The organism is Thermostichus sp. MS-CIW-38 (assembly GCF_054058415.1).
In genome coordinates this window covers 1-114431 of sequence record NZ_JBSSAH010000006.1, presented here as the reverse complement: position 1 = coordinate 114431, position 114431 = coordinate 1, and the positions used below count along the sequence as shown (strand labels likewise).

Sequence of the window (114431 nt, the reverse complement as noted above, 5' to 3'; positions counted from 1 at the left end):
GATTTGCATCGAGACTGTCAGTAGAAAGAATCTTTACAGACAAAATATTGTTTATCCTGAGAAGAGGGGTTTGTGTTTTTGAGGATTGGGCCTATGTATGCGGAGCAACCCAAGGGGGGATCCTCCAGCAGCTGGAAGCGCCGTCAGTTGAAGCTGGCCAACGTCGCTGCTGGGTTTGCCTCGGCAGTACAGCCGATCTTTGCCCAAACCATCATCACCGATAGCGAAGGATTGGAAGCCGGCCCCGTCACCATTCCCACCCCAGATGGCGAGATCCCTGGCTATCGTGCCAAGCCGACCGGCTCTGGCCCTTTTCCACTGGTTTTGGTGGTGCAAGAGATCTTTGGTGTACACGAGCACATTCAAGACATTTGTCGCCGCTTGGGGAAGTTGGGCTATGTGGCAGTGGCTCCCGAGCTGTTTTTCCGGCAGGGGGATGTTTCTCAGCTGCAGAGCCTTGAGGAGATTCGCGCCATCGTCTCCCAGGTGCCCGATGCTCAGGTGATGTCGGATTTGGATGCGGCGGTGGATTGGGCAATTGGCAACTCAGGTGCGGATCCAGAGCGGGTGGGCATTACTGGCTTTTGCTGGGGTGGTCGAATCACTTGGTTGTACGCGGCTCACCGACCCGGCTTGAAGGCGGGTGTTGCCTGGTACGGTCGTTTGGTGGGAGAGTCCACACCCTTAACCCCAAGGCATCCGCTGGATGTGGCAGCCAGCCTGAAGGCACCTGTGTTGGGTTTGTATGGTGGTGCAGATACCAGCATTCCCTTGGAAACGGTGGAGCAAATGAAGTCAGCTCTGGAAGCTTGCGGAGATCCATCGCAGTTGATCATCTACCCGGATGCTCCCCACGCCTTTTTTGCCGATTATCGCCCCACCTATCGCCCAGAAGCGGCTGGTGACGCTTGGGAACGGTTGCAGGCTTGGTTTCGAGAACACGGCTTGGCCCAGGGATCCCGGTCTCAATGATGGGATCTCATCTGTTCCCGTCGGCAGGACGGAGTCTTTTTTTGACTGCGCCGAAGGCAGAGCTTGGGGCAAGCTGGTATATTCCTAGCCATCTCAGGGAAACAGCTCAGGGAAACAGCATGGAAGCACATGAGTTCTGGGCCCGTACCGACAGCCAAGGTCAACTGATCTTGCCCATGAAGGCGCAGGAACAATTGCCCAAAAATCGAGTTGTGCGGGTGCTGGTGTTGGTGGATGAGCGGGAGCTGGCTCCGGCGGATCCTTCACAGGAGCAGTTGCCCACTGCCTCGCCAGATGAAGAGCATCTTTGGTATGGAGCTCCCACCGTTCCCTACGATGGCATTTAGCGCATGGGATCTTGGCCGGACAGCCGCCAGCGGTTTAGGCGTGAGAGGGTTTCTGCATCCAAGTAGGCATCAATGCCCCGCTTGCTCGATAGCCGTTTTGGCTGGAGGTGCCGGATCTGCTGCTGGGCCTGCTGCACTTCATCCCACAGTTGTTCTGCCGAGACCCATTCGGCGTTGTAGCCACCGATCACCAATTGCTGGACACGATCGGAGGTAGCCACCCGTACCCGACACCCATCCTTCTGCAGCTGAGCACACAGCCGTTCAATACAACTGTCGGCGGTCTCGCCATAGGAGGTATACAGGATCTCGATACCCGCAGGGGAGCGCTCTTGCCGGGCTGGCGTGGGTTGGGCGTAGGCATCGTACACCACGGTCGCCTGGTAGCCCCGGAAGGCCACATAGTTGGCCAAAGATTCCACCAAGCGCAGACGGGCCAATTCCATCAGGGAGCGACGCGCTAACTGGCTCAGGGTGGGCCAAGCTCCGATGATGTTGTAGCCATCAACCAAGAGGAAGGTGGGAGAGGAGGCTTGCATGGATGGCGGTGGATCCTTTGTCCGGGATCACACTTCTTAATCTTAATCTTTATCTTAATTTTATTTTTAATCTTAGTACCCAGCCTTAAAGGTTACCCCACTACTCCGAATGCTCCGATACTTTCCCGGTTGTGAGCAGATCACGGTCTGCGCTGAATCCAATAGGTGGTGAACAGTTCGCCACTGGCCTGTTTCTGAATTTTGCCCCCCAAGGCTGCGATGCGCCGCTCCCACTCCGTTAGGGGGGTGAAAATCGGTTCGGTGCCTTTGAATAGCTCGATGAGGCCCCATTGTTCCGCCCACACCGAGTCGGGATTGACCACTTCAATAATCACAGGTGCAGCCGGTCGCAACACTCGCATCAACTCTGCCCAAACCGCGTCGAAGTACTCAATCGGGTAGTAGTACAAAAATCCGGTGGCAATGGCCAGATCAAATTGCTCCGACTCGTAGTTTTCCAAATGGTGGGCGGATCCCTGTTGCATTGACTTGAACAGCTTGGAGTTAAGCTGGGGTGCCCGCGAGCGAATAAAGCGCACAATCTCACCGCTCAGCTCATGGCCGTAAAAGTAGGCTTGCCAATCGTTCCAGGGATAGGTCAGGAAGCTTACCCCACAGCCCAAATCCAAACAGGCTTCCCGTTTTTTGGGGGCACGCAGTTGCCAAAAGGGGATCCCGAGGCGTTCTTGCAGGTGATCCCGCTGCTGGGCTTGCCAAAAAGGCAGTTGCTCCAGGTCTGGGGGAAGTTGCCAACCTGGCCGACCCAGTTGAATTTCCAGCTCCCGATTGAAGCGAGCAGCTACGGCAGCAAGGTAGGGATCCCAGCGTTCCCCGGTTTGTGGTAGCTCCATTTGCTGATGGCTTTGTCCTGGATGGTTGTGGACTTAACTTGCACTTAACCTACACTACCAGGACTCTCGGCCCGTAGGCTCCCGGCTGCAGGGATCCATTTACCCAGCTGTGGCTGCCGAGGATGGTGCCTGCCGGAATCTGAGCTTGGGATCCCAAACGGGTGTGGGCGCCAATGTAGCAGGGGGCGTGCAGTTGAGCGCTGGGATGGATCTCAGCCGTTTTGTGCACCCATATCCCCGGCGCCTGTTGCTGCACATTTTCTAAGGGAAAATCCGTCATTCGGCCCAGAAGAATGTCCAGTTGGCCGTGGTAGTAGCTGGCCGGCGTGCCCAGATCCCGCCAGTAGCCTGTGTGGAGATAAGCTTGCACCCGTTGCCCTTGCCTGAGCAAATCGGGGAAGATACGCCGCTCGAAGCTGAGGGGATCCCCACTGGGGTAGTCTTTAAAAATGGCCGGATCCAAGACATAGGTGCCGGCGTTGATCGTGTCGGTGGTGAGGGTGAGGGCTTCTGCAGGGGTGGGTTTTTCCCGAAAAGATTGGATCTGGCCCCCTTCCCCAACTTCCACCAGGCCATAGGCGGTGATATCTTCCACGCGGGCGAGGGTGAGGGTGGCAATGGCCTTGCTCTGCACATGACATTGCATCAACGCCTGCAAATCCAGATCCGTGAGGATGTCGGCATTGAAAACCACCAAGGGATCCCCGGTGAAATAGGGCTGAGCCAGCACCAAAGCTCCTGCCGTATCCAAAGGCGTCTCTTCAGGAATGTAGCGGAGCTTCACCCCCAAAGCAGCGCCATCTCCCAGAGCAGCCTCAATTTGTTGGCCCAGATAACCCACGCTGAGCAAAATATCTGTCAGGCCGGCTCGGCGGCAGCGCCCGATCAGCCACTCCAAAAAGGGCACATCCAAAAGGGGCAACAAAGGCTTAGGCTGCAAAAAGGTAAAAGGCCGTAAGCGAGTTCCTTTCCCACCCGCCAAGATCACCGCTTGCATAACCACCCTCAACCCCGTTCTCTTCCAAAGATATTGACATCCTCTCCGCCCAATTGCTAAGGGGGATATTGGGTCGAGCCAAATGTTTTCTGCTACCCAGAACGTCGATTCTCCGTTGCCCACAGAGGGATACGGATTGCCCCCCGGGCAACACAGCACGAGTCTTGATCGCAAGTCTCAGGGGATGCCTTTCTGGAGGAGATATTTCAATCTCAATTGGGATTCATAAGCTCAATCCTGAGACAGTTGATTTGCCTTTTTTAGAGCATGTTTGGAGAATTGCGACCCGCTCGCCCCAGTCGGGAATAGCCACCCAAAGCGGCAGTGTCAGGTGATACTACCTTGCAACGGGAATTGTGACAGCCTTGGATAGCTTGGATGGATTCCAATGGGTTTGCCCTTCACCTTCATCTGAGGTTTTGCCGATGTCTGTTTCTCGACGCCGATCCCTACAAGCCCTTTGCTTGACCCTGGCCGGATGCTGGGCTCTAGGCACACACCAGGGATCCCTGCTGGCCCAAGGTAGCGATTTGTTGGCTCAAGTTCAAGAGCGGGGGGTGCTCCGGATTTCCACCGACTCCAATTACCGGCCTCAGAGCTACCTCAATCCCGACGGCAGTTGGGAAGGATTTGACGTGGATGTGGGGCGCGAGATCGCCAAGCGCTTGGGGGTAAAGGCTGAGTTTTTGGATATCAACTTTGATGTCATCACCGCCGGATCTTGGAATGGCCGCTGGGATGTCAATGTCGGCTCCATGACCGTAACTGCCGAACGCCAGAAAGCTCTGCTGTTTACCATTCCCTACTACTACACCCCCGCCAGCTTCGTGGTCCACCAAGCCTCGACCCTGACCGATATCGCCGCTTTGGAAGGAAAGCGAGTTGGGGTGGGCACCGCCACCACCTACCAAGCTTACCTGGAGGGCAACCTCACTCTGGAAGGAGAGACCATCCAAGTTCCGGCCCCGCGGGTGGACATTCGCATCTACGACACCGATAGCCTGGCTCTGCAGGATTTGGCACTGGGGGATGGCACCCGCCTGGATGCAGTCTTGACAGCTTTGCCGACGGCTGAAAACGCCATTCGGGAAGGACTGCCCCTGAAAACTCTGGGGGATCCGGTCTACTATGAAGCCTTGGCTGTGGCCTTGGATCGCTCCAGCCCTGCCCCTTCCGAGAGCTTGCAAGCCAAAATTAACGAAATCTTAGAATCCATGCATGCGGACGGCACGCTAACAGCCCTCTCGAAGCGGTATTACGGCATTGATCTGACGAAAAAAGCTAAGTGAGCAAAGACTCTATCCCACTGGAGCAGCCCATTTACCCACCGCCCCGGATTCGAAAAGGGATCCCGTTCCCGGTGGCCCAGGGGTTGTGGTTGGTTTTGTGGCTGCTGTTGTTGGTGTTCACCTTCAGCGGGGTACAGTTGGAGTTGGCCGGGATCCCCATCCGTACCTTGCGTCTCAACGGCAACTTTGTGCGCGAGTGGTGGTGGTTCATCTCGCAAGGGGTGGGCACTACTTTTCAACTGTCCTTGGTCTCCATCCTCTGTGCCACCACCTTGGCCTTTTTGTCGGCACTGGCGGGCCTCTCCCAGATTGCCCCTCTGAGCAGCCTCTCCGCTCTGTATGTCTCGTTGATGCGAGGCACACCTCTATTTCTGCAGTTTTTGTTCATCTACCAGGCTTTGCCGCAACTGGGCCTGGTGTTCGGCTCGTTTACTTCGGCGGTGCTGGCCTTGAGCCTGAACTATGGCGCCTACATGAGCGAGATCTTCCGGGCCGGGATCCAAGCCATTCCCATTGGGCAGCGGGAAGCTGCCTATGCCCTGGGGCTTAAGCCCTGGCAAACCCTGTGGTGCATCATTTTGCCGCAAGCTTTCCGAATTGTCCTACCCGACATTGGAAATCAATTCATCGCCATGCAGAAGGACACTGCCCTGGCCAGTGCCATTGCTTTGCAGGAGTTGATGGGCCGGGCTCGACAGGCAGGTTTGCCGCGCCAGCACTTCTTCGAGGCTTTGGTGGTGGCAGCGCTGTGGTACTGGCTGCTGACGTTGATCTTGTCATTTTTCCAGGGACGCTTGGAACGGTACCTGGCCCGCTAGAGGAGCCTGACTCTAATCCGGCCATTACTTTGGTGTCTGCTTGCATACGTTTGTGGTTGCCCACAAAGACCGGCTGTGCCGTTCGCGATAGCAGGGGGCTCCAAAAACAGCCAGAAAGCTGGGGGACATCATCCTGCACTGACCTGCCGCAGTGGGTGAAAGAGGATCCCTGCCACCTCAAGCGGAACGCCATTCAAGAGGCAGGGCTGGCCTTTCGAGAGAGCAAAGACCCGAAGTTTCGCAGCGTCAGCTAGAAATCGCAGGAGCCCCGCACTGTACCCGTAGGGTCAGTGTCGGGAGGAATGCGGAAGTTATGATAGAACCATGACCCAAGTCCTGACCGTCTCCTGCAAGCTCAAGGTGTCCCAGTCGCAAGCCGCCAAATTGGACGCGACAATGGATGCCTTTGTGCAGGCGTTGAACTGGGTCAACCAAAACACACCAGAAAAAGTAGTCAACGCAGTCAAACTCCAATCCCTTTGCTATTACCAGATTCGCGCTCGGTTTGGCTTGTCCAGTAATCTGGCCCAGCAGGTCTGCAGACGGGTGGCAGGCGCTCGCAAAGTGGCGAGACAGCGCAACCGTCCAGTTAAAGAGTTCAAGCGTAGGTTCGTTACCTACGATGCACGTATCTTCTCGTTTCGCGAGAAAGACTGGACAGTGTCGCTTGCCACGGTTGATGGAAGAGAACGCTTTGAGCTAGCCATTGGCAACTACCAGAGGGGAATGCTGGCAGGCTCTAACCCCAAATCGGCCACCCTAGTCCAGCGGAAGGACGGCTCCTACTCCATCCAGATTTGTGTCGAGGCAGAGCCCCCCAAGCAACAGAACACCGACAAGGTGATTGGTGTTGACCTGGGACGGCGAGACATTGCCCATACCTCCGAAGGAGACAACTGGAATGGACAGCAGCTGAACAAAGTCCGAGATCACTACTGTCGGTTAAGAGCGTCTCTTCAGCGCAAGGCCAGTAAGGGCACCCGCAGTTGCAGGCGGCGATGCCGTCAACTGCTGCAACGGCTGTCTGGCAAAGAGAGACGCTTTCAAGCTTGGGTGAACCACAGTATCGCTAAGCGCATCGTTAAAGCAGCTCAATCTCTTTCTGCCTGCATTGCAATTGAGGACTTGAGCGGCATTCGAGAACGCACCAATCAACACCCCCGCAGTCGTGAGGAGCGGCGGCGTAGCAATAGCTGGGCGTTCTACCAGCTGCGGCGGTTTATCGAATACAAGGCTGTGAGGGCGGGTGTCAAAGTGGTAGCTGTCCCTGCGGCCTATACCTCGCAGATCTGCCACAAGTGCCTGCATATTCATCCCGACTCCGCTCAATCCTATCGCAAGGGTAAGCAGTTCAAATGCGGGCACTGCGGTTGGGAAGGGGATGCGGATTTTAACGGTGCGAAGGTGATTGCGCTTTTGGGGGCTGCCGTAAACCAGCCTAGAGGTTCGGGCCTGTTTTGTTCTCTGGTAGAGCAGAGCAGGCTCAGGGCTACTGAAAGCCTGCTCCGTACCGCTTAGCGGTCGGAGCCGGGTAGTTTACAGATCAGAGCTTTGCGGGATACTGCCATTCTGTTTGGCAACGAGCAGGATGCAATCGCTGCAGCCCTGGGCAACAGTGTATGGCTTCGCCATGCAAGCCATAGCCATTCCAAACTGGATTGGGACACTCCCCAAGCGTTCCGCGCTGCTTCCGCGACCACTCCCAGGGGAAGAGGGAAGTTAGGAAGCGATGCAACTTAAAGCTGTTCGTCAGCTGCTGCTGGAGAGGCTGCTGGGGCCGGCCATAATGGGAAAACGCCATCCTGGCTGTGGCGGAATCCTTTGCGAGAGCTTGCCTGCATCCATGCTGGAACACGACATTGTCATCATTGGGGGAGGGCTGGCCGGTTGCCGAGCGGCTTTGGAGGTTATGCGACGGGATCCCAGCCTCGACCTGGCCTTGGTGTCCAAAACCCATCCCATTCGCAGCCACTCGGTAGCAGCCCAAGGGGGCATTGCCGCCGCCTTACAAAATGTTGATCCGCAAGATTCCTGGGAGGCTCATGCCTTCGATACCGTCAAGGGATCCGACTACCTAGCGGATCAAGATGCGGTGGAGATTCTAGCCCGGGAAGCCCCTGAGGTGATCATCGACCTGGAACACCTGGGGGTCTTGTTCTCCCGCCTGCCGGATGGCCGCATTGCCCAGCGGGCCTTTGGGGGACACAGCCACCCGCGCACCTGTTATGCCGCCGACAAAACCGGGCAAGCCATTTTGCACGAGTTGGTGAGCAACCTCAAGCGTTTTGGGGTCAAGCTCTACAGCGAATGGTATGTGCTGGATCTGATCCTGGCAGAAAACCAAGTCCAGGGCGTGGTGATGTTGGAGCAGGCCAGCGGGCGGCTGGAAGTGCTGCGGGCCAAGGCGGTTATGTTGGCTACAGGCGGCTATGGGCGCATCTACAACTCCACTTCCAACGACTTTGCTTCCACCGGCGATGGCATGGCGATGGTGGCGCGGGCCGGCCTGCCTCTGCAGGATATGGAGTTTGTGCAGTTTCATCCCACGGGCCTGTATCCGGTGGGGGTGTTGATCTCAGAGGCAGTGCGTGGAGAGGGGGCCTATCTGATCAATGGGAAGGGGGAGCGCTTCATGGCCGCCTATGCCCCCAGCCAGATGGAATTGGCCCCACGGGATATCACGTCGCGGGCAATTGTCACGGAGGTGCGGGCCGGGCGCGGTATTGACGGCAAAGATTTTGTCTACTTGGATCTGCGGCATCTGGGGGCAGAAAAGATCCACACTCGGCTGCCCTTCTGTTGGGAGGAGGCCCATCGCCACTTGGGCATCGATGCGGTTGTCGATCCCATTCCGGTGCGACCGACGGTGCACTACTGCATGGGTGGGATCCCGGTGACGGTGGATGGGCAGGTGTTGCGGGATGTCCAAACCCGTGTGGAAGGGCTGTTCGCTGCCGGTGAAACGGCCTGTGTTTCGGTGCATGGGGCCAACCGGCTGGGCAGCAACTCTCTCCTGGAGTGCATTGTTTTCGGGCGGCGCACAGGGGCAGCCCTGGTAGAGGCCGTCAGAGGTCGAGCCTTGCCGAAAGTGGACGAGGGATCCCTACTCAAACAGGCCGCCAGCCGGATTGCCGGGCTCCTGGAACGATCAGGGAAGAGCCGCATTGATCAGGTGCGGCGGCAATTTCAAGATTGCATGACCGAGCATTGCGGCGTCTACCGCACCGAATCGGTTCTCCAAGAAGGGATCCAAACATGGCAACAGATCCGCCAGCGTTACGAGCGGGATTTGCATTTGGACGATCGGGGCAAGGTGTGGAACACCGAGCTGATCGAAGCGCTGGAGCTGGACAACCTCATGACGGTGGGGGCTTTGATCCTCGCCAGCGCCCTGGAACGGCGGGAAAGCCGTGGCTCCCACGCGCGGGAAGATTACCCCCAACGGGATGATCAACGGTTTTTACAACACACCTTGGCTGCCTTTCGCGAGGGATCCCCTCAGATCAGCTATCGCCCCGTGGTGATCACCCGGTTTCCCCCTCAGGAGCGAAAATACTAACTTTCCAGAGGCCTCCCAGGCCGATTAGGATTGCTCTATCGTTCCCGTTAGCAGGATGGAGCCCCTTTCAAAATTATCCAATATCTAGGGATTCTATCTTCGCCAGCTTGAAATCTCGTCTACTGCCGGAGGGCCAGCCATGCAAGAAACCCTGGAGAAAGCAGCCGTCGCCCTGCAAGCGGAGCTGAATCTGGAGCCTTTTTGGATGCCCTTTACGGCCAATCGGCAATTTAAAGCCAACCCGCGCCTGTTGGTTGCCGCCCGAGACATGTACTACACCAGCCACGATGGCCGCCAAATCCTAGATGGGACTGCCGGGCTGTGGTGTGTGAATGCTGGCCACTGTCGTCCCCCGATTGTGGAAGCAATCCAACAGCAGGTGGCCCAACTGGACTACGCCCCAGCTTTTCAAATGGGCCATCCCAAAGCCTTTCAACTGGCAGAGCAGCTCATCCAGCTCACTCCTGCCGGACTGGATCACGTTTTTTTCACCAACTCTGGCTCTGAGGCGGTGGATACGGCCCTGAAAATGGCCATCGCCTACCATCGCTTACGCGGACAGGGATCCCGGCAGCGGCTGATTGGCCGGGAACGGGGCTACCACGGCGTTGGCTTTGGGGGCATCTCGGTCGGGGGCATCTCCAACAACCGCAAGTTTTTCGGCAGCCTCATTCCCGGCGTAGACCACCTACCCCACACCCACAACCTGGAGCAAAACGCCTTTAGCCGCGGCCTGCCTCGCTGGGGATCCCACTTGGCAGAAGACTTGGAGCGGATCGTCGCTCTCCACGATGCCAGCACGATTGCAGCGGTGATCGTAGAGCCGGTTGCCGGTTCAACGGGGGTGTTGCTGCCGCCGGTGGGCTATTTGGAAAAGCTGCGGGCCATTTGCGACAAATACGGCATTCTCCTCATCTTCGACGAGGTGATCACCGGCTTTGGGCGTCTGGGATCCCCTTTTGCGGCCAATTACTTTGGGGTGGTGCCGGATCTGATTTGCTGTGCCAAGGGCCTCACCAATGGCACCATCCCGATGGGCGCAGTGATCGTCAAGCAAGAGATCTACAGCGCCTTCATGGAGGCTGCTGGTTCCGCTGATGACCTGCACCGTCCAGGGGACAACAGCAGGACGCTGTCCTGGAGCCCCATCGAGTTTTTCCACGGCTACACCTACTCCGGCCACCCAGTTGCCAGTGCCGCCGGCTTGGCTACCCTGAACCTGTATCGAGAAGAAGGCTTGTTCGAGCGGGCTGCCAACCTCGCTCCCCTCTGGGAGGAGGCTCTCCATTCCCTACGGGGCTTGCCTCATGTCATCGATGTGCGCAACCTCGGCTTGGTGGGGGCAATTGAATTGGAAGGGATCCCTGGCCGACCGACAGCGCGGGCTTTTGAAGCGTTTTTGCGCTGCTACGAGCGGGGGGTATTGATTCGCACCACAGGCGATATCATCGCTCTCTCCCCACCTTTGATTATCCAGGAAACCCACATTGAACGCTTAGTCACCACTTTGAAGCAAGTTCTTCAAGAGCTACCTTAGCCCTGAGCATCGACAGGAGAAACGGATCGAGGGAGTTAGGAGCTTCTCGGGCTGGGCGTCGGCGAAGGACTGGGACGGGGAGAGGGACTGGGGCTAGGCGAAGGCGACACCGAAGGAAAAGGATTAGGGGTGCCGGTCGGCGTTGGCGAGGGGGAGGGACTGGGCGCGGGCAACACCCGCAAGGGAGCTTTGGCCGAAGCGATTCGGCCCTGGGTATCCGCCACCATTGCCGTCACCTCATAATCCCCGGTGGGAGCAGAAGTGGGAATGGTGATGGGGATGGTGCCAATGCAGGCTCTGCTGTTGGGCTGACAGCCGACGGCAGCGGCAGTGAAATCAAAGGTGAGGGTGAGGGGGCTTTGCCGGATTTCCACCCGGAAACTGATGCCGGCCCCCAAACCCGCAGGAGTCGTAACGGCCACCAGCACGTTGAAGGGTACTGTCTGTCGCGCGTCCGTCAGCGACACCACGGCAATCGAAGGCGGCTCTGCCGCAAAGGAAGCGGTGGGAGAGGGGCTGGGAGTGGGGAAAGGATTAAAGAGGGGAGTGGAAGTGGGGGTTGGGGTGAGCAGCGGCGTAGGGACAGGACTGGGGATGACGAAAGGAGTGGGCGTTGGGGCCACCACCGAGATCGGCGTGATGGTAACCGCAGGCTGTTCGCGGGCATCTTCCTGGCAGGCCACCAGTGACAACGACAGAAGAGCGGCCACACTGGTTTTGATCACAGGGGCTGCTAACGTCCAGCTCTGACGGAACCTATGGGGCTGCTGTCTCATGGGCTTTGACTCCTCACAACGCAAAGCTATGGGATCTTGCCGGTTCTAGGAGAGCCGAGCTTCGGTGGCATTCAACTCAAAAACCCGGCCAACCTGCTTCCTCAGCCGCAAAAGCAGGAGCGTCTCACACGCTGCTAACACTATAGATAGAGCATTAGTTTTTTGCAAACCCCATCTGTGGAATCTCCTTCGGGGGTGAAGCTAGACAGAGGGGAACGACCTGGGCCGAGTTAGACTGGTAGGCGTGACAGCAAGAGGGGATCCATGGCAGCAAGGGCGGGAGCAGAACCATCTTCTGGCTGTGGAGAAGCAGAGGGGCAGACTGCCGTTGGCGTTGAGGCTCCGCACCGTTCAAAGGACGTCCGCGGGACAGAGTGTGCCCAGGAAGGGCCGCAGGAAGCTTGCGGAGTGTTTGGCATTCTGGCCCCAGGAGAGGAGGTGGCCAAGCTGGCCTACTTTGGCCTATTTGCCTTGCAGCATCGTGGTCAAGAATCGGCAGGGATCGCCACTTTTGAGGGATCCTTTTGCCGGGTTCACAAGGCGATGGGCTTGGTCTCCCAGGTCTTCGATGAAGTGAACTTGGCCCAACTGACCGGGGATCTGGCGGTTGGTCACACCCGCTACTCCACCACTGGATCCAGCCGCGTGGCCAATGCTCAGCCGGTGATCGTGGAGACTCGCCTGGGGCCGCTGGCTCTGGCCCACAACGGCAATTTGGTCAATGCGGAAGAGCTGCGGAAGGAACTGGAGGCCGCCGACCGGCACCTAACCAGCAGCACCGACTCCGAGTGTATTGCCCACGCCATTGCCCAGGCGGTGAACCAAGGTCAAGATTGGATCGCGGCCACTTGCCAAGCTTTGCGCCGCTGTCAGGGGGCTTTTAGTCTGGTGATCGGCACGCCAGAGGGCCTGATCGGGGCACGGGATCCCTATGGGGTGCGTCCGCTGGTGTTGGGGCTTTTGAGCAGCAACCCCGCTCTGGATGAGCTGCTGCAGTCAGAGATGCTGGAGATCATCTGCAGCGACGGCACCCTCAGCCACCCCGAGGCCGAGCCGCTGCATTACGTGTTGGCTTCAGAAACCTGTGCTTTGGATATCATCGGGGCCGATCCTCTGCGGCAGGTGGAGCCGGGAGAGTTGGTATGGATCAGCCGTCAGGGGCTGCAATCGGTGCGTTGGGCGGAGGCCACCCCCAAGTTGTGCATCTTCGAGATGATCTACTTCGCCCGCCCAGACAGTTGGATGCACGGGGAAAGCCTCTACTCCTACCGGGTGCGGCTGGGAGAACAACTGGCCAAGGAGGCTCCGGCAGAGGCCGACTGGGTGATCTCCGTTCCCGATTCCGGCACGCCGGCGGCCATTGGCTATGCTCGCCAGTCGGGGATCCCTTACACCGAAGGGCTGATCAAAAATCGCTACGTGGGCCGCACCTTTATTCAGCCCACCCAATCCATGCGGGAGCGGGGCATTCGCATGAAGCTGAACCCCCTGGAGGATGTGCTGGGGGGGAAGCGGATTGTTATTGTGGACGACTCAATTGTGCGGGGCACCACCAGCCAGAAAATCGTCAAGGCCCTGCGCCAGGCGGGGGCTACCCAGGTCCACATGCGCATTTCCAGCCCCCCGGTCACCCATCCCTGCTTCTACGGCATCGATACCGATAGCCAGGATCAATTGATTGCCGCCAAGCATTCCGTAGAGGAAATCGCCGAGAAGATTGGAGTGGATTCTTTGGCCTACCTGAGCTGGGAAGGCATGCTGGCTGCCACGGGCCGGGATCCCAACTCGTTCTGCTCCGCTTGCTTTACCGGCCACTACCCCATCCCCATCCCGGAAGGGCTGAAGCGCTCCAAGCTGGCCCTGGAACTGGTGGCTACTGGCAAGAGCCGCTAGGCTGCTCAGGGATCCCCGCTAGACTGAGAAGAAGAATTGCTTGGGGCAAGCCATGACTTTTCGCCTACGCCAATTGGGGGATCCCATCCTGACGCAAGTGGCCGAGCCGGTGACGGAGTTCAAAACGCCGGCCTTGCAAGATCTCATAGAAGGCATGCTGGCTACCCTGAAAGAGGCGCAGGGGGTGGGCTTGGCTGCTCCTCAGGTGGGATCCCTGCTCCAAGTGCTGATCGTGGCCTCTCGTCCCAATCCCCGCTACCCGGAAGCGCCGCAAATGCAGCCTCTGGTGATGGTTAACCCCCGTCTGCTGGCTTGCAGTTCTGACCAGGTGCTGGGTTGGGAAGGCTGCTTGAGTGTGCCCAATTGCCGTGGTCTGGTGGCCCGCGCCCGCGAAGTGGAGGTGGAGTATTACACTCCAGAAGGCGTTCAGCAAAGGGTGGTCTGGCAGGATTTTCCGGCGCGGATCTTTCAGCACGAATACGATCACCTGATGGGTCGGGTGTTCCTGCAGCGGCAGCCTCGGCAACTGCTTACCGAAGCCCAGTACCAAGCACAGATTTTGGGTCAGCCCGCTTGAGGGATCCCACCATGCCCTACATGGTTATCTACGACGGCCTCTGCAACCTCTGTGCCACCGGCGTTCAGCTCTTGGAGCAACTGGATCGCGGACGGCAGTTTTGCTATGCCCCCATGCAAGATGCTTCTACCCTGGCCCAATGGGGGATCCCACCGGAGCAGGTGGAGCTGGGGATGATTCTCATCGATCTGGAGCACCCAGAGCGCCGCTGGCAGGGATCCGCCGCCATTGAACAAATTGCCGCCCTCTTGCCCAGCGGATCCCTGTGGCTGGCCCTCTACCACAACCTTCCCGGCCTCAAGCTTTTGGGAGACTGGAGCTATGCCCAGATCCGGGATCACCGCTACGAGTGGTTTGGCCGCCGTGACACCCTTTATCTACCGGCTGTCTGTGAGCGCTGCCGGGATCCCTTGGCAGAAAAGGACTGAAGCTCTTTTTCTGTAAACTGCAATACTTATCTGCCTGGCCCAAGGGATCCCTTTGCCAAGTTTGAATTCCTATCCTCAAAGCTGGCACGTTTGAAAGGTTGAAGTTGAACATATTAGCATATCGAAATATTAGTATATCGAAGAATACCTTCCCGGTGAGAACTCCCCAAGTCTGACCTTGTCTTTATCCAGGGCCAAAGTAAAAATAGAAACGAAGTTAGCCGACAGGGAGTGGGCTGTGGCTACAACTGGATATGGAAAGACTAAAGCTGAAGGAGTTGCCGGCAGTTCAGGAGCCGTTCAGCTAGTCCTTAGGAGTGGCCATCCTTATGGGGGAAACGGGACTGTTGGAAGCTTTGGTGAAAAAAGCAGAAAGATTCTTCTACAGACAACGCAGCAGCATCTGGATTGGCAGGTGCAGTTTGCAGTTTGGAAGACCTTACTAAGCTCTGGCATACCTCAACTGGTGCAAGTAGCAAAAACCTATCAAGTTCCCCTGCGTCCGGTTGGAGACATCCGAGAACGATATAGAGCCGGCGAGCGGGACTTTCGCTGGGCAGATCTGAGGAGGGCCAACCTCAGCGGGCTAAACCTAAGGGGGGTGGACTTAAGCGGGGCCAGCTTGAGTCGAGCGAGACTGGGCCAGGTCAATCTAAGCCACGCCAGCCTGGTTGGAGCCAACCTCAGTCAGGCAGACCTCAGTGGTGCAGACTTGAGGGGAGCCGACTTAAGCGGAGCCAACTTGATGGGGGCCAATCTCATTGGGGCCAACCTGCGGGGAGCCAATCTAGCAGACGCCAACTTGAAGTGGGTCGTCATTTCCCGCGAAACGCAAATTGACCGCAAGTGGCAACTGATCTGGGAAATTGTCAACGGCCACGCCCAGGGGAAAAATCTAGCTCAGGCAGACTTGAGCGGGGCGAACTTGAGCTGGGCAAATCTGAGCGGGCTCAACCTCACCGGCGTGAACTTGGTGGGAGCCGACCTGAGAGGGGCTAACCTCTGCGGCGCAGACTTAAAGTGGGCAGAGTTGAGCAAAGCCAATCTGAGCCAGGCGGATCTGAGGGGGGCCAATCTAAACCAAGCAGATCTCAGCGGCGCAGACCTAAGCGCTGCCAACCTCAGTGGCGCCAGCTTGATCAAGACCGAACTAGCCAAGGCTAAACTCGTGGGGGCCAAGTTGACACAGGCCAAGCTCATCGGAGCCAGGCTGAGGCGGGCTAAACTGAACGGCGCAGATCTAAGGGGGGCTAGCCTCATCGGGGCCGACCTCGGCGAAGCCAAACTGGGCAAGACAAGCCTAAACTTGCCTATCTTGAGAGGGGCGGTGATTTCTGCAGAGGACAGCCCGGAGAGTCGCTGGTGGTTAATTATTCTCCATGCTTGCGCCCATTCGCAGGAGCTGAGCCGGACGGACTTGAGAGAGGCGGACTTGAGAAAGGCCAACCTTAGCCAGGCAGACCTCAGGGGGGTAAGGCTCAGCGGAGCCAACCTAAGCCGGGCTTACTTGATTGGGGCAGATCTGAGCGAGGCCAACCTAGGTGGAGCCAATCTGAAGAGGGCCAAGCTGGGTGGGGCCAACCTAACCCAAGCCGATCTCAGTGGAACCCAGCTCAGTAGGGCTTATCTGGGCAGAGCCAACCTAAGCGGCGCCGACCTGAGAGGGGCAAATCTGGAGCTGGCCAATCTGCAACGAGTGATCCTTTCTCCTGAAACCCAGATCGAGGCCAAGTGGCGGCTGGTGTGGGAGATCGTCAACGGTCACGCCTCCAAGAGAAACTTGAGTGGAGCTGACCTGAGCGGCGCCAACCTGAACTGGACTAACCTGAGCGGGGCGAAACTGGTCGGTGCAAACTTGAGGGGAGCCAGCCTAGTTGGAACCGGACTGAGGGGGGCTGACCTCAGCCGGGCCAACCTCAGCGGATCCAATCTCAGTTGGGCCGACCTAAGCTACACCAGCCTGGAAGGATCCAACCTAGACCATGCCAAGGTAGGAGGCGCAAATCTCCAGGGCGCAAGACTTGATTTTCAGTGGAAGTTGACCTGGCTCTCCCTTTGGTTCAAAAGTTTGGCGAGCGTCTGGTTTGGTTACCGCGATGTCCCTCGCCTGCTTCCTCCTGCTACCTCGGATCCCCACCGGCATCCTCTAGCCAAGGGAAACTAATGGTTGGCTCCCTCAATTTCTTTGGTTAGGGCCACGCGGCTTTGTGCCCTAGCAAAACTTTTCAAGCCAAGAGGACTGCTCTAGGATAAAGCATGTTCTTCTGAGGAGAATCCCCACAGTGTCGCACTTCACCAGCATCAAGGTTCAGTTCAAAAATAAAGAGATCCTGAAAGGCGCTTTGGTTGCCCAAGGTCACGAGGTCTTGGAAAACACTTATGTCCGGGGGTATGGAGGGAACCGTGTCCAGGCAGATCTGGTGGTTAGGCGCAGCAACGGCTACGACATTGGCTTTCGCCAACGGGGGGACAGCCTGGAGATGATTGCCGACTTTTGGGGAACGGGAGTCAGCGCTGAGGCTTTCTTAGCGCCAATCCGCCAAGCCTATACCCGCGAGCAGCTTCTTGCGACGGCCGCGGAGAAGGGATTTACGGTAGAGTCGGAATCTGTGGATGAAAAAGGGCAGATCAGGATTGTGTTGGGGCGCTGGGCTTGAGGAGGCATTATGGCGGAATATCAACAGGTTGAATACATCATCGACAAAGATGGCAACGTGATTGAGCGCGTGCTCAATGTCAAAGGCAAGGGCTGCCTTGAACTAACTGAGGAAATAGAAAGGGCATTGGGCACAGTTCAAAAAAGGGAACTGTTGCCTGAATATGACCAGGTACCAGTCATAGAAGAAGATGTCCAGCGTCAGGTGGAGCGTCTATGAATGCCCCAAACCCCTTTCTTGATCCCCTGTCTGGTTTAACCAAAGGGATCCAAAAGACTCTGGCTAGGATTCCATTTTGGAGTCGTAACTCTGAAATGAAAAGTCATGATGCCCTGCTGCGCAATCTCATGCAGGCTGCCGGTATCTCAACCTGGCGAGAGCTTCGACAAAAGGCCAAACTGAGTCGAGGAGCCCTAAATGCCCTGAGAACTGGACAGGCCGAAAAGCTGAAGTTAGCCGATCTCAATCGAGCGGCCAGCATTTTGCAAGTACCCTTGCCGAACCTTATTCAGGATTTTAGCGGAATTGAGCTAGCATCGGAGTCTGTAGAAACGGCTCAGGAATTGCAGCGGCTGCACAAACAGCTAGAACAGCAGGAAGGGCAATTGCGCCATCAAATCCGCGCCGAACTGGTGGAAAAGCTCAAGCCTCTTTTGGTGCAATATCCTACCCTGCAGCAGGTTGTGCAGAGGCGACCGGATTACCCCGCGCAGCAAGTCTTGGCTTTGCTGACCTGTCTGGGCAACTTGTTGGAAGACTGGCAGTTGGAAACCATTGGCCAGGTGTGGCAACAGGTGGCCTATGACCCAGAAAGCCACCAGCCCGATGAAGAGGATATCCAGGCGGGAGAGCCGGTCTACGTTCGCTTTGTGGGCTATCGACTTAGGGATCAAGTTTTAGTTCGAGCCAAAGTCAGTCGCACTCTACCTTCCTTGGCAGCATGACAACGTTGGCTATTGATTTTGGCACTTCCAATACGGTGGTCTGTGCCTACCAAAACCAAAAACCCCTTGCAATCGATATACCAGGGATCACCCACCGCTACGACGGCAGCCCCCCTCTAATTCCCTCGGTTCTCTTTGTCGGCCAAAATCAGCAATTTTTGATTGGGGCACCTGCCCAGGCCAAACGGGATCCCAAGCGCCTATTCAAAGGCTTTAAGCGGGATCTCTCTCAACAATTCCAGCCGGCTCCAACCTATGTGGATGGACAGGCCTACACAGCCCAAGAGGCCACGCGGATCTTTCTGCAGCAGCTTCTTGCCAAACTCCAGGCAGAGGGCTGGCAGCCCGATAAGGTGATCTTGACCGTGCCGGTGGGAGCCTACGAGGGCTATTTGCACAACCTGCAAGAGGTGTTTGGCTCCCTAGGGATCCAACAGGTCGTGTTCCTCGACGAGTCCACCGCGGCTGCTTTGGGCTACGGGATCCAGGAGCCGGGATCCCTGATTTTGGTGATCGATTTGGGGGGCGGAACTCTCGACCTCTCTTTGGTCAAAATCTTGAAGCCAGAGCAGGGCACTGCTTACCGAGCTGAGGTCATTGCCAAAACTGACCGGGCCTATGGCTGTGGCGGCGTCGATATCGATATCTGGATTGCCGAATGGGTGCTGGAGCAGTTGGGCCGCAAGCGACAGCAGGTCCCGGCCAGCAGCTTCCAGGTTCTGTGCGAGGTTGCCGAGCGGCTCAAGATCCGCCTCTCCAGCCATTCTCAGGCCAGCGAGGCCTGGCTGGATGAAGACTCCTTTGAGACCCACACTTTAACGCTTCAGCGCGAGCAACTCCAGGAGCTGTTGGAAGAGCGCGGCCTGCTGACGCGGCTGAGAGAAGCCATCGATGAGGTCATCGAGAAAGCCCACAATAAAGGGATCTCTAAACGAGATATCCACCAGGTGGTGTTGGTGGGTGGCACCAGCCTCATCCCAGGAGTGCAGCATCAGGTCATTAGCCTCTTTGGCCGCGACAAGGTCAAGTACCACAAGCCGTTTGAGGCAGTGGCCCACGGCGCTCTGGCCTTCACCCAGTTTGCCCGCCTTCAAGATCATCTCCGCCATACCTATGCCCTGCGGCTCTGGAATCCCTATTTGCAGGCGCCCGACTTTTTCCCTCTCTTTAAGAGCGGCACGGCTTATCCTGCCACGGTGGAACTGCCTCCCTTGCAGGCCAACGCCAATGGGCAAAGCCACATCAACCTGGTGGTTGGTGAGATGGCCGAGGAAGGGGCAACTGAGGTTGTTTACGATCCCGACGGTCGGATGCAGATCCGCAACAGCACCGCAGCTTCTAGCTTTCGTCCCCTTGGGATCCACAACCAGCTTTCCATTCCCCTCAAGCCGCTAGGGCGGGTGGGAGTGGATCGTTTGCAGGTCACCTTTGCCGTCGATGCCGGGCGAACTTTGCGGGTAACGGTAGTAGATTTGCAAACTCAAAAGACCCTTATGCAGCAGCAGGTGGTTGGAAGGTTAACTTGAGGTTAGGGATGGCGGAAAACTTTGATCCTGTTCTGGGTGGACAGCAACCAGCCGGATCCGATCCGGTCATGGGAGGCTTGGTGGGCATTGAGCAAGCCCTGGGCAGTCCGAATCCCAAGGTGAGAATCCAAGCAATCAAGGGTGCTCTGAGGTACGGATCCAGAGGGGCCGAGCTTGTTATCCAAGCCCTGCGAAATGATCCCAACTGGGAAGTGCAGTTTGCGGCTTGGGAGACGCTGCTGGAATCGAAGGATCCGCAGCAGGTGCAGGTGGCAAAGTCCCATCGACTTCCCCTCCGACAGGTTGGAGATGTCCGAGCAAGGTATGAAGCGGGAGAGCGGGATTTCCGCTGGGCCGACCTGAGCTGGGCCGACCTGATTGAGGCCAACCTGAGCTGGGCCAACCTGAGCCAGGCCAACCTGAGCGAGGCCGACCTGATTGAGGCCAACCTGAGCCAGGCCAACCTGATCTGGGCCAACCTGATTGGGGCCAACCTGAGCCAGGCCAACCTGAGCGGGGCCAACCTGATTGGGGCCGACCTGAGCGGGGCCAACCTGAGCCAGGCCAACCTGAGCGGGGCCAACCTGAGCCAGGCCAACCTGATCTGGGCCAACCTGATTGGGGCCGACCTGAGCAGGGCCGACCTGAGCGGGGCCAACCTGAGCAGGGCCAACCTGAACTGGGCCGACCTGAGCGGGGCCAACCTGAGCGGGGCCAACCTGAGCTGGGCCGACCTGAGCGAGGCCGACCTGAGCCAGGCCAACCTGAGCGAGGCTGACCTGAGCGGGGCCAACCTGAGCCAGGCCAACCTGAGCCAGGCCAACCTGAGCGGGGCCAACCTGAGCGGGGCCAACCTGAGCGGGGCCGACCTGAGCAGGGCCGACCTGAGCTGGGCCGACCTGGGCGGGGCCAACCTGAGCGAGGCCGACCTGAGCGGGGCCAACCTGAGCGGGGCCAACCTGAGCGGGGCCAACCTGAGCGGGGCCAACCTGAGCGGGGCCAACCTGAGCGAGGCTGACCTGAGCGGGGCCAACCTGAGCGGGGCCAACCTGAGCGGGGCCAACCTGAGCGGGGCCGACCTGAGGGGAGCAAAGCTGGGTGGCACGAACCTAAAGGGGGCAAACCTATGGGGCGCAAAACTAAGTCCCGGCTGGGATCAATTCGCCGACTTGAAAGGGGCCATCCTCCCCGACGGAGCCATCCATCCCTAGCCTGATCCCTTGGCTACACTACCTACAGCCGCTCTCAGTGGATCCATGAGTCCCTCAGATCTCGCCTTTGCCAGCAATCACCAAGACATCCTCACACTGCTGGACTTAGTGGTTCGCGCCCGCTACCCTTTGATCTACCTGGTTACTCCCGAAGAAGCCCCGGCAGAGGAGCTCCTGCAAGTTCTAGCCGATTCCCTCAAGCCCAAGCGCAAACTCCTAATCTGGGATATCGTCTCCGGCTGGTCAGATAACGGCCAAAACAAAGGCCAATTGATGCCTGCTCTGGGCCGCATCGGCGCCATCAAAGAGGACGAGGCGGTTATTTGTGTTCTCAAAGACCTAAACCCCACCCTGAGAAATCCGGAACGCTCGGACAATTACCCCGTCATCCGCTACCTGAAAACCCTGGCCAGAGAGAGCCGCCACAGCCGCAAGTCCATCATCCTCTTGGGCCAAGAAGCCGTTGTCCCTGCCGAGCTGCGCGAGGAAATTGTGGTCTATGATTTTCCCCTGCCCAGCATCGCCGAAATTGAGCGGATCATTACCCGCGCGATCCCTGCCCGTCAACTGGAGCTAAGCGGCCCGGCGCGGGAACAACTGGTTCGAGCCTGCCAAGGACTGACCCGGCAGCGCATTGAGCGGATCCTGGCCCGCGCCCTAGCCGCCAAGGGCAAGGTCAGCGAGGGCGATATTGACCTTGTTCTGGAAGAGAAAAAACAATACATCCGCCAGACGGAAATCCTGGAGTTTTACAACCCCTCCGAGACCTTGCAAAATGTCGGCGGCCTGGAAAACCTCAAAGCCTGGATTCGGCAGCGCCGCAACAGTTTTAGTGCCCAGGCCCGTGCCTATGGCTTGCCTAGTCCTAAGGGCATTTTGCTGGCCGGGATCCAGGGCACCGGCAAGTCTCTATGTGCCAAAACCATAGCCCGCGAGTGGCGCATGCCCTTGCTCAGGCTGGATGTGGGGCGACTCTTCGGCGGGATCGTCGGCGAAAGCGAAAGCCGCGTGCGCCAGATGATCCAAATTGCCGAAGCCATGGCCCCTTGTGTGTTGTGGATTGATGAGTTGGATAAAGCCTTTGGCGGCGTCAACAGCGAGTTTTCAGGGGATTCGGGCACCAGCAAGCGGGTCTTCGGCAACCTGATCACCTGGATGCAGGAAAAAACCAAACCCGTTTTTATTGTTGCCACCGCCAACAATGTCCGCATCTTGCCGGCCGAGCTGCTGCGCAAAGGCCGGTTTGACGAAATTTTCTTCGTCAATTTGCCCAACCAACGGGAGCGGGAAGAGATTTTTCGAGTCCATGTCCAACGGCTACGGTCCAACCGAGTACGAGACTTCTCCTATACTGAGCTGGCCATGGCTGCAGAAGATTTCAGCGGGGCGGAAATTGAACAGACCATTTACGATGCCATGCACATGGCCTTTAATCAGGATCCACCCCGCGAGTTCACCCAAGAAGATATCCTGACCGCCATTCGCCAAACGGTTCCTCTAGCTGCCATCGCTCGTGACCAAATTCAAAGCTTGAAAGAATGGGCTGCCGAGTCAGGAGCACGTACCGCTTCCCAAGATCAAAAGTTGATTCAGGAGCTACGGACCATCGTCCAGAAGAGAGGGTTAGGCTACATTGAAGTTGATAGTCCCCCATCCTTTTCCTCTCCACCTCCTGCCTAAGCTGTTTTGGTCGGCTCGTTCCGAGTTGTGGCAGCTCCGTGGAAGTAGGCTTGCAAGCATTTTTTCCTGCAAGACGCAGAAAAACTCCGGTTGCCGCTCCGCTTGAATTTGCTGCCTGTGGATTAGCCCCCGTTAAATCCGTCCGGGGAAGCCGCCGATTGATCTGAGCTGCTCAGGTGGCCCCTTGTTGGATTAACTTCCGGCAGCTCCCAGGCAGGGCACTGGGATCGGATCCCGCACGTTAGCGTGCAGGACCGATGGTTTTGCACTTTTCGTATCCTTGACTACAGATTTTTTGGTAGGATTGATCGTGTAGAGGTACTGGTATGTAGAGCAGCCTTATGAGTGCAATCGCTGAAATGAGGGGGACAAGTCTCCTGGCCCGCCATCGCCAAAACATAGCAGCCTCCCTGGCCCGTCGTTTGGAAGCAGCTAGGGCGGCCAACAACACCCGCTTGATGGAGCTGCTGAAACAAGAAGAGCGGCAGCTGGCAGCCGAGTACGGCGGCAGGGATCCCTTCTCTTCAGCGCTCTTCAGAGGACTGCGCCACCTTTGGCAGAGCCTGAAGGCAGTCTTGGCGGCCTGCGATGAACTGCGGGTGCGGCAGTGGGTAGATGGCAGCGGCATGGTCTGGTGGTCTGTCCAAGACCCAATCACGGGAGAGCGCCTGTGTACCCATTCCGAGGGGGAGCTCATGGAGTGGATCGAGAAGCACCAGCGAGAGGATTAGTCTTCGCGGCTAGGACTTGCCTGAGCACCAATAGCCAGTGTTTCCCCTGGCGCTTCGTGCGTGTCCCAGTCTTTCCAGCTTGGGGAGGAAGGGAACAAAAAGTTTCACGGCTAGGCCGGGGCAATGGCCACCTGAGAATCCAAATTGATAGGATTACGAAGACTCATCATCTGCTTTAGGGGCCCTGGGATGGTTTGGCAATTGTTGACTTGGCCGGCCCAAAGTTTGCTTTGGCTAGCAGAGCAGATCCAAGAACGCGCCGAAGCACAGCTGGATAGCAAAGAAAACCTGCAAAAAGAACTTACGGCCCTGCAAATTCAGCTAGATTTGGGAGAAATTGACGAAGAAACCTACGCCCGCCGAGAAGAGGAGATTTTATTGGCTCTGGAAGCCTTAACCCAAGCAGAAGGAGAAGCCGAAGCATAGAGTTCTGCCGGTGGGCCTGGAAGGGATCCCTCAGCATTGCAGGGGGGCAGAACATGGGAGAATGAGCTTCTGTACACCCCCGTCTTTCCTACCCTGGGCTGTTTTCAATGACTGAATCCCATGAAACCTTGGTGCTCCGCGACGAGCAAAACCAGCCTCTCAAGTGCGAGATCCTGCGTCAGGTGGTCATCGACGAGCAGACCTATGCTCTGGTGACTCCCGTTGATGCTGTGATCAAAGTGCTGGTTTGGGAAGGGGAAGAAGAACCCAGCCAAGCGGTGAACGGCGATGCCAACATGGAAGGGATCCTGGACGAGCCGGATCCCGAAGAGCTACAGGCTACCCTGCCCACCATCCAGGCTGTCTTGGGGGAGTTGAACCTCACCTTGCAGCAAAATGGCTTCGACATCCTCACGGTTCAGGGGGAATTGCCCCCAGTCGAAGAGGAAGATGTGTTCGAGCTGGGCGAGAGCGAGGAAGATGCCCAGGAGTTTCAACTGCTAGCTACCTTTTTCTACCAAGAGAAGAAATACGGCATCTTTACCCCCCTCGATCCCGTTTTGCTCTACGCCGCTCTGCCTGACGAAGGGGATCCCTACCTGCTCACCCCCGATGAGCCGCCAGAGCTTTTTGATCAGCTCTATGCCCTGCTGCTGGATCTCGATGAGGAATGGGAAGACGGAGATGACGAAGAAGATGAAGACGAAGATTAGGCGGTCAACCCCTTCTGTTCTGCCGAGTTGGATACTCCTGCCCAGCCAGTCGCCTCGGCGGTGCGGAGCACCATAGGGATAGAGGTGGTGAAACTACCCGGTAAAACTTGCCCAGAGTTTTTCACCAGCCACTCCAGACCCGTCTCAACATCTGTCGGGGGCGTCGGATCTGCGGGCCAAGGGTCAGAATAAGCCAGCCTCAGACCAGCCGCCTGAGCATTGCGTAGCGAAGGAGCATGACTCTAGTCAATAATAAGCTCAACTATACTGAAAATAATGTATAATATGTTCAGTACGGATTACTACCAGTTGACCTTTCTGTTTACTTTCGAGTCTGCCAACATGGTAGCCAAAGCAAAGCAGAAAATTGGTAGTAAGACGACACGGAAACTGCGCTTTGGGTATTCTACTCAAAGCTTTGCGGGATACCGCCATTCTGTTTGGAAACAAACAGAATGCTATCGCTGCATAGTTGAACAGTGATGTTCAGCAGTGTTCAGCGTAAATGTATCAGCAACAGGGATGCAGCCGGTTGATTTAACCACCCTGCGCGCTGTGCTCGCCGATCTAACCCAGGCTAAGACAGGTCGGGATCCATTGTTGCCTGCCCGCGTGGAATGGATCCAACAGACCGATCTGTGGACGGTGGTCATTGGCTTGCGCACCCTCACTGCCCGCCCCTGCTTGCTGTTGTGCTGGCATCCTCAGGCGGCCCGTCTCCACCTCTGTCAGCCTCCTCCCAAAGAGCCGGATGGCTTTCAATTTAGCCAGTTCCTCCAACGGCACCTGAAGGGTTTGGCTCTGACGGAGCTGGCTCTGCTGGAGGATTGGGAACGGGTGATTGACTTGCGCTTTGCCCCTCGGCCCGGGGATCCCCCTCATCGCCATCTCTACCTAGAGGTGATGGGCAAGTACAGCAACGCCATTTTGGTGGACGAGGCGGGCATGATCTTGGCCAGTGGTCATGGGGTGAGCGAGCGCCAATCGCGGATCCGTCCGGTACAACCGGGCCTGCCCTATGAAGCCCCCCCGGCCCTAACCGACCCGATCCCGCAGCGATCCGAGCCCTTTTCCTGGTGGCAAGAGCGCGTCGCCCTGATCCCTGGCCCCATCGGCCAACGGCTGTTGCGCTGTTATCGCGGCCTCAGTCGGCATTTGGTGGAAGCGATGTGCCATCAGGCTGGGATCCCGCCGCAAACCTCCACCGATCACCTCTCTGCCCGCGATTGGCAGGCACTGTTTGCCAGGTGGCAAGACTGGTTAACCCGTCTGGAAACAGGCCAGTTTGACCCAGCTCCCACTCCCCAGGGATACACCGTTCTCGGCTGGGCAAGCGGTGCCGTTCCCGTTAGCGGGACGGAGTCCCTGCAACAACCTTCTCGACTCAATCTGCACCAACTTCTGGAAGGCTACTACCAGGCTCAGCTTAACCGCGAACAGTTTGAGCGAGAGCGCCACCGTCTGCTGCAAAGGGTATCCACCCTGCTGAAAAAGCTCTATCAGCGGCGAGAGCAATTTGAGGCAATGCTGGCCGACTCCACCCAAGCGGAAGCCTCCAAGCAGGCTGCCGACTTGTTGATGGCGCACCTCCACCTTTGGCGGCCAGGGCTGCACCACATCGAGCTGCCGGATTTTGCCAGCGGCCAGACGGTCAAGATCCCTCTCGACCCCGAAAAAAATGCCATTCTCAATGCCCAAGCCTACTACCGCAAGCACCGCAAACAAAAACGGGCCCAGGATGCCCTCCGACCTTTACAAGAGGCGCTCGGCCAAGAGATCCTCTACCTCGAGCAGGTGGAAGCCTCTCTACAGCAGCTGGAAACCTATCGGGATCCCCAAGACTTAACCACCCTCAAGGAAATTGAGACCGAGCTGATTGAACAGCGCTACTTGGAGAGTCCCACTCGCAACAGCGGGACAGAGTCTCTGCGGGCGAGCTCAAAACATGCCTCACCGGCAACCTTCAACCCCCACCGCTTTACCAGCCCCAGTGGCTTCTCCATTTGGGTGGGGCGCAACAACCTGCAAAATGATCAGCTCACCTTTCGCGTGGCTCAGGAACACGATTGGTGGTTTCATGCCCAAGAGATCCCCGGCAGTCATGTGCTGCTGCGCTTGCCCCCCGGCGCTGTGGCAGAAAGCGAAGATCTGCAGGCGGCTGCTGATTTGGCGGCCCATTTCAGCCGCGGTCGCCTCAGCGAACAGGTGCCGGTAGTCTACACTCGCCCGAAACTGGTGTTCAAACCCAAGGGATCCCCGCCCGGCATGGTCGTTTACAAACAGGAGCAGGTGCTTTGGGGGCGGCCCAGCCATGCGCAGCTGCTCATTGCGTCAGCCCTTGGGCCACACTGACGCAACTGGTTACTTTGTTTCTGGCCAAGTGGGCAGGTTCGAGGCATTCAAGGGAGAACTTCGAGGGAGTAAGCGGCGCTGCGGCCATAGCGGCTGGGGTCGTACATTTCTTCTGCCAAAGCAGGAGCCACCTGGAATTGGCCGGGGATCTCCGGACGGAAGAGATAGACAAACTCATGGCGACCCTGCTTGAGCTCGGTGCTGAAAAAGGCCACGCGGTCATCCCGATTCTCTTGGCGGGTCCAAAACCAGTCCCACCAGTAGTCTGGGGCCAAGCCGGTGAACTCTCGCGGATCCTGGGAGGTGATCTCGGCGCCGCTGGGCAGGGGATCCTCGACCACCACGTAGTGGCTGTCCCGCTCGGCTTCCACCGTCAACCGGGCCAGGAGGATTTCTCCGGCCCTTACTGTGTCGCCAGGGCGCAGCGGCTGCTCTCGGTAGCGGATCTCCCCGTTGGGTTGGAGCTGGGGCTGTAGGCGGAAGTAGCTGCGGCTCACCGCAAAGCCTTGGGCTTGAGAGGGCAGAGGGTTGGGGACGAAGGCTTCTCCCCTCAAGCTGTAGTAAAGGGGGCCGGGGCCGGACTTTTCCAGGCGCAGGCTGCTCAGGTTCCCCACTTCTGCGTCAGCCCAATCCAGCCCATAGCGGGGATCCGCAGGGCCGGCCTGCCAGCGACCGAGAAGGGATCCGGTTGTCCCATCCAACACCCGCACCTCGCCGGGGCCGGGAAGCTGCTGCTGCTGGGCCTGGTAGTAGGCAGATAGGCCGAGGAGAGCATCGGCGGTGGCTTTGGTGGTGCGCCAGCGGTTGTTTTGCCGCTGCTGGAGAAGGGCCTCGGCAATCTGGGCAGCCCGGTCATCCTGCAAGCGAACGGCCAATTGCAAAAGCGGGCCGGCCACCTCCATGTCGTCGTAGGTGGAGCGCTCTTGGGTCGCACGAGTTGGAGCAGCCGGGATAAACCAGCGCCCTTGGGGATCCTGTTGCCGCCGCTCCAGAACCTCATCCAGGGCTGCCTGGGCAAGATCCCTCTGGCCCAGTTGCAGGGCAGCCAGGCCATGGTAGGCCAGGCCAAAGGTGGAGAGCCGCTCCGGCGGCGGCAGGTCGGCAGTCACCAAGGCGGGATCCCAGAGGGCCAGGCTGTAGGCGACAAAAGCCTGTAGATCCGGGGAGAGGGCTTGGGGCTGGGCCAGTTGAGCGGCCAGATAGTCCTGAGCAGCCAGATAGTCCAAGGCCTGCCGCACCCGCCACTCTTTGAGGGCATAGCCAGCAGCTTGGGCAAGGTGATACCCCTGCAGGATGTATCCGGTCAGATAGGGGTTGCTCCGGTCATAGGCCCACCAGCCCCAGCCCCCATCGAAGTTCTGGGATCCCTCCAGTCGCTGCAAGCCGGATCGAAGCACTCGAGGCAGCCGCTCCAGGGTTTGAGAGCGCAGGTTCAAGCCCAACTGCTCGCTGACTTGGGTGACGGCTAGGGCGGGCAAGAAGCGACTCAGGGTTTGCTCGGTGCAGCCGTAGGGGAACTTCACCAGGTAATCCAGCGGCCCCAGCAGGGTTGCTGCCGGGCTAGCGGCCAGTTCCAGGTGAAGCTGCCGGGATCCCGGCACCCAGGTGGCGGGCCAATCCAGCGGCAACTCCAGACTGCCAGACTCCCCTTCACGCAAGCCAGACGGGGTTCCCAGTTGGCCCACTTGGGAGAAGCGATGCGCCGCCCCAAAGGGCTGGCTGGGGATCCGCAGTTGCAACGCATCTTTCAGCCCATTCCCTTCCGCCCAGACCCGCAGAGAGGTATCTCCGGCCCCCAGAACCTGGAGAGGCCATTCCACCCGCCCTGCTCCTTGGGCCGGCACGGTGAGGCGTTGTCGTTCCGGGCCTTGCAATTTCAAGATCCCACCGGCAGGAACAGGAACTTCCAGCCGCACCTCCACCGCTTGGGCTTGACCCGTGCGGTTTTGCACAATGGCCGCCAAGGTGAGCTGATCCCCCACCCGGAAAAAGCGGGGAGCGGCCAAGCGCACCAACAGGTCTTTGCTAACCGAGACTGTGGCAAGAGCGGATCCCACCTGGGTGTCGGCAGTGGCGGCGCGGGCGGTCAAGCGCCAGGTGGTGAGGTTGTCGGGCCAGCGCACCTGCACCTGAGCCAGGCCATCGGCATCGGTGACCAGATCCGGAAACCAGGCGGCGGTATCGCGAAAGTCTTCCCGCACTTGGCCGGCCAGCTTGTCGGCACCGCCGGGATATTGCTGAGGGAAAGAGGTAGTGGTGGTAACTTGGTTGTACTGGCGCCCATAGAAGAAGCGGCGAATATCCGGGGTGAAGTCGGGTCGCAATAGGTAGAGGGCATTGTCTACAATCCCTAGGCCCACCTCGGCGCTCACCGGCTGCCCTTGGGCATCGCGGGTGCGGATTTGGATTTGGGCGGTCTCGCCCGGTCGATAGTTGGGCTTATCGGTCTGCAGCTCCACCTGCAAAAAGCGATCCAAGGGGGAGACCCGCAGCAGAGCCTCGCTTCGGTACAGCCGCCGCTCTGGGCCGATGGCAGTGGCAGTGACGTAGAGATTGGGACGATAGTCGCCGCGGATGGGCAGCCGCAGCGTGGCCGTATGCCCCTGGAGACGCAGCACCTGCACCTGGTGCAGCCGGGATCCCTCAATGCCCACCAGCACCGCCACATCCGGCAGCGGCGAGACTATCAGGATCTGGGCCTCTTCCCCCACCTGGTAGATCTGCCGATCCGCCACCACTTCCAGGCTGGGCAGGGATCCCCAACTTTGTAGGGGGCTGCCCGGCTCCACCACCCAGAGATAGTCCACCTCCTGCACCCGTTCGCGCCAGCGGTGCGGAGCACTTTGACGGCGGGGATCCCATGCCGTCAACCGCACCCGGTAGTCTCCCGGCTCCAGGTCGGCGGGCAGGTGGAGGTCGAGGCTGCCTTCCCCGTTGACAATCTGAAAAGGCTGCCGCAGCAGGGTACCTTGCCGTTGGTAGGTGTTGCTCTTGGGATCCCAGCGCCAGCGCTCCAGGCTCAGCTCTCCGGTGGCGCTGACGGGGCGGCCATCGTAATCGCGGGCTTGCAGCCGGTAGGTGAGGGTATTCCCCGGAGCCGGCAGATGGCGGTTCACTTCCGCAAACAGAGCAAATTCGCCAGCCGTGACCCAGGCCCGCGCCGATCCTGTTACCGTCCGGCGGCTGATATCGGTCACCTCCACCTCGATGCGCAGTTGCTGCACCTCTTGGGGGCCCCAGTAGCTGTCTTCTTCCCAGTCCAGATCGGCCAACAGGCGGGGTAGGTGAAAGACGGCACGCCCCTGGGCATCCGTCACCCCTTCTCCTTCCGCCACCAACTGGCCGTAGCCGCCGTAGTAGCCCTGCTCCTCTCCCAGGTCGTCGGCGAAATAGTCTTCCTCGGCAGAACGGGGCAACAGCCCATAGCGCAGGCTCCAGTCGGGGCTGCTGTAAACTCGGTAGCGGAGCTGGGCAGCGGCCACCGGCGCGCCGAAAAGATACTCGGCCTCCACCTGCACCTTCAGGGATCCCCCCCGCACCAGCCAAGGTCGGTCGGGCACCACCGCCACCTCAAACTCCGGCTTGCGGTAGGCTTCCACCTGAAAAGAGGTGTATTCGCGGCTGGATCCCTGCGGCCCTGACACCTGCCACTCCAGGCCGTAGCTGCCCAGGGACGCTTCTTCTGGCAGTTGAAACTCCCCATGGACACTGCCAAAAGCATTGGTGGCCAGGGTTTGTTCGCTCAACACATCCCCGTTGGGGGCCGTAAGGGTCAGTTGCACTGCTTGTCCTGGGGGGGGCGGCGTGAGGCGGGTTTGCTCTCGCACCAGGGCGCGGAAATAGACGGTTTGGCCAGGGCGGTAGAGGGGACGATCGGTGTAGGCGTAGATCCGGTGGGGCTGGTTCCAGCCATAGGCATAGCTGCGGGACAAAGCCTGCAGGGTGTTGTCGGCACTGCGGCCATAGACCACCAGGGAAGAACCCTCTCTCGCCGGCAGGCCAAAGCGGGCCAGCCCCTCTGCATCGGTGGTGGCCGTCAGGGGATCCCCCCACTCCCCGAAAACTTGGATCTGGATCCCCGACAGGGGGCGCAGCTCCCGCAGGTGCACCGCCTGCACCACCAACTGGCTGGCATCCTGCTTCTGGATGAGGCCGAGATCGCTCACCAAAAACCAATGGTCGAAACGGGGCAAAGGTGCAGCCGTTTGCGCCAGCGGCTCCCGGCCCTCCGCCTCCACCCAATAGGCCCCCGGCGGCAGGATCCCCAGCTCCACAGTTTGGGCTGCCCACCCCTCTCCTGGCCGTCGCGGTACCGGCTGCTGCCAACTGCGCACAAGCTCCCGCCGCAGGGTGGGATACAGAGCCGGATCCAGGGAGCCATAGCCAGCATCCGCCAAATCCCGCAAGAGAGGGGATCCCTGCAGATCCGCCAGGGAAAAGCGATAGAGGCTGAGCTGCACCGAGCCCAGGCTGGTGGCCCGCCACTGCAGCCGCGCCGGTTCTGCGGTCGTAAACACCTGGCTGGTGCTGTAGAGATAGAGACCGGGGGGGACAAGCTGAGGGCGCAAGGTGGGGATCCGAACCGTTGCCCCCTCCCGCACCAGAACGGATCTCTGGCTGCCCACCTTTTCCAGGCCGGATCCCTGCACCGTCACCTGGTATTCCCCAACAGGCAATCGATCCAAGCGATATTCGCCATCTGAGGCCAAGCTGGCGCTGCGCGTGACCGGGCCGGCGGCGATCACCCGGACGCTCTCCAGAGCTACCCCTGCCGGTAGCTCCACCCGTCCCGCCAGGGATCCCGTCGGCTGTTCGGAAAGCAAAACTGCCAGCCCCACCCCCAACAACAGCACCAGGGCCGCTAACCATCGCCTCAGCATGGGATCCCTTTCCTTTGTTGCTCCTACCCTGTGCCCTGGCCGCCCTGGGGGTTCAAGGGTCAGCCCAATCCACTACTTCACCAGCTCGAAGACGTTGAACATGGGCAGGTACATGGCCACGATAATGCAGCCCACCATACCGCCCAGGATCACGATCATCAACGGCTCCAGCAGGCTGGTGAGGGCGCGTACCGCCTCCTCCACCTCCAGCTCGTAGAAATCCGCCGTCTTCATCAGCATCGCGTCCAGCTCGCCTGTCTCTTCCCCCACGCTGATCATCTGAATGGCCATGACTGGGAAGACCTTAGCCTTGTCGAGAGCAGGGGCAATCTGCCCTCCCTCTGAGATGGATTGGCGGGCGGCGTCAATGGCGTTGGCCACCACCTGGTTGCCGGAAGTGTCGCGCACGATCTCCAGAGAAGTCAGCACCGGCACCCCAGAGCGGGTCAAGGCCCCAAACGTGCGGCAAAAACGGGCCACCGCCGACTTCTGAATCAGATCTCCAAAAATGGGGAGCTTGAGGGCCAGAGCGTCGATGGTTTCTTTGCCGGCGGGGGTGCGGTAAAAGCGCCGGAAAGCAAAATAGACGGCCCCTAGAAAGCCCACCAGCCCCAAGCTGTACTGGGGCGTGCGCAGGAACTTGCTGATGTTGATGAAAAACTGGGTAAAGGCGGGCAGCTCCCCACCCAAGTCGTTGTAGATGCTCTCAAACGTGGGCAAGATGAACAGCACCATGCCCAAGAAAATCAAGACAGCCAAGATCGTCACCACCACCGGGTAGGTCATGGCTGACTTGATCTGCTTCTGCAGGCGATCCATGTCCTCCAGCAGCTTGGCCAGGCGGTTGAGCACTTCGTCCAGCACGCCGCCCACCTCCCCCGCCTGCACCATGCTGCAGTAGAGGCCGTCGAAGGCGTCGGGATAAGGGCGGATGGAGTCGGAGAGGTTTTTCCCCGCCTCCACCTCCGCTCGGATAGCCCGCAGGTACTTTTTGAGTTTGGGGTTGCCGGTTTGCTCCTCCATGATGGTGAGAGAGCGCACCATCGACACGCCGGCGTTGATCAAGGCAGCAAATTGCCGGGAGAACACTGCCTTGTCGCGAATGTCGATGGATCCCAGCATTGAGAAATCGAAAGACGTATCCAAGGAGAAAAAGGGCTTTTCTTCCTGAATGTCCTCCTGTTTGGCGAAAATCCCATCTCGGCGCAGCCGTGCGCGGGCCTCGGTCAAGTTGTTGGCCACCACCGTCAGGCGTACCGGCTGACCGGCCTTTAACCCCCGAACCTTGTAGCGCGGCATGGCTGTACCCCCGGCTAGATCGCTCTAAATAACGAAATGGCTTTAAATGTTTCGCAGGTGCAAAAGAGAAGTCAGCCCAAACCTTGGGCCGATCAACGATCTCTCAGCTAGAGCTTAGCCACAAATTGAGGCAGCGGCTAGAGATCGGCAATGAACCCTCACCCCGGGATCCCAGCACTGCCTGGTGGCAACGAGGTTTAGCGACGGGCGGCAACTGCTGGTGGCCGCTGTTGCTGGGCAGCCGCGGCTGGCGAGGGCCCGGTAACGTTGCCCAAAAGCCGTTGCAACTCCTCGGGGCGAGAGGTCTTAGACATGGCCGTATCGAAGTCGATCTTGCCCTGTAGGTAAAGGTTAGCCAGATCTTGCTCCAGCGTTTTCATGCCCTGCTTGCCCCCCGTCTGGATAGCCGAGTAGATCTGGGCAGTTTTGCCCTCCCGAATCAGGTTGGCAATGGCCGGCGTCACCACCATGATTTCCTGCACCAGCACCCGTCCAGGCTCTCCTGGCTTGGGATTGAGGCGGCGGGCCAGAGTTTGGGAGAAGACGGCCTTGAGGGAGTTGGAGAGCTGCACGCGAATCTGCTGCTGCTGCTCGGGCGGAAACACATCCACCAAGCGATCCACCGTCTGGGCGGCAGAACTGGTGTGTACCGTGGCAAAGCAGAGGTGGCCCGTCTCGGCGGCGGTAATGGCCAACTGGATGGTCTCCAGATCCCGCATCTCCCCGATCAGGATCACATCCGGATCCTCCCGCATCGCTGCCCGCAGGGCATTGGCAAAACTCTTGGTGTCTTCCCCCAGTTGCCGCTGGTGGATGATGCTGCGAATGGGGGTGTAGATATACTCAATGGGATCCTCGATGGTGAGGATGTGCTCGGCCCGTTCGCGGTTGATCATGTCGATCATGGAAGCCAGCGTAGTCGATTTGCCAGATCCCGTTGGGCCGGTTACCAGCACCAAGCCCCGCGGCAGGCGAGCTGCTTCCTTACACACATCCGGCAGGCCCAGCTTGTCGATGTTGGGGATCTCAGAAGCCAGGGCCCGCATGGCGCAAGCATAGGTGCCGCGATCGCGGTAGACGTTCACGCGGAAGCGCCCGATCCCCCGCACCCCATAGGAGCAGTCCAATTCCCAGTTTTGCTCCAGCTGCTTGCGCTGGTTGTTGTTCAGCATGCTGAAGATCAACCGCTGCACCTCCTCTGCCGAGAGAGGCTCATGCTCTGTCGGCTCAAGGTGACCATTGATGCGGAAGTAGGGGGGCAAACCCGCCGAGATATGAATGTCGGAACCGCCCTTTTGGACGATTGCTTCCATGAGGTCTTCGATCATCAGTTGGGGCATAGGGTTGGGTTCTCCAAAGGCGAGTAGAACTGTCTATCAAAAGAGCCGCCGGCCAAAGCCATGTGAGAAAGGCAACTGTATAGGACTGTTATAGTCGGCACCCCAACATCGTCAAGTGCCAAGCCGACTTCCTAAAACTTCGGGGTCAGGCAATAGGGGCAGTCCATCCAGTCCACATGCAAGGCCGCGCCACAGTTGCGGCAGGTGCTGAGAGCCTTGGCACGGGCCTTCAGCTCGCTTTCCAGACCCTTGTCGGTGAGGGTCACCCGATCCACCTCCTCCAGCGTGGTGAGGCCCTGCTTCACCAGCATCAAACTGTAGGCCAGCAGGGTTTTCATGCCACTTTCCACCGCCGCTTCTTTGATCACCTCCGTGGGGGCCTCTTTGTTGATCAAGTCCGCAAGGCGGTCGTTCATGCGCATGAACTCGTACACCCCTACCCGACCTTTGTAGCCCACGCCCCCACACTTCTCGCAGATGGGCTTGCCGGTGGCCTTGCGCTGCTCCACTTCTTTGGGGGAGAGCTTGTTGGCTTTGTAGAAGGTGAGCTGCTCGCCGTCGCCACTGAGGGTAAGGCCATAGCGAGCCAGCTCCTCCGGCGTGGGGTGGTAGGGGATCCGACATTCGGTACACACCCGGCGCATCAAGCGCTGGGCCAACACCCCCAGCAACGAGCTGGAGATCATAAATGGCTCGATCCCCATCTCCGTCAGACGGGCAATGGCGCCAGGGGCATCGTTGGTGTGCAGCGTGGTCAACACCAAGTGGCCCGTGAGGGAGGCTTCGATGGCGGTTTTGGCCGTCTCGTGGTCGCGGGTTTCCCCCACCAGGATCACATCCGGGTCTTGCCGCAAGAAGGCCCGCAGGATCATGGCAAAGTCCATGCCCTTTTCTCGGATCACCTGCACTTGGGTGATCCCCGGCAGCGAGTATTCAATGGGATCCTCGGCAGTGCTGATGTTGATGCCCGGATCGTTCACCTCCGCCAGAGCCGAGTAGAGGGTGGTGGTTTTCCCGGATCCCGTTGGCCCGGTCACCAAGATTAGGCCAAAGGGTCGCTTGACAATCTCCTTGAAGCTTTCCAAGGTCTCTGGGTCGGTGATCAGCTTGTCCAGCCCCAGTTGGGTGGCGGAGTTGTCCAGAACCCGCAGCACGATCTTTTCCCCATAGCGGGAGGGCAGGGTGCTGACCCGAAAGTCCACCTTGCGCCCCTTGAAGACCCGCCGGATCCGCCCATCCTGGGGCATGCGCCGCTCGGCAATATTCAGGTTGGAGATGATTTTAAAGCGGGCAGTGAGGGCGGGGACGATCTTCTTGGGAAAGTTTTCAAAAGCCTGCCGCAACACCCCATCTTTGCGGAAGCGGATGCGCAGGTATTCTTCTTGTGGCTCGATGTGGATGTCGGACGCCCCATCCTGCAGGGCCTTGACCAGGATCTGGTTGGACAGTTTAATAATCGGGGCATCATCTGCCGATTTGACCTGCTGCTCCAGGGATCCCTCGCCGGCCTCATCGGCAGTCACATCCTCGATGCTGTCCAGATCGATTTCGGCGGTATTGACCACCACCTCTTCTTCCTGTTGGGCAGTAGCCGCGTCGTTGATCCCCTTGATGGCCAGCAGCTCCGCCTGCGCATCCATGTAGCGGTTGATCAGGGTCTCGAAATCCCGCTGGGTGAAGACCCGCCGCTGCAGCTTCAGCCCCTGGATGCGGAAGCGCCGTTGAATGTCGTCCAGTGCCTGCAGGTTGTCTGGCTTGACCATCGCCACCGTCACCTGATTGTCTCGACGGCGAATGGGCAAGAACTTGTAGCGGTTGCAGATGTCGAGGGGCAAGATCGAGTCGATCAGCCCAATCATCTCGGAGATCTCCACCGGCTCCAGGTCGACATCCAGGGAGGGGATCCCGTAGATGATTTTCAGTTCAAAGAGCTGCTGCCGTTTGTAAGCCCGCTCCAGGTCAGGGGTGATCTCTTTGCCCACGATATCCTTGACCACCAGAGCCAGGGCCTTGCTGTTGCCCTCTCGATCCGCTTTGAGGGCGTTTTGGATGTCCTGGATCTGCTTATCGTCGGCAAAGCCCAGCTCCTTTAACTTGCGGCCAAAGGGGGTAATGCTGACGTTGGCGATGGCCAGAGCTTTGCTGGCAGCACCGGCACGGCGCGAGGTAAAAGGAGGGGGAGGAAGATCGTTCATGCTAGCGGGTCACCCACAATGCCTCTATTTCACTGCACTCGGCTGCTAAGGGTCAACGGTAAAGATACATAAGTCTGGACTGCCCAGAGGCCGCCAACCCTGGGCTTACTATGCCCCAACTCGGCTCAAATCTCGCATTCACATCCATCTCGTCCCCTAAGCCTCGCAGACCAACGCTTGCGACCGCTGGGTTAGGTAAAGGTTTTCGCTGTAATCGACAGGGCAGTCGATGAGGGTGGGCACCGGCTGCTCGAGGGCCTGCTTCAGGATGGGGATCAGCTCGGCAGCCTTTTCGACACGGTAGCCCTTGAGGCCCATGCTCTCCGCCAGCTTGGCGAAGTCTGGATTGCCGAACTTGACGAAAGCAGCCTCGTTGTATTGATTGTGTTGCTTCCACTCGATCAGCCCATAGCCGCCATCGTTGAAGATGAGAGTTACAAAGGGAGTGCCCACCCTGAGGGCAGTTTCCAGCTCTTGGCAGTTCATCATGAACCCTCCATCTCCGGTTACGGCCACGATGCGCCGGTCGGGATGCACCAATTTGGCGGCCAAGGCCCCCGGAATGGCGATGCCCATGGCGGCAAAGCCGTTGGAGATGAGACAGGTGTTGGGTTTGTCACAGTGGTAGAGGCGGGCCATCCACATCTTGTGGGCGCCGACATCGGAGATGACGATGTCTTCCGGTTGCAGGACTTGGCGCAGGTCGTAGATCAGCTTTTGGGGCTTGATCGGGTAGCTCTGATCCTGGGCATAGCAGGTGTACTCGCGGACGATGTTCTGCCGCAGGCTGAGGCCATAGGGATCCGGCTTGCCCGTGCGATCGCAGCGGCGCAGGATCTCCATCAGGGAGTCGGAAATGTCTCCCACCACCTCTACTTGCGGGATGTAGCTGCTGTCGATTTCTGCGGGCAGGGCAGCGATGTGAACGATGGGGATGGTGCCGTCGGGGTTCCATTTCTTGGGAGAGTACTCGATGAGGTCGTAGCCGACGGCGATCAGCAGATCGGTGCGGTCGAAACCACAACTGATCAGATCCCGCTGCTGTAGGCCAACGGCCCACAAGGACAAGGGGTGGGTGTAGGGGATCACTCCTTTGCCCATGAAGGTGTTGACCACGGGGATGTTCAAGCGGGTGGCAAATTCCGTGAGGGCGCTGCTGGCTTGGGCGCGAATGGCCCCATTGCCGGCCAAAATCAAGGGGTTGCGGGCGCGGGAGATCAGGGACGCCGCTTCGTTCAGGCTTTGATAGGAGGCGTAGGTTTTGTCCAGGCGATCTCTCCTCAAGGGAGTGCCGCTGGCTTCCATGGCGGCGATGTTTTCCGGCAAGTCGATGTGGACGGCCCCGGGCTTCTCGGTTTGGGCCAATTTGAAAGCCTTGCGCACGATCTCCGGGGTGATGCTGGGGCGCACGATCTGGGCATTCCACTTGGTGACGGGGGCAAACATGGCCACCAAATCCAGGTATTGATGGGATTCGATGTGCATGCGGTCGGTGCCCACTTGGCCGGTGATGGCCACTAGGGGTGCTCCATCCAGGTTGGCATCGGCAACTCCGGTCATCAGGTTGGTGGCGCCCGGCCCCAAGGTGGAGAGACACACCCCCGCTCTGCCCGTCAGCCGGCCATAGACATCGGCCATGAAGGCGGCCCCCTGTTCGTGGCGGGTGGTGATAAAGCGAATTGAGGAGCGGCGCAGGGCTTGCAGGACTTCCAGGTTTTCTTCGCCAGGAACGCCGAAGATGTACTGCACCCCCTCATTTTCCAGGCAGCGAACCAGCAGTTCGGCGGTATTCATGGTGGCAAGGGTATGGAGAACGGTGGATCTGGATCCCACCATAGACGGCGGACGGGGCAAGGGATAACTTGTTTTCTGGGCTTGGGGACGGGGGCAGGCTGGGCTGGGAACCAAGCTAAGCTCAAAGGGGCGGCCCAGGCCCAATTGCCCCTCCAAGCTTCCTCTTCTGGAGATGCCCATGCGGCTCTACGTCGAACCTTTCACCGTTCACAAGCGCTACGCCTTGACCATCAGCCGAGGTACCCACAGCGATACAACCCTGGCTTGGGTGCGAATTGAGGAGGAGGGAGTTGAAGGGTGGGGAGAGGCTTGCCCTTTTTCGGTGAGCGACGATTGCCAGCAGTCTCTGGACGACATCCTGATGGGCTTGGACGTGGCCAAAGGGATCCTGCGCCGCCATTCCCCCTGGGAGCGACAGCCAATCGAGGCAGAACTGCTGCGGGCCGGGATCCCTTCGGCAGCGCGGGCAGCGGTGGATATGGCCCTGCACGATTGGATGGGCAAACGGCTGGGGAGGCCCCTGTGGCAGTTGTGGGGGCTGGATCGCTCCCGCATTCCGCCCACGACGATGACGATCGGCATCTCCACCCCGCAGGCGGCCCGCCAGCGCGCCTTGGCCTGGATGGAACAGACCCAAGCGCGGGCCTTTAAGATCAAGCTGGGCAGCGGCTCAGGACTGATGGCGGATCAGAACATGCTGATTGCTGTACAAGAGGTGATCCCGCTGGGATCCCTGATTACAGTGGATGCCAACGGCGCTTGGACGGTGGAGCAAACCCTGAGCATGAGCAACTGGCTGGCGGGGCAAGGGGTGAGCTACCTGGAGCAGCCTTTGGAGAGGGGGCAGGAAGCGAAGCTGATCACCCTCTGGCACGAGTCGAAGCTGCCCATTTTTGTGGATGAGAGCTGTATGGACAGCCGCGATATCCCCCCTCTGGTGGATCGCGTCCACGGGATCAACATTAAGCTGATGAAATGCGGAGGCCTCAGCGAAGCCTGGCGCATGATCCACACCGCCAAAGCCCACGGCCTACAGGTGATGTTGGGCTGCTACAGCAACACAGCCCTGGGGAATACAGCGGCAGCCCACTTGGCTCCCCTGGTGGATTACCTGGACTTGGATAGCCACCTCAACCTCACCGACGATCCCTTCGCCGGGGCCATCCTGCAGGACGGCTGCCTGCTCCCCACCGACCGACCGGGCTTGGGGGTAGAGCTGCGGGAGGAATAATGGGAAGGCCGGAATCCCTGTCCAGCGAAAGTCGCGTGGCCATCCTGCTCCACGGGGGATTGCTGGGGGAGCATGGGAAAACGGGGCTGGGGCTGCTGCGCTACGGCTCCTTCCCGGTGGTGGCGGTGATCGACCGGGAGCAGGCGGGGGGATCCCTGGCCCATCTGACCGGAATTGCCAAAGACATTCCCATCGTGGCCTCGGTGGAGGAGGCGCTGGCCCACCGGCCTGAAGTTCTGGTGATTGGGATTGCCCCTTCAGGGGGGCAGTTGCCGCCAGCCTGGCGGGAGGAGTTGGGCCTGGCCCTGCGAGCTGGCCTATCTCTGGTGAATGGGCTGCACACGCCTTTGGCCGAGGATCCCCAGTTTCGGCAGTGGTTGCAGCCGGGGGCCTGGATCTGGGATATTCGCCGCGAGCCCCCCAACCTGTCGGTGGGGAAAGCCCTGGCCCGCACCTTGCCCTGTAAACGGGTGTTGACGGTGGGCACCGACATGAGCGTGGGCAAAATGTCCACCAGCCTAGAGCTGCACCGGGCCAGCCTGAGACGGGGCCTGCGCTCCCGCTTTTTGGCCACCGGGCAAACTGGGATCCTGATCGGCGGCGAGGGGATCCCTTTGGATGCGGTGCGAGTGGACTATGCCAGTGGGGCGGTGGAGCAACTGATCTTACGCTATGGCTCTGACCACGACATTCTGCACCTGGAAGGTCAGGGATCCCTGCTCAACCCCGCCTCTACGGCCACCTTGCCTCTGTTGCGTGGATCCCAGCCCACCCACCTTATCCTGGTACACCGCGCCGGCCAGACCCACATCAAGGGGATAGACTACGTGCCCATCCCGCCCTTACCCAAGGTGATTGAGCTGTATGAACAGGTGGCGGCAGCTGCCGGGGCTTTTGCCCCCGCGCCCGTGGTGGGGGTTGCCCTCAATACCTTCGGCTGGGAGGAAGAAGCAGCCCTAGAGCAGATCCGCCGGGTGGAAGCCGAGACCGGACGGCCCTGTACGGATGTGGTGCGTTTTGGGGCGGATCCCTTGTTGGAGGCAATTCTGGCGGCAGGATAACTCAGTTTGCAGACAGCGGATCCACTCCCATTGTCCATCTGGGAAAAACTCATCATCTTCAACAGGTGAGCGATTCAGATGGTTCCCGGTGCCGTTGTCTTCTCTGAGATGCGATCTCTTCAGCCAGGTATTCTCGATCCAAGTCGCTCCCATTAGCCGGGGGCCAGGAACTGGGCTTGCTCCGTGTTCAGAGAAGAGCATGACTCTAGTCAATAATAAGCTCAACTATACTGAAAATAATGTATAATATGTTCAGTACGGATTACTACCAGTTGATCTTTCTGTTTACTTTCGAGTCTGCCAACATGGTAGCCAAAGCAAAGCAGAAAATTGGTAGTAAGACGACACGGAAACTGCGCTTTGGGTATTCTACTCAAAGCTTTGCGGGATACCGCCATTCTGTTTGGAAACAAACAGAATGCTATCGCTGCATAGTTGAACAGTGATGTTCAGCAGTGTTCAGCGTAAATGTATCAGGCCTTCAATCTTCGGAAAGTAAGCCGATGGGTACACCTGCACAGCCAAGATGGGATCCTAGATTCACAGTCTTCCCCAGAACTCCAGATGACAACTCCCCCCGAAAAGCCTGATCCCAAAATGAAATCGGGATCCCTGCCCTCTGCCCTGCGATCCGGGCTGAACATTGCCCTGTTCCTATTCTTGGTGGTGCTGGTTTCCTACTTGGGTCTTAACTTCGTGCTGGCCTTGGTGGACAAGCTCAGGTGACCACTCCGTAAACCGATCCCCCGGCGTCACCCCGTTGCTGCCGGCCCAGATTTGCCGATAGCCCTTTGTCGCCAAGGGCAGGAAAGATACACTGGATTTACAGGACTTAACACCTTCTCTCAGTTGCCCCCTTGCCACCATGAGCCCCCTCTTTTGGTTGAGGCTGCCCTCTTTCTCCTGGCCTTCGCCGGGATCCCTTAAGCTTTATTCCAGATCCTACTCTGGATCTCAACCAGGGCCGACCCTAGCCCGCCGGGATCCTTCCTGGAAGCGTTGGCTGCGCTATCTTTATCTGCGCCTGTTGCGGCTGCAATCGTCGCCAAAAGAAATTGCCCGTGGCTTGGCGGTAGGGGTTTTTGCCGGCTGTTTCCCCATCTTCGGCTTTCAAACGTTGGCCGCTCTGGTGTTGGCTGTTCCGTTTCGGGGCAACAAGCTGGCGGCGGTGGCAGGGACCTGGGTGAGTAACCCCTTCACCTATGTGCCCATCTATGCATTCAACTACCAGGTGGGAGAATGGCTACTGGGATCCCGAACTGTCCTTCCCACCACAGAGCTGGTGGCGGCCACCTGGCAAAACTGGATGCAGTGGGGCTTGGAGATGTCGGGCACGCTGTTTGTCGGCTGTGCGTTTGTCGGTTTTTGGGGATCCCTCGTCAGCTATTTTCTGGGGCTGTGGTTGGTGCAGCGGATTCGTCGGCGGCAGAAAATGGCCGGCAGGGGTCTGTGAATGGGCGCAAGGCGATTCAGAATCCCAACTGAGAACCCAATCCTGGACAGTCTGCAGGTGCAGAGATCCATCCGTTTTCACAGAGCTTTTCACAGATAAGGTCTCATGATGGAAGACATGCGAGCGTTGTTGACAGACCTCAGCCGTCGCTCCCAGCGATGGGGGGAGCAGTTGGGATCCGCTTTGCAGACGCTCACGCAAGCCCCTCAGCCCATTGTGTTGCTCTCTTCGCGGGAACTGGAGAAAATGCGGCGGGCTTGTCGCCTGGCGGCAGATCTGCTCAAGCACTTGGAGCCGATGGTGCAGCCAGGGGTCACCACCCAAGAGCTCAACGACGAGGCCGAGCGATGGACGCGGGCGCATGGGGCCAGAAGCGCCCCTTTGGGCTACCATGGCTTTCCCAAGTCCATCTGCACCAGCGTCAACCACGTGGTCTGCCACGGCATTCCCAGCCCCAAGCAGATCCTGCGAGAAGGCGACATCATCAACATCGATGTCACCCCGGTTTTGGATGGCTACCACGGCGATACGTCCAAAACCTTCTTTGTCGGACAGCCTTCTGAGCGGGCGCGGCGCTTGGTGGAGGTGACCGAAGAATGTCTGCGGCGGGGCATTGCTGCCGTCAAGCCGGGGGGGAGAGTCGGCGACATTGGCGCTGCCATCCAAGAATATGCCGAGGCCCAGGGCTACAGCGTGGTGCGCGATTTTGTCGGGCATGGGGTGGGACGGCAATTCCACACTGCTCCCCAGATCCCCCACTACGGCGAACGGGGAAAAGGGGAGAAACTCCGCCCCGGCATGGTGTTCACCATCGAGCCGATGATCAACGAGGGCACCTGGGAGGTGAAGGTGCTCTCCGACGGGTGGACGGCGGTCACTTTGGATGGCAAGCTCTCGGCCCAATTTGAACATACGGTCGCCGTTACCGAAACCGGTGTAGAGATCTTGACCCTGCCTTCCCAAAGCCCCTGAGCCGATCATGAACAGCGCCCCCGCTCTCCGCCTGCGCCTCTCCTCCGAGAACCTGCTGCTGCTGCTGGCGGCGGCAGTGGGGTTGGCCACGGGGCTGTTGGTGGTTGGATTTCGCTACTTGATTGGCTGGTGGCGCTATCTGCTGCAGGACACCCTCGTGGATGGCCTCGGCAGGGCTGCAGAACACTATGGCCTGTGGCTGCTGGGATCCTGGCCGCTGGCTTTGGCGCCGGTGTTGGGGGGCCTGCTGATCGGCGCTTTGGGGGCAGTTGTGCCCTTTCCCAACTTGAGCCTCTCCAGCTTGGTGAGTCCTGCTCGTCCTTTGGCACTTCAGCCCTGGTGGATCCCGCTCAAGCTCTTGGCGGCTGCCATCTCGTTGGGCGCGGGAGCTTCCCTTGGCCCTGAGGCCCCCAGTGTGGAAAGTGGCGCTTTGCTGGGATCCCTGCTGGGGCAAAACCTACGCCTCTCGCGGGAGCGGGTGCAACTGTTGATGGCTGCCGGAGCAGCGGCTGGCCTGGCGGCAGGGTTTAACGCGCCCATTGCCGGGGTGTTTTTGGCGCTGGAGCTGGCTTTGGCCCGCACCTTCACCACTTCTGCTGTCAGTGTGGTGGTGTTGGCGGCGGTGGTCTCCGCCTTGATCGCCCAGGTGGGGTTGGGGGCACAACCCGCTTTTCTTTTGCCCACCATCACCCAGCCGGCTTTTGTCTTGCCGGACTACGAGATCCACAGCTTGCTGGAGGTACCTCTGTATCTCGGCTTGGGCTTTTTGGCCAGCCTGGTTTCTATGGCCTTCAGCTACACCCTGGAGTGGGGCAAGCACCTGTTCAACAGTGGCCCCCTGGCGGCTTGGCCGGCTTGGAGCAAGCCCATTTTGGGGGGCGGGATCCTGGGCTGCGCGGGCTTGGGGATCCCATTGGCGTTGGGGGTGGGCTATGAAACCATTGAGTCGATTCTGCAGGCCGTTCCCTTTTCTCTTGGCCATCTGGGCCTGCTCCTATTGGGCAAGCTGTTGCTGAGCGCTTTGAGCCTGGGCAGCGGCTTTGTGGGGGGAACCTTTGCCCCGGCTTTGTTCATGGGGGCAGTGCTGGGGGCAGGCTACGGTCAGGTGCTATCTCAAGCTTTGCCCTTGATTGCCTTGTCTCCCCCTGCTGCCTACGCCATGGTGGGCATGGCGGCGGTGTTGGCGGCCAGCGTGCGGGCTCCGCTAACGGCCATCTTGCTGCTGTTTGAGATGACGCGGGACTATCACATTGCGCTGCCGGTGATGGCGGCAGTGGGTTTGAGCATCTGGCTGACGGAGCAGTTGCATTCGCCGGCCATCTACCCTTCCGCCCGTCGCTATCGCCACGCAACGCTTGACGGAGTCCTTGGGCAGGAGCCTAGAGAGCTGACGGTGCAAGAGGTGATGGTGCCCCCATCTCTTTTGCTTCGGCAAGACACACCGCTGCGAGAAGCTCTGGAGAGTTTGCTGCAGCAAAAGTGCCATAGCGCGTTGGTGGTGGACGGACAGGAGCGGCTGCGGGGCATTCTCACCCTGGAAGATCTGGAGCGGGCCTTGGCCCATAAGGAGGCGGCGGAGTTGGCGGAGCTAACCGTACAGGAGGTCAGCCAATCTCCGGTTCTCACCACCTTCCCCGATGAGGCGGTAGCGGTGGCAGCCGAGCCGATGTACGAATACGATTTGCGCCAATTGCCAGTGGTCTCGCGGGAAGACCCGGAGCAGATCGTCGGCCTGTTGGATCGAGAGCGGGTGCTGCTCTCCCAAGAGATTCAATCGGTGCGGCAAGCCCTGGAGTTGGAAGTTCCCCCAGCAGAGAGAGACGCCGGCAGGAACGGACAAGAGGGGATCCCAGATGCTTCTACTGCGCCCGCAGAATAGAGCCCTGCTGTCGGGATCAACGCTGCCGCCCAGAGGGGCAGGTGGGACGCAGCGGGCAGCGGCCACATTCGGGCATACGGGCCTTGCAAATGCGCTTGCCCAGCCGGACAAAGTTGACGTGCAGGGAATAGGCTTTGCCTCTGGGGATCTGAGGGGAAAGCTGAGCAAAAGTGTCGTCGGGATGTTTGGCCCGCACCAAGCCCAGACGGTTGGCCACTCGATGCACGTGGGTATCCACCGGGCAGAGATCCCGACCCAGGCCGAACAACAACACACAGGTGGCGGTCTTCAGCCCCACCCCTTTTAACGAGAGCAGAAAGTCGAGGGCGCCGGCGTCGTCTAGCTCTCTTAGAAAGTCCAGACTCAGGGATCCCTGTCGTTCTTGAATGGCGGCCAGGATCTCCTGAATGCGGGCTGCCTTGAGGTGGGCTAAGCCGCCGGAGCGGATCACCTGGGCCAGATCTGCCGGGTCGGCGGCCAAGACCGCTTCCCAAGAGGGAAAGGTGGCTTTGAGGGCGCGGAAGGCACGGCTGCTGTTGGTGTCAGTGGTGTTCTGGGAAAGGATCGTGCCCACCAACTCGTCCAGGAGATCCGGGCGGGGGGAAAGGCCATCGGGAGCCCGCTGGGGGATCCCGAAGCACTGCTCTAGCCGCATCAACAGCGATTCCATCCTGTCAGCGGGCGGGAGTTCCGCCAGCAGGGTTGGGGACTCCGCCGCTTTGGCGGGCACAGGCGGGCGTTGGGAAAGGCTGTCCAATCTTGGCTGTACCACGGCTTAACGGGCAGAACTCTGGCGGATCTCCTGCAACAGGCGGGCAAGAACCTTGCTGGCATTGGGAGGAGCTGCGGCCTGCAAGCGAGCGGCCATTTGGGCAACCACCTGCGGCTGGGCCAACCAGGTCAACACCGTTTGCCGCAGCAAGTCCAGATTCTCTTCGGATTCTCGCATGACCACCCCCCCACCGCGCCCCACAAAGGCCAGAGCATTCTGATACTGATGATCCTCAGCGGCAAAGGGATAGGGGATCAAAATGGCTGGGGTGGCGGTGGTCAGCAACTCCGCCAGGCTCATGGCCCCGGCGCGGCTAATGGCAAAGTTGGCCCGCTGCAACAAGGCAGCTACATCTCGACGGAAAGGAAAGGGCCGGTAGCGGGGATGGCTGGGGATCCTGGCTTCCGGATCTTGAGCTTCGCTGCCGCCGGTCAAATGCACAATCCAGGCCCCCGCCTCCAACCAAGCTGGGGCACAGGTGGCCACCATGCGGTTGAGGCCCCGCGCCCCTTGGCTGCCCCCCATGACCACAATGAGGGGATCCCCGTCGGGAATGGGGAGGTCGGCAGGGAAAGGCTGGGGCGTGTAGAACTCGGCCCGCACTGGCGTACCCACCACTTGGGCAGCCACCCCTGGCAAATGCTCTGCCGTCTCCGCCATGCCCAGCGCCACCACCTGACAAAATCTCCCCAGCCAACGGGTCACTTTGCCCGGGATCCGATTGGACTCGTGCAGCAACACCGGTACCCCCAGCGAGCGGGCGGCCAAAATGGCCGGAGCGGCAATGTACCCACCGGTGGTCAGGACAATATCAAACCGTCCCGACATAAGGAGTCGGCGCACTTGCAGGGTGGCGCGGGCCAGTTGGGCCAAGGCCTGCAGCCTATGGAGAGGGGATCCCTGCCAGCCCGACATGACGACCCGGTGCAAGGGATACCGCTCCCGCACCAGCTTCCCTTCCATGCGATCCGGCACCCCCAGCCATTCAATCTGCCAGTCGGGCAACTGCTCGGCAACGGCCAAGGCCGGAAAAATGTGGCCACCAGTGCCACTGGCAGCAACCAGCAGCCGCGGGCGTGAAGCTGGATCCTTGGCGCGTATATCCACCCGTGTGCCGATTAGGGATCCCTGAGACCTTCAGGAGTTGTTGGAGCTGACATAGCGCAAGAGGGTGCCCCGTTGCCCCAGAATAAACCCCTGCTGGGGGCCGAAAAACTCAATGCTGTAGAAGTTGGCGGGGATGTTGCTGAGTTTCTTGGCCTGTTCCCAGGTTTTGCCACCATCAGGGCTGTGGATCAGGGTAGCGCCACCCCCCACCACCCACAGGTCGTGGTCGTTCTGGTAGGCGGCATTGAGGTAGCCAAAGCTGAGGGCCCGCCCTGGACGCAGCGGCGACGACCACTGGCCGGAGGTGAAGTCATCGGTAAAGGCGATCTCCGCCCCTTGGTTCAATTTCCAAGCGCTGCCGTGGGGGCCAAAGCCCATGTTTTGAATGCGGCGGGAGCTTTCCCGCGGGTAGGGCTTCCAGGTGCGACTTTCAGGAGTGTACAGAAAGTAGAAGCTGCCCCGCGACGACACCGCCAGATATTCGCCTTCAGGGCCGCGGGCAATGTTTTTGATGGCCCCAATCGGCTCATCCACTTGGGCATGCCAGGTCTGACCGCCATCTTCGGTGCGGTAGATGGCCCCCACATTGGTCACCATTTCGGCGGCGCCAGGGCCCAGAGCCTGGATCAAGAGCGGCTCCCCTGGCAGTTGGTTGTTGAGGCGGATGGAAGTCCAGTCGGATCCCTCGTTTAGGGTGTGGAGGAGGATCTTCGGCTGCCCGGCCACCCAGCCTTCTGCCCCAGCAAAGCTAATGGAGGCCAGGTAGGCTTCCGGCTCCAGACCCGGCAGCTCCCGCACCTGCCAGTGCAGACCCCCATCGCGGGATTCCAGCAGCGTCGCCTTGTCTCCCACCAACCAGCCATGGGAAGGGGTGGTGCCGGTGAAGGCAATGTCCAGCAGAATGTTCTGGGTGGGCACTTCCACCTGCTGCCAGGGGACCACCCGCATGTTGGGCATCCCCGCCGCCATCAGCAGCACCGAGACAGCAATCAGCAGCACCAGCCTCAGGGGTTTGAACATCTTGACCCTCACTCGACGAAATAGAAACTCATCAAAAATAAAAATCCCAGCGCCAGTCCCAAGAAGATCAGCAGGTTCTTTTGAGCAGGGGTCATCACGTTCACCCCCAGGCCGTAGCGCAAGTTCTCTTGAAAACCGGAAGGCTTGCCCTTGGCGCCCACTGCTTGGAACGAGCGCTTACCGGCTCGGCACACCGGACATTTCCAATCGGCTGGCAATTCCTCAAACGGTACGCCCGCCGGGATCCGATTGAGCTGATCCCCCTTGGCCGGTTCGTAAACATAGCCACAAGAACGACATTCGTAGCGCTGCATCCGCAGGGGATCGCTGAGCTGCGCATCGGTTTCATCTTCCGGCAACTCAATGAGCTTCGGTGTCTGGGGAGAACGGGGTTGAGCACCGGGATCCGGTTGCGAGCCATTCATGGTCAGGGATCCATCTGCATCGTCGATCCTATTATGAGAGGAATTGTTACAAAAATCTACTCAGACCCTTTCTTGTTGCTCAGGGGGATCCCGCACCAGCCTGGGATGCCGACCTGAAGAGACTTATCCGGTGGACACAGGGATCCACCAGGGGGATCCTATGTTATGTTTTGGCTATCCTGCCCTCAGTGTTGTGCAAGCGGGTGCCTTTCATGACCACGCCCCCTCGCCGACCAGCCCTCAATCACGTGCTCATCGTCAAGGATCGTCATGGGCCAAAAGCCTACTGGTTGACGGCTGAGCTTTATTCGTTGGGCCGGGATCCGCGCAACAGCATTCGCATCGACTCCCAGTACGCCTCTCGCTACCACGCCATTTTGGTTAAGACAGAGTCTCCCTCTTCTCCCGATGGGTTTACCTACCAAATCATTGACGGAGACATTCAGGGCACCCCCAGCACCAACGGCCTTTACGTGGGCGGGCAACGGGTGGAATTTCGGGATCTGGAGGACGGGGACGAAATTCAGTTTGGCAACGATGCCACTGCTACCTACTCGCTGCAGAACAAAGATCTGGATGAAATTCTGGCTACCTTTGAAAACACCCAGATCGTTGGGCTGTAGGAAGCTGCCTTCCCTGTTGGGTCTTGGCCTGTCCCGTCTGCATGCTGGTTGAAGGGTTAACCGGCGCTTGGAGAGGGGATCCCGTCGCCGTATTTTCGGGATCGCTTGCTGGTAAACTGTGTCATACGAAAAAACAAAGCTGGGATCCCTGCTGTTTTATTGGGCTTTCTGCTTGCGGGATCCCTTCCTTCTGTTGTCTCTAAGGGAGGATCCATCTTGCGCCCCATCCTCATTGCCGGCAACTGGAAAATGCACAAGACTCAGGCTGAGGCTCGCGAGTTTCTGCGAGAGTTGGGCCTGGCTTTACGGTCATCGCCGTCAGGGTCAGCATCCCAGCGGCAGATCATCCTATGTGTGCCCTTTACAGACCTGGCGGTGGTGGCAGAGCAAAGCCGCGGATCCGACATAGCCGTGGGAGCACAAAACCTACATTGGGAGGATCAGGGGGCCTTTACCGGGGAAATTTCCGGCCCCATGCTGGCGGAATTGGGGGTGCGCTACGTCATCGTCGGCCACAGCGAACGGCGGCAGTACTTCGGCGAGACGGACGAAACCGTCAATTGGCGTTTGGCAGCTGCCCAGCGGCACGGGCTCACCCCCATCCTTTGTGTGGGAGAAAGCCGGCAGCAGCGGGAGCAAGGCTTGACCGAGTCTTGGATTGTGGGGCAATTGGATCGCGCCTTGCAAGGGATCGATCTGGAGAACTTGGTGATTGCCTATGAGCCCATTTGGGCCATCGGCACCGGCCAGACTTGTGCAGCTCAAGAGGCCAACCGGGTCATCGGCTTGATCCGGCAACACTTGGGCAATGCCCAACTGCCCATTTTGTATGGCGGCTCGGTGAAGGCCGGCAACATCGATGAGCTGATGGCCCAGCCTGAGATCGACGGCGTGTTGGTGGGAGGGGCCAGCCTAGACCCCCAAGAGTTTGCCCGCATCGTCAATTTTCAGGCTCTAGCCCCCGCCTAGGCCGCTAGCGGGATTGTCCCCACAGCAGGGCTACCGGGAAGGATTTCAAGACAACGCCCACCGGCAAGGTTTCGCCGGCAGGGATCCTTTCCTGGGTTAGCCCGTTCACCCAGTCCAGCCGCTTCCAACGCGGCAGATGAATTTCGGTATCTGCCCAAACGGATTCTCCCAGAGGATCTTGGGTTTCGTCGATCAACTTTGTTAAAAAACGCGGCACTACCGTGAGCAATACCTGCTTACTGTGCTGACGGGCAAAAGCCACAACATGGTCAGCATGGGATCCGCTGATCTGCAGAGGAATGTAGCTGCCCTCGAGAAACAATTGGGGCTGTTCCTGGCGGGCCTTGAGCACATGATGAATCAGAAACAGCTTAATGCGTCCGTCGCTGCGGTGCAGGAGCAAATCCGCAATGAGTTGGAGAGGATCCTGTTTAACCCGCCGCTGAATTTCTTCCAAATAGGCGAGGCGACGGGAAAAATCCACAGGCCGACGATTGTCGGGATCCACCATGCTCAAATCCCACAGTTCCGTGCCTTGGTAAATATCCGGGATCCCAGGGCTGGTCAGTTTGATCAGCGTCTGTGAGAGAGAATTAAAAATGCCAAAGTGAGCAACTTTCCGTTGGAAAGGCAAAAAGGACTCCAAAAAGGGGTTAGGACCTTGAAGGATCCGTTCGATAAAAGCGGTAGTGGCTTCTTCGTATTCGGTATCGGGGCGAAGCCAAGCGGTGTGAACTTTAGCTTCCCGCACTGCTTTGATGGCATAATCTTTGACCCGCTGTACGAACTGGGGCACCTCTTCCGGTTGGAAGGGATAGGAGCCGAGCAATGTCTGGTAGAGCAAATACTCGTCATTGCGATCCGGCAGTTCCGAGCGCTTAGCTTGTTTGCTGCGGACTTTGTAGCCGAGGTTCAGTTCATGCCAAAGGTTGATGTGCTTTTCCCACTCGGCGGGGATTTCAGAAAGCACATTCAGCCGGGCCCGCACATCTTCGCCACGCTTGGTGTCGTGGGTAGCAGAAGCATTCATGGACAGAGGCCACCGAGCTGACCGCTCTTGATTAAAGCGGTGAAACTCTTGCACCGAAAGGCCAAAGCGACAGGGATCCCCGCCAACTTCATTGAGAGATAAAAGGCGGTTGTACACATAAAAAGCAGTATCTTCTACCCCTTTGGCCATGAGAGGGCCGGCCAACTGCTGCAAGCGCATGGCAAAATGGATCTGCTCATTTTTCTCCTGGTCTGATAAATTTTCCAGAGACTCCAGGCAGAGAAAGCGCTGAATAAAATTCAGCTCATTCACCAAAACGGGCAGGTTCTCCTTGGCCTTCTCCACAGCTTGACGAACCACCTGTTGACCTTCTGGACTGAGGATCCCTTCGTGGATATAGACGCGGTAGACCGGAAAGCACACCAAAACTTCTACCAAAGCTCGACGTAAGCTGTAGAGGGTAAAGTCATTGGCATAGCGATGATGGCTGGTGATCTGCTTGAGCAAAAAAGCAAGATTATCCATATCCCCTGACAGGTTGCGCTCGATGATCAAGCGTTTTTTATCTTCGATAACCTGCTCTGGGGAATGCCGTAGATTTGTGAAATTTTGATAGAGAGAGTCAAAAGCCTCTGCATTTTCTTCTTGACAAAAGATGCCGTTGAGCTTAGCTAAAAAATCATAGCCCGTTGTGCCCTGAACCGGCCAGCTTTGGGGCAGACTTTCATTAGCCTCTAGTATTTTTTCTACTACGATGTAGAGATTTGGGCAGCGTTCCCGCAGGCGATGGAGATACTCTTCGGGATTGAACAACCCATCGATATGATCGATGCGCAAACCACTAAAACGCCCCTGTTCTGCAAGCTTAAAGATAAGCTGATGGGTTTTGCGAAACACCTCGCGATCTTCCACCCGCAGTGAGATCAGCTCGTTAATGGTAAAGAAACGACGATAATTGATCTCCTCAGCACCCACCTTCCAGAAGGAAAGGCGAAAATTTTGCCGCGCCAGAAGACTATCCAGCAGGTCAAAGCTCGACGGATCCCCTGGCTTGCCGTTAAAGATGTCAATGTTCTCGTCAAAAAAGCTCTGGATAGGTTGGCTAGACGTGTAGAGTTCCCACAACGAATGCTTGGCAAAGCTAATTTGATCAGTGCGCTCTAGGAGATCTTCCTTGCTGGGAATGAATTTCAGGCTGAAGAGGATCCCGAGCAACTTGACGTAGTCGGGGTGGCTCCGCCCCAATTTTCGCCGCAGTTTGCTCAGGTTGTAGGTAAAAACATCGGCATAGGTGTCAATGTTGAGGGGGAACCTCAAGTTGTAGTAGTTAATACTTAGGCCATCGGCATCATAACGAAGCTGGATTTGACCCGACTCCAAACATTTGTCGTAGAAATCTCCCAAGAAAGGGGCTAAGATTCTGCCTTTGATCCCCAGGTAAGAGTGATTCCAATTCACATCAAAGTAGTCAACAAAATCTGAGTTGGGGCCACTCTCCAGAACGTCCATAAGCATCTGGTTTTGGCCATCGTAGGCCATGTGATTGGGCACAATGTCCTGGATCCAGCCTATTCCCTGCTGATTGAGGGCTTCCCACAAGAGCTCAAACTTTTCGCTTCCCCCCAGTTCCTGGTTAATCTGCCTGGGATCCACCACGTCGTAGCCGTGGGTGCTGCCTTTGCGGGCTTGGAAGATGGGAGAGGCATACAAGTCACTGATGCCCAGCAACTTCAGGTAGGGAACAATCTGTCGTGCTGCGTCGAAGTCAAACCCAGCATGAAACTGAATGCGATAGGTGGAAGTCGGGATCCGCATGATGACCTTAGAACAATGACAAAGAAGCCGAGCTTGCCAACGGCATAGGGTCAAGAGAACAGATGTATCTAGGGTAGCGGCTAAGATCAAGGAGTCCTGCAGGGGAGAGGCGAGGTTAGTGAACTTGTCAAGGCCACAGAGGAGCGCTTCACCCCCGGTAAGGGGGCCGGCAAGGATGGCGAGGTGGGCAGGGATCCTGCTCGTGGGTGGGCTGATGGGGAGTTGGCGGAGTGAGGCAACCTGGGCAGAAAGCGAGTTTCGGGTGGGGAGTGAGCTGGTTTTGACCCTGCGCACCCCCGATGCCCCCGCTCGCCTCCGTCTGCTGAAGCAACGGTTGGAAGAGATTTTGCTACAGGCCAGCAGCCCTCAGGTGCAGGTCAGTCTGGATATCCCCAGTCCCAATCCCTCGACGACCGGCAGCGGGGATCCCCCAGCTCAAGCCGCTCGGATTCTTTTGAACCAGCAACTGCTGTTGGAGGTAACTCCAGCCGATGCAGAGGCTCATGCTGCTCCCCAACCGGCAGATCTGGCAAGGATCTGGGCGGATCGCCTGCAAACGGTGTTCAACCAGGAATCCAGTCGGCAGCAACTGTTTTTGGGATTGGGGCTGCCCCCGCACTTGACCTGGCAAGGGCGACTCTATCGCCGCGCTGAGCGTGCTGCCGCCGATACTGGGCGCTTTGTTACCGATGGCACTCGCATTCAAGATCATGTGGTCTATTGGGAGATCCCCTCTGGAGAGAACCCGTTTGACTTTACCAACAAGCCGACCCTGCCGGATCCGCCGCCGGAGCGGCTATTTTTGTTGAATCGCCACCGCCAGTTTGTGCCCTACGAGTTGTAACCGAAGTCCTTTCTCCCTCTGTTGTCTATTGTCTATGTCGTCCATTCAACGAGAACCTCGCATTCTGTTGGGCCTGCGGGCCGACCAATTTCGTCATCCCGTGGATCTGCAAGCCACCCGCTCTCTGCAGCAAGTGCCGGGGCTGGGCCTGCTGATTCAAAATTGGCTTGGCTCAACGGCAGGACAGATATTTTATCTGGATAACATCGCTTCCAGCATCCAAATTAACGAGCATCAGTTGCCGGAAATTCATCAGCTTTTGGTGCAGGCCTGTCGCATCTTGGATCTGGAGGTGCCCCAGCTCTACGTGCGGCAGAACCCCACGCCCAATGCCTATACCTTTGCCATGCAGGGGAAAAAGCCCTTCATCGTCTTGCACAGCTCTCTGCTGGATCTGTTGGAGCCACCGGAAATTCAGGCCGTGATCGCTCATGAGTTGGGCCATTTGAAATGCAATCACGGCGTCTACCTGACGATGGCCAATATTCTCATGCTCTCCACCAGCTTGCTCCCCTTCGGGGGGTTGTTTTATCAGGCGTTGCAGGATCAACTGATGCACTGGCTGCGGTGTGCCGAGTTTACCTGTGACCGGGCGGCGCTGTTGGTAGCCCAAGATGCCAAGACGGTGATCTCGGTGTTGATGAAATTGTGTGGGGGATCCCCGCAATTGGCCTCCAAGCTGAACGTGGACGCCTTTTTGGAGCAGGCCCGTACTTACGACGAGCTGGACGGGGATCTGTGGCAGATGGAGCTGAAACAGATGCAAACGGTGGGGCGCACCCATCCGCTGCCGGTGCTGCGGGCCAGAGAAATCGAGTGTTGGTTCCGCAGCAACACCTATCAGCAGATCCTGGAGCTCCAGGGATTGGGCTCCGCACCGCGGACGTCAACGGCTGCTTCGTAAACTACCCGACTCCGACCGCTAAAGCAGTACAGAGCGGGCTTTTAGTAGCCCTGCAGTTGGCAAGCCAACCACGAGCCTCTGGGGTGGTTTACAGCACCCCCAATCGACCGTTACCAGTGCCTTAAACAACCGTTTCTGGTGTCCGCAGTACAATTATAACCATGGAGGCGGACTTTCCTCTCGACACTGATCCTACCGGTACAGCACGGGGCTCCTGCGATTTCTAGCTGAGTGCTCAAGATGGATCCCTCTCATGTGCCCCTGGGTTTGCCGCTCATCTTGGGAGAGGTGCTTTTCGACTGCTTCCCCACAGAGATTGTGCTGGGCGGAGCAGCTTTGAATGTGGCTTGGAACCTCAAGGGGCTGGGATCCGATCCCCTCTTGCTCAGTCGTGTTGGCCAGGACGAGGCCGCCAGAGAGCTGCTGGGGGCCTTGCGACGGCAGGGGCTGCGCCTGGAGGGTCTGCAGCAGGATTCTGTTCACCCCACCGGCAAGGTTCAAGTAACCCTGGATGAGCAAGGGATCCCCACCTTCGCCATCTTGCCCGACCAAGCCTACGACTACATCCAGTTGGATATCGGGGCTCTGCAAGCTCTCCAGCCCAGCCTGCTCTACCGGGGCAGCTTGGCAGCCCGCCGGGAGGCAGCCCATCGCCACTTTCAAGAGGGGATCCCCGCTTTGGGCTGTCCGGTGTTTCTGGATCTCAACCTGCGGGATCCCTGGTGGCATCCAGACGCCATCCGGGAGATGCTGCGCACCTGCACTTGGCTGAAGCTGAACCAGACAGAGCTGGAACAAGTGGCCCAACTGGAAGGGATCCCTCCTGGAGACCTGCTGGAGCAAGGACAGATCCTCCAGGCTCATCTGAACCTGAAAGGTCTATTTCTGACCTTGGGAGCGGCAGGCGCGCTGCTGATCACCCCTGCTCAGATCCATCGGGCCGACCCAGTGCCCGCGCCTCAGCTGGTGGATACAGTGGGGGCGGGAGATGCGTTTAGCGCCGTAGCCATCCTGGGACTATTGCGGGGATGGCCGGAGGCGATTCTGGTGCAACGAGCCGTGCAATTTGCAGCGGCCATCTGTGGGATCCCGGGGGGAGCACCTTCGGATCCGGAGTTTTACCGGCCCTTCTGGCAGGCATGGGAGATCCAGGAGATCCAGAGGCCAAGGGTTCAATGAAACTGGCGCAGGTGAAACTGGGCGTAGCGACCCCCTTTGCCCAGCAATTCTCGGTGATTTCCCTGCTCCAGCAATTGCCCCTGCTCCAAGACGAAAATGCGGTGGGCGGTGCGCACTGTCGAGAGGCGGTGGGCAATCACAAAAACGGTGCAGCGTTGCATCAGCCGTTGCAGCGCTTCCTGCACCAACGCTTCCGACTCGTTGTCCAAAGCCGAGGTAGCCTCGTCCAGGATCAAGATCTTGGGGTTGAGCAACACGGCGCGGGCAATGGCCAGCCGTTGCCGTTGTCCACCGGAGAGGGTAACCCCTCGTTCCCCCACGCGGGTGGCGTAGCCATCGGGCAAGCTCTCAATAAAGGTGTCGATGTTGGCCACCTGGGCCGCCTGGCGTACTGCTTCCAGGTCAACATGCTCTTGTCCGTAGGCGATGTTGCTGGCAATGGTTCCCGAAAACAAGGTGATCTCCTGAGGCACAATGCCGATCTGCCGGCGCAGGCTCTTGAGGGTGACGGTGCGGATGTCGATGCCGTCGATGCGGATGCAGCCCTGCTGGGGATCGTAAAAGCGGGGAATCAGGCTCACCAAGGTGGATTTGCCGGCGCCGGAGGATCCCACCAGGGCCACAATCTCGCCGGGAGACACCTGAAAGCTGATCTGTTTGAGCACCGGCTGATCCGGTTTGTAGGCAAAGGAAACTTGGTCGAACTCCACCCAACCCTGAATGGGAGGCATGGGGCGGGCCCCGGGCAGCTCCCGGATCTGGGAGCGGGTGTTTAGCAGCTCGAAAATCCGCTCCACCGAAGCCTCACCCTGTTTCAGCTCGCTGTAGTTGTTGGTGATGTGAACAATAGGGTCGATCAACATGGCAACACCGGCGATAAAGCCGAGAAACTGGCTGCCGGTCAGGTTGCCCTGGCTAATTTGCCAGCCGCCCACCCAAAACACCCCCAACACGCTCATGGCGTACAGAAAACCCACCACCGGGTCTTGGATGGCTCTCATCTGTTCGGTCTGAAACCGGGCCAGGCGGTTGCTTTCGGCAATGGCACTGAAGCGGCGAATTTCGTAGTCCTCAGCCGCAAAGGCGCGAGTGAGGCTGATGCCAGCAAACACTTCAGTCAAGAGGGCGGCCAAATCCGACATCTTCTCTTGGTTGAGGCGGGAGCGAAACAAAAGGCGATCCCCAAACCAACTGATCAAGGCTCCCATCAGGGGGGCTATCAGCAAGGTGGTCAAGGTGAGAATGCCGTTGAGATAGAACAGGTAGGCCACCACCGCCAAGATGGTGAGCACGCTGGGGATGAAGCGATGGAAAAACCGCTGCACCACCTCTCCCACCCGATCCAGATCCCCCGTAAGGCGATAGACCAGATCGCCGGTGCGGCTGCCGGAAAAATAGTCCAGATCCAGTGCCTGCAGGTGGGCATAAATCTGTTGGCGCAATTCCAAAACCATTTGCAAGGAGGCCCTCGCCATCAGGGTGTCTTGGCCATACTGAAAAGCGCCGCGCACCAAGAAAAACACCACCCCAATCAAGGCCAGCATCCGCAGTTGCCCCAGATCCCCGGCACCGATGGAGCGGGCCACCCACTCGATCAAGTAGGCGAGGGCGGGCATGGTTAGCACAAAGCCAAGGGTGCAGGTCAGCCCCAGCAACAACATCCACAGATGGGGCCGAATGAAGGGAATGAGACGGCGATAGCTACGACCCGGATGCACAAATCACAAACCAGAAGGGCCTGTAAACTACCCGACCCTGACTGCTTCGCAGTACAGGGCGGGCTTTCGGTAGCCCTGCAGTTGGCAAGCCAACCACGAACCTCTAGGCTGGTTTACAGCAGCCCCCAAAAGCGCAATCACATTCGCACCATTCAAATCCGCATCTCCTTCCCATCCACAGTGCCCACACTTGAACGACTTGCCACTGCGGTAGGACTTGCCCTGCTCAGGGTGGATGTGTAAGCACCGGTGACAGGTCTGCGACGTGTAAGCAGGCGGCACAAGAACCAGAGAAACCCCTGCAGCCCTCGCCTTGTATTCCAGAAATTGACGTAGTTGGTAGAACGCCCAACTGTTGGCCCTGCGCCGCTCGGCTTTGCTGCGCGGCTGTTGATTGACTCTTTTCCGGATCCCTGTCAGGTCTTCCAGGGCAATAGCGCTGTTTGTGGTCTTTGCCCTAGAGACAATAGCTTTGGAGATGCGATGATTGACCCACGCCTGAAAGCGCCTCTCCTTGCCAGACAGCCGTTGCAGCAGTTGACGGCATCTGCGCCGCGAACTGCGTGTGCCCTTACTGGCTTTGCGTTGGAGTGCCGCCCTCAATCGAGAGTAGTGGTCTCGGACTCGGTTCAACTGCTGTCCATTCCAGTTATCACCCTCTGACGTATGGGCAATATCTGTCCTTCCCAAGTCCACCCCCAGCACTCTACCCGTGCGTTGCGGTGGGGATGGCTCCGTTTCCACACAGATTTGAATAGAGTAGGAGCCGTCTTTACGCTTGACCAGAGTGGCAGATTTGGGATTGGAGCCCGCCAGCCGTTCTCTCTGGTAGCGGCCAATCGCCAGCTCAAAGCGCTCCCGACCCTCCACCGTGGTCAGCGACACCGTCCAGTCTTTCTCGCGGAACGAAAAGATACGAGCGTCGTAGGTAGCGAAGCCACCCTTGAACGCTTTGACGGGGCGGTTTTTCTGTTGGGCAACTTTACGGGCGCCGGCCAGCCGCCTGCAGACCTGCTGAGCCAAGTTACTGGACAAGCCAAACCGGGCTCGAATCTCGTAGTAGCAAAGGGATTGCAGCTTGACCGCGTTGACGATCTTCTCCGGCGTGTTCTGGTTGACCCAATTCAAGGCTTGGCCAAAAGCCTCCAAAGTCGCGTCCAATTTGGCGGCTTGCGACTGGGACGCCTTGAGCTTGCAGGATACGGTCAGGACTTGGGTCATGGTTCTATCATAACTTCCGCATTCCTCCCGACACTGACCCTACGGGTACAGTGCGGGGCTCCTGCGATTTCTAGCTGACCCAACCAGCTTACAGGATAGTGTTGCGGACTGCTGCCGGGATCCCTGAAACTGGCCGATAGAGTCGAAAGCCGCTGCGGCCATTTTCCTTGACCTGGTAGAGGGCCAAGTCGGCATGGTGCAAAAGGGTGGACACTTCTACGCCGTCTTGGGGGTAGAGGGCGACGCCGATGCTGCAGGTCACGGAAAGGGAATGGCCCTCGCAGGAGAAGGGAGTTTGAAAGGCATCGACAATCCGCTGAGCCAGACGCGCTGCCACTGTGGGGCTGCCAATTCGGGGCAGCAGCAGGGTGAACTCATCCCCTCCCCAGCGGGCGACGATATCTCCAGGGCGAACGCACTTGGTTAACCGTTCAGCTACCCCCTGCAACAGGGCATCGCCGACACCGTGGCCGAAGGTATCGTTGATGTCTTTGAAGTGATCCAAATCCACAAAGAAGAGGGCCAGAGATTCACTGTAGTATTGCTGCAGGGTCTGCTGCAGCCGCTCCCGAAAGGATTCGCGGTTCACCAAACCTGTCAGGGCATCATGATGAGCGCGAAACTCCATGTAGGCTAAGCTCTGCTTTTGAGCGGTGATGTCTTCGCAGATGCCTTCATAGCCGAGGATGTTTCCGGCTTTATCTTTAACCAAACGGGCCTTTTCTCGGACCCAGATGATCGAGCCATCCCGCCGCCGCAGCCGGTACTCAAAGCCGCGTACGGATCCCTGCTCCTGCAATAGCCGCACAAATTCCTCCCACTGGCTGGGATCGACATAGAGCTGCCGCTTGCCCGCCTCTTTCGCTTCGCGCATCAATTCTTCGGGGGAGCTGTAGCCGCAGATCTGGGCCAGCATCGGGTTGGCGGAGAGATACCGACCTGCCGCATCGGTGAAAAAAATGCCCTCTACCGCATTCTCGAAAAAATTGCGATAGCGCTCCTCAGCCTGGCGCAGCTCCTCTTCCACTTGCCGGCGCTCCGAGATCTCGAGGGCCAGAGACACCAAATCCGCCAGGGATCCGGCGAAGTTTTGCTCTTCTAAGGTCCAGTGGCGAGGGGAGCCAATGTGCTCGTGGCAGAGAACACCCACCATCCGTCCTTCCAGTCGAATGGGGGCATCCAGCATCGAGACCACTCCCATTGCTGTCAGGTAGGAATTGCCGAACTCGGCGGTGCGGGGATCCGCCACCACTTGGTCGGCAGCAATGGTGCGCTCTTGCTCCAGGGCTTGAAAATAACGGGGATAGTCTTTGGCCCAGATCTCCGCCCCTTGAGTATGGGATCCCTCGGGGTTGTCTGGGGTGATCTCGAATTGATTGATGCAGCGAATGCTGGAGCGCTCCGACGTGTAGAGCCAGACCCCCACCCGTGCCACCCCCAGGGTATGGGCGGCTGTAGTACAAATCTGTTGCAGAGCAGCTTGTAAGTCTCCTTGGCTGAGGGCTTTGTGCCGGGTGAGCTCCATCAGAGCCCGGTTGTGCTCCAACAGTTGCTTTTGGCAGCGCTGTAGCTGCCACTCCACTTGCTTGCGTGCTGTGATGTCCTGACAGGAGCCGACAATTCGGCTGATTGGCTTGTTCTCCTCAACTACTGGAGAAAGGGTAACAATTAGAACATGGGTCGACTCTGGGTCGGGAGCGGCAGAGGCCGTTAGGCTCAGCTCAAAGCTCACTTGCCGGCCATGGCTGAGGCAGTGTTCGGTGTGCAGTTGAATCTGCGCAGCCAGAGAAGGCGGTAGACAACTCTGGAGCTCTTCTCCCTCGATAGGTCGAGAGGAGAGAAAAAACATCCTGCGAAAGGCCGGGTTACCCACCAAAAACCGACAGCGCGGTTGAGGTGAGCCTCTTTCTGGCTCCGGGGGCAGACACTCAAGGACAAACAACCCATCGCTGACGCTCTCGAACATGGTGCGCAGCACAGCCCGTCCCCGAGCCTGTACCGGGCGCCCACGGTACATGACCTGGGGATTCCACAGATCGGCCCGCGTCAGCGCATCATAAACGCTGCCAGCCTGGTCTGGCCCAGCAGTCCCCCTTTCAACCATAGGCTAGGAACACCCAGTAGACGCTCGGGCAACGGGGAGGGCAAGCCGAAAAAAACAGCTATGAATTCACGCTGTCTCTGCCATTCTACGGTCATCCTATGGAATTGTTGGGGGAGTTTGTGTGTCTCTCGATACAAAAGATCCCCGGGCTGGCACGGGCTTTTGGGTGCTCCGGAGGGGATATTCTTTGAAGCAACTCTTGAGGTTAATTAAAAGAATTATTAAAAAGCCTGTCCTGCCGACGTGAAGGGCTATGCGTCGCCGTTTTCAAGGTTAAACCGCTTCTGGCTCCCGAACTTGTTCTACCCGTACATCGACACGCTTGGGAAGGAACCAGGCTCCTATTAGTTAGAACTGCTCTCATTAGAAAGAACCTCAGCTAGCCCTGGAAAAGGGATCCCTGCCAGACCCAGGATGGCTAATTCCGCGGGCGTGGGATCCCCGATGCATCCAAGGCAAGAGAGGAAGACTGATGGATACAACTCCACCACTCAACCGAGTAACAGCATAGCTCTATTGAGATTAACTTTCAATAGCGTGCCGGCAAAGTAGGGATCCTCTTTGATAAAGACTTGCATTAAGCTTGAGGAGTCTGGTAGAGTGCTTACCCAAGTAGCAATTGCTAAAGATTTGCAGTTAAGTCTTCTCAGGAGAACAAGCTGCGGAGTGGCAAGCATGGCATGGCAACAGGTTCAGGCGGGGGTGTGGTGTAGGCAGTTGGGGCAATTGGCGCCTCAGTGGTGGTTGGGCTGGAGTCTGGAGCAGGGCTTTCGGCTCTACCGCAAAGAAGTTTCCTCTGCTCTGCCTTCTCTCTCTGCTTTGAGGATTCGCTACCAAGAGCGAGATGGCTGGCTGGACGTGTTTCTGGGAGAAGCGGAGCAATGTAACCGACGACGGCGCAGCCTTTTGGATCCGGCAGCGCGGGTAGCCTTGCACTACATGCCGGAAGATTTAGCTCAGATTCAGTCCCTAAAGTGTCCTCACGAGCGCATTCCTCCGCAGCTTTGGCAGCGGCTAACCCAGCAGCCGGGTTGAGGACTGTTGAAGGTTAGAGGGCTATTTATTGTTTTTATTGTTTCAGATGGATCCAGTCCGCTGCGGCAACCGATCCTGCCTCTTCTCGCCTTTCCAGTTCTTCTGGAGAGCGGTAGCCTGTTCTTTTCTTCCTCTAGGCAGGCTTAAGCTGGAGAACGAAGAGTAGCGGCTGCAGCCATGACTGTTTCTAAGCACCAACCCAAGCAGCGCTCCCAGCAGCAGGTCGAGGGGCTGACTTCTCGCCGCCTTTTGAAGGGATCCATCATCGGCGCCGGCCAGGTAGGCATGGCCTGTGCCTACTCGATGGTAATCCAGAACACTCTGGATGAGCTGGTCCTTCACGACATCGACCGCAACAAGCTGGAAGGGGAAGTGATGGATCTGGTGCACGGGATCCCCTTTGTGGAGCCGACACGGATACGGGCAGGGGAGCTGGCGGATTGTGCCGGATCAGACGTGGTGATTTTGACGGCAGGGGCTAAGCAGCGGCCTGGAGAAACCCGTTTGGATTTGGTGCAGCGCAACGTCGAGATCTTCAAAGGCTTGATCCCGGCCTTGATGGCGCATTGCCCTGACACACTCCTTTTGGTGGTGAGCAATCCCGTTGACATCATGACTTACGTTTCCCTGAAGTTGTCGGGGTTGCCGGCAGGGCAGGTAATTGGGTCGGGGACGGTTTTGGACACAGCCCGCTTTCGCTATCTTTTGGCGGAGCGCCTGGGGGTGGATCCGCGTAGCCTGCACGCCTACATCATCGGCGAACATGGAGATAGCGAGGTGGCCGTTTGGAGCAAGGTGAACATCGCCGGCACCCCGATTGGGGAACTCTCGCCGGACTGGGATCCCGCCTATTTGGGGGATATCTTCGAGCAGGTGCGCAACGCTGCCTACGAGATCATCCGTCGCAAAGGGGCCACCAGCTACGCCATCGGGTTAGGGGTGACGCAAATTGTCCAAGCCCTGCTGCGGGATCAACACCGCGTTTTAACCGTGAGCAGCCTCACCCAAGGGGAGTACGATCTGCCAGAGGTCTGTCTCAGCTTGCCCAGAGTGGTCGGGCGGCAGGGGGTGGAACGCACGCTGGCCATGTCCCTCACCGAGAGCGAGCGCAAGCAGCTGCACCGCTCGGCCCAGATCTTGCGGCAAGTCATCGACAGCATCCGGTGGTAGCCTAGATCTCCTGGACTTTTGTCGCTCCCCTCCAAGCTGGGGGATCCCTTGGTCAGTGGGCGAGGGCCGCAGCTGGCGGCAGGAGGTGGTCTATGGAAGCAGAGGTGCAACAGGGGCAGCAATCGCCTGAGGGCCAACTGGAGAAGCGCCCCCCTTCTCCGCCTTGGGCCGGGATCCCCTTACAGAGGGGCCTCGGTCACCGGGTACGGCAGCACGTCAATCCCCTGCAGGCGCAGTATCAGCAGCCCACCCCCCCACCCCATTGGGAGCGGGTATACCGACGGCTGGGGCAGCCCTTTCATCTGGATATCGGCACAGGGAGCGGACGATTTCTGCTGCGCCTCGCTCAGGAGCAGCCCGACTGGAACTTCCTAGGGGTAGAGATTCGGCAGGCGCTGGTGGAGCGGGCCAATGCCTGGCGGGATGAGCTGGGGCTGGATAACGTCCATTTTCTGTTTGCCAACATCAATGTCTCTTTGCGGCATCTGTTTGCGCCGGGGGATCTCAGCCGGGTGACCATCCTATTTCCGGATCCCTGGTTCAAAAAGCGCCATCACAAACGGCGGATCGTCCAGCCCCAACTGGTGGCGGATCTGGCTCTGCTGCTGCGACCGGGCAGCCCCGTCTTCCTGCAATCGGATATCCAAGAGGTGGCCGAAGAAATGGCAGCTCGATTTTTAGAGCATCCGCAGTTTTGGGATCCCCACCAGGGGCCTTTGGACTCCAATCCCCTCGGCATCCCCACGGAGCGGGAGTGGCACTGCCTACAACTGGGCCTGCCCATCTATCGCTATTGGCTGGAGCGACGGTGACAACAGGACAAATCCGTAATGCAGTAATAACAACTCCATTCCGCCAAGACAATACAGAAGATAGGATATAACCCGCTTGAGTTGGATCCGTCGCCGCAATGTCTCACTCTGAAACCACGGCCTCTGCCGACCCCTCTTCTGCTTGGTTTTCTGTTCGCCGTGGGATCCTCAACCTGCTGAGCCTATTGGCCATTGTGATTGTCGGGCTTTCTCTTTCCAGCAGTTGGTTTCAGCCGCCGCCCCAAACGCAGTTGGATTTGTTGCAAACCGATCTCGCCCTGCAGGCTTCCCGCACCCTCGATGATCCCCGCTATCAGGATCTGGCACGGGCACTTTTGGGTCAGGATGTGTTCAAGGTGGCCCAAAATCGCTATCAGCAGACCGCCGATAACTACACCGAACGCCTGAAACGTTTGAAACGGCTGGCCCGTTTAACTCCTGCTGGCGAATCTGAGGCGGCCAGCCCAGAACTGGCCCAATCTCCAGAGGTGGATCCCGCCCTTTTGGCCTCAATGCAAGATTTGCAGACGGAGCTGGATGCACTGTGGCTGCGCCTTGGCTTGCTCTATGCCTACCAAGAAGATCTGGAAGCTGCTCGGCAGCAATGGCAGCAGATCATCGACCTGGAACGTCCCGTGGAGCTGGAATCGAGCCAAAAGGGGGCAGCGCGGGTTTTGCAAGGGCTGTGGGGAACACCGCGGCGCATCTTGCCAGAGGCGGAGGTGCAGATTCGCAATCATCTGGATGGCTGGTTTGAGGCGGTGGCTCTGCAACAGCTTTACCGACTGCAGCAGCGCAGCGATAGCCTGAATGCCCTCAACCAACAGCAGGAAAAATTGGCCTTGGCGGCTCTATTTCGACTGGCGGTGGTGGGCGGGATCCCCGTGCTGGGGGCGCTGCTGGGGTTGATGCTCTTGTTGGGCTGGCTGGGCTGGAGCCTTTGGCGCAAACGTCCGCTCCTGGGCCCTGCTTGGGAAGTGCCTTGGCCGGGGATCGGGGCGCAAGCGGTGCTGACCGGCTGGTTTTTGGGGTTTATCGCCCTCAACGCTTTGGTGCCTCGACTTTACATCATCATCCTCGGCCTGGGGGCACGGCAGCTCAGCCCTTGGCAGCAGGCGGTAGCCCTGTTTCTCACCTACAATTCCGGCGCTTTGCTGGGGGCAGGGTTATTGTACCGTCTCTTGCACGCCTACCCCGGCTGGCAGAGGGTGCTGCAGGTGCGGTTGTGGGGTCCTTGGCTGCTGTGGGGCTTGTGTGGCTACTGGGTGGCCTTGCCTTTGGTGGTGCTGGCAGCGGCACTCTCGCAATTGCTGCTACCGCAGGCGGGGGGTGGGAATCCCATTTTGCCCCTGCTGCTGGATAGCCATGGTTGGGGGGCGCGGTTGGTGTTTTTGGCCGTGGTGTCTGTCTGTGCCCCTGTTTTTGAGGAGGTGCTGTTCCGGGGCTTTTGGCTGCCTACTCTAAGCCGCTACCTGCCTATGGGGGCCGCCATTGGGCTTAGCGCCTTCACCTTTGCCCTTGCCCACCTCAACCTTTCCGATCTGCTGCCTTTGACCATGCTGGGGGTGGTGCTGGGGGTGGTGTACAGCCACAGCCGCAACCTGCTGGCTCCCATCCTACTGCACAGCCTCTGGAATACGGGATCCCTGGTGACGCTGCTGGTGCTAGGGGGTGCGCGTTAAGGGGGGCTCTGCCTACTTTTTCCTGCCGAAGAGGCGGCTGAAGAACCCGCCGTTGTCTTCTTTGCGGGGAGGCGGCACCACTTTCTGAGCCTGTGACGTTTGACGGCTGGCCACTCGCGTTGGCGGGACGGAGTCCTTGGGGACGGGAACGGGCTGTTGGGTGGTGACTTGCTGCATCCAACGGCGCACTTCTGCCATCAACTCGGCGTTGGCAGGTTCTAGGCGACTGGCTTGCATAAAGTCTGCTTTGGCCATGCCAGCATTCCCCTGCTTCAGGTGGGCAATGCCCCGGTGCAGGTAGTAGCGGGCCACGTTGGGCTCAGCGCTGATGGCGAAGTTCAGATATTGCACTGCATCCCGGTATTGCTTGCGCTCGATCATGTCCAAGGCTTGGATAAAGCGGGTTTCCCCAGGGCTGAACTTGGGGGCAGGCGGTGGGGTGGGAACAGGCTGAACAGGGGGACGGGTGGGCGGAGCAACGACGGGGGAGGCTGGGATCCCTCCCACAGTGGTACGGCTGGGGGAAGGGGTTGGGATCCCGGTCGCGGTAGTGGTTCTAGAGGCAGGGGCTAGGCTCCCCTGGTAGCCGGCCTTGAGCAACAAATAGGCCAGGTTCAGCTCGCTCAATTGCTCGGTTTTCTCCAGCAGGGTTTCCATGGAGCTGTATTGTTCTTTGGCCAGCTTCTCCACCCGCCTGACATACTCTTCTTGCCAATCGGGGCGCTCGGCCAAGCCTTTGACAGCTTCCCCAGAGGGCCAAAGGTCGGAGGGCGGTGTCTCCAAAAGGCGTTTAATCCGCATTTTGAGCACAGTTTCGTATTCCCCTCGCTCCCGCTCTTTGGTCAGCACTTCGTTGGCCGGGTTGACCAGCTTGGCAAAGAGGATGTTGGCGCGTTCTGCACCTTCGGGATCCCCCACAAACCGATCCGGGTGGAGGGCCTTGGCCGCCTGCAGGTAGCCGCGCCGGATCCCCTTGGAGTCGGCGGTAAGGGGCACGCCTAAGATGGCGAAATGGTCAGTCTCGTAGCGGGCTAGTCCTCGGTTGAGGCGGGGGACATTAGAGTTGGATCCCATAGTTGCCACTTCTCTAAAATCTGCTGCAAGGTTCCGTTTTCGATCAGGCTGGAAATCGCCCCATCCACAGCTTCCTTCAGGGAAGGATGCTGAGAGGATACTACTCCCACCAGAGGCATGGGGAACAGGGGCGGCCCCACCAGGCGCAGCCGGGATCCGGCTTGGCGCAGGTTCAGGGCGGCAACGGGCTGATCAACCAGCACGGCATCCAACTGGCCAGCCTGTAGCTGAGCAAACAAGCGCTCAGGGTTGCTGGTGGCAAAGAGACGAATGGCGTTGCCTCTCCTCTCGTTGTACGCCTCCAGCAGGGCTGCCCCCGTACTGTTAACTACAATGCCCACTTTGCGGCCAAATAATTGCGACAGTGTCTCGATGGCCGGTTCCTCTGGCCCGGAGGCGGGGAAGGGATCCCGTACCACCAAGCGCTGCGGGCTGAGGTAGTAGGGCCGGGTGGCCAGAAACTGCTCCGGATCCAAGCCCAAAGCTTCCCGCGCTCCCCAGATCAAGTCCACCTCATCCGCTTGCAAGGCCGCCAACTGCTCGCTCCAGGCCACGTAGATGGGATCCACCTGCACCTGAAGGGTTTGGTCAAGCGCCTCCAGGATATCCCACTCGAAGCCGGCGTAGGTTTGTCGCTCCAAGTCGGTATAGAGATAGGCCGGCCCCAGACTGGGATCCAAGCCAACTCGAATGCGCCCCCGGGCCTGGATCTCGGCCCAACGGGAATCGAGGGGCTGTGCCCGCTCGGTGGGGGCAACCTTCCCTTGTGCCGGCTGAGGGTAACCGGGGCCAGCAGTGGCGACCCCAAGGGCCATCGCTCCCAAGAGGAGAGCCAGGCCGAACTGTGCCGCCCGGCAGCCATGTCGCTGTTTTCCGGGGAGTCCGCTAACCCATCTCCTATCTACCCTGCCCAACATAGGGTTCTTGGAATCTTCTTGATTATTCCTCGATTATTCGTCAGCTACTTCTGTCTTCAATTCAACTCAACTGGGGAGCTTTCCCGGTTCTGATAGGCTGGGCGTGGATCCCGCCGCATGGGAAAGGAGACCGGCAAAGGCTGTACTTGGGCCAATTCTTCTTGCAGAGCAGCGTGTAACCAGCCATTGCTGGCCAACAGTCGGCCACTGTAAACATCCACCGGGCCGCCATCATAAGCGGTCACCTTGCCACCCGCCTCTCGCACCAGGACGATCCCTGCGGCAATGTCCCAAGGGGAGAGGCCCCGCTCCCAATAGCCATCCAACTGGCCGGTGGCCACATAGGCCAAATCCAGAGCTGCAGATCCGCCGCGCCGTACTCCTTGGGTGAGATGGGTAAAGTGGCAAAACTCGGCGTAGTTGTTGTCGGGGGTTTCGCGACGATCGTAGGCAAAGCCGGTAACCAGCAGGCTCCGAGACAATTCAGCCGTTGTGGAGACTCGAATGGGTTGACGGTTGCGGGTGGCCCCCATTCCTTGGACGGCGCGAAACAGATCCCCGCGAAAAACGTCACAAACAACCCCCAAAACCGGCTCCCGCCCCTGCAGCAAACCGATGGAGACGGCGGCAAAAGGGTAGCCATGGGCAAAGTTGGTGGTGCCATCTAGGGGATCGATCATCCAAGCGTAGGCGCCCTCCGGAGATCCCTGCTGGCCTGATTCCTCGGTCAAGATGACATCTTCGGGGAAGTGCCGCCTCAAGATTTTCAAGATGAGATCCTCAGAAGCGCGATCCGCCGCCGTCACCAAGTCGCCCGGACGTTTCTCCTCAATGGCAAGGGTGCCCCCCACATAACTGCGCAGCAAAGCTCCTGCCTCCAGGGCAGCTTCTGTGGCCACATCCAACCGACGCAGCAGGGCCTCCGTCACACCCTCACCTCAAGGTTAAAAACCTGCTACTCAGAATAGCCCGCCTGAGGCTGTGGCTCCCAAGGGATCCCTGAAAGCCAAAATAGGCCCGACCCAAACCCAATTTTTTGGGAAAGGGGGTATCTCCAAGACTGCCTATAGTGTATAGTACAGTACACTGGGGCTTGTGGGTTTTCCGGCAGCCCGCCAAGACCAGAGTTCCTTTGAAAGCAGTAGGGTTTTGGGGAACTATAGATAAGATTATAGATAAGACTTTGAATTTGGAAAGCCAAGCTGCTGTAAATGGCGTTGAGCGTTGAGGGGGGAAGGCCGTTGTCACATAGCTACGACGATTTCTTTACCTCCACCACGGCGGTTGGCGGGAAAAGTCTTCTTCCCAGCCAGGGCTTTGATCTGCCAGCAGATCTGTTCGATCGAGTCCCTGAGCAGCCGGTATCCCATCCGGAGTTCACCCTGTCCATCTGCCATCCTGTCCGGCCCTGCAGCTACATCCTGCGGGAGAGTATCTACACGGTTGGACGGGATCCCTCCAACGCCATCCAGATCGTCAATCGGTTTGTCTCGCGTCACCACGCTTACCTGGTGCGGGTGCCCACCAAGTCCAACCGGACAGGGTTTACCTATTGCCTGATCGACGGCAATCGCAAGGGCCAGTCCAGTACCAATGGGGTGTTTGTCAACGGCACGCGGGTGGCCACTCACTACCTGAGGAGCGGAGATGTCATCTATTTCGGGCCAGAGATCCGCGCCTATTTCTTCGAGGTGGCCCGCATTCTCCCTGTGAACCCCTTTGACATCGGCCCTGGCCTTGGCGAAGAGCTTCAGCTTCCCCACGACACAGGAAGCCACCGCAACCGTTGACAGATCTAAAGCTGCATCGCTAGATTAATTAAGCCGGTTAAGCAATGTGAATTGGGGCATCGCCAAGCGGTAAGGCAGCGGGTTTTGGTCCCGCCATTCGGTGGTTCGAATCCATCTGCCCCAGCTTAAAATCCAACCGAGAGCACAAAGGCGCAAGCCCTTGGGATCCCGTGCAGACCTGGGGTTTCGGCTCTTGGCATCAGCAGGGCGCGTTGCTCTGGGGAACTGAGGAATCATGGGGTCGCCTTTGCCAACGGAGGCCCTGGCTTGGCAGGACTGGCCGCGGAGAGAATGGCAACAACCAGAAACCAAGGGTGAGGGATCCGGGGTGAGCTGTTCAGGTCGATCCTTGATGGTGGTGGGAACTTCTTCCCACGTGGGCAAAACCCTGCTGGTAACAGCCCTTTGTCGCATTCTCAAGAAAGCGGGAAAAAGGGTTGCCCCTTTCAAAGCTCAGAACATGTCCCTCAACGCCTATGTCACCCCAGACGGCAAGGAGATTGCCTACGCGCAGGCTCTGCAAGCTTGGGCTGCCGGGATCCCCCCTGCGGTGGAAATGAACCCGATTCTTCTGAAGCCCCAGGGCAACCTGACTTCCCAGATCGTCTTGAACGGAGTGGCGGTGGGCACCTACCGCGCCGGAGAGTATTACGAGCGCTGGTTTGCGCCGGCCTGGCAAGCGGTCAAAGAAGCCCTTGCTCGCCTACAACAGCAGTACGACTGGATCCTTTGCGAGGGGGCAGGTAGCCCAGCAGAGGTGAACCTCAAACATCGGGACTTGGCAAATATGCGGGTTGCCTTGCATTTGGGATCCCCCACTTGGCTGGTGGCAGACATCGACCGAGGTGGGGCGCTGGCCCATGTGGTGGGCACGCTCCAACTGCTGGAACCTGAAGAGCGGGCCTTGATCCGGGGCATTGTCTTCAACAAGTTTCGCGGCTCGCGGGAATTGTTGCAGCCTGGCCTGGACTGGCTGGAAAACTACACCGGGATCCCCGTCGTTGGTGTCTTGCCTTGGTTGGATTGGGTTCTGCCCCAAGAGGATTCGATGGGAATTGAGGCCAGCCCCCAGCTCTGGGAAGATCGGGCCGGTCGCCAAGCCCTGAGGGAGGGGCGACTGGAGATTGCTGTGGTTCGTCTGCCCCAGGTAGCCAACTTCTCGGATTTTGACCCCTTGTTGGCGGAGCCCACCGTCCATCTGCGCTGGGTTCACCTTGGCCAAAGTTTGGGATCCCCGGATGTGGTTATCCTGCCCGGCAGCAAGACCACCCTCAACGATCTGTTCGCGTTGCAAAAGACCGGCCTGGCCGATCAACTGCGCCAATACTCCGGCCATATCGTCGGCATTTGCGGTGGGCTGCAAATGTTGGGAGAGACCATCGCCGATCCCGAAGGCTGGGAGGGGATCGCCGGCACCTACTCGGGGTTGGGCTTTCTCCCTTTGACCACCGTTTTACAGCCCACCAAGGTCACCCAGCAGGTACAGACCCAAAGCCGATGGCCTGCCCTGGCCCCCATCCAGGGGTACGAAATTCATCAGGGATCCACCCAGGCGGATCCCTCTGGCTGCCTGCCGCTGTTCGACCGGGAGAACCTGGGCTGGCGGGATCCCACGGGTCGGATTTGGGGCAGCTATCTGCATGGCCTGTTTGACAACCACCTGTGGCGGCGACAATGGCTGAACTGGCTGCGCCGACAAAAAGGCTGGGATCCCTTGCCGGATCTGGAGGGCCACTATGCTCAGCAGCGGGAGCAATTGCTGGAGCGCCTGGCCGATCTGTGGCAGCCTCACCTGGACTTGGGCCTGTTGATGGAATAGCCCATCGGCGATGGGGGAGAGAAGTGGGGTGGGAGGCTATGTTGCGCCAGGTTACGCCAGCGCGACCGGAAATCCAGGATCCACTCAACCGGTTGCCTCGGCTACCTCTGCCTGACCCGAAGAAGTCCCTGTAGCTTGTTCGCGAAAGCGTCGCGCAGCGGCGAGGGCGCGATCCAACAATTCCATCGGGTGATAGATGGGGATCCCGGCTTTGCCCTGTAGGCGCAGATGTTTCTGGATTTGTAGGCGGCAGCCGATATTGGCAGAGACAATCCCCTGAGCACCGGTGTTAAGCAAGTTCTTTACCTTCTGGGATCCCAGCTCGTCCGCCACCTGGGGTTGCAACAGGTTATAGACGCCGGAGCTACCGCAGCAAAGGGCGGCATCGACGGGATCCCGCAGCTCCAGCCCTGGGATTTGCCGCAGCAGGTGTCGGGGTTCCTGGCTGAGCCGCTGCCCATGCAGCATGTGACAGGCATCCTGGTAGACCAGCACCAGGGGTTCCGGCTGTAGCGGATGTAGAGGAGCCGTTAACCCCACCTGGGCGAGAAACTCCTGAATATCCCTGACTTGAGTGGCAAATCGGGCTGCTTTCTCCTTGTAGTCGGGATCCCTGGCCAACAGGTGGCCATACTCCTTCAGGGTATGCCCGCAGCCAGAAGCGTTGATCAGAATGGCATCCAACTCGTAATCGGCAAAGGCATCGATCATCTGGCGGGCCAGGGTTTCCGCCTGCTGCAGTTGCCCTTGATGGTGGGGCAAGGCCGCACAACAGCCCTGGACAGGCGGGATCACCACCTCACAGCCGTTGTGGGTCAAGACGCGAATGCTGGCCTCATTCACCTGCGGGGCAAACAGGCGCTGCACGCAGCCCAAAATGAGTCCCACCCGAAAACGGCGTTCTCCCACCGCCGGGATCCGCTCAGGGTAACGCTTGGGCAGCAGTTGCTCCACCTCCAGGGGGGGCATCAGGGATTCCATGGCCGCCAAACGCGGGGAGACCTTTTCCAGACCCTTTCGGATCCAAGCGCCGATCCCCATTTTTTGGTACAGCCAGAGAGGCCACAGCAGCGGTTGCAGCCGCTCCGGGTAAGGAAACACCGAGAAGATGAACTGGCGGTAAAGCCGATCCCAAAGGCTACGTGGGTAGTTGCGCTCAATCTGCGGGCGGGTGGCGGCAATTAAGCGGTCATATTGCACCCCCGATGGACAGGCCGTAACACAGGCCAAACAGCCCAAACAACTGTCGAAGTGGGAAACCGTAGCCGCAGAAAGGGCGATCTGCCCCTGGTTGAGGGCATCCATCTGATAGATCCGCCCCCGCGGCGAGTCCGTCTCTTTGCCGATTACACGGTAGCTGGGGCAGGTGGTCAGGCAAAACCCGCAATGCACGCAGGCATCGATCAGCTTGGGATCCGGGGGATCCACGCCGTCAAAACTTGGCCCTTTGGATACGTTCATCGGCCTCTAGCTCTCAGCACAAAAGCCTGCTGTACAGACTCAATCTTGCCTTTTGGCTTGTTTTGGGGTTTTGGAGGTGCCCCCGTTTCCTGCATCTTAATCCGGGAACAAAGCGGGTAAACTACCCGACTCCGACCGCTAAGCGGTACGGAGCGGGCTTTCAGTAGCCCTGGGCCTGCTCTGCTCTACCAGAGAACAAAACAAGCCCGAACCTCTAGGCTGGTTTACAGCAGCCCCCAAGAGCGCAATCACATTCGCACCATTCAAATCCGCATCCCCTTCCCATCCACAGTGCCCACACTTGAACGACTTACCACTGCGGTAGGATTGCGCAGGGTCGGGATGGATGTGCAAACACCGGTGGCAGATCTGCGACGTGTAGGCAGGCGGCACCAGAATCAAGGTAACCCCTGCACGCAGAGCCTTGTATTCCAGAAACTGGCGTAGTTGGTAGAACGCCCAACTGTTGGTTCTGCGCCGTTCGGCCTTGTTGCGCGGCTGTTGATTGACTCTTTCACGGATCCCTGTCAGGTCTTCCAGAGCAATAGCGCTGTTGGTAGCTTTTGCCCTAGAGACAATAGCTTTGGAGATGCGATGATTGACCCACGCTTGAAAGCGTCTCTCCTTGCCAGACAGCCGTTGCAACAGTTCTCTGCATCTGCGCCGCGAACTGCGTGTGCCCTTACTGGCTTTGCGTTGGAGTACCGCCCTCAACCGGGAGTAGTGGTCTCGGACTCTGTTCAACTGCTGTCCATTCCAGTTGTCCCCCTCTGACGTATGGGCAATATCCGTCCTTCCCAAGTCCACCCCGATCACCTTGTCGGTATCTTGTTGCTTGGGTGGTTTTTTCTCTACGCAAATCTGGATGTAGTAGGAGCCGTCTTTCCGCTTGACCAGCGTGGCGGCTTTTGGGTTGGAGCCAGCCAGCATCCCACGCTGGTAGTTGCCGATGGACAGCTCAAAGCGCTCTCGCCCTTCCACCGTGGTCAGCGACACCGTCCAGTCTTTCTCGCGGAACGAGAAGATACGAGCGTCGTAGGTAGCGAACCTACGCTTGAACTCTTCAACTGGACGGTTGCGCTGTCTCGCCACTTTGCGGGCGCCGGCCACCCGTCTGCAGACCTGTTGGGCCAAGTTGCTAGACAAGCCGAATCGGGCGCGAATCTCGTAGTAGCAAAGGGATTGCAGTTTGACCGCATTGACGATCTTCTCCGGCGTGTTCTGGTTGACCCAGTTCAGTGCCTGCACAAAGGCATCCATCGTCGCGTCCAATTTAGCGGCTTGCGACTGGGACACCTTGAGCTTGCAGGAGATGGTCAGGATTTGGCTCATAAGTTCATTGTACTTCATCAAAGCGCATTCCTCCCGGCACTGACCCTACGGGTACAGTGCGGGGCTCCTGCGCTAGTAAGCTGAAGAAGGGACTCCCCGGACGGATTCCCTCTCAATCGATCCCTCGTTAACCCTCTTCGAGTTGTCTGTGCTCTGCACAGCACGGAGTGCTATGAAAGTGCAACACCTCTTCACCTCAGCTCTTGTGGGCGCAGCCCTCTCCAGTTTGAGCCTGCCCACCGCCGCTCTGGCCCAAGCCAACCTGCGGGAACTCCCTCCAGACCTGGCAGAACAGCTCACCACAGAGCAAATTTTGCAAGCCTGCGCCAACAACCAAGCAGATACTTTGCCCAGCCCTTTCCCGGATGTGGTGCCAAGCGATTGGGCCTACAAGGCAGTGCTTACCCTCTACTACTGTGGAGCCTACCGAGGGGCCATTCCACCGGAGCAATTCCGGCGCTACTTGGAGCAACAACGGGGATCCCAAACTTAGGTGGGCCTGCACCTCAAGCCGGATACATCTCCTGGATGAGGTGGGCATAGCGCTCAGCCACCGGGTTGCGCTTGATCTTCAGGGTCTGGGTCATAAGGCCGTTTTCCACGCTCAGCGGCTCCGGCAAGAAGCGAAAGTCGCTGACCTGCTCGTCGGGCCGGTAGCCAGGGCGTTCTTGGATGCGGCGGCGCACCTCCTGCAAAATCAAGGTGCGGGTCTGGGGCTGGGCCAGCAGCTCGGCATCCTCAGCCGGGATCCCTTGCTCGGCAGCCCAGGCTTTGAGGGCATCGAGGTTGGGGTAGATGAGGGCAGCCAATTTCTTTTGGTCTTGCCCGACGATCACGATCTGACTGATGTAAGGAGACTGCAGACAAGCATCTTCCAGCGGCTGGGGCTCAATATTCTCCCCATTGAGTAGGACAATGACATCCTTGGCTCTGCCGGTGATCACCAGTTGCCCGTCGGGGGTGAGCCAGCCCAGATCCCCGGTTTCAAACCAGCCGTCGGAGCTGAGCACCTTGGCAGTGGCTTCCGGGTTGTTGTAGTAGCCCATCATCACCTGCGGGCCACGGGCCAGGATTAGTCCTTTTTCTCCAGGGGGCAGCGGCTGTCGAGTTTCAGGATCCACAATGCGAAACTCCGTCCCCGGCAGAGGGGGGCCAGCCGTACCGCGCACATTGTTGTCTGGACGCCGCGCGCACAACACCGGCGAAGTTTCGGTGAGGCCGTAGCCATTCAAGATGGAAATGCCCACCACCTCGTAGAACAGATCCAAGTAGGCAGGCAGGGATCCACCGCCGCTGATGGCATGTTGAAAATTGGGGCCCAACGCCCGTCGTACCTTGCGGTAGATCAGCACATCGGCCAATCGGTGCAGGGGCCAGAGCAGCCAATGTTGTAGGCGAGCCTGCAGGCGCACCCAGGGGCTGACTCCGTAATGCAAAATCGACTGGTTGCGAGCTATCCGTCCAGAGAGCACATGGCTCTCACTCACGGCCATCAGAGCGCGGATCAGCCGCTGCATCAGGGGGCTTTTCTCCTTGAATTGCCGTTGGATCCCTTCATAAACGGTTTCCCAAATCCGCGGCACTGCCACCAAAAAATGGGGGTGCTCCTGTTGGAAATCTTGTTTGATAAAGCGAGGGCTGGTATAGACCAACATGCAGGCGCGGCTGAGGAGAAAATACTCGCAAGCCCGCTCATAGGAGTGCCAAGTGGGCAGAATGGTCAACACCTTATTCCCCGGTTGTGGCTGTACGACCACGCCCAAGTTCTCCACCTGGTGCATCAGGTTGCCGTGGCTGAGCATCACCCCCTTGGGCCGACCGGAGGTGCCGGAGGTGTAGATGATGGTGGCCAGTTGGGATCGCTCCAGCTTTGGGGGTTGGTAGGTGTGTTCCCGACCCTTTTGCAGCCATTGGGAAAAGTTCAGCACCCCTGCTTCCTGCTCATCGGAAAGCAACAGCAGCCGTTCCAGGCCCAGCTCCTGCACATCCGGCCGGATCCGCCTCAGGGTCTTCAGATCCTGAGCAATCAGGGCCGTGCTACCGGAGTGGCGCAAGATGTAGCCCAGCTCACTGGGATCCGCCACAGCGCTGCGGGGCACATTCACAGCTCCCGTGAACATCGTGGCCAGATCGGCCATCAGCCAGCGGGGGGAGTTATCGGCAAAAATGGCCACCCGATCCCCCGGGCAAATGCCCAAAGCCTGCAGGCCAGCCGCCAGGGTTTGAATGCGGCGAAACAGCTCTCCATAAGACATCTCGAAAACTGGCTGCGCGTGGGGATCCCGTAGGGCAACCTGACCGGCAAACTCTTCCGCCAGCACTTGCCAAACGTTCAGCAGCGTCGTCTCAGGGGCAGTGGGAGTAGCAGAAGCGGCAGCAGTTGTCATAGATCTGTACCGTAAATTACGTTTACAGTCTATTAAACCCAGCCTCTCTCCCCAGGTGTCGCTAGGACAGTTCCCAGCCTGTCACCCCATTCACCATCTTCCCCTTGCGGGGAAAAGGTAGGGATCAACACTATAAAATCTTGATCTTGCGCTGGCAGAACCAGGGTGGTGATTGCTCGCCCCGGCAGATTGCGCACAAAACTTTACAATTTTGATCAAACCGGATCCCATATCTCCCATGGGGATCCCGGCTGTAAGCTTCATGTAAACTACCCGACACCGACCGCTAGGCGGTACGAAGCGGGCTTTTAGTAGCCCTGCAGTTAGTAAACTAACCACGGACCTCTGGGGTGGTTTACGGCACCCCCAATCGACCGTTACCAGTGCCCTAAACAGCTGTTTCTGGTGTCCGCAGTACCATTATAGCATTCCTCCCGACACTGACCCTACGGGTACCGTGCGGGGCTCCTGCGATTTCTAGCTGAGCAGCTCATCGTTTCTGGAGGTTGTGTATCGGTGATCAACCCATTCTCATCCTTCCGGTGGAGACATTCTTCTCGCTCTCCAGCTGGGATCCCAGAAGTTGAACCTCAGCCCCCAGACGCTTCCGATCCTTTTGCTTCCCAACGGGAGCAGATGGTCAAGAAACAGCTCATCAAACGAGGGATCCGAGATCCACGGGTACTGGAAGCCATGGGAAAAGTGCCGCGTCACCTTTTTGTCCCCTCTGATCTGCGGGATCGGGCCTACAGGGATTGCCCTCTGCCCATCGGCTATGGCCAGACCATTTCTCAGCCCTATATTGTTGCTTTTATGACAGAAGCTGCTCGCCTCACGCCTGAATCGGTGGTGTTGGAAATCGGCACCGGCTCCGGCTATCAGGCGGCTGTTTTGGCAGAGCTGGCCCGGCAAGTGTATAGCCTGGAGCGTCTGTCCCCATTGGCTGCTCAAGCTCAACAAACCCTCGCTGCCCTGGGCTATCGCAACGTGGAAGTGCGTCAGGGGGATGGCTACCAAGGTTGGCCAGAGCATGCTCCCTACGATGCCATCGTGGTGACGGCAGCGCCCCCAACTGTGCCCATGGTGCTGCTGGATCAACTGGCGGTGGGGGGCACCTTGGTGGTGCCGGTGGGAGAAAGCCCTTCGGACTCCGGTGCCCAGGGATCCCAGTCCTTGCTGATCCTCTGCAAAACAGCCCAAGGATGGGTTCAAAAAGGGGCTTTTCCGGTGCAGTTTGTGCCCATGGTCTAGGGTTTTGCCCCCTCTACTCCTGCCAAACGGTGGGCGCGAATTTGCAAAGCCAATTGGGGACGGTCGGTAATCAACCCTTGAACAACGGGATTTTGTCCTACTGAGCCGGCAAATGGCTGCAAGCACAACTTCATCACTTCAGGATCGTTCACCGTCCAAACGTACAGAGGGATCCCGGCCTGTTCAGCTTCAGCCAAGAACTGCAAGTTCACCCAACTGTAGTGGGGGGCCAGAAAATCCGCTCCCAACTCCCGGCAACGGGTAAGTAAAGATCCCTTGGCTTGCTCCTCAGCCTTTGCCTCGATCAACAGGCCAACCTTGGGTTGCGGGGACAAAAGCGTTTTAACCCGCTGCACCACCTGAGGCAAAAAAGAGGTGATCACAAATTCTTCGGGGGTCAAAATATCGCTAACGAGGGCAAGGACTTGTTCCTCATAGCCTGCTTCTTTGAGTTCGATATCGAGGGTGATCTTGCCCTTGATATGTGACAGGGTCTCTTCAAGAGTGGGAATCGTGGGTTTGCGGGCCCGAATCTCGGCCCAAGTTAATGCGGCCAAAGGCTGTCCATCCAAATCGGCATCGTGAACAACCAGTGGGATCCCATCTCGGCTACAGCGCACATCCAGCTCAATTTGCTCGGCCCCCACTTCAACAGCAGCAGCAAAAGCGGCCAACGTGTTTTCCTCGGCGTGGGTGTGCTCCCCACGGTGGGCGACAATCTGGGTGTAGGGGAGCATGTCAGCACCTGTAAACTACCCGACACCAACCGCTAGGCGGTACGGAGCGGGCTTTTAGTAGCCCTGCAGTTAGCAAGCCAACCACGAGCCTCTGGGGTGGTTTACTGCACCCCCAATCGACCGTTACCAGTGCCCTAAACAACCGTTTCTGGTGTCCGCAGTATTATTATAGCATTCCTCCCGACACCGAACCTACGGGTACAGTGCGGGGCTCCTGCAATTTCTAGCTGAAGCGGGGTTGAGTGCCAGGTTGCGCAGCTCTATTATGATTGGCTCTCGGTGGTTCAGAAAGGGATCCCGGCGACTGGGAGGAAACGATAAGCTAAGGGAGTGGATTGGGTCTCTGAAGTCATGGACGCCGCCGAAATTGCCGCCTTGAAAGAGCGCATCAAGCTGATCCGCGAACGCCGGCCAGCAGTAGCCAAGCTGCTGGAAAAGCCAGACTTGGGCAGCTTGCGCGTGGATGTCAACCAAGCGCTGGAGGAGATCGACGAGTTGCTCTACGAGTTCGAGCAGACTTTTGGCCCGGAAAGCTAGAGGGCTAGCTACCGACAAGCCGTTGCAACTGGGCCAGAACCTCAGCACTGTGGCGGCTGGGGTTCACGATTGGGTCGATTTCTCGCAAAATCCCCTCCGGGTCGATCAAGAACGTATTGCGCAGGGCAACATCGCCCATCCAGGAGCCGTAAGCTCGACTGACCGTGCCGTCGGGATCCGACAGCAAAGGAAACTGTAGCCCTTCTGCCGAGCAAAAGCGCCTGTGAGAGTCCACCGAGTCAGCGCTCACGCCCACAACCTGTGCCCCCATGGCCCGGAACTTGGGCAAATCTTGCTGAAAGCGGCGGGCCTCAATCGTACAGCCGGAAGTGAAGTCGCGGGGGTAAAAATACAACACCACCCACTCCCCCCGAAAATCCGCCAGCCGCCGTATTTGCCCGGCTTGATCTGGCAATGCGAACTCCGGTGCCGGAGAACCTATTGGCGGGAGAGGGGTAGTCCCCCACTGGGCCCAGGCAGGCTGAGCCATCCCAAAGCCCACAAGCAGGCCCACAACCAATCCCATGAAAACCCTGCCCAATTCCCTCACTGCCCCTCCGAGACCTCTCTAGAACCCATCTCTAGTTTACATAACTTTATATGAGTCCAGGAACTCGCCTCACTGCGCAGAAGCAAGCCAGCGGGGTGGGAAGCATCTCCACTCTGCCAGCTCAATGTTGCCGCTTTGCCAATTCCTTTGCCAATTCAAGGTAACCACTTGCAGAGCAAAAGCTGCGGAGGGATCCCCAACCATCGCCAGAGTTGAGAGGTGCGTTCGATGGGGGTATAGCGCAGTTGAGCGTACAGTTGCCGCGCGGGGAGATTGTCTTCCAACACGTGCAGATGCAAACAGCGGTAGCCCCACCCTTTCGCCACCCCTTCAGCACTGAGCAAAAGCAGACGAGCAATTCCTCGCCGCCGCCAGCCGGGCAGCACCGCCAAGTTGGAGAGGTAGGGATACTTCCCGTGGGCTGTGACCCGCAAAGAGATCTCGGCAGTGCCCACCACTTCGGATCCCACCGCAGCCGCCAGACAGCAATAGTAGGGATCCCTTGCGGCCAGCCTGAGGCGCAACTCTTCGCGAATGCCCAGCTTGCGAATTGGGTGGATCCAGCGTTGCAGGCCTGAGGGCGGATAAAAAACCTGCGCCAGAACTTCGGCCAAGGGATCCAGATCGCCCGGTGTAGCCGGGTAAACCACAGGGGAAGGCAACACAGGTTGAGACGGGGCAACCGCAGGCATCCCCCTTATTTTCCCAAACAACTTGCAAACAACAAAACAATAAGTGGTGACCCCCACGGGGAGCCACCACTGAACCGGTAGGACTTGGCCACAGGGAGGAAAACCACCCCTGCCGACGCGGACTAACCGCATCCAAGATTCATCAAAACTTATTCTGTAAAACTTATTCTGTTGTCTTAACCTGTAGCTGATTCAACCGCTCCCACTACTGGGCTCGACAAATTAGTCGGCAAACAAACGAACTCAATTTTTGGGCCAGCGCCAGTGGCCGCTCCGACACCAGAATCCGACTCTGAGGTTTACGATGAGATCTCCAGATCGCTAAAATGGCAGGCTGAGCCGTTGATGCGATAGATATCATCCGTGATAGGCTGGTAACCCACTTCCACCAGATCGGACTTGGCAGGAGCAAATATGCGGATAATTGCTCTAGCAATCTTTGAGAGAAAGGTAAACATAGCAACCTCCTGAAAGTGAGAGTGAAACTATGAACTGAGAGAACCTCGAATTGCTAAAGCCCGCAGTCCTTGTCCCACTGAGCGCTGGTTCCGACTCGCAGAGCTTGCAGGTTGAGAGCACCTGAACCTGATCACCGATTTTCCCACCCTGACTCGCTCATGAATGGAGACTCAAAATAGCCGGCTGAGCTTGTTGATCTGGCAAAACCACTTTTATTTGAGGATTATTTGAGGAACACCTAGAGCGCTCTCTCACTTTCCCAGTGGCTTGTGCAGCAAGCCCAACTGCTATCTGCCTAACTCCCTTGTTCTGCTTTGAGGAAAACCTGTCGTAGGTACCAGGTGCTCTGCTGAGCGAGACAACCACTTCTCAGGAGAGTCTGCCGAAGCAACGGATCGGAAGCTTGGATCAGAGCGTTGACCGACAGAGAACTTTGGAGAGAATTTTGGATTTGAGTCAGTCGAGAAGCGGTGCCTCGCATTTGAGATGGGGATGAGATATTATCCTCCTCGCCTGAATCACTACATTCATAATCTAACCTATAGCCGATCTCTCCACCAAGGGCGGCAACCATTCTTAACAGGCTGGATCATTCCTTTAACTTGGTCTTTTCATCTCTTTTTGGTTCAGGTCAATGAGGGATCCCAGCATTCTGGATTCGGATTCCTCAGCCTCTTTCCGTCACAGGACACCTGATTTTTTGGGGAAACAAGCCGGCTCGGTACGGGACTTAAGCTCAATGGAAACACACGCAAAAAAATACCGACCAACCCCTGCTTCGGGCTTAATCGCCGGAAGGAACTCATTCCCTATCCTAGAAAACTCATTCCAGCTGTAGCTCGTTTTCCAGGTTAAGAGAATCTTGATTTCGGGGCCGAGAACGCAGGATCAGCAGGGAAAAGTAGGGGGGCCGGTAGTCGGCCAGTCCTTCCAGGGTGGGGAAGAGGGTTTGCTGAGGCCAGCCGGCCCAGACCACCAAGCTGGCTTGTTGCAGCCAACCTCTTTCGGCCAGCCACTGCCAAACCTGAGGGTAGACAGAGGCCACTTTCATGAGGACGACTACCTCAGCCCAGGCACAAGCCTGCTCCAGTTCCGAGAGGGCAAACAGAGCCGGTAAAATCGCCAATTTCTCGGAGCCGAGCACCAAGGGGGATCCCAGGGCAGCAGCAGCGGCTAAGGGAGAGCACACCCCCGGTATGGCCTGGATGGGCAAGGCGGGGATCCGCTGCCGCAGGGCTTGGGCCACGTAGGCGAAGGTGCTGTAGAGGCCCACGTCTCCCTCACAGATGAAGGCGACATCTTCTCCCCTTTCTAGGAGTGGGGCTAGTTGCTGGGCAGCCACTCGCCAGGCAGCTTGCAGGACTTCCGGCTGGGTGACAAAGGGCAGGCGAAGCGGCAAGAGGGTTTGTTCCGGTCGCAGCCAAGGGCGCACAATTTGGTAGGCCAAGCCCGGCTGGCCGGCAGCATTTTGGGGACAGGCCACCCAGTTGACCGTGCTGAGGATGCGGGCTGCTTTGACCGTGATCCAGTCGGGATCCCCTGCTCCAGCACTGATCCCCCAAAAGGTTCCCAGACCCATACTTATTACGTATCAGGCGGTCTCTGTACTGCCCGTACTTCCTTCCTTCAGGCGATCCAAGGCTTCCTGCAAGGAGTTGCGCAAAGACAGGAACTTCTCCAGGCGCACCAGCTTCACCGTTTGGGTGATGCGGGGATTGCTCACCACCTGAAAGATACCTGCGCGGCCCTGCACCAGCTTGGCCAATTGCACCAGGGCGCCGACGCCAGAGCTATCGATGAAGTCGATCCCTGTCAAATCCAAGATGAGGTTAGGGGATCCCTCTTCCAGGTATTTGGTGACCACCTTAACAAAGACCGGCTCGGAAAAGGCATCCAGAAGGCCAGTCAGGTGAAAGACCTGGCAGTTTTCCAGCGCCTCGCGGCTGCCGCGCAAGCTGACCGTCAGAGATAGGGGTTCCGGAATGGCTCTTCTCCTTTCAACCATCTCGACAGAAGGGAACACCTGAGAGAGGCCCCAGGGTGGGTTCAATCTCGGGTGTGGAGATAGCTTAGCATCCCCGTTCTCCGCGGGAGACGGTATTTTTCCGCGGGGTCTTCGGGGGAATTACGCCTGGGAGCAGGGATCTCTTCTTTCTGTTCCCTCGTGGCAAGCCAGGAGTCCTTGGGTAGGATGGGGGCAACTGTGCCGGCAAGGTCGGCCCGCAGTGCACGAACGGCTTTTGGGAGCCTGTCAGGTTTTTAAGGGGTAGGCGGTTGGGAGAGGATCACCAAGATCCAAAGATGCAGCAGCAACGATTCAACCTTTCCCCCATCACTCTAGCTGGGGTGGGTTTGGGCTTGACGGCTGCCGCCTTTGGTGCCGCCTGGGGAACAGGGATCTACCTTCAAGATCACGTGCTGCCGCAGGTGGAAGCAACCCTCTCGCAAGCGATGCGCCGGCGCGTGGAATTGGGGGAGGTGAGGTTTCTGGCCCCCTGGCAGGTGAGCTTGGGAGAAAGCCGCGTTGAACATCTGGCCAGTATCGGCTCCATCGACCTCAGCCCTGATTTCTGGACTTGGCTGCAGACGGGTCAGTGGGTGCTGAATGTTACCCTAAACCAGCCGCAACTGCTGCTGATGGAAACGCTGGATCGCGGCTGGGCGGATGTGCAGTTTCAACTGCCCGAAGGGGAGGGATCCCTGCCCTTGCATGGGCTGAACATCCGTTTGCGCCAGGGATCCCTGACGGCCATCCCTTTGGTGGGGGAGCGACGCCAGTTTGATCGGCTGCAGGGCCAGGTGCAGGTGTGGCTGACTCACAATGCCCCGCCAGGAGAGGAGGATCTTTTCGGGGGGCGGGCCAGTTTCCAGGCGACGGCACGGTTGCTCCCTCGGGAGGGGGAGGGGGGGTACCCCCTGCAGCTCAGGGGGGTGGCGGATTTTGCCCAGGCTTCCGGTTCGGTGACGCTTTCTGCAGCTCGTCTGCCTTTGGATCTCTTGCCCAGTGTGGTGCCGGCGGCCCCTTTTGCGGAGGTGCAGGGGGAAACTGGCTTGGATCTCCAGGTGCTCTGGCGGCGGGATCAACCGCTGGAGTTGACGGGGCAGGCCCAGGTTCAACAGGCTCGGCTGGATCTGGAGAGGTTGCCCCATCCTTTTGAAGAGGTGAAGGGCTCCGTTCGCTTTACCTTGCAGGGGTTGGAGCTGGAGGGGGTGAGCGGTCGCTTTGGTCAGCTTTCCTTTGCCGAGCTAAAAGGCCCGGTGGTCTGGGAGCAAGGACAGGGGTTTGGTTTGCAGGCGGAACTGGTGCCGGCCAGTCTTCAACAGATCCAAGAGACGTTTGACGTGACTGGCCTGCCGGTGGCGGTGGAGGGGGTGGTAGGGGGATCCGTAGCGGTCACTGGAGCCTTGGATCAGCCGCAGATCCGGGGACAGTTGCGGGGGCTTTCGCCGGGGCAGGTGGATCGCCTGCCGGTGTCGGAGTATGCCTTTGGCTTCCGCTTTGCGGATCAAACCTTGGCCTTGGAAGCAATTGACCTCAAGACTGCAGGGGGTCGCATCCAAGGCTCCGGCCAGCTGCAATGGGCTGCCGGCTTGGCAGGCCAGTTCGATCTTCAAGTCAGCGGAGCCGACGTGGAGCAGGTGCTGGCCCTTTACGGCCTCAACCTGCCCCGCCGGGGCGCTCTTCCTTGGGTGGGGCCGGTTTCCGCTCAAGTGCAGGTGGCGCTGACGGGATCCCAACCTCAGGTAGAGGCCACCTGGGCAACCCAAGGGGGAGAGATTGCCGGAAGAGGGCAGCTGCAGGTTTTGCCGGAGGGTCGGGACTGGGTGGTGCAGGTGCCGCAGGCGGTGCTGGACGTGGGCGGAGGCCGGGTGGCGGTGGCGGGGCGGTGGGCGGGGGGACAGCTCCAGACGCAGTTGGCTCCTCAGGAGGTGCCGCTGGCCTTTTTCAACCCCCAATGGCCGGGATCCCTCTCTGGCGAGCTGACGGCGCAGCTGGACAGGGCGGCGGCAGCAGAAGTGGGCTTCCTGGGGGCGTTGCGGGCGCAAGGGTCGCTGGCTTTGTTGCAGCCTTTGGGAGCGAGGGGATGGCAGTGGGTTGAGGGCATCCGCGGCCAGGTGACTTGGGAGGGATCCGGACTGCATATCCAGGAGGCGGAGGTGTTGGCAGGTGGCACTCGCCTGGCCAGGGTCGAAGGGCAGATCCCCTTGGATCCCCAGACGCTGCAGGTGGGATCCCTGGATCTGAGCTTTACCACCGACGGGATTACGCTGGCAGAAGTACCCGGCCTGCCGCCGCTGGTGAAAGGAGTGCTGCAGGGATCCGGCCAGATCCGCGGACCTCTGGACACCTTGCAGGTGACTGGCAAGGTGCAGTTGCGGGGCTTGCAGGTGGGAGATGTGGCCTTTGAAGACTTGGCCGGGCCCTTTCAGGGGTCTGTTCAGGGGACGGAAGTGGATCTGCGGGGGAAGCGGGATCGACTGGCGCTGCAGTTGGATCCCCAGTTTCAGCCTTTGCAGTTTCAGGTGCAGCGGGGCGAGGCGGAAATTCGCGGCCAACGCCGGCAAGAGGAGCTCCAGGTGGCAGTGAACCAGTTGCCTCTGGCTTTGCTGGGGGGGGTGGCTGCCGGGCCGTGGGCCAGTCTGCAGGGAACCCTCGAGGGGGAGGTGGCAGTTGACCTGGCAAGCGGCGCCGCCCAAGGACGGGCTGCGGTGGCGGATCTGCAGTTGGGAGGGATCGAAGTACGGGGCTTTTCGGTGGATTTCGACTACCACGCTGGTAATGGTTCTCCTCGCCTAGAGATCGCCCAAGCTCAACTGGATTTGTTTGAGAGCACCTACACCGCTAGCGGCACCCTGGAGCTGCCGGCGGATCCCCTCCAGGGCGGTTTGGAGTCTACTCCAGAGGTTTCCGTTCCTCAAATTAACCTAGAGATCAGCACCCGCCAGGGCCGCCTGGAAGACATCGTCTCTGCCTTTAAGTGGCGGCAGTGGCAAGACATCACCACTCGCGGCTTCCGGCGGCCCCCCTTGGGCCCTGCCTCGGCGTTAAAGACCGACCCGGTCGGTTTGCCCAACCATCCTCTCCTGGAGCAGCTGGAGTACTATGCCCAGATCTTGGCCGTCCACCTGGAGACCTTGGCCAGCCGCATGGATCCGCTGTTCGCGTCAGCGGTGCGGAGCACTTTCCCGCCGCCCACAAGTCTGCGAGGGGAATTCCAAGCCAGCGTTAGCCTGGTCGGCAGCCTCAACCGGCCTAGCGTCAGCTTTTACCTTGAGGGCCAGAATTGGCAGGCAGAGGAGTTTGGCATCGAAAGCCTTACTGCCAGGGGCAGCCTGGCTGGAGATGCAGTGGTGTTGGAGCCGCTGCGGTTGCGCAGTGGCGAACGTCAAGCCCTTTTTGTGGGCAAGCTGGGCCTAGAGGAACAGTCGGGATCCTTGCAAATCCAAGGATTGCCTCTGGCTTTGCTGGACCGCTTCCTGCCAGAGGAGCTGGAGCTGCAGGGGGATCTCAACCTGGACGTGGAGCTGGCCGGCAACCTGCGGGATCCCCATGCCCGCGGATCCCTGACAGTGGTCAACGCCCAGATCAACCAGGTGCCGCTGCGGGAGGTGGGAGGACAATTTGACTACCAGCGGGGGCAGCTGCGCCTGGACGGCGCCCTGCTGGCCAATGGTGACGAACCCATTCGCCTCTTTGGCCTAGTGCCCTACACCCTGCCCTTTGCCGAGGTGCGGGCCGAATCCGACCAGATCGACCTCACCCTGCAAGCCAAGCATGGCGGTCTGCGCCTGATCAACCTCTTCACCGACCAGGTGCGCTGGGAAGGCGGCCAAAGCCAACTGGAGCTGGCCATCCGCGGCACCTTGCGAGAGCCCAGCCTGCAGGGGAACTTGAGCGTCAACTCGGGGATCCTCAAGCTGGCAGCCCTGCCGGAGCCCATTACCGACCTCACAGGCCAGATCGCCTTTAACCTCAATCAGCTGCAAGTCCAGGAGCTGCGGGGACAGTTGGGGGGTGGATCCCTTTTGGCTGAAGGCTTTTTGCCCGTCAACTCTCGCGGTGCCCTGCAGATGGACGAAACCTCGCCACCCTTAACTCTGCAACTCCAAGGGGTCCAGCTCAACCTGCCCAACCTCTACACTGGCCATCTGGACGGCGAGGTGGCTGTCAGAGGGCTGCTTCTGCAACCTTTGCTCGAGGGGCGGCTGGAGGTTTCTCAAGGGATCGTGGATGTCAGCCCCCGCCGGGCAGAACCTGAGGCCGCAACAGCTGCCGCCGGCTCGACTTCGCCGGATCCCTTCTGGCAGCCGCGGCTCAACGGACTGGAGCTGGTCTTGGGGCCAGGGATCCGCGTGCAGCGTCCCAATCTGTTTGAATTCAATGCTGCCGGCACCTTGCGCCTGTTTGGCACTCCCCAGGATCTGCGCCCAGCGGGCACCATTGCCCTAGAGCGAGGCCGCGTCAACCTGCCCCTTGCCAACTTTCGCCTGGATCGCTCCCGCTCCAATACCGCCACTTTTGACCTAGACAACCCCTTCGATCCCTTCCTGAACCTGCGCTTGATGACCCAGGCCATCGAGGTCTATCGCTTTCCCCAAGAGCTCTCCCCCTTTGACACCAACCGCAACCTGCCGGGATCCCAGCAGAGCATCGAGATTTTCGCCACGGTCAACGGGCGGGCCAGCCAGCTGGCTGAGGCGGATCCCCGCAATGGAGTTCTGTCCCTTTCCAGCAGCCCCAGCCGCTCCCCGGAAGAGATCGTCGCCCTCCTGGGAGGCACAGCTCTGGTCCGCCTCAACCCCGAAGCGGGAGTGGCCGGCCTGGCCGGAACTGCCTTGCTCAACGATGTGCTGGACACGCTGCGGGACACCCTGGGCCTAGACGAGGTGCGCATTAGCCCCGTCCCCCAGGTCGATACCCGCGCTGCCAACCGCTCCTCGATAGGGCTAGCGCTGGAGGTGGCCCGCGATCTGGGGCCAGCCACTTCCATCTCGGTGCAGCGCAACCTAACGGATCCCTTTCAGCCCACCCGCTACAGCGCCCGCTACCGCCTCAACGAGCAAACCCTCACCCGCGCCAGCACCGACCTCGAGGGCAACAATGTCATTTCCATCGAGTTTGAGACCCGCTTCTAATGGGATCCGCTCCGGAGTTTGGCAGCAGGCTTTGGATGGCCAGGGATCCCTTGAAAAAAGATTTAGTGGAAAAAGCTGCCTTACAGGTAACGGCTAATGTCTTCTCCTCGCTCCGTCAAAAACGACAAGGCCCGGAAGCGCAGCCCTGCCACCTGGTCGTAGAGGGGGTTAAGTTTGCACATGGGCGGAATATGCATCACCTTGTGGCCAAACAACACCACATCTCGCTCGAAGGGACAGCGGGCCGGGATCCACCGGCAAAGGAAGTGGGCCAAGCGGGGATCGCGGATGCTGAAGTTATCGATAGCCGATTGGATGGGTCGCAATGGAGCCTGCAACCAGTCGCGCAGGTGAGTTGTAGGTTTGAAGTGCACGGAAGTCATGGAACCGGTCAGCTCCTGGGGAGCTCTGCGAGCACGTTGCCAAGAAATCGTTGTGGAACCCATAAGCTTTCACCTCACACCTTTACCTTTGAAGAAGGAGCAACCTTTGATCGATTACGGCGCATGAAATCGTCAATAATCGACAATTCTTATGCTTTGTGTCGAGTTTGTATTGAGGGAAACATCAGCCATTTCTCTTCCCTCTGTTAGTCTGCCTTCCTCAACAGAAAGCTTGCTTCTGTAAACAAGAATCTCTGCTCAATGTTGTAGAGCTACATGTTTTGTCTCCAAAAGTTAACATGTAACGAAAACTACAAAAACTCCTCTGCTCTTGCCTGCTAGCCGATTCACCTGTCACGATCCCTGAGGTTCCTTAGCTTGAACTTTGGGGCCAGATGGGTATCCATCGCCCCTATTTCTAGGATGGAACAAGCCCTTTGGGCGGAGTAGAGGGATCCCCGTAATCACACTTGCCTTGGCAGGGTTGTTTTTCTTTTGATCGAGTTTGGCTTGGGAGCGTCTCGGTTGGGAGTTACGGAGGATAACAGCCAAGGGATGCCGGCTGCTGAGCGTTCTACAATGCCAGGAGAGATTCCCAGCGGGTGCACATCCGGCGGTGGGTTGGGATCCTTGATTTTGTCTCTGGCTTTCTTGAGAGGCTGCCCATGAAATTGGCCTATTGGATGTACGCTGGCCCTGCCCATATCGGCACGCTGCGGGTGGCCAGCTCCTTCAAAAACGTTCACAGCATCATGCACGCTCCTCTGGGAGACGACTATTTCAACGTGATGCGTTCCATGTTGGAGCGAGAGCGGGATTTTACTCCGGTAACCACCAGCGTCGTTGACCGGCAGGTGTTGGCGCGGGGATCCGACGAAAAGGTGATTCGCAACATCGTCCGCAAAGACGGCGAGGAGCAGCCGGATCTGATCGTCGTCACCCCCACCTGCACCTCTAGCATTTTGCAGGAAGATCTGCATCACTTTGTCCGGCAGGCCCAGTTGGCCAGTCGCTGCGATGTGGTGCTGGCAGATGTCAACCACTACCGGGTTAACGAATTGCAGGCAGCGGATCGCACCCTGCAGCAGATTGTGGAGTTCTATATCACCAAAGCTCGCAAAAGCGGGGAGTTAGACGGCCTGCCCCAAAAGACGGAGCGGCCTTCCTGTAACATCCTTGGCATTTCCACCCTAGGGTTTCACAATGCCCATGATCTGCGGGAGCTGAAGGTGCTGCTGCGGGATCTGGGGATCCAGCTCAACCTGGTGATCCCCCAGGGAGCCAGCGTCCACGATCTCAAGCACCTGGGGCGGGCCTGGTTTAATGTGGTGCCCTACCGGGAGCTGGGGCCGATGACAGCTCGCTATCTGCAGCAGGAATTCGGCATGCCTTACATTGAGATCACCCCGATGGGGGTGGTGGAAACGGCCCGCTTCATCCGCCAGATCCAGCAGATCCTAAACGAGCAAGGGATCCCTGTCGATTATGAAGCCTACATCCAGGAGCAAACGCTGCACATTTCCCAAGCGGCCTGGTTTTCCCGCTCCATCGACTGCCAAAACCTAACCGGCAAAAAAGCGGTGGTTTTCGGGGATTCCACCCACGCGGCGGCCATCACCAAAATCCTGGCCCGCGAGATGGGGATCCACGTGGTGTGGGCGGGCAGCTATTGCACCTACGATGGAGAGTGGTTCCAGGCAGAGGTGGGGGAATATTGCGATCAGGTCTTGATGACAGAGGACCACACCCGCGTGGCGGATGCGATTGCCCAGGCGGAACCTGCTGCGATTTTCGGCACCCAGATGGAGCGGCATGTGGGCAAACGGCTGCGGATCCCTTGTGGGGTCATCTCGGCCCCCATCCACGTGCAGGATTTCCCTATCGGCTACCGGCCCTTTTTGGGCTACGAGGGCGCCAACCAAATTGTGGACTTGATCTACAACTCCTTTACCCTGGGCATGGAAGATCATCTGCTGGAGATCTTCGGTGGCCACGACACCAAGGAGGTGATTCACAAGAGCCTGAGCGCCGATTCCGACCTCATCTGGACGCGGGAAGCCCAGGCGGAGCTGAACAAGGTGCCCGGCTTTGTGCGCGGCAAGGTTAAACGCAACACCGAAAAATTTGCCCGCGAACGAGGCTTGACCGAGATCAGTGTGGAGGTCATGTACGCCGCCAAAGAAGCTTTTGGAGCTTGAAGGGATCCCGTTGACAACCTTTACCCTGGGTGGGATCTTCCATCTGACGTTTGCCTATGCGTCTCCTGGTTACCGGCGGGGCGGGCTACATCGGCAGCCACACCTGCAAAGCTCTGGCGGCCTCTGGCCATCTGCCCATCACTTACGACAACTTGGTTTACGGGCACCCCTGGGCGGTTCGCTGGGGGCCGTTGGAGATTGGGGATCTCGCCGACCGCCAGCGGCTTGATCAAGTCATCCAGCACTATCGCCCGGAAGGGGTGATTCACTTTGCTGCCTATGCCTATGTGGGCGAGTCGGTCAAGGATCCCGGCAAATACTACCGCAACAACGTGGCCGGATCCCTGAACTTGCTGGAGGCCATGCGGGATCACGGGATCCCTTACATAGTGTTCTCCAGCACCTGTGCCACTTATGGGGTGCCAGAGCGGATTCCCATTCCCGAAAGTCATCCGCAACGTCCCATCAACCCCTACGGCCAGAGCAAGCTAATGGTGGAGCAGATCTTGCAAGATTTCCAGGTTGCCCACGGGATCCGATCCATTAGCCTGCGCTACTTCAATGCCGCCGGAGCCGATCCCGATGGTGAAATTGGGGAGGCCCACGACCCGGAAACCCACTTGATCCCCTTGGTGTTGGAGGTCGCCGGAGGCCAACGTCCTCACATCACGGTTTTTGGAGAGGACTACGATACCCCCGATGGCACCTGTATCCGCGACTACATTCACGTCACCGACCTGGCTCAAGCCCACGTGTTGGCGGTAGAAGCGCTGGCCTCTGGCCGACCCGTACCAGCAGCCTACAACCTGGGCAATGGCCAAGGCTTTTCCGTCAAAGAGGTCATTGCCACCGCAGCAGCCGTGACCGGAAAGCGGATCCCGGTGCAAATGGGAGCACGTCGACCTGGGGATCCCCCGCGCTTGGTGGGCGATGCCGGTGCCATCTTTCGGGATCTCAACTGGAAACCTCTCTACACCGACCTGGCCGAGATCATTCAAACTGCCTGGCGCTGGCACCAGAAGCGACCCTACTTTGGGAAAGCCAAGCCCTCGGTGAGCTAGGAACGCCTAGCCCGGCGGGCGATAGGATAGGGAGAAACCGCCCGGCTAACAACTTCCCCGCCCCGCATGGACGACAAGATCACACCCGATACCCTCGCGGTTGTCATGACCACGGTGGGATCCGAAACCGAGGCCCATCGCTTGGCTCATACCTTGGTGGCCGAACGTTATGTGGCCTGTGCCCAGGTCTTGCCCGGGATCACGTCCTACTATCGCTGGCAGGGATCCCTGCAGACCGATGCCGAGTTCCTCATCCTGCTCAAATTGCCCGCAACTGCCTATCCCCGCCTGGAACAACGGCTGCGAGAGCTGCACCCCTACGCTGAGCCCGAGATCCTGGCCCTGACGGCCAACTTGGTGAGCACAACCTATTTGGCGTGGGCCCGCGACCAGGTAGGCTAGGGAATAGTGCACAGTTGGCCATGATCGCCCTCTACCCCGGCAGCTTCGACCCGATTACCCTTGGGCATCTCGATGTTATCGAGCGGGCCAGCCGTCTTTTTTCCAAGGTAATCGTCGCCGTCTTGAAAAACCCCAACAAAACCCCTCTGTTCAGCCCCGAGCAGCGGCAAGCCCAGATTAGCCTGTCCACAGCCCATCTCAAAAATGTTGAAGTTGATACGTTTTCAGGTCTGACGGTGGCCTATGCCCGCCAACGGGGGGCAAAGGTGATCGTGCGCGGCTTGCGAGTTTTGTCGGACTTCGATGTGGAGCTGCAAATGGCCCACACCAACAAGCTGCTGGCTCCCGAACTGGAAACCTTGTTCCTTGCCACCGCCAGCGAGCACAGTTTTGTCAGCAGCAGCCTGGTGAAGGAGGTCGCCAAGTTGGGCGGCCCCATCGATCATCTGGTGCCCGCTCCGGTGATTCGAGATTTGCGGGAGCGCTTTCCCTTGGCCTGAGGGCTCAGGGATCCCCTCTCCTTCCCCAATCAAAATTCAAAGGGCTGCATCCCTGCCGTCACCGGATCAAACCCCACCGGGAAGCAGGTGCTGTGATTGTAGAGGGATCCCCTCAAATTGGCCCCTTCCAAGCAGGCTCCCTCAAGGTCGGCATAGCGCAGGTCGGCACAGCGCAGATCAGCCTTCGCCAGATTGCTGCCCCGCAGGTTGGCGTAGCGCAGGTTAGCCCCATGCAAATCGGATCCCTCGAGATTGGCCCCTCGCAGATCGGCCCCCCTCAAGAAGGCATACTCCAAGCAGGACTGGGGAAAATGGCGCTCTCCCCGCTGGTAGCGGCTGAGCAACTCTGAGGCCCCTTGTAGAGCACACTGGGCAATGGTTTGAGTCATGGTACTGCTCCCAAATCAGACTGGATGCCTTATCTCTATCCTCATCCCTATCATCGGGTTGGCCGGGTTTTGATCATCCCTGCTTAACAAATAATTTCAGTTTTTGAGTGGATTGTTGCCCCCAAGTCTTTTTGATTGAAAAGATCTATCCTCAGAGATATCGAAGGCTTTCCCAATCGGCAGCTTGTGCGGCAATGTTTCTTAATTCTTTTTGTGAAGAATACTTAACGGCTGGGCTTGATCGCCAACCCCAAACCCCACCGAGAACGCAAGCTGACCTGATCTTGCTGGGCTGTATGGATCCCTCAATTTCTTCTTTTTCAGCACTCCCCCAACCAGAAGGTGTTTCTCCAGAGCTGATTGAACCAAGATAATCGAGACAATGATCGACTGGATCACATCCGTAGTTTGCGATTGAGTAGGGATTCTCTGCAAGCGATATAGACCCTTATCTCTGTTCAGGATGTTCACCTTTCTTTAACTAGAGCTCTATGCCCAAACGTAAGCGAATCGGGATCCTCACCAGCGGCGGCGATTGTGGCGGCCTCAACGCCGTGATTCGAGCGGTGGTGCGGCGGGCCCGCGACTACGACATGGAAGTTTATGGCATCAAAGATGCGACGGCAGGGCTCATGGCTCGACCGGTGGAGGCGGAGCTGCTGGATGTGAAGCGGGTTTCCGGCATTTTGCGCTACGGCGGCACCATCTTGGGTACCGTGAACAAAGGCAACCCCTTCGCCTACCCTATGCCCGATGGCAGCTTGGTGGATCGCTCGGCAGAAGTGATCACCGGCTACCACCGGCTTGGGTTGGATGCGCTGATCGGGGTGGGGGGGGATGGCAGCTTGGCCATTCTCCGGCAACTGGCCCTGCAGGGGGATTGGAACTTTGTCGGGATCCCCAAGACCATCGACAACGATGTCGGTGCCACCGAGTATTCGGTGGGGTTCAACACAGCTCTGAGCGTGGCTGTGGAAGCTCTAGATCAGCTCACCTACACGGCCATCAGCCACAGCCGAGTCATGGTCATGGAAGTCATGGGGCGGGATGCCGGTCACATTGCCATCAGCGCTGGCATTGCCGGGGGGGCGCATGTGATTTTGATCCCGGAAATTCCCTACAAGCTGGAGAATGTCTGCAAAAGAATCCGCGACCGCAAAGAGCGGGGCAATAACTTCAGCATCGTGGTGGTGGCGGAGGCAGTTCGCACCGAGTCGGGGGAGCCGGTGACCTACACCAACAGCCTGGGGCAGTCTCTCTACGGCGGCATCGGCCATTACATCGGCAACGAGATCGCCCTGCGCACCGGCATCGAGACGCGGGTTATGGTTTTGGGCCACCTGCAGCGGGGAGGTACGCCCTCTCCTCTGGATCGCCTGCTGGGAGCAGCCTTTGGGGTGGCTGCTGTGGACTTGATCGCCCAAGGCAAATACGACCGCATGGTGGCCTGGCAAAATCGGCGGGTGGTGGATGTGCCCCTGGCAGAGGCCATCTCCCAGTATCGGCGGGTGGAGGTGGACGGGGCTTTGATCGCCACGGCCATTGGGCTGAATACCTACGTGGGCGAGGTGGATCCCCAGCTTTTGCGCAGCATTTCCCCCTGATCTTCCGGCAAAAACGACACGTGGGCAGAGACAATCTTCCAGCCGATATCGGGGAACCTGTACCCCATCTGGCTTTGGCGGCCCAAGCGAGGGATCCCGTTCACCAGGCGGCGAAACTCTAAGGTGACCGAGCCGCAATCCGCCCCAAAGGTGACTACCTGCAAACGCAGCATCTCGCGGGCCAAATTCGTGGGAGGACGCCGTTGGCGAAAAGCCTTGATCTCGTCTCCCCCGTAGAGATTTTCCCCCACACCAAAGCGCACCACCTGGGGGCCATCCCAAAACAGGCGGTTCAGGGTGGGCACATCATTGCTCGTCAGACAGCAGACAGCGGCAAGACATCTCCGGGTAGTCGGATCCAAGTCTAGGGGCTGAGAACGGCTTGCAAAGACCGCACATCGCAGTAGTACACCTGATGGCGGTGGGCGTACCCCTTCAGCTCTACGGCCTGATGGGAGAAGCAGGTGGCCGCCTGCCCCAGTTGTTTGGCCAAGCAGGTGTAGGTGTCCTGGCTGACCGCCAGGTCGGCGTTGAGGGTGCGGGTAGCGCTCTCGATGCGAAAGGCCAAATTCACCGTATCTCCCAGAGCCGTATATTCTTGGCGGGTGTTGTTGCCCACCTGGCGCACGATCGCCGAGCCTGTGTTGACCCCTGCCCCCAGACGAATGGGAGAAGGCAGCGGAAACTCACCGTTCAGTTGCTCGGTCATTTGAAACAGCTTCGCTATGGCCTGCAAAACCGACTTCACATCGAGGTGAATTCCCAGCGCTTCAACTCCTCCCAGGGGAGCGGTGTTGGCCTGGGGCACATGGAACCAAACGGCCATAATCGCATCGCCAATGTATTTATCGACAGTGCCCCCGTACTGCTGAATGATATCCCCCCCCCGCCGGAACCAATCTCCCATCACCTGGGAAAGCAGGCGCTCGTCCAGTTGTTGAGTCAGTTGTCCGTAACCTCGCACATCCACCACCGCCACCGAGATCAGCCAGCGGGTTTGTAAAACCAGGGTATCCGAAGGTTTGGCCGCAGGGCTGGGTTCCGAGCTGGCCAGGGATCCGCTGTGGAACTCCAGCTGGGATTGTCCAAGGGTGAGGTGATCCCCATCCTGCAGCAGGGTGGGAATGCTGACGCGGCGATTGTTGACAAACGAGCCGTTGCGGCTGCCCAGATCGATGAGATAGATGCTGTTGTTGTCGAGGTATTGCAGCAGGGCATGTTGGCGGGAAACGCTGGGATCGCTCAAGACGATGGCGTTGTCCTCATCACGGCCTAGGGTCCAAGCGGTCGCTCCCGAGAGAACGTGTTTTCTTTGGCTGCCATCCGGCTCTTTTAAGATCACGTAGGGTGCGGCAGTGGCGGCAGATTCGCTCGTGACGCTCATGATGGGATAAGTTGTAGACGCGACCACACTTCAATAAATACGATACCCCGCTCCCCTTCGGTTGATCGGGAAGATGCCTGGGCTGGATTTCTAGGCTGTCTTCGTCGAGAGATAGAGGTCTGAGGATGGGCTTGGCGGGGGGCCGACCCGACCGGTATCATTTTGTGTAGATACGTTAAGGTCTATGCTGGATCCCTCCCATCCCATTCCCGCTGAGCAACAGCCGCTCCGGCAATATGCAGAGCTGAGGGAAGCCTTTCCTTTTTCCTGGCCTGCTTTGGGGTGGATCCCTTACTTAAAACGAATCTTCGCGGTTTGGGGAGCTGTTGTGCTGGCGGTTTCCCCGCTGGTTTGGAGCAGCTTTGCCGGAGATTGGGGCCACTTTGTCTCTGGGTCGGTGCTGGGGGCCAATGTCTTGCTCGGCCTGGTGTTGCTCCATCTCTACTTGGGATGGGCTTATGTGCGGCGGCGCTTGGTACAAGCCCAGATTCCCTATGAAGAAAGTGGCTGGTACGATGGGGCGATGTATGCCAAGTCAGAAGAGGAGCTGGCTCAGCATCGGCTGATTGTCAGGTATCAGATTGATCCTGTGTTGCAGCGCCTGCGACGGAGCTTGTGGGGCGTGGTGGGCTTGAGTGGGTTGGTGGCCCTGCTGTGGCCTCTGGGGTAGGCAGTTGGTTGGCTGTTTTTAGGATCCCGGACAGTGCACATCACTTCTGATCTGGCTCAAACCTTGCGACCCACCGCTGTGGCCATCGGGAACTTCGATGGCTTGCATCTGGGCCATCAGAAGGTGCTGCAGCCGATTCGAGATTCTCTTCAGGGGGTACGTACTGTCCTCACCTTTCATCCCCATCCCCAGGAAGTCTTGACGAGGCAGCCTCAGCTGTTGCTCACTCCCCCTGCCGAAAAGCTGGATCTGTTGGCGCAAATGGGCTTTGAGCAGGTGGTACTGCTCCCCTTCACCCCTGCATTTGCCTGCCAGCCCCCCCAAGAGTTTATCCAAACGGTACTTGAACAGGGCCTGCGCGTTCGCCATCTCAGCGTCGGTTGGGATTTTTGCTTTGGTCACCGTCGCTCCGGCAACGCCCAAACGCTCCAGGCTTGGGGATCCGAGCGCTGCATTCCGGTGGAGGTGATCCCGGAGGCGAAACTGAACGGGGAACGGGTGAGCAGCTCTCGCATTCGAGCTGCCCTGGCGACCGGGGAGGTGTCCACTGCCGAAGCGCTCTTGGGTCGCCCCTATCGTCTGATGGGAGAGGTGGTGCAAGGGGATCAGCGGGGCCGACAACTGGGCTTTCCCACCGCCAACCTCCGCTTGCCTCCGGAGAAGTTTTTGCCCCGCGATGGGGTGTACAGCGTTTGGGTGGATGTGCCTGCTGCTGCGGCAGCTCTGCCTGGGGTGATGAACATCGGCCATCGGCCCACCTTTGCCGGTTTACAGCACACCGTCGAGGTGCATCTATTGGATTGGACAGGAGATCTCTACGGGCAAGAGGTGCGGGTGGCGCTACGGGGCTTTATCCGCCCAGAGCGGAGATTTCCCACGGTGGCAGATTTGATTCAGCAAATTCAGCAAGATTGCCAAACGGCTCGTCAGCAGTTGGGCTTGGCCGAGCAAGTGGGTATGGTCTAAAGAGATCTACCTCCTTTCTGAAGAGAGCTCGCAAGCACCGATGCTCACCCAGGCGCTGGTGCCATCTCGCCAGTATTCTTTTTTCCAGATGGGGGCGTTGTGCTTGAGGGTGTCGATGGCAAATTGGCAGGCAGCAAACCCTTCGGCCCGATGAGGGGTGCCCACCGCCACCAAGACGCTGATCTCGCCAATGCGCAGCTTGCCGATGCGGTGGTGGATGACCACACTGTTGGCATCTGGCCAGCGCTGCTGAATTTGTCGGGCAATATCGGCGAAGACCTTCAGAGCCATGGGCTCGTAGGCTTGGTATTCCAGGTAATCGACAGGGCGGCCATTGGTGTTGTCTCGAACGGTACCGCTCATCACCACCACAGCTCCATTGCCCGGATGGGAGGCCTCTTGGTGGACACGGTCGATGGATAGGGGAGCCAGGGTAATCTGGAAGGAAGTCTTCAGGACGGTCAGGAGCATGACTCTAGTCAATAATAAGCTCAACTATACTGAAAATAATGTATAATATGTTCAGTACGGATTACTACCAGTTGATCTTTCTGTTTACTTTCGAGTCTGCCAACATGGTAGCCAAAGCAAAGCAGAAAATTGGTAGTAAGACGACACGGAAACTGCGCTTTGGGTATTCTACTCAAAGCTTTGCGGGATACCGCCATTCTGTTTGGACTCCGTCCCGCTAACGCGAATGGAAACAAACAGAATGCTATCGCTGCATAGTTGAACAGTGATGTTCAGCAGTGTTCAGCGTAAATGTATCAGATTCATGATGGCCCAATAAGGGATCCCCACAGCAATGCTATCGCTTCTGACCATTCCACCGTAGCTCCGTAGGTATCGCCCGTGTGTCCTCCCAACTGGCGGTAGATCCAGTAGCCCACAGCCCAAGCCCCCAGGGCGGATCCCAGCGTCCAGAGCAGCAAAGGGGGCCAAGCCAAGATCCCAGCCCAGCCCAACCCCCCGGTGATGGCCAGCACAAGCAGAGTGCCCGGCCACAGGGATCCCGGCAAGGAGGTGGAGTCCTTGAGGAAGCGGGCGGATCCCTGCTCTCGCAGATAGGGGTACAGGGCAATGGCGAGCAACTGGCCCCAACGCCCCCAGGCGGGCACCAGCAGCAAGAGGGGCCAAGCTCGAACGCTGCTCAGGGCAGCAAATTTCAGCAGCAGCAGCAGCACCAAGGCCAGTACCCCATAGGCCCCGGTGTGGCTATCGCTCATCACCTGCAGACGGCGACGGGATCCCTGCAAGTCAGATTTTTGCCCATCCTCAGTTGACCGTTCCGGATCCCCTTTGTAAGGATTCTTGTGGACATTGATCGCCAAGCCATCAGCAGTATCGGCCACCCCGTCCAGGTGCAGCCCACCGGTCAAGAGAACCCACAGGGCCAAGAGCAAAGCGGCCCGCACCGGATTGGGGAAAATCTGCAGCAGGATCCCAGCCAGGGAGAGGATCCCGCCCAGCAACACACCTACCCCTGGCAGCCAGGCGGCAATGCCCTCAAACGGCAAGTCTCCGACCCACCCCAGAGGCAGGGCCGTGTAGAAGGTCAAAGCTGCCCAGAAGCGCCGCAATCACTCCATCCTTGAGTTCTGTGCAAAGGGATCCGCCAATCCAGCCCTCTGGGAGAGAAAATAGGAATCCTTGCGAACGGTGCGCCCCACCACAATGGTGAGCTTGACAATGGTGAGCTTGGCCACCAAAGCTCCGATGGCGCCCACCGCGGCCAACACCAGAAAGAGGGCTGCTTTTTCAGAAAGACTGGGATCCGCGGAGTCTGGTTCGAGTTCATGCTGAAGATCCTCCATCGCGCGGGTTGGCAGTTCCAACTCAGTCTGCCTTAGGGGGCCGGGAACTCTCTTGGATCCTAAGCAGTGATCCCTTGCCCCGGCTCTCTATCGAAGCTGGAACAGACCGCAGAGTTAGCGGATGTATTCCTTCAACACGCTGTTGCGGTTGGGGTGGCGCAACTTGCGCAGAGCCTTAGCCTCAATCTGCCGGATTCGCTCACGGGTGACATTAAAGATCTGGCCGATTTCCTCGAGAGTTTTCATGCGGCCATCATCCAAGCCGTAGCGCAACTTCAACACATCCCGTTCGCGGGCGGTGAGGGTTTCCAAAACGCTTTCCAGATCTTCTCTGAGCAAGACTTTGGCCACCCGATCCTCCGGCGTCTCCCCATCCGACTCGATAAAGTCTCCCAGCCGAGAATCCTCTTCCTTGCCGATGGGGGTTTCCAAAGAGATGGGAAGCTGGGCCGACTTGGCGATAAAGCGCAACTTCTCGATGGTGATCTCCATGCGGGTGGCGATCTCCTCTTCGGTGGGCTTGCGGCCCAATTCCTGGGAAAGCAACTTGGTTACCTTTTTGATGCGGGAGATCGTCTCGTAGAGGTGGACAGGCAGGCGAATGGTGCGGGATTGGTCGGCAATGGCGCGGGTGATGGCCTGTCGAATCCACCACGTCGCATAGGTAGAGAACTTGTAGCCCTTCTCGTGGTCGAATTTCTCGGCTGCCCGGATCAGGCCCAGGGATCCCTCCTGAATCAAATCCTGAAAAGACAGGCCCCGGTTCATGTACTTTTTGGCGATGGACACCACCAAACGCAGATTAGACTGCACCATCTTTTCTTTGGCCCGCCGCCCCCGATGCAACCGCCGCCGAAATTCCGGCAAGGACATCTTGACCTCTTCTGCCCAGAGGGTGTCCGGCACCTCTTCTGGGTCTGACCAGAGGCCCATACGCTGAAAAACGGCCTCGCGAGCGCGCTCTAGCTCCAGCAGATCGGCAATTTTTCGGGCTAGCTCGATTTCTTCATCGGCCCGCAGCAGCCGGATACGCCCAATTTCTTGCAAATAGACCCGGATAGAGTCATCGGTGTAGGGCTTTTTCTTACTGGCCGCCTTGCGCTTTGAGCGACCTTTGGCACCGGCGGCGGCAGTCTCTCCATCCTCCTCTGCTGCCTCTTCGTCGTCGTCATCCTCATCAAAAGCATCAGTGTCACCGGTATCCAGTTCGCTCTCGAGGGTATCTGTCTCCGTGTCCAACTCCAGGGTGCCAGAAGGTGGATTTTCCAGATCCGATTCGAGAAGAGCTGTTTGACCAGATTTCACCAATTCCTTTGCTTGAGCCATGCTGAGTTCCTCGTGATCCTAATCACAGACAACTAAAGGTGACTAAGGGAGCTTAGACGCCAAAGGGAGAGGAGCAAGTTGCAGCTCTGCTGCATCCCACAACGCCAGAGTGAGGGAGCCGATATCCGCAAGCCAAAGCCTGAGTTGCCCTAGGCAAGCCTGCCCGCTTCTGGATAACCGATTGCTCGGGTCAATCTGGAAGCAGATATCGCTCATGGGGCTCAACTGAACTGGCGCAAGACCCGTCATCTTGGTGGGCGGAACCTCTCAAGATGGCGAGAGGTGGATCTTTCTCTTCGCCAATCCTGCGACGGGGTGCGAGGCACTTCACTGGGGGGGCGGAACATTCAGCACCTCAACCACTCCAACCCGCGAGGAGAAGATCGCTCTACAGCAGGCGGCAAGTGACCCTGGGAGGAACACTTGCGAGCAACTGTAGCCGTTCACACCAAAACGTCTTCCCTAAATTAGCCCGACCTGGGGGAAACAGCAACGGGGCAGGCAAAGAAAATGTTAAATTCGCCTCAACAATGGCCAGAATGGAAGCCCTGGCCAGGGATCCATCCTTCGGCCTAGTCCGAGCAAATGGCTCGATGCTAACTTAAATCAGACTCTAGGTCGATGACACCCTGCCTGTCTTTGACTTCTATGACCCATCCCTTCCTGCACTGTCTCCAGGAACGTGTGATTGTCTTTGATGGGGCGATGGGATCCTCCCTCCAGGCCCAGAACCTGACGGCAGCGGATTTTGGTGGGCCGGAGCTGGAGGGTTGCAACGAGATGCTGGTGCTGACCAAGCCGGAGGCGGTGGAGCGGGTACACCGCGGCTTTCTGGAAGTGGGGGCCGACGTTGTTGAGACCAATACCTTTGGGGCCACCTCCATCGTTTTGGCCGAGTACGGGATCCCGGAAAAAGCCTACGAGCTGAACGTGGCGGCGGCGCGACTGGCCAAGCGGGTAGCAGCCGAGTTTTCGACGCCGGAAAAGCCCCGTTTTGTGGCCGGCTCCATTGGCCCCACCACCAAGCTGCCCACCCTGGGGCACATCAGCTTTGATGAGATGCGGGCTGCCTACGAGGAGCAGGTGCAGGGGCTAGTTGACGGTGGGGCGGATCTGCTGATCATCGAGACCTGCCAGGACATTTTGCAGACCAAGGCGGCCCTGGTGGCCGTGCAGCAGGAGTTTGCCCAGCGAGGGATCCGCCTGCCGGTGGTGGTGTCCCTCACCTTTGAGGTACAGGGGACGATGCTGGTGGGCACGGAGATCGGGGCGGCTTTGGCCATCCTGGAGCCCTATCCCATCGATGTGCTGGGCCTCAACTGTGCCACTGGCCCAGACAAGATGGTCGAACACATCCGCTATCTGTCCCGCCATTCTCCTTTCCCCATCTCCTGCATCCCCAACGCTGGCCTGCCGGAAAACATCGGCGGCAAAGCCCACTACAAGCTCACCCCGGAGCAGTTGCGCTTCCACCTGGAGCATTTTGTGCGGGATCTGGGGGTAGCGGTGGTGGGAGGGTGTTGCGGCACCCGTCCCGAGCACATTGCCGCCTTGGTGGAAGCTGTGCAGGGGCTGCGGCCTAAACGCCGCTCCGTCGAGCGCATTCCCGCTGCTGCCTCGATCTACACGCCCCAGCCCTACCTGCAGGAGAACTCGTTTTTAATCATCGGCGAGCGGCTGAATGCCAGCGGCTCCAAAAAGATGCGGGAGCTGCTCAACGCCGAAGACTGGGACGGCCTGGTGGCCCTAGCGCGGGAGCAGGTGCGGGAGGGAGCCCACATCCTGGACGTGAATGTGGACTACGTGGGCCGGGATGGCGTGCGGGATATGCGGGAGCTGGTCTCGCGGCTGGTTACCCAAATCCCAATTCCCCTGATGCTGGATTCTACCGATTGGCAAAAGATGGAAGCGGGCCTCAAGGTGGCGGGGGGCAAGTGCCTGCTCAACTCCACCAACTACGAAGACGGGGAAGAGCGCTTCTTCAAGGTGCTGGAGCTAGCTAAAACCTACGGCGCCGGGGTGGTCATCGGCACCATCGACGAAGAGGGCATGGCCCGCACTGCCGACAAGAAGTTCCAGATTGCCGAGCGCGCCTATCGTCAGGCGGTTGAGTACGGGATCCCGCCCTACGAGATTTTCTTTGACCCTTTGGCCTTGCCCATTTCCACCGGCATCGAGGAAGACCGGGCCAACGGGGCAGCCACCTTGGAGGCCATCCGCCGTATCCGCCAGGCTTTCCCGGAGACCCACATTCTCTTGGGCATTTCCAACATCTCCTTTGGGCTCTCGCCGGCAGCCCGCGTGGTGTTGAACTCGGTGTTTTTGCACGAGTGCCGCGAGGCCGGCCTGGATGCCGCCATCGTCAGCGCCGCCAAGATCCTGCCCCTGAACAAGATCCCCGCAGAGCAGCAGCAGGTGTGTCGGGATTTGATCTGGGATCGGCGGCAGTTTAACGCCGTTCGCGTTAGCGGGACGGAGTCCTCGGGCATTTGCACCTACGATCCCCTGGCGCGGCTGACGGAGCTGTTTGCGGGCGTTTCCGGGAAGGAACTGCGCTCTGGCGGATCTTTTGCAGATTTACCCCTGGAGGAGCGCCTGCGGCGGCACATCATCGACGGCGAGCGGATTGGCCTGGAGGAGACCCTGGCGGAGGCACTGCAGAACTATCCTCCCCTGGAGATCATCAACACCTTTTTGCTGGACGGCATGAAGGAGGTGGGGGAGCTCTTCGGCGCTGGCAAAATGCAACTGCCCTTTGTGCTGCAGTCGGCAGAAACCATGAAAGCGGCGGTGAAATACCTGGAGCCCTTCATGGAAAAGGTGGGAGGGGAAGTGTGCAAAGGCACTCTTTTGATTGCCACCGTCAAGGGGGATGTCCACGATATTGGCAAAAACTTGGTGGACATCATCCTCACCAACAACGGCTACAAAGTCATCAACCTGGGCATCAAGCAGCCGGTGGAGAACATCATCGAAGCCTATGAAAAGAGCAAGGCCGACTGCATTGCCATGAGCGGCCTGTTGGTAAAATCCACCGCCTTTATGAAGGAGAACTTGGAGGTGTTTAACGAGCGGGGCATCACCGTGCCGGTCATCCTAGGAGGGGCGGCCCTTACCCGCCGCTTTGTGGAAGAAGACTGCCGCCAGACCTACAAAGGCCAGGTGATCTATGGCCGCGACGCCTTCGTCGATCTCCACTTTATGGATCGGCTGATGCAGGCCAAAGCTGCCGGACGCTGGGACGACCGGCTGGGTTTTCTGGATGACTTGGAGCAGGGATCCCCCTCTGCCAATGGCCAGAAAGAGGCTTCTTGGGTTCCAGAGGAAACGGATCCCAGCCTGCCCCCTGCGGAGACCACCGTGGGAGCTGCTCCCGCCCTCACCCTCTCCGAGTCCCAAGACACCCGCCGCTCTGAAGCCGTTGCCCTGGAGACTGAGCGACCCATCCCGCCTTTCTGGGGATCCAAACTTCTCACCTCAGATCAGATCCCCTGGCCGGAAGTCTTCTTCTACATCGACAAGCAGGCCCTGGTAGCCGGCCAGTGGCAGATTCGCAAGCCCCGCGACCAGTCGGCAGAGGAGTTTGCCGAGTTTATCGCCACCCAGGTGGATCCGGTGATCGAGCGCTGGAAAGAGCGGATCCTGGCAGAAGATCTGCTGCACCCCCAGATTGTCTACGGCTATTTCCCGGCCCAGGCGGAAGGAAATACTCTAATCCTGTTCGACCCGGCCAGCTTCCCGGAGCTGTTTGCCCTGAAGCCAGGCTCCACCACCTATTTCCAACTGCCGACGGTCGAGCGGCCCCAGCTTTCTCCCCAGGTGCGGGAGCTGGCCCGCTTCACCTTCCCCCGCCAAAAGAGCGGCCACCGCTACTGTATCGCTGACTTCTTTGCCGATCGCTCCACTGGCCTAGTAGATGTCTTCCCCATGCAGGCGGTTACGGTGGGCCCAGAGGCCACCGCCTATGCCCAGCGCCTGTTTGCCAAAGGCCAGTACACCGACTACCTGTATTTCCACGGCCTGGCTGTGACCCTGGCGGAAGCCCTGGCGGAATGGTGCCATGCCCGCATCCGGCGGGAGCTGGGGTTCGGCCACGAAGATAGCCCCGACATCCGCAAGATCCTGCACCAGGGCTATCGGGGATCCCGCTACAGCTTCGGCTATCCCGCCTGCCCCAACATCGCCGACCAACGGGTTCTGCTGCAGGTGCTCCAGGCCGAGCGCATTGGCCTCACCATGGACGAAAGCGATCAATTGGATCCGGAACAGTCCACCACCGCCATCGTTGCTTACCATCCGGCAGCCCGCTACTTCAACACTTAGGCTTAGCTTGTCGGGGTGTGGGGGTAGCTAAGCCCCGCACTGTACTCGTAGAGTCAGTGTCGGGATACAGATACCCCCACATGGTGTATGATGGGAGTACTTGCACAAAACGGCTTTTGCCGGAATCTGGTGCAACTACGCGGTAGGGCATTCCGTGTCTGCTCGTGGAGGGTTCTTGCGTAGGCTCCCCGTTCGCGTCAGCGGTGCGTAGCACTTTGAAGCGAGAAGCCCACGCTGTACCCGTAGGGTCAGCGATGGGAGTATGTCACGCCCTCATCTCCAACCTCTCTCAGGGGAAGAGGGGGAACTGTCGAGAACGGCTAGCGGGATCCCAGGCGGGAGCGGCTGTTCGCGTCAGCGGTGCGGAGCACTCCGCAGGGGGAAGCCCACGACCAAGATCAAGGTAGCCAGAATGATCAAGGTGGAGAGGGCATTGATTTCCGGGGTAACTCCTCGTCGCGCCGTGCTGTAGATCAAAATTGGCAAGGTCAGGCTCTCCGGCCCACTGGTAAAAAAGGAGATGACGAAATCATCTATCGAAAGGGTAAAAGCCAGCAAAGCGGCAGCTTGGATCCCTGGCATGGCCAAGGGCAAGGTGACATAGCGTAGCTTTTGCCAGGTGTTTGCATAGAGGTCATAGGCGGCTTCCTCCAACGCAGGATCCAAAAGTTGGAGACGGCTGCGCACCACAATAGCCACAAAAGCAATCTGAAACGTAATGTGGGCCAAGATCATCGTCCCCAAGCCCAGCTCAAAGAGGCCCGTGTAAAAGCGCACAAACTGGTAGAACAGCAGCAGCGCGATGGCCATCACAATATCGGGGACGATCACCGGCAACAGCATCAGCCCCTGCAGGATCTTTTTACCGGGGAAGCGATAGCGATACAGCCCATAGCCCAGCAGGGATCCCAGCAGCGTGCTGACCAGCGTGCTGACCAACGCCAGGACGAGGGTATTTTGCGTGGCCTGCCAGATCGAGGCATTCCGAAAGAGAGCCAAGTACCAATCGAAGGTAAAGCCCGTCCATACCAGCCCAAAGCGGGCGCGGTTAAAGGAATAGACCGCAATAAGCAGAATTGGCAGGTAGAGAAAACCATAGATGGCATAGCTCACGCCCCGCAGCCAGGTGGGTATCCTTGCCAACATTCGGCCAACATTCGTGTGTGGTATCTCAGTTGTCTCTATCCCACTGTAGAGCAGGCTGCCAAAATTGCAGCAACTCCCTAGGCTTTATACATCAGCCTGCAACCCTGTCTATCACGCCAAAGTCCGTGCCAATGTGAGGTTATCTGTGGCTGGATTTGTTGAATTGATGATGGGATCCCTGAAGCTGTAAAGACGGCAATCAAAGAACGTGAGCCAAACGAAATGTTTTGCTGTTCGCGTTAGGGGGACGGAGTCCTTGCCTTATTCGGGCAACCCGATACCTGTGACTGGGAAATTGGCAGCACAGGCATTCCCCAACGCCGGCAGTGGGCACTTCCGCGAGGATTGCTAAACTTAGGCTCGGAGTGGTGTGAAAAAGCTGCAACCCATGCCCAAAAGCAGTTCTGGTCGTCTTCGAGAAAAACAAAATCCAGAAGAACCGCACGCGAAAACCAAGGGTATGTCTCGGCCTGTCGGTCGCGTCAGCGGGACGGAGTCCAAACCGTTGCGGTGGGGCAATACAGCCTACTGGGAGGCGGTTGGGTTGATGTTGCTAGGGATCCTGCTGATCGTCTATCGCTGGCGGGGCACCCTGCTGATGTTGATCAATCCCGGCTACGTGAATGTGGCGCTGTTGGCCGGGCTGTGTCTGTTGGGCTTGGGGATTGGCCGTTGGCGAGGAGCCAAAGTTGCCTCTTCTGAAGTCCATGCCTCACTATTGGGGCCGCGGCTGGGCGCAGGACTGTTGATCCTGACGGCCCTGCTGGGGTTTTGGGTCGAGCCACGACCACTCTCCAGCCAAACTGCCCTCAACCGAGGGGTATCTCCCTATCTGGGGGTATCTCGTAGCCAGCCGCAGGCTTTTCGCCCCAAGCTCGACCCGCGTCAGCGAACTCTGCTGGACTGGGTGCGCACCTTGGATGTCTACCCGGATCCCTACACCTATGAGAACCAGCCGGTGCGGGTGCAGGGGTTCGTCATTCCCGACAAGCAACCCGACCATTTTGTTATTGCCCGGTTTTTGGTTAGCTGCTGTGCTGCCGATGCTTACCCTGTGGGCTTGCCGGTGCGCTGGCCAGAGGCAGAGCAGTTAACTGCCGACAGTTGGCTGCGTCTGGAGGGGCGCATGGCCGTGGAGCAGCGGGATGGCCAATCTCAGTTGGTAATCGCTGCCGAGCAGGTGGAGCCGATACCGGTGCCGCCAAACCCCTATGCCGACGAATAAGAGCAGGCGCTTAGATGTCGGTTTAGATATCGGTTTCGCTCAGCTTAGCGCTCAGGTAATCGAAGGGCTCGGCCACAAAGCTATAGTCTTCGCCGGAGCCAAGCAGCTCCAGGGTGCGGGTTTTCATGTTTTGGATCCCAATCACCGTCGGGGCGATGGGCACACCGAGGGAGTTGTAGGTCTCCCGCAAGCCCGCCAACACCCGCTCATCCAAAATGCTGTTGTCGGCAGCCACCAGCGCGTAGGAAGCGTAGCGCAAGAAGTAGTCCATATCCCGCAAACAGGTGGCATAGCGGCGGGTGGTGTAGGCGTTGCCTCCCGGACGAATGAGATCCGGCACCTGGGCGAACATGGCCGCAGCAGCCGTTTTGACGATATCCACTGAGTTGAGATTGATCACGTTCACGGCCTTGATGCGCCGCAGCCCCGAGTCATAAAAAGCCTTGAGCGCATCCATTGCCTCCCGATCCAAGTAGCGGCCCGTCAGGTCGTAGGTTTTGATCAGTGTGGTTACGGCATCCCGCATATCCCCAGCTCCATTCTTGTGACTTTATTTTGTAAAGTAGCTTGAGATGAAAAAATGAGAAGAGATTTTGCCGGACAACATCCAAAGGTCAACCTTGGAAAATCGAGCCAGAGCCCGGCAACGGCGACGCTTCAGGCTCCCCTTCGCCCTCAGAAGTTTAGCATGCAGGGGTTTCTTTCCCACTTCCCTCTGAGACAATGGCCAATGTTGTTACAAAAATGTAACCTTTCTGCAACACTCTAGGGATCCGGCGGCAACACCCGCAGCGGCTTGAGCTGGCCTGCCTGACCATACCCCAAGCCCAAAAACTTGCCCGCCTCGTCCAGCACCCGCAAAGTAGGGGCATCGACAACAGGCCGGTCGAGGAGAATGGCCCGACCCTGCAGCCACTGCTTCGCTTCGGCGGAAGAGAGCTGTACCGCACCCCAATCGGCAAATCCCCACTCGATGGGCAGCAGGGCAGCAGCGGGATCCCCGGATCCCCGCCATCTCTCCAGCGGCAGGCTTTCTGTGATGCGAAAGGGTCCACTTTGCAGCCGTCGTAGCCGGCTCATCAGCCCTCCACAGCCCAATTTTTCCCCCACATCGCGGGCAAGGGCACGGATATAAGTGCCGGGGCCACAGGCAATTTCTAGATCCACTTCCGGAAAGTCTCCGGCTCGCCAGCCCAGGACCCGCAGTTGCTGAATAACCACCCGCCGCGGCTCCAACTGGAGTTCCGCAGCCTCTACGCCGGCCCGGGCCAACTGGTAGAGCTTTTTCCCCTGGCGCTTAAGGGCGCTGTAGAGGGGCGGCACCTGCCAGATCTCGCCGGTAAACTCCCGCAAACACTGCTCTACCTGCTCGCGACTCAACCCAGGACAAGGGGATCCCACCCGGATCTGCCCTTCGGCATCGTCGGTGTCGCTGCGCTGTCCCAATCGGAAGGTTGCTTGATACACCTTATCCCCCGACAAAAACGACAAAAAGCGTGTTGCCCGTCCCACCGCAATCGGCAAAACCCCCGTTGCCGCCGGATCCAAGGTGCCCCCATGCCCCACCTTGCGGGTGCGCAAGACCCGCCGCACCACTGCCACACAGTCGTGGGAGGTGAGCCCCGCCGGCTTGTCCAGGTTGAGAAAGCCCTCCAGGGATCCCATGCCAGGCATAATATGCATCAACAGTTAAGATTTTTAAGATTTGTAACTGAGCTGCCCCAGCGCTTAACATGGGGTTAACTTCCGTCTCCAAGTTTGAAGCACCTATGGCTCAGTCTGACCTGTTCTTTCAGCCTATCTGGCAACGCCTCCTGATGATTGCCCCCTTTTTCCTGTGGGGCTCGGCGATGGTGGTGATGCGAGATGCCCTCTCCGAGACCACCCCCCTCTTCATTGCCATTCTGCGGTTGCTGCCGGCAGGGATCCTGGTTCTTGCCTTTCGGCTCTGGCAGGGGCGGGGTTCTGCGTCTCACGCCTGGCATCCCAGAGGGCTGCGCGGCTGGCTATGGGTGTTGGCGTTTGCGCTGGTGGATGGCACATGTTTTCAGGGATTTTTGGCCCAAGGGCTGAAAGAGACAGGGGCGGGCCTGGGATCCGTGCTCATTGACTCGCAGCCGCTGGCGGTGGCTTTGATGGCCACCTGGTTTTACCGCGAGCGGATGGGATCCCTGGGCTGGCTGAGCCTGGGGCTGGGGGTTTTCGGCATTGGCCTCATCGGCCTATCCGGTGGGGGATCCCTGCAGTTGGGGGCCGGCGTCGTTTGGATGTTGATGGCCTCCCTGTCGATGGCAGTTGGCACCGTGATGATGCCCAAGGTGGCGGAGGTGGCAGATCCGGTGCTGGCGACGGGCTGGCACATGGTGTTGGGCAGCCTGCCGTTGATCCTGCTGTCAGCACTAACAGAAACCCAGCAATGGCAACACCTGAGCGGGATCCACTGGCTGGGCCTCCTCTACGCTTCGGTGATGGGGAGCGCCTTGGCCTATGCCCTCTTCTTCTATTTCGCCTCTCAGGAAAACCTCACCGAGTTCAGCTCCCTGACCTTCCTCACCCCCATCTTTGCCCTGCTGTTTGGCAGCACCTTTCTGGGGGAATCGCTGACGCGGCTGCAATGGCTGGGAGTGGGCATCACTCTGGTCTGTGTGTACTTGATTAACCACCGGCAAGAATGGCAGGAGCGCCTGCGTCTGGGCTGGAAAGGGATCCTCTCGGAGCTGGGTTTGGATTGGCTGGTGAGCGCCTTCAGCACCGTCGAGATCCGCGATGGCAACCCCGACTGATCAAAGCTTGGGCAGGGATCCCTCAGGGGGGTAAGAACCCCATAGCCTCTCTCACCGTTTTTAGCGTTTGCTCGGCGATGGCCCGGGCCTTAGCGGCATTCTCCCGAATCAGAACGAGCAGGTGGTCGGGGTTGCTCCACAGTTCCCGGTAGCGCTGCTGAATGGGCTCCAGGGCAGCGATGATGCTGTCGGCAAGGAGGGGCTTGAACTGTCCCCACCCCATCTCGGCACACTCAGCCGCCACCGCCTCCTTGCTTTTGCCGGAGGTGAGCATGTAAATCGTCAACAAATTGTGGGCTTCGGGACGAGCCGGATCGTCAAAAGTAATGCCCCGAATGGGGTCGGTCTTGCATTTTTGGATCTTCTTGCGGATGGTATCCGGGTCATCCAGCAGATGGATACGGCTGAAATCCGAGGGATCCGACTTGGACATCTTCCGCGTACCATCGGTCAAGCTCATTACCCGCGCCCCCTCCGGACGAATCAGGGCCTCCGGGATCAGAAACACCTCTCCAAAACGGTCATTGAAGCGGCGAGCGATGTCCCGACACAGCTCAATATGCTGCCGCTGATCCTCCCCCACTGGCACATACTTGGGTTGGTAGAGCAAAATATCCGCCGCCTGCAAAATCGGGTAGCTGAACAAGCCAACGCTGGTCTCCTCTCCCTGTTTTTCTTTCTTCTCCTTGTATTGGATCATGCGCTCCGCCCAGTTCATGGGGGTGATGGTGTTGAACAGCCAGGCCAGCTCCGTATGGGCAGGCACGTGGGACTGCACGAACAGCACGCAATGCTCCAGGCTGAGACCGCAGGCCAAATAAAGGGCAAACAGCGAACGGGTACGCTCCCTCAGCAGCTTGGGATCCTGAGGGACGGTGATGGCGTGTTGATCGACGATGCAAAAAAAGTTCTCGTAGTGCTCCTGCTCGGCCACCCAGTTTTTAATTGCCCCCAAGTAGTTGCCCAAATGCAGTTCGCCAGAGGGCTGAATGCCAGAAAGGGTGCGCGGCTTGGCCATAGGGAAAGCAAATCTCAAACGCCAACAAGACGGAGGACAAGAGCAAGGAAAGTCTTTTTCAGGATATCAAGAGAGGCGCAACCTGTTGGTTCATGATGGAAAAAAGACGCCCAACCGCACACCATGTCAGACTCAGAACCCGAACTGTTACGTGCTGCCAACCACTATGTGCTGCTGATACCGGGCTTGCCGGAGCAATTTCTCAGCCCTGAGGAATTGCAGGAGTTTCTCATGCGGCTGTTGCAGGAACATCCCCACCTGGTGGATGCAGATCTGGCCCGCTATCCCACCCCTCAAGCGCAGGCACAGCGGCTGATCGACACCGCCTGTGAGCTCGAGGTTTGCCCCGGCGAAACCGTGCAGTGGCATCCTGTGCGCCTGAGCAAGCGCTCCTCGACACGGTCTTAACAGGCTCGGAAGTTCCTTGGCCAAGCCGTTCGCAGCCTCGTTGCAGCAGCGTTGCAGTTCCCCTCCCGCAGGCATAGCAAAAACCTCACCAGAGGTGGGGCGGGCAGTACGGGGTTGTGTTTCGGATCCCGCCTTGGGCGTGATACAACGCAAGAGTAGAGATCCTTAGTCCTAAACTTAAAAGGGGTCAGCCATGCCGCGCAGCATGAAGAACGACAACTTCATTGACAAGACCTTCACCGTCATGGCCGATCTAATTCTGAAACTGCTGCCAGGGGTGAGTTCCGAGGAAAAGAAAGCCTTTGCCTACTACCGGGATGGCATGGCCGCTCAGAGCGAAGGAGAATACGCCGAGGCCCTAGAAAACTACAGAGAAGCCCTCGCCCTCGAGCAAGGGGAAGAAGACCGCAGCTACATTCTCTACAACATGGGCCTGATCTACCAGAGCAACGGCGAGCTTGACAAAGCCCTCGACCACTACCACCAAGCTCTGGAGTTAAACCCAAGACTTTGCTCTGCCCTGAACAACATTGCCGTATTGCTGCACCACAAGGGCGAGCTGAGCCTGCAAGCCGGGGATGAGGAAACAGCAGAGGCCCTGTTCAACGAGGCTGCCCAGTACTGGATTCGGGCCATTCGCATTGCCCCCAACAACTACATCGAGGCCCAAAACTGGCTGAAAACCACCGGGCGCGCCAACCTGGAGGTGTACTGAGCTTTCCTGCAGAAGGACTCCGTTCCGTTAACGCGAACGGTTGATCTCGGCTACCCTGGGCTAAGTCAAGTCGATAATCTGGGAGCCGGAGGAGAGGATGCTGAAACGGGAAGAAGTCCAACATGTTGCTCACTTGGCTCGTCTGGAGCTGACCGAGGAGGAAGAGATCCAGTTCACAGAGCAGCTAGCAGACATCTTGGCCTACGTGGAGCAACTGAAGGAGCTGGACACGGAGGGGGTAGAGCCCACCTTTCACGTCCTGGACATGGAACTGCCCACCCGCCCCGATGAAGTCGAGCCCTACCCGGATATCGAAGGGATCCTGGCCAACGCCCCTGATCGAGCTGACATGTTCTTCAAGGTGCCCCGCATTTTGGAAGGGGAAGACTGACATGGGTCGGCAGGGATTCGAACCCTGGGCCAATCGGTTAAAAGCCGAGTGCTCTACCGCTGAGCTACCGACCCAAGTTTGCAGCTTCGTCATATTAGCAAAGCTTCTGTCACATTCGCAAAGGTTCTGGCCGTATCCCCAAAAATCTTGCTATGCTGGTCTCAAGTCAACCCTGGGGCTGTAACGGTTTCGACGGGGTGGCGAACATGGGTTCATGAGGCAGGTCGGGATTGAGCTTATCCCGTTACCACCAGGCTCAAAAAAGTACGTGCGAACAACGTCGTACCCTTTGCTCGTAAAGCGGCTGCTTTGGCTGCCTAAGGCTCAGTAACCGAAAACTTACTCTGAGCTCGAGGATCTGCTCACGACCCCGTTAAGTGGGCGGATCACAACCCCAACGGGTGCAGCTCTCTACTCTGGCTCCGTCGAGGGAGAGACTAAGATTAGGCGGAGAACTCCCATCGCTGGGATCCAAACGGCGATCCCCGCCTCGAGGGTCAAAGAGGCTAAACCTGTGAATGAGTGATCCCTCAGTACCCATCTCGGACACGGGTTCGACTCCCGTCAGCTCCATCTCCCAGCAGTTAACTACGAGCCAAAAACTGCCAGCTTTCAGCCATGCCCTAGGAGCAGATCCTGCTCAGTTTCTAAAGGTTTTACGGAGCGTGGGCGAGTTTGATGACAAGGTGCCGGTTTTTGTCCACCGCAACCCAGCCCTGCTGGCGAAAGCGGTTTAGGAGACGGGTAATGGTGACCCGGGTAGTGCCGATGGCATTGGCCAAGTCCTGGTGGGTAAGGCGCACTTGCAGGCGCACCCCTGTTGCAACCGGGGATCCCAGCTCCACAGCCAAAAGGGAGAGCAACTGGCGCAGCCGATCCTCTACCCGCCGCCGTCCGGCCAAGGCGAGCAATGCTTCGGTTTGGCGCAGCCGACGCACCACCTGCTTGAGCAGCCCTTGACTCAGGATCTCTGAGGCTTCCACCTCTGCTGCCGGCAGCCGCAGCACATCAACTGCCGTCAAAGCCTTAGCTTGGTAGGGATCCAGCATCGTCAGCGGGGATCCCAGGGGCATGGAGGGGCCGGCAAACCCCAACAACGCCTCACCGCCATTGGGATAGAGGGTGGTCAACTGTACCACGCCCCGACAGACGATCACCCATTCCTCAGGAAACAGAGGGATAACCTGGCCAGGAGTGTAGGGGGATAAACTGCGGCTGCGGTAGAGGTCTTCCAGCAGTTGGCGCTCCCGTGTGGACAGGCCGGCAGCAAAATGGCTAGGCATCGCTTCAGGCATAGGCTGGCTCCGCTAGGAAAACTGGGCGCACCAGTCGTTGGGCTCCCCCTTGCAAACCAACAGCAATGGGCTGGCCGTCAATGCTGAGGTTGGGGCATGAGATAAGTGTTCCCGACAACACCTTAGCGCTTGCCTCCCAGTCTGAAGTAAAGGCAAGGTTATGTCCAGGTTAAGTGTGGCTGCCCCGAGAGAATAAAGACAAAAGGGGAACCAGGCAAAGCTGCAGGGATCCTAATCCGCTAGGATCGAAACCAGGGTGCTCCGCACCGTCGACGCGAAAGTGCTCAAGCTTTCAGGAGATCTGTCGTGACGCTGATGGTTCGTGTGATTACCCCCGACCGCACGGTTTGGGATGCCCCCAGCGAGGAAGTGATCCTCCCTGCCACTTCGGGCCAATTGGGCATTCTCACCGGGCACGCCCCCCTCTTAACTGCTATCGGCAATGGCGTTATGCGGGTCAAAGCCGATGGAAAGTGGTCGGCCATTGCGGTCATGGGCGGATTTGCAGAAGTCGAAAACAACGAGGTAACCGTCCTGGTCAACCGAGCAGAGCGGGGTGAAAAAGTGGATAAGGCAGCGGCTCAGGCCCTCTTGGACGAAGCAAGCAAAGTTTTGAATACCAGCAGCGACAAGCAAGAGCGCTTGCAAGCCAAGTTGGATCAACAGCGAGCCAGGGCCTTGATCCAAGCTGCCGAGATGGGCAGCAAGACTGGAAGCTGACCCTGTCCCGGCGCGGGATCTGCAGATGGAGCTCAAGCTGCAGGAGAGATGGAGGGGCTGAGGCGCAGCCAGGGGGCCATTTTCGATCTTTGGGGATTGGCTTTGTTAGCTAGACCGGCGGGAAGCCCCGCCTTCTGTTAGTGACTAGTGGCTGGTCACTATCCACTCACCACTATCCAGGGTGAGGGTCGGGATAAAAGGCGAGGACACGATGCTTCGTCCTTACTGGTGCTATGACCGGCGTAGCAG

General features: G+C 58.7%; 97 protein-coding genes, 2 tRNA genes, 1 other RNA gene and 2 pseudogenes. 59 read left to right on the top strand and 43 right to left on the bottom strand.

The genetic code is table 11. The features are described from left to right. The first annotated feature begins 93 nt into the window (after positions 1-93). Positions 94-972, top strand: a complete 879-nt coding sequence (locus tag ACVWXZ_RS03990; RefSeq protein ID WP_414330528.1) for a dienelactone hydrolase family protein — start codon at positions 94-96, stop codon at positions 970-972. 119 nt (positions 973-1091) lie between these two features. Beyond that, positions 1092-1319: a hypothetical protein gene (locus tag ACVWXZ_RS03985; protein WP_414330530.1), complete on the top strand. Its 228-nt coding sequence runs from the start codon at positions 1092-1094 to the stop codon at positions 1317-1319. On the opposite strand, the gene ACVWXZ_RS03980 is transcribed toward ACVWXZ_RS03985, so the two are convergent. The 3 genes from ACVWXZ_RS03980 to ACVWXZ_RS03970 form a co-directional block, all read right to left on the bottom strand. Further along, positions 1316-1858, bottom strand: coding sequence for an NYN domain-containing protein (locus ACVWXZ_RS03980; RefSeq protein ID WP_457482188.1), 543 nt, complete (start codon positions 1856-1858; stop codon positions 1316-1318). The genes ACVWXZ_RS03985 and ACVWXZ_RS03980 overlap by 4 nt on opposite strands. Before the next feature lie 140 nt (positions 1859-1998). Further along, positions 1999-2709, bottom strand: coding sequence for a class I SAM-dependent methyltransferase (locus ACVWXZ_RS03975; protein WP_011429577.1), 711 nt, complete (start codon positions 2707-2709; stop codon positions 1999-2001). A gap of 49 nt (positions 2710-2758) precedes the next feature. Continuing rightward, positions 2759-3706 (bottom strand): sugar phosphate nucleotidyltransferase, encoded by a 948-nt coding sequence (locus ACVWXZ_RS03970; protein WP_457482187.1) that lies wholly within the window; start codon positions 3704-3706, stop codon positions 2759-2761. A gap of 425 nt (positions 3707-4131) precedes the next feature. On the opposite strand from ACVWXZ_RS03970, the gene ACVWXZ_RS03965 reads away from it, so the two are divergent. The 6 genes and pseudogenes from ACVWXZ_RS03965 (at position 4132) to ACVWXZ_RS03940 (ending at position 10909) form a co-directional block, all read left to right on the top strand. Further along, the gene (locus ACVWXZ_RS03965) at positions 4132-4995 is read left to right on the top strand and encodes an ABC transporter substrate-binding protein (RefSeq protein ID WP_457482186.1); all 864 of its coding nucleotides are present in this window, start codon (positions 4132-4134) and stop codon (positions 4993-4995) included. Continuing rightward, positions 4992-5813 (top strand): amino acid ABC transporter permease, encoded by an 822-nt coding sequence (locus tag ACVWXZ_RS03960; RefSeq protein WP_228375426.1) that lies wholly within the window; start codon positions 4992-4994, stop codon positions 5811-5813. Before ACVWXZ_RS03965 ends, ACVWXZ_RS03960 begins: the two co-directional genes overlap by 4 nt. A 94-nt stretch (positions 5814-5907) precedes the next feature. Further along, positions 5908-6061, top strand: a pseudogene (locus ACVWXZ_RS03955) (RNA-guided endonuclease InsQ/TnpB family protein); the annotation flags it as partial. A 76-nt stretch (positions 6062-6137) separates the two neighbouring features. Beyond that, positions 6138-7331, top strand: a complete 1194-nt coding sequence (locus tag ACVWXZ_RS03950) for an RNA-guided endonuclease InsQ/TnpB family protein (RefSeq protein ID WP_457482185.1) — start codon at positions 6138-6140, stop codon at positions 7329-7331. A 325-nt stretch (positions 7332-7656) separates the two neighbouring features. After that, positions 7657-9372, top strand: coding sequence for a succinate dehydrogenase/fumarate reductase flavoprotein subunit (locus ACVWXZ_RS03945; protein ID WP_457404329.1), 1716 nt, complete (start codon positions 7657-7659; stop codon positions 9370-9372). 139 nt (positions 9373-9511) lie between these two features. Next, on the top strand, positions 9512-10909 hold the full coding sequence (locus ACVWXZ_RS03940; RefSeq protein ID WP_457482184.1) for an aminotransferase class III-fold pyridoxal phosphate-dependent enzyme: 1398 nt from the start codon (positions 9512-9514) through the stop codon (positions 10907-10909). A gap of 35 nt (positions 10910-10944) precedes the next feature. Here the strand turns inward: ACVWXZ_RS03940 and ACVWXZ_RS03935 are convergent, their stop codons facing one another. Beyond that, a complete protein-coding gene (locus ACVWXZ_RS03935; RefSeq protein WP_457482183.1) occupies positions 10945-11634 on the bottom strand; it encodes a hypothetical protein in 690 nt (229 codons plus the stop codon). 315 nt (positions 11635-11949) lie between these two features. On the opposite strand from ACVWXZ_RS03935, the gene purF reads away from it, so the two are divergent. From purF to ACVWXZ_RS03865, 14 genes are all read left to right on the top strand, one after another. Then, entirely contained in the window at positions 11950-13578 is a 1629-nt protein-coding gene (gene purF, locus ACVWXZ_RS03930) for an amidophosphoribosyltransferase (RefSeq protein ID WP_457482182.1), read from the top strand. Positions 13579-13630: 52 nt separating this feature from the next. After that, positions 13631-14155: a peptide deformylase gene (def, locus tag ACVWXZ_RS03925; RefSeq protein WP_414330398.1), complete on the top strand. Its 525-nt coding sequence runs from the start codon at positions 13631-13633 to the stop codon at positions 14153-14155. An 11-nt stretch (positions 14156-14166) separates the two neighbouring features. Beyond that, the gene (locus ACVWXZ_RS03920) at positions 14167-14583 is read left to right on the top strand and encodes a thiol-disulfide oxidoreductase DCC family protein (protein WP_457482181.1); all 417 of its coding nucleotides are present in this window, start codon (positions 14167-14169) and stop codon (positions 14581-14583) included. A gap of 466 nt (positions 14584-15049) precedes the next feature. Then, complete coding sequence (locus ACVWXZ_RS03915) at positions 15050-16747, top strand: pentapeptide repeat-containing protein (RefSeq protein ID WP_414402588.1); 1698 nt, start codon at positions 15050-15052, stop codon at positions 16745-16747. A gap of 118 nt (positions 16748-16865) precedes the next feature. Next, on the top strand, positions 16866-17240 hold the full coding sequence (locus tag ACVWXZ_RS03910; protein WP_099812548.1) for a DUF1257 domain-containing protein: 375 nt from the start codon (positions 16866-16868) through the stop codon (positions 17238-17240). A 9-nt stretch (positions 17241-17249) separates the two neighbouring features. Next, the gene (locus ACVWXZ_RS03905) at positions 17250-17459 is read left to right on the top strand and encodes a DUF2997 domain-containing protein (protein ID WP_099812547.1); all 210 of its coding nucleotides are present in this window, start codon (positions 17250-17252) and stop codon (positions 17457-17459) included. A 95-nt stretch (positions 17460-17554) separates the two neighbouring features. Then, the gene (locus ACVWXZ_RS03900; protein WP_168173627.1) at positions 17555-18184 is read left to right on the top strand and encodes a helix-turn-helix domain-containing protein; all 630 of its coding nucleotides are present in this window, start codon (positions 17555-17557) and stop codon (positions 18182-18184) included. Positions 18185-18189: 5 nt separating this feature from the next. After that, positions 18190-19710 carry an Hsp70 family protein gene (locus ACVWXZ_RS03895; protein WP_414331083.1) on the top strand — a complete coding sequence of 507 codons (1521 nt, stop codon included), beginning with the start codon at positions 18190-18192 and terminating at the stop codon, positions 19708-19710. Between the two features lie 8 nt (positions 19711-19718). Further along, positions 19719-20921 (top strand): pentapeptide repeat-containing protein, encoded by a 1203-nt coding sequence (locus ACVWXZ_RS03890; protein ID WP_457482180.1) that lies wholly within the window; start codon positions 19719-19721, stop codon positions 20919-20921. Positions 20922-20966: 45 nt separating this feature from the next. Beyond that, positions 20967-22601 carry an AAA family ATPase gene (locus tag ACVWXZ_RS03885; protein ID WP_457406365.1) on the top strand — a complete coding sequence of 545 codons (1635 nt, stop codon included), beginning with the start codon at positions 20967-20969 and terminating at the stop codon, positions 22599-22601. Between the two features lie 341 nt (positions 22602-22942). Next, positions 22943-23332 carry a hypothetical protein gene (locus ACVWXZ_RS03880; protein ID WP_414342319.1) on the top strand — a complete coding sequence of 130 codons (390 nt, stop codon included), beginning with the start codon at positions 22943-22945 and terminating at the stop codon, positions 23330-23332. Positions 23333-23521: 189 nt separating this feature from the next. Next, positions 23522-23758, top strand: a complete 237-nt coding sequence (locus tag ACVWXZ_RS03875; protein WP_011433717.1) for a gas vesicle protein GvpG — start codon at positions 23522-23524, stop codon at positions 23756-23758. Between the two features lie 107 nt (positions 23759-23865). Then, positions 23866-24471 (top strand): DUF3727 domain-containing protein, encoded by a 606-nt coding sequence (locus tag ACVWXZ_RS03870; RefSeq protein WP_011433718.1) that lies wholly within the window; start codon positions 23866-23868, stop codon positions 24469-24471. A gap of 522 nt (positions 24472-24993) precedes the next feature. Beyond that, positions 24994-26823 (top strand): Rqc2 family fibronectin-binding protein, encoded by a 1830-nt coding sequence (locus ACVWXZ_RS03865; protein WP_457403366.1) that lies wholly within the window; start codon positions 24994-24996, stop codon positions 26821-26823. 47 nt (positions 26824-26870) lie between these two features. On the opposite strand, the gene ACVWXZ_RS03860 is transcribed toward ACVWXZ_RS03865, so the two are convergent. The 5 genes from ACVWXZ_RS03860 to ACVWXZ_RS03840 form a co-directional block, all read right to left on the bottom strand. Continuing rightward, positions 26871-31703, bottom strand: coding sequence for an alpha-2-macroglobulin family protein (locus ACVWXZ_RS03860; RefSeq protein ID WP_457482179.1), 4833 nt, complete (start codon positions 31701-31703; stop codon positions 26871-26873). Between the two features lie 72 nt (positions 31704-31775). Next, positions 31776-33002, bottom strand: a complete 1227-nt coding sequence (locus ACVWXZ_RS03855) for a type II secretion system F family protein (RefSeq protein WP_457403363.1) — start codon at positions 33000-33002, stop codon at positions 31776-31778. Between the two features lie 197 nt (positions 33003-33199). Next, the gene (locus ACVWXZ_RS03850) at positions 33200-34342 is read right to left on the bottom strand and encodes a type IV pilus twitching motility protein PilT (RefSeq protein ID WP_414383847.1); all 1143 of its coding nucleotides are present in this window, start codon (positions 34340-34342) and stop codon (positions 33200-33202) included. 131 nt (positions 34343-34473) lie between these two features. Next, the gene (locus tag ACVWXZ_RS03845; RefSeq protein ID WP_457482178.1) at positions 34474-36537 is read right to left on the bottom strand and encodes a GspE/PulE family protein; all 2064 of its coding nucleotides are present in this window, start codon (positions 36535-36537) and stop codon (positions 34474-34476) included. A gap of 156 nt (positions 36538-36693) precedes the next feature. Then, on the bottom strand, positions 36694-38331 hold the full coding sequence (locus ACVWXZ_RS03840; protein ID WP_457482192.1) for an acetolactate synthase large subunit: 1638 nt from the start codon (positions 38329-38331) through the stop codon (positions 36694-36696). Between the two features lie 178 nt (positions 38332-38509). On the opposite strand from ACVWXZ_RS03840, the gene ACVWXZ_RS03835 reads away from it, so the two are divergent. From ACVWXZ_RS03835 to ACVWXZ_RS03810, 6 genes are all read left to right on the top strand, one after another. Next, positions 38510-39562 (top strand): dipeptide epimerase, encoded by a 1053-nt coding sequence (locus ACVWXZ_RS03835; RefSeq protein ID WP_457403361.1) that lies wholly within the window; start codon positions 38510-38512, stop codon positions 39560-39562. Beyond that, the gene (locus ACVWXZ_RS03830) at positions 39562-40623 is read left to right on the top strand and encodes a DUF1611 domain-containing protein (RefSeq protein WP_457403360.1); all 1062 of its coding nucleotides are present in this window, start codon (positions 39562-39564) and stop codon (positions 40621-40623) included. Before ACVWXZ_RS03835 ends, ACVWXZ_RS03830 begins: the two co-directional genes overlap by 1 nt. Before the next feature lie 564 nt (positions 40624-41187). Next, entirely contained in the window at positions 41188-41349 is a 162-nt protein-coding gene (locus tag ACVWXZ_RS03825) for a hypothetical protein (protein WP_414352050.1), read from the top strand. Positions 41350-41488: 139 nt separating this feature from the next. Continuing rightward, positions 41489-42076 carry a DUF2062 domain-containing protein gene (locus tag ACVWXZ_RS03820; protein WP_457403359.1) on the top strand — a complete coding sequence of 196 codons (588 nt, stop codon included), beginning with the start codon at positions 41489-41491 and terminating at the stop codon, positions 42074-42076. Between the two features lie 183 nt (positions 42077-42259). Further along, positions 42260-43048: a type I methionyl aminopeptidase gene (gene map / locus ACVWXZ_RS03815; RefSeq protein WP_457403373.1), complete on the top strand. Its 789-nt coding sequence runs from the start codon at positions 42260-42262 to the stop codon at positions 43046-43048. A 7-nt stretch (positions 43049-43055) separates the two neighbouring features. After that, complete coding sequence (locus ACVWXZ_RS03810) at positions 43056-44927, top strand: chloride channel protein (protein ID WP_414406936.1); 1872 nt, start codon at positions 43056-43058, stop codon at positions 44925-44927. Between the two features lie 16 nt (positions 44928-44943). On the opposite strand, the gene ACVWXZ_RS03805 is transcribed toward ACVWXZ_RS03810, so the two are convergent. The 4 genes from ACVWXZ_RS03805 to ACVWXZ_RS03790 all read right to left on the bottom strand — a co-directional run bounded on the left by ACVWXZ_RS03805 (position 44944) and on the right by ACVWXZ_RS03790 (position 48140). Further along, positions 44944-45582: an endonuclease III domain-containing protein gene (locus ACVWXZ_RS03805; protein ID WP_457443528.1), complete on the bottom strand. Its 639-nt coding sequence runs from the start codon at positions 45580-45582 to the stop codon at positions 44944-44946. 120 nt (positions 45583-45702) lie between these two features. Beyond that, complete coding sequence (murG, locus tag ACVWXZ_RS03800) at positions 45703-46806, bottom strand: undecaprenyldiphospho-muramoylpentapeptide beta-N-acetylglucosaminyltransferase (protein ID WP_457403354.1); 1104 nt, start codon at positions 46804-46806, stop codon at positions 45703-45705. Positions 46807-46836: 30 nt separating this feature from the next. Continuing rightward, positions 46837-47826 (bottom strand): photosynthesis system II assembly factor Ycf48, encoded by a 990-nt coding sequence (locus ACVWXZ_RS03795; protein ID WP_457439312.1) that lies wholly within the window; start codon positions 47824-47826, stop codon positions 46837-46839. 8 nt (positions 47827-47834) lie between these two features. Then, complete coding sequence (locus ACVWXZ_RS03790; RefSeq protein ID WP_049749648.1) at positions 47835-48140, bottom strand: rubredoxin; 306 nt, start codon at positions 48138-48140, stop codon at positions 47835-47837. Positions 48141-48463: 323 nt separating this feature from the next. Here ACVWXZ_RS03790 and ACVWXZ_RS03785 point away from each other — a divergent pair, with 323 nt between their 5' ends. Together ACVWXZ_RS03785 and tpiA are read left to right on the top strand one after the other, a co-directional pair. Then, positions 48464-48874, top strand: coding sequence for an FHA domain-containing protein (locus ACVWXZ_RS03785; protein WP_414374851.1), 411 nt, complete (start codon positions 48464-48466; stop codon positions 48872-48874). A 216-nt stretch (positions 48875-49090) separates the two neighbouring features. Further along, on the top strand, positions 49091-49843 hold the full coding sequence (gene tpiA / locus ACVWXZ_RS03780; protein WP_457482177.1) for a triose-phosphate isomerase: 753 nt from the start codon (positions 49091-49093) through the stop codon (positions 49841-49843). 4 nt (positions 49844-49847) lie between these two features. Here tpiA and treY read toward each other — a convergent pair whose 3' ends face one another. Continuing rightward, positions 49848-52649 carry a malto-oligosyltrehalose synthase gene (treY, locus tag ACVWXZ_RS03775; RefSeq protein WP_457482176.1) on the bottom strand — a complete coding sequence of 934 codons (2802 nt, stop codon included), beginning with the start codon at positions 52647-52649 and terminating at the stop codon, positions 49848-49850. Positions 52650-52824: 175 nt separating this feature from the next. Between treY and ACVWXZ_RS03770 the strand changes: the two genes are divergently transcribed. The 3 genes from ACVWXZ_RS03770 (at position 52825) to ACVWXZ_RS03760 (ending at position 55576) form a co-directional block, all read left to right on the top strand. Next, positions 52825-53493, top strand: coding sequence for a hypothetical protein (locus ACVWXZ_RS03770; protein ID WP_457443524.1), 669 nt, complete (start codon positions 52825-52827; stop codon positions 53491-53493). 34 nt (positions 53494-53527) lie between these two features. Next, a complete protein-coding gene (locus ACVWXZ_RS03765; protein WP_457482175.1) occupies positions 53528-54397 on the top strand; it encodes a M48 family metallopeptidase in 870 nt (289 codons plus the stop codon). 240 nt (positions 54398-54637) lie between these two features. Beyond that, positions 54638-55576 (top strand): carbohydrate kinase family protein, encoded by a 939-nt coding sequence (locus tag ACVWXZ_RS03760; protein WP_457482174.1) that lies wholly within the window; start codon positions 54638-54640, stop codon positions 55574-55576. Here ACVWXZ_RS03760 and ACVWXZ_RS03755 read toward each other — a convergent pair. The 3 genes from ACVWXZ_RS03755 to ACVWXZ_RS03745 all read right to left on the bottom strand — a co-directional run bounded on the left by ACVWXZ_RS03755 (position 55570) and on the right by ACVWXZ_RS03745 (position 60619). After that, positions 55570-57294: an ABC transporter ATP-binding protein gene (locus ACVWXZ_RS03755; RefSeq protein WP_457482173.1), complete on the bottom strand. Its 1725-nt coding sequence runs from the start codon at positions 57292-57294 to the stop codon at positions 55570-55572. The genes ACVWXZ_RS03760 and ACVWXZ_RS03755 overlap by 7 nt on opposite strands. Positions 57295-57321: 27 nt before the next feature. Beyond that, complete coding sequence (locus ACVWXZ_RS03750; RefSeq protein ID WP_457439306.1) at positions 57322-58515, bottom strand: RNA-guided endonuclease InsQ/TnpB family protein; 1194 nt, start codon at positions 58513-58515, stop codon at positions 57322-57324. 88 nt (positions 58516-58603) lie between these two features. After that, positions 58604-60619, bottom strand: a complete 2016-nt coding sequence (locus tag ACVWXZ_RS03745) for a diguanylate cyclase domain-containing protein (protein ID WP_457482172.1) — start codon at positions 60617-60619, stop codon at positions 58604-58606. Between the two features lie 675 nt (positions 60620-61294). Between ACVWXZ_RS03745 and ACVWXZ_RS03740 the strand changes: the two genes are divergently transcribed. From ACVWXZ_RS03740 to ACVWXZ_RS03725, 4 genes are all read left to right on the top strand, one after another. Further along, positions 61295-61654: a hypothetical protein gene (locus tag ACVWXZ_RS03740; RefSeq protein WP_011433745.1), complete on the top strand. Its 360-nt coding sequence runs from the start codon at positions 61295-61297 to the stop codon at positions 61652-61654. 249 nt (positions 61655-61903) lie between these two features. Then, on the top strand, positions 61904-62824 hold the full coding sequence (locus tag ACVWXZ_RS03735) for an L-lactate dehydrogenase (RefSeq protein ID WP_011433746.1): 921 nt from the start codon (positions 61904-61906) through the stop codon (positions 62822-62824). A gap of 92 nt (positions 62825-62916) precedes the next feature. Beyond that, on the top strand, positions 62917-63636 hold the full coding sequence (trmB, locus tag ACVWXZ_RS03730; protein ID WP_414343030.1) for a tRNA (guanosine(46)-N7)-methyltransferase TrmB: 720 nt from the start codon (positions 62917-62919) through the stop codon (positions 63634-63636). A 98-nt stretch (positions 63637-63734) separates the two neighbouring features. Beyond that, positions 63735-65318, top strand: coding sequence for a CPBP family glutamic-type intramembrane protease (locus ACVWXZ_RS03725; protein WP_457403345.1), 1584 nt, complete (start codon positions 63735-63737; stop codon positions 65316-65318). A 12-nt stretch (positions 65319-65330) separates the two neighbouring features. Here ACVWXZ_RS03725 and ACVWXZ_RS03720 read toward each other — a convergent pair whose 3' ends face one another. From ACVWXZ_RS03720 to ACVWXZ_RS03710, 3 genes are all read right to left on the bottom strand, one after another. Continuing rightward, positions 65331-66392, bottom strand: coding sequence for a J domain-containing protein (locus ACVWXZ_RS03720; protein WP_457403344.1), 1062 nt, complete (start codon positions 66390-66392; stop codon positions 65331-65333). Next, complete coding sequence (locus ACVWXZ_RS03715; protein WP_457403343.1) at positions 66350-67207, bottom strand: ABC transporter substrate-binding protein; 858 nt, start codon at positions 67205-67207, stop codon at positions 66350-66352. Before ACVWXZ_RS03715 ends, ACVWXZ_RS03720 begins: the two co-directional genes overlap by 43 nt. A gap of 158 nt (positions 67208-67365) precedes the next feature. Further along, entirely contained in the window at positions 67366-68238 is an 873-nt protein-coding gene (locus ACVWXZ_RS03710) for an inositol monophosphatase family protein (protein WP_414332096.1), read from the bottom strand. A 282-nt stretch (positions 68239-68520) separates the two neighbouring features. Here ACVWXZ_RS03710 and ACVWXZ_RS03705 point away from each other — a divergent pair, with 282 nt between their 5' ends. The 3 genes from ACVWXZ_RS03705 (at position 68521) to ACVWXZ_RS03695 (ending at position 70918) form a co-directional block, all read left to right on the top strand. Continuing rightward, the gene (locus tag ACVWXZ_RS03705) at positions 68521-69099 is read left to right on the top strand and encodes an FHA domain-containing protein (protein ID WP_457482171.1); all 579 of its coding nucleotides are present in this window, start codon (positions 68521-68523) and stop codon (positions 69097-69099) included. Between the two features lie 52 nt (positions 69100-69151). Further along, positions 69152-69223: transfer RNA gene (locus tag ACVWXZ_RS03700), tRNA-Gln, on the top strand. Between the two features lie 204 nt (positions 69224-69427). After that, the gene (locus ACVWXZ_RS03695; RefSeq protein WP_457482191.1) at positions 69428-70918 is read left to right on the top strand and encodes a cobyric acid synthase; all 1491 of its coding nucleotides are present in this window, start codon (positions 69428-69430) and stop codon (positions 70916-70918) included. A gap of 84 nt (positions 70919-71002) precedes the next feature. On the opposite strand, the gene ACVWXZ_RS03690 is transcribed toward ACVWXZ_RS03695, so the two are convergent. Next, the gene (locus ACVWXZ_RS03690) at positions 71003-72379 is read right to left on the bottom strand and encodes a (Fe-S)-binding protein (RefSeq protein ID WP_457482170.1); all 1377 of its coding nucleotides are present in this window, start codon (positions 72377-72379) and stop codon (positions 71003-71005) included. 138 nt (positions 72380-72517) lie between these two features. Further along, a complete protein-coding gene (locus ACVWXZ_RS03685) occupies positions 72518-73711 on the bottom strand; it encodes an RNA-guided endonuclease InsQ/TnpB family protein (RefSeq protein WP_457482169.1) in 1194 nt (397 codons plus the stop codon). A gap of 172 nt (positions 73712-73883) precedes the next feature. Between ACVWXZ_RS03685 and ACVWXZ_RS03680 the strand changes: the two genes are divergently transcribed. Then, positions 73884-74204 carry a hypothetical protein gene (locus tag ACVWXZ_RS03680; protein ID WP_414331146.1) on the top strand — a complete coding sequence of 107 codons (321 nt, stop codon included), beginning with the start codon at positions 73884-73886 and terminating at the stop codon, positions 74202-74204. Positions 74205-74217: 13 nt separating this feature from the next. Here the strand turns inward: ACVWXZ_RS03680 and ACVWXZ_RS03675 are convergent, their stop codons facing one another. After that, on the bottom strand, positions 74218-76098 hold the full coding sequence (locus ACVWXZ_RS03675; protein ID WP_414388956.1) for an AMP-dependent synthetase/ligase: 1881 nt from the start codon (positions 76096-76098) through the stop codon (positions 74218-74220). A 516-nt stretch (positions 76099-76614) separates the two neighbouring features. Here ACVWXZ_RS03675 and ACVWXZ_RS03670 point away from each other — a divergent pair. Beyond that, entirely contained in the window at positions 76615-77349 is a 735-nt protein-coding gene (locus ACVWXZ_RS03670; RefSeq protein ID WP_457403335.1) for a protein-L-isoaspartate(D-aspartate) O-methyltransferase, read from the top strand. Here ACVWXZ_RS03670 and ACVWXZ_RS03665 read toward each other — a convergent pair. After that, positions 77346-78086 carry a glycerophosphodiester phosphodiesterase gene (locus ACVWXZ_RS03665; RefSeq protein WP_457403334.1) on the bottom strand — a complete coding sequence of 247 codons (741 nt, stop codon included), beginning with the start codon at positions 78084-78086 and terminating at the stop codon, positions 77346-77348. The two genes, ACVWXZ_RS03670 and ACVWXZ_RS03665, sit on opposite strands and share 4 nt — an antisense overlap. 351 nt (positions 78087-78437) lie before the next feature. On the opposite strand from ACVWXZ_RS03665, the gene ACVWXZ_RS03660 reads away from it, so the two are divergent. Then, entirely contained in the window at positions 78438-78623 is a 186-nt protein-coding gene (locus ACVWXZ_RS03660; protein ID WP_414344512.1) for a hypothetical protein, read from the top strand. 4 nt (positions 78624-78627) lie between these two features. Here ACVWXZ_RS03660 and ACVWXZ_RS03655 read toward each other — a convergent pair whose 3' ends face one another. The 5 genes from ACVWXZ_RS03655 to ACVWXZ_RS03635 all read right to left on the bottom strand — a co-directional run bounded on the left by ACVWXZ_RS03655 (position 78628) and on the right by ACVWXZ_RS03635 (position 82329). Next, on the bottom strand, positions 78628-79149 hold the full coding sequence (locus ACVWXZ_RS03655) for a peroxiredoxin (RefSeq protein ID WP_414344495.1): 522 nt from the start codon (positions 79147-79149) through the stop codon (positions 78628-78630). Positions 79150-79328: 179 nt separating this feature from the next. Beyond that, the gene (locus ACVWXZ_RS03650; protein ID WP_457403332.1) at positions 79329-79865 is read right to left on the bottom strand and encodes an N-acetyltransferase family protein; all 537 of its coding nucleotides are present in this window, start codon (positions 79863-79865) and stop codon (positions 79329-79331) included. Between the two features lie 299 nt (positions 79866-80164). Beyond that, positions 80165-80323: a hypothetical protein gene (locus tag ACVWXZ_RS03645; RefSeq protein ID WP_414329361.1), complete on the bottom strand. Its 159-nt coding sequence runs from the start codon at positions 80321-80323 to the stop codon at positions 80165-80167. A gap of 824 nt (positions 80324-81147) precedes the next feature. Continuing rightward, positions 81148-81903, bottom strand: coding sequence for a precorrin-2 C(20)-methyltransferase (locus tag ACVWXZ_RS03640; protein ID WP_414350039.1), 756 nt, complete (start codon positions 81901-81903; stop codon positions 81148-81150). Positions 81904-81915: 12 nt separating this feature from the next. Beyond that, positions 81916-82329, bottom strand: a complete 414-nt coding sequence (locus tag ACVWXZ_RS03635; RefSeq protein WP_011433770.1) for an STAS domain-containing protein — start codon at positions 82327-82329, stop codon at positions 81916-81918. Positions 82330-82625: 296 nt separating this feature from the next. Here ACVWXZ_RS03635 and ACVWXZ_RS03630 point away from each other — a divergent pair, with 296 nt between their 5' ends. Further along, positions 82626-87461 carry a translocation/assembly module TamB domain-containing protein gene (locus tag ACVWXZ_RS03630; RefSeq protein ID WP_457482168.1) on the top strand — a complete coding sequence of 1612 codons (4836 nt, stop codon included), beginning with the start codon at positions 82626-82628 and terminating at the stop codon, positions 87459-87461. Between the two features lie 80 nt (positions 87462-87541). Here ACVWXZ_RS03630 and ACVWXZ_RS03625 read toward each other — a convergent pair. Then, positions 87542-87787 (bottom strand): annotated as a pseudogene (locus ACVWXZ_RS03625) (Mo-dependent nitrogenase C-terminal domain-containing protein); the annotation flags it as partial. Between the two features lie 722 nt (positions 87788-88509). Here ACVWXZ_RS03625 and bchB point away from each other — a divergent pair. From bchB to coaD, 4 genes are all read left to right on the top strand, one after another. Then, positions 88510-90042 (top strand): ferredoxin:protochlorophyllide reductase (ATP-dependent) subunit B, encoded by a 1533-nt coding sequence (gene bchB / locus ACVWXZ_RS03620; protein ID WP_457482167.1) that lies wholly within the window; start codon positions 88510-88512, stop codon positions 90040-90042. A gap of 56 nt (positions 90043-90098) precedes the next feature. Beyond that, positions 90099-91103, top strand: coding sequence for a UDP-glucose 4-epimerase GalE (galE, locus tag ACVWXZ_RS03615; protein ID WP_457482190.1), 1005 nt, complete (start codon positions 90099-90101; stop codon positions 91101-91103). 66 nt (positions 91104-91169) lie between these two features. Continuing rightward, the gene (cutA, locus tag ACVWXZ_RS03610) at positions 91170-91505 is read left to right on the top strand and encodes a divalent-cation tolerance protein CutA (protein WP_457403328.1); all 336 of its coding nucleotides are present in this window, start codon (positions 91170-91172) and stop codon (positions 91503-91505) included. Positions 91506-91525: 20 nt separating this feature from the next. Then, complete coding sequence (gene coaD, locus ACVWXZ_RS03605; protein ID WP_011433776.1) at positions 91526-92005, top strand: pantetheine-phosphate adenylyltransferase; 480 nt, start codon at positions 91526-91528, stop codon at positions 92003-92005. Between the two features lie 29 nt (positions 92006-92034). On the opposite strand, the gene ACVWXZ_RS03600 is transcribed toward coaD, so the two are convergent. Next, positions 92035-92394, bottom strand: a complete 360-nt coding sequence (locus ACVWXZ_RS03600) for a pentapeptide repeat-containing protein (protein ID WP_011433777.1) — start codon at positions 92392-92394, stop codon at positions 92035-92037. Positions 92395-92885: 491 nt separating this feature from the next. Here ACVWXZ_RS03600 and ACVWXZ_RS03595 point away from each other — a divergent pair, with 491 nt between their 5' ends. Further along, complete coding sequence (locus tag ACVWXZ_RS03595) at positions 92886-93998, top strand: ATP-dependent 6-phosphofructokinase (RefSeq protein ID WP_414344504.1); 1113 nt, start codon at positions 92886-92888, stop codon at positions 93996-93998. On the opposite strand, the gene ACVWXZ_RS03590 is transcribed toward ACVWXZ_RS03595, so the two are convergent. Beyond that, a complete protein-coding gene (locus tag ACVWXZ_RS03590) occupies positions 93950-94360 on the bottom strand; it encodes an AtzH-like domain-containing protein (RefSeq protein ID WP_457482166.1) in 411 nt (136 codons plus the stop codon). The genes ACVWXZ_RS03595 and ACVWXZ_RS03590 overlap by 49 nt on opposite strands. A 2-nt stretch (positions 94361-94362) precedes the next feature. Next, positions 94363-95382, bottom strand: coding sequence for an FHA domain-containing protein (locus tag ACVWXZ_RS03585; protein ID WP_457482165.1), 1020 nt, complete (start codon positions 95380-95382; stop codon positions 94363-94365). A gap of 184 nt (positions 95383-95566) precedes the next feature. Here ACVWXZ_RS03585 and ACVWXZ_RS03580 point away from each other — a divergent pair, with 184 nt between their 5' ends. Together ACVWXZ_RS03580 and ACVWXZ_RS03575 are read left to right on the top strand one after the other, a co-directional pair. Then, positions 95567-96052 carry a CGLD27 family protein gene (locus ACVWXZ_RS03580; protein WP_457482164.1) on the top strand — a complete coding sequence of 162 codons (486 nt, stop codon included), beginning with the start codon at positions 95567-95569 and terminating at the stop codon, positions 96050-96052. Between the two features lie 33 nt (positions 96053-96085). Then, entirely contained in the window at positions 96086-97018 is a 933-nt protein-coding gene (locus tag ACVWXZ_RS03575) for a bifunctional riboflavin kinase/FAD synthetase (protein ID WP_457482163.1), read from the top strand. Positions 97019-97024: 6 nt separating this feature from the next. Here the strand turns inward: ACVWXZ_RS03575 and ACVWXZ_RS03570 are convergent, their stop codons facing one another. From ACVWXZ_RS03570 to rpoD, 4 genes are all read right to left on the bottom strand, one after another. Continuing rightward, on the bottom strand, positions 97025-97489 hold the full coding sequence (locus ACVWXZ_RS03570) for a molybdenum cofactor biosynthesis protein MoaE (RefSeq protein ID WP_457482162.1): 465 nt from the start codon (positions 97487-97489) through the stop codon (positions 97025-97027). Positions 97490-97791: 302 nt separating this feature from the next. Continuing rightward, positions 97792-98598, bottom strand: a complete 807-nt coding sequence (locus ACVWXZ_RS03565; RefSeq protein ID WP_011433784.1) for an adenosylcobinamide-GDP ribazoletransferase — start codon at positions 98596-98598, stop codon at positions 97792-97794. Beyond that, positions 98599-98853: a hypothetical protein gene (locus tag ACVWXZ_RS03560; RefSeq protein WP_457482161.1), complete on the bottom strand. Its 255-nt coding sequence runs from the start codon at positions 98851-98853 to the stop codon at positions 98599-98601. Positions 98854-98946: 93 nt separating this feature from the next. Next, positions 98947-100158, bottom strand: coding sequence for an RNA polymerase sigma factor RpoD (gene rpoD / locus ACVWXZ_RS03555; protein ID WP_414417736.1), 1212 nt, complete (start codon positions 100156-100158; stop codon positions 98947-98949). A 648-nt stretch (positions 100159-100806) separates the two neighbouring features. Here rpoD and metH point away from each other — a divergent pair. Further along, positions 100807-104481 (top strand): methionine synthase, encoded by a 3675-nt coding sequence (gene metH, locus ACVWXZ_RS03550; protein ID WP_457403765.1) that lies wholly within the window; start codon positions 100807-100809, stop codon positions 104479-104481. A 354-nt stretch (positions 104482-104835) separates the two neighbouring features. Here the strand turns inward: metH and ACVWXZ_RS03545 are convergent, their stop codons facing one another. After that, on the bottom strand, positions 104836-105627 hold the full coding sequence (locus ACVWXZ_RS03545) for an ABC transporter permease (protein WP_457482160.1): 792 nt from the start codon (positions 105625-105627) through the stop codon (positions 104836-104838). Between the two features lie 460 nt (positions 105628-106087). On the opposite strand from ACVWXZ_RS03545, the gene ACVWXZ_RS03540 reads away from it, so the two are divergent. Continuing rightward, a complete protein-coding gene (locus tag ACVWXZ_RS03540) occupies positions 106088-106852 on the top strand; it encodes a TIGR03943 family putative permease subunit (protein WP_457441992.1) in 765 nt (254 codons plus the stop codon). Positions 106853-106874: 22 nt separating this feature from the next. On the opposite strand, the gene apcB is transcribed toward ACVWXZ_RS03540, so the two are convergent. Both apcB and truB read right to left on the bottom strand, forming a co-directional pair. Further along, complete coding sequence (gene apcB / locus ACVWXZ_RS03535) at positions 106875-107378, bottom strand: allophycocyanin subunit beta (protein ID WP_011433791.1); 504 nt, start codon at positions 107376-107378, stop codon at positions 106875-106877. 239 nt (positions 107379-107617) lie between these two features. After that, on the bottom strand, positions 107618-108535 hold the full coding sequence (gene truB / locus ACVWXZ_RS03530; RefSeq protein WP_457441993.1) for a tRNA pseudouridine(55) synthase TruB: 918 nt from the start codon (positions 108533-108535) through the stop codon (positions 107618-107620). Positions 108536-108621: 86 nt separating this feature from the next. Between truB and ACVWXZ_RS03525 the strand changes: the two genes are divergently transcribed. Beyond that, positions 108622-109635 carry a DMT family transporter gene (locus ACVWXZ_RS03525; RefSeq protein WP_457440637.1) on the top strand — a complete coding sequence of 338 codons (1014 nt, stop codon included), beginning with the start codon at positions 108622-108624 and terminating at the stop codon, positions 109633-109635. Positions 109636-109657: 22 nt separating this feature from the next. Here the strand turns inward: ACVWXZ_RS03525 and trpS are convergent, their stop codons facing one another. Beyond that, positions 109658-110653: a tryptophan--tRNA ligase gene (trpS, locus tag ACVWXZ_RS03520; RefSeq protein ID WP_414423812.1), complete on the bottom strand. Its 996-nt coding sequence runs from the start codon at positions 110651-110653 to the stop codon at positions 109658-109660. A gap of 123 nt (positions 110654-110776) precedes the next feature. Here trpS and ACVWXZ_RS03515 point away from each other — a divergent pair, with 123 nt between their 5' ends. The 3 genes from ACVWXZ_RS03515 to gatC all read left to right on the top strand — a co-directional run bounded on the left by ACVWXZ_RS03515 (position 110777) and on the right by gatC (position 112167). Beyond that, complete coding sequence (locus ACVWXZ_RS03515) at positions 110777-111061, top strand: chlororespiratory reduction protein 7 (RefSeq protein ID WP_414342689.1); 285 nt, start codon at positions 110777-110779, stop codon at positions 111059-111061. Positions 111062-111254: 193 nt separating this feature from the next. Beyond that, the gene (locus ACVWXZ_RS03510) at positions 111255-111776 is read left to right on the top strand and encodes a photosystem I assembly protein Ycf3 (RefSeq protein WP_414350803.1); all 522 of its coding nucleotides are present in this window, start codon (positions 111255-111257) and stop codon (positions 111774-111776) included. Between the two features lie 97 nt (positions 111777-111873). Continuing rightward, the gene (gene gatC, locus ACVWXZ_RS03505) at positions 111874-112167 is read left to right on the top strand and encodes an Asp-tRNA(Asn)/Glu-tRNA(Gln) amidotransferase subunit GatC (protein ID WP_414350806.1); all 294 of its coding nucleotides are present in this window, start codon (positions 111874-111876) and stop codon (positions 112165-112167) included. Between the two features lie 2 nt (positions 112168-112169). On the opposite strand, the gene ACVWXZ_RS03500 is transcribed toward gatC, so the two are convergent. Further along, positions 112170-112241, bottom strand: a tRNA-Lys gene (locus ACVWXZ_RS03500). A gap of 100 nt (positions 112242-112341) precedes the next feature. Here ACVWXZ_RS03500 and ssrA point away from each other — a divergent pair. Further along, positions 112342-112743, top strand: a transfer-messenger RNA (tmRNA) gene (gene ssrA, locus ACVWXZ_RS03495). Between the two features lie 80 nt (positions 112744-112823). Here ssrA and ACVWXZ_RS03490 read toward each other — a convergent pair. Continuing rightward, a complete protein-coding gene (locus tag ACVWXZ_RS03490) occupies positions 112824-113462 on the bottom strand; it encodes a Crp/Fnr family transcriptional regulator (RefSeq protein ID WP_011433798.1) in 639 nt (212 codons plus the stop codon). Positions 113463-113768: 306 nt separating this feature from the next. On the opposite strand from ACVWXZ_RS03490, the gene atpC reads away from it, so the two are divergent. Beyond that, a complete protein-coding gene (gene atpC, locus ACVWXZ_RS03485; RefSeq protein WP_414330392.1) occupies positions 113769-114182 on the top strand; it encodes an ATP synthase F1 subunit epsilon in 414 nt (137 codons plus the stop codon). The last annotated feature ends 249 nt before the right edge of the window (positions 114183-114431 follow it).

Bases quoted from the DNA above. Each gene is read 5' to 3' on its own strand.
- ACVWXZ_RS03990 (WP_414330528.1), top strand. From the start codon at position 94: ATGTATGCGGAGCAACCCAAGGGGGGATCCTCCAGCAGCTGGAAGCGC.
- ACVWXZ_RS03985 (WP_414330530.1), top strand. From the start codon at position 1,092: ATGGAAGCACATGAGTTCTGGGCCCGTACCGACAGCCAAGGTCAACTG.
- ACVWXZ_RS03980 (WP_457482188.1), bottom strand. From the start codon at position 1,858: ATGCAAGCCTCCTCTCCCACCTTCCTCTTGGTTGATGGCTACAACATC.
- ACVWXZ_RS03975 (WP_011429577.1), bottom strand. From the start codon at position 2,709: ATGGAGCTACCACAAACCGGGGAACGCTGGGATCCCTACCTTGCTGCC.
- ACVWXZ_RS03970 (WP_457482187.1), bottom strand. From the start codon at position 3,706: ATGCAAGCGGTGATCTTGGCGGGTGGGAAAGGAACTCGCTTACGGCCT.
- ACVWXZ_RS03965 (WP_457482186.1), top strand. From the start codon at position 4,132: ATGTCTGTTTCTCGACGCCGATCCCTACAAGCCCTTTGCTTGACCCTG.
- ACVWXZ_RS03950 (WP_457482185.1), top strand. From the start codon at position 6,138: ATGACCCAAGTCCTGACCGTCTCCTGCAAGCTCAAGGTGTCCCAGTCG.
- ACVWXZ_RS03945 (WP_457404329.1), top strand. From the start codon at position 7,657: ATGCTGGAACACGACATTGTCATCATTGGGGGAGGGCTGGCCGGTTGC.
- ACVWXZ_RS03940 (WP_457482184.1), top strand. From the start codon at position 9,512: ATGCAAGAAACCCTGGAGAAAGCAGCCGTCGCCCTGCAAGCGGAGCTG.
- purF (WP_457482182.1), top strand. From the start codon at position 11,950: ATGGCAGCAAGGGCGGGAGCAGAACCATCTTCTGGCTGTGGAGAAGCA.
- def (WP_414330398.1), top strand. From the start codon at position 13,631: ATGACTTTTCGCCTACGCCAATTGGGGGATCCCATCCTGACGCAAGTG.
- ACVWXZ_RS03920 (WP_457482181.1), top strand. From the start codon at position 14,167: ATGCCCTACATGGTTATCTACGACGGCCTCTGCAACCTCTGTGCCACC.
- ACVWXZ_RS03905 (WP_099812547.1), top strand. From the start codon at position 17,250: ATGGCGGAATATCAACAGGTTGAATACATCATCGACAAAGATGGCAAC.
- ACVWXZ_RS03900 (WP_168173627.1), top strand. From the start codon at position 17,555: ATGAAAAGTCATGATGCCCTGCTGCGCAATCTCATGCAGGCTGCCGGT.
- ACVWXZ_RS03890 (WP_457482180.1), top strand. From the start codon at position 19,719: ATGGCGGAAAACTTTGATCCTGTTCTGGGTGGACAGCAACCAGCCGGA.
- ACVWXZ_RS03885 (WP_457406365.1), top strand. From the start codon at position 20,967: ATGAGTCCCTCAGATCTCGCCTTTGCCAGCAATCACCAAGACATCCTC.
- ACVWXZ_RS03880 (WP_414342319.1), top strand. From the start codon at position 22,943: ATGAGTGCAATCGCTGAAATGAGGGGGACAAGTCTCCTGGCCCGCCAT.
- ACVWXZ_RS03875 (WP_011433717.1), top strand. From the start codon at position 23,522: ATGGTTTGGCAATTGTTGACTTGGCCGGCCCAAAGTTTGCTTTGGCTA.
- ACVWXZ_RS03870 (WP_011433718.1), top strand. From the start codon at position 23,866: ATGACTGAATCCCATGAAACCTTGGTGCTCCGCGACGAGCAAAACCAG.
- ACVWXZ_RS03865 (WP_457403366.1), top strand. From the start codon at position 24,994: ATGCAGCCGGTTGATTTAACCACCCTGCGCGCTGTGCTCGCCGATCTA.
- ACVWXZ_RS03860 (WP_457482179.1), bottom strand. From the start codon at position 31,703: ATGCTGAGGCGATGGTTAGCGGCCCTGGTGCTGTTGTTGGGGGTGGGG.
- ACVWXZ_RS03855 (WP_457403363.1), bottom strand. From the start codon at position 33,002: ATGCCGCGCTACAAGGTTCGGGGGTTAAAGGCCGGTCAGCCGGTACGC.
- ACVWXZ_RS03850 (WP_414383847.1), bottom strand. From the start codon at position 34,342: ATGCCCCAACTGATGATCGAAGACCTCATGGAAGCAATCGTCCAAAAG.
- ACVWXZ_RS03845 (WP_457482178.1), bottom strand. From the start codon at position 36,537: ATGAACGATCTTCCTCCCCCTCCTTTTACCTCGCGCCGTGCCGGTGCT.
- ACVWXZ_RS03840 (WP_457482192.1), bottom strand. From the start codon at position 38,331: ATGAATACCGCCGAACTGCTGGTTCGCTGCCTGGAAAATGAGGGGGTG.
- ACVWXZ_RS03835 (WP_457403361.1), top strand. From the start codon at position 38,510: ATGCGGCTCTACGTCGAACCTTTCACCGTTCACAAGCGCTACGCCTTG.
- ACVWXZ_RS03830 (WP_457403360.1), top strand. From the start codon at position 39,562: ATGGGAAGGCCGGAATCCCTGTCCAGCGAAAGTCGCGTGGCCATCCTG.
- ACVWXZ_RS03825 (WP_414352050.1), top strand. From the start codon at position 41,188: ATGACAACTCCCCCCGAAAAGCCTGATCCCAAAATGAAATCGGGATCC.
- ACVWXZ_RS03820 (WP_457403359.1), top strand. From the start codon at position 41,489: ATGAGCCCCCTCTTTTGGTTGAGGCTGCCCTCTTTCTCCTGGCCTTCG.
- ACVWXZ_RS03810 (WP_414406936.1), top strand. From the start codon at position 43,056: ATGAACAGCGCCCCCGCTCTCCGCCTGCGCCTCTCCTCCGAGAACCTG.
- ACVWXZ_RS03805 (WP_457443528.1), bottom strand. From the start codon at position 45,582: ATGCGGCTAGAGCAGTGCTTCGGGATCCCCCAGCGGGCTCCCGATGGC.
- ACVWXZ_RS03795 (WP_457439312.1), bottom strand. From the start codon at position 47,826: ATGTTCAAACCCCTGAGGCTGGTGCTGCTGATTGCTGTCTCGGTGCTG.
- ACVWXZ_RS03790 (WP_049749648.1), bottom strand. From the start codon at position 48,140: ATGCAGCGCTACGAATGTCGTTCTTGTGGCTATGTTTACGAACCGGCC.
- ACVWXZ_RS03785 (WP_414374851.1), top strand. From the start codon at position 48,464: ATGACCACGCCCCCTCGCCGACCAGCCCTCAATCACGTGCTCATCGTC.
- treY (WP_457482176.1), bottom strand. From the start codon at position 52,649: ATGCGGATCCCGACTTCCACCTATCGCATTCAGTTTCATGCTGGGTTT.
- ACVWXZ_RS03770 (WP_457443524.1), top strand. From the start codon at position 52,825: ATGGCGAGGTGGGCAGGGATCCTGCTCGTGGGTGGGCTGATGGGGAGT.
- ACVWXZ_RS03765 (WP_457482175.1), top strand. From the start codon at position 53,528: ATGTCGTCCATTCAACGAGAACCTCGCATTCTGTTGGGCCTGCGGGCC.
- ACVWXZ_RS03760 (WP_457482174.1), top strand. From the start codon at position 54,638: ATGGATCCCTCTCATGTGCCCCTGGGTTTGCCGCTCATCTTGGGAGAG.
- ACVWXZ_RS03750 (WP_457439306.1), bottom strand. From the start codon at position 58,515: ATGACCCAAGTCCTGACCGTATCCTGCAAGCTCAAGGCGTCCCAGTCG.
- ACVWXZ_RS03745 (WP_457482172.1), bottom strand. From the start codon at position 60,619: ATGGTTGAAAGGGGGACTGCTGGGCCAGACCAGGCTGGCAGCGTTTAT.
- ACVWXZ_RS03740 (WP_011433745.1), top strand. From the start codon at position 61,295: ATGGCATGGCAACAGGTTCAGGCGGGGGTGTGGTGTAGGCAGTTGGGG.
- trmB (WP_414343030.1), top strand. From the start codon at position 62,917: ATGGAAGCAGAGGTGCAACAGGGGCAGCAATCGCCTGAGGGCCAACTG.
- ACVWXZ_RS03725 (WP_457403345.1), top strand. From the start codon at position 63,735: ATGTCTCACTCTGAAACCACGGCCTCTGCCGACCCCTCTTCTGCTTGG.
- ACVWXZ_RS03720 (WP_457403344.1), bottom strand. From the start codon at position 66,392: ATGGGATCCAACTCTAATGTCCCCCGCCTCAACCGAGGACTAGCCCGC.
- ACVWXZ_RS03715 (WP_457403343.1), bottom strand. From the start codon at position 67,207: ATGGCCCTTGGGGTCGCCACTGCTGGCCCCGGTTACCCTCAGCCGGCA.
- ACVWXZ_RS03705 (WP_457482171.1), top strand. From the start codon at position 68,521: ATGGCGTTGAGCGTTGAGGGGGGAAGGCCGTTGTCACATAGCTACGAC.
- ACVWXZ_RS03690 (WP_457482170.1), bottom strand. From the start codon at position 72,379: ATGAACGTATCCAAAGGGCCAAGTTTTGACGGCGTGGATCCCCCGGAT.
- ACVWXZ_RS03685 (WP_457482169.1), bottom strand. From the start codon at position 73,711: ATGAGCCAAATCCTGACCATCTCCTGCAAGCTCAAGGTGTCCCAGTCG.
- ACVWXZ_RS03680 (WP_414331146.1), top strand. From the start codon at position 73,884: ATGAAAGTGCAACACCTCTTCACCTCAGCTCTTGTGGGCGCAGCCCTC.
- ACVWXZ_RS03675 (WP_414388956.1), bottom strand. From the start codon at position 76,098: ATGACAACTGCTGCCGCTTCTGCTACTCCCACTGCCCCTGAGACGACG.
- ACVWXZ_RS03665 (WP_457403334.1), bottom strand. From the start codon at position 78,086: ATGCTCCCCTACACCCAGATTGTCGCCCACCGTGGGGAGCACACCCAC.
- ACVWXZ_RS03660 (WP_414344512.1), top strand. From the start codon at position 78,438: ATGGACGCCGCCGAAATTGCCGCCTTGAAAGAGCGCATCAAGCTGATC.
- ACVWXZ_RS03655 (WP_414344495.1), bottom strand. From the start codon at position 79,149: ATGGGATTGGTTGTGGGCCTGCTTGTGGGCTTTGGGATGGCTCAGCCT.
- ACVWXZ_RS03650 (WP_457403332.1), bottom strand. From the start codon at position 79,865: ATGCCTGCGGTTGCCCCGTCTCAACCTGTGTTGCCTTCCCCTGTGGTT.
- ACVWXZ_RS03645 (WP_414329361.1), bottom strand. From the start codon at position 80,323: ATGTTTACCTTTCTCTCAAAGATTGCTAGAGCAATTATCCGCATATTT.
- ACVWXZ_RS03640 (WP_414350039.1), bottom strand. From the start codon at position 81,903: ATGGGTCTGGGAACCTTTTGGGGGATCAGTGCTGGAGCAGGGGATCCC.
- ACVWXZ_RS03635 (WP_011433770.1), bottom strand. From the start codon at position 82,329: ATGGTTGAAAGGAGAAGAGCCATTCCGGAACCCCTATCTCTGACGGTC.
- ACVWXZ_RS03630 (WP_457482168.1), top strand. From the start codon at position 82,626: ATGCAGCAGCAACGATTCAACCTTTCCCCCATCACTCTAGCTGGGGTG.
- bchB (WP_457482167.1), top strand. From the start codon at position 88,510: ATGAAATTGGCCTATTGGATGTACGCTGGCCCTGCCCATATCGGCACG.
- galE (WP_457482190.1), top strand. From the start codon at position 90,099: ATGCGTCTCCTGGTTACCGGCGGGGCGGGCTACATCGGCAGCCACACC.
- cutA (WP_457403328.1), top strand. From the start codon at position 91,170: ATGGACGACAAGATCACACCCGATACCCTCGCGGTTGTCATGACCACG.
- coaD (WP_011433776.1), top strand. From the start codon at position 91,526: ATGATCGCCCTCTACCCCGGCAGCTTCGACCCGATTACCCTTGGGCAT.
- ACVWXZ_RS03600 (WP_011433777.1), bottom strand. From the start codon at position 92,394: ATGACTCAAACCATTGCCCAGTGTGCTCTACAAGGGGCCTCAGAGTTG.
- ACVWXZ_RS03595 (WP_414344504.1), top strand. From the start codon at position 92,886: ATGCCCAAACGTAAGCGAATCGGGATCCTCACCAGCGGCGGCGATTGT.
- ACVWXZ_RS03585 (WP_457482165.1), bottom strand. From the start codon at position 95,382: ATGAGCGTCACGAGCGAATCTGCCGCCACTGCCGCACCCTACGTGATC.
- ACVWXZ_RS03580 (WP_457482164.1), top strand. From the start codon at position 95,567: ATGCTGGATCCCTCCCATCCCATTCCCGCTGAGCAACAGCCGCTCCGG.
- ACVWXZ_RS03570 (WP_457482162.1), bottom strand. From the start codon at position 97,489: ATGCTCCTGACCGTCCTGAAGACTTCCTTCCAGATTACCCTGGCTCCC.
- rpoD (WP_414417736.1), bottom strand. From the start codon at position 100,158: ATGGCTCAAGCAAAGGAATTGGTGAAATCTGGTCAAACAGCTCTTCTC.
- metH (WP_457403765.1), top strand. From the start codon at position 100,807: ATGACCCATCCCTTCCTGCACTGTCTCCAGGAACGTGTGATTGTCTTT.
- ACVWXZ_RS03545 (WP_457482160.1), bottom strand. From the start codon at position 105,627: ATGTTGGCAAGGATACCCACCTGGCTGCGGGGCGTGAGCTATGCCATC.
- ACVWXZ_RS03540 (WP_457441992.1), top strand. From the start codon at position 106,088: ATGTCTCGGCCTGTCGGTCGCGTCAGCGGGACGGAGTCCAAACCGTTG.
- apcB (WP_011433791.1), bottom strand. From the start codon at position 107,378: ATGCGGGATGCCGTAACCACACTGATCAAAACCTACGACCTGACGGGC.
- truB (WP_457441993.1), bottom strand. From the start codon at position 108,535: ATGCATATTATGCCTGGCATGGGATCCCTGGAGGGCTTTCTCAACCTG.
- ACVWXZ_RS03525 (WP_457440637.1), top strand. From the start codon at position 108,622: ATGGCTCAGTCTGACCTGTTCTTTCAGCCTATCTGGCAACGCCTCCTG.
- trpS (WP_414423812.1), bottom strand. From the start codon at position 110,653: ATGGCCAAGCCGCGCACCCTTTCTGGCATTCAGCCCTCTGGCGAACTG.
- ACVWXZ_RS03515 (WP_414342689.1), top strand. From the start codon at position 110,777: ATGTCAGACTCAGAACCCGAACTGTTACGTGCTGCCAACCACTATGTG.
- ACVWXZ_RS03510 (WP_414350803.1), top strand. From the start codon at position 111,255: ATGCCGCGCAGCATGAAGAACGACAACTTCATTGACAAGACCTTCACC.
- gatC (WP_414350806.1), top strand. From the start codon at position 111,874: ATGCTGAAACGGGAAGAAGTCCAACATGTTGCTCACTTGGCTCGTCTG.
- ACVWXZ_RS03490 (WP_011433798.1), bottom strand. From the start codon at position 113,462: ATGCCTGAAGCGATGCCTAGCCATTTTGCTGCCGGCCTGTCCACACGG.